The sequence below is a fragment of the Variovorax dokdonensis genome, assembly GCF_030316895.1.
Lineage (GTDB): Bacteria > Pseudomonadota > Gammaproteobacteria > Burkholderiales > Burkholderiaceae_C > Variovorax > Variovorax dokdonensis.
The window spans coordinates 169,519-282,786 of sequence record NZ_JASZYV010000003.1; the positions used below are offsets into that span (position 1 = coordinate 169,519).

At 64.7% G+C, this 113,268-nt stretch carries 109 protein-coding genes, 1 tRNA gene and 1 pseudogene (1 of these 111 only partly in view); 50 read left to right on the top strand and 61 right to left on the bottom strand.

Annotated features, from left to right (window positions below; genetic code table 11):
- The first annotated feature begins 188 nt into the window (after positions 1-188).
- Genes QTH91_RS14570 through QTH91_RS14580 form a run of 3 tightly spaced genes read left to right on the top strand, consistent with a single transcriptional unit; the run spans position 189 to position 2,376 of the window.
- Entirely contained in the window at positions 189-980 is a 792-nt protein-coding gene (locus QTH91_RS14570) for a hypothetical protein (RefSeq protein WP_286660826.1), read from the top strand.
- Positions 981-996: 16 nt separating this feature from the next.
- Positions 997-1,656, top strand: a complete 660-nt coding sequence (locus QTH91_RS14575) for an AbiU2 domain-containing protein (protein WP_286660827.1) — start codon at positions 997-999, stop codon at positions 1,654-1,656.
- A gap of 12 nt (positions 1,657-1,668) precedes the next feature.
- On the top strand, positions 1,669-2,376 hold the full coding sequence (locus tag QTH91_RS14580) for a uracil-DNA glycosylase family protein (protein WP_286660828.1): 708 nt from the start codon (positions 1,669-1,671) through the stop codon (positions 2,374-2,376).
- 154 nt (positions 2,377-2,530) lie between these two features.
- On the opposite strand, the gene QTH91_RS14585 is transcribed toward QTH91_RS14580, so the two are convergent.
- On the bottom strand, positions 2,531-3,016 hold the full coding sequence (locus QTH91_RS14585; RefSeq protein WP_286660829.1) for a hypothetical protein: 486 nt from the start codon (positions 3,014-3,016) through the stop codon (positions 2,531-2,533).
- Positions 3,017-3,032: 16 nt separating this feature from the next.
- Positions 3,033-3,416, bottom strand: coding sequence for a hypothetical protein (locus tag QTH91_RS14590; protein WP_286660830.1), 384 nt, complete (start codon positions 3,414-3,416; stop codon positions 3,033-3,035).
- Between the two features lie 2,356 nt (positions 3,417-5,772).
- On the opposite strand from QTH91_RS14590, the gene QTH91_RS14595 reads away from it, so the two are divergent.
- The 5 genes from QTH91_RS14595 to QTH91_RS14615 all read left to right on the top strand — a co-directional run bounded on the left by QTH91_RS14595 (position 5,773) and on the right by QTH91_RS14615 (position 14,569).
- Complete coding sequence (locus QTH91_RS14595) at positions 5,773-7,344, top strand: class I SAM-dependent DNA methyltransferase (protein WP_286660831.1); 1,572 nt, start codon at positions 5,773-5,775, stop codon at positions 7,342-7,344.
- 49 nt (positions 7,345-7,393) lie between these two features.
- Positions 7,394-8,662 (top strand): restriction endonuclease subunit S, encoded by a 1,269-nt coding sequence (locus QTH91_RS14600; protein ID WP_286660832.1) that lies wholly within the window; start codon positions 7,394-7,396, stop codon positions 8,660-8,662.
- Positions 8,663-8,721: 59 nt separating this feature from the next.
- Entirely contained in the window at positions 8,722-11,925 is a 3,204-nt protein-coding gene (locus QTH91_RS14605; protein ID WP_390367466.1) for a type I restriction endonuclease subunit R, read from the top strand.
- Positions 11,926-12,023: 98 nt separating this feature from the next.
- A complete protein-coding gene (locus tag QTH91_RS14610) occupies positions 12,024-12,755 on the top strand; it encodes an endonuclease/exonuclease/phosphatase family protein (RefSeq protein ID WP_286660834.1) in 732 nt (243 codons plus the stop codon).
- A 260-nt stretch (positions 12,756-13,015) separates the two neighbouring features.
- Complete coding sequence (locus tag QTH91_RS14615) at positions 13,016-14,569, top strand: hypothetical protein (RefSeq protein WP_286660835.1); 1,554 nt, start codon at positions 13,016-13,018, stop codon at positions 14,567-14,569.
- Between the two features lie 114 nt (positions 14,570-14,683).
- On the opposite strand, the gene QTH91_RS14620 is transcribed toward QTH91_RS14615, so the two are convergent.
- From QTH91_RS14620 to QTH91_RS14630, 3 genes are all read right to left on the bottom strand, one after another.
- On the bottom strand, positions 14,684-14,995 hold the full coding sequence (locus QTH91_RS14620; protein WP_368389471.1) for a thermonuclease family protein: 312 nt from the start codon (positions 14,993-14,995) through the stop codon (positions 14,684-14,686).
- Positions 14,996-15,082: 87 nt separating this feature from the next.
- Entirely contained in the window at positions 15,083-15,451 is a 369-nt protein-coding gene (locus QTH91_RS14625; RefSeq protein ID WP_286660837.1) for a hypothetical protein, read from the bottom strand.
- Positions 15,448-15,789 carry a hypothetical protein gene (locus QTH91_RS14630; RefSeq protein ID WP_286660838.1) on the bottom strand — a complete coding sequence of 114 codons (342 nt, stop codon included), beginning with the start codon at positions 15,787-15,789 and terminating at the stop codon, positions 15,448-15,450. The genes QTH91_RS14625 and QTH91_RS14630 overlap by 4 nt, the downstream gene beginning before the upstream one ends.
- 773 nt (positions 15,790-16,562) lie before the next feature.
- Here QTH91_RS14630 and QTH91_RS14635 point away from each other — a divergent pair.
- Both QTH91_RS14635 and QTH91_RS23065 read left to right on the top strand, forming a co-directional pair.
- Positions 16,563-16,802 carry a hypothetical protein gene (locus QTH91_RS14635; RefSeq protein ID WP_286660839.1) on the top strand — a complete coding sequence of 80 codons (240 nt, stop codon included), beginning with the start codon at positions 16,563-16,565 and terminating at the stop codon, positions 16,800-16,802.
- 122 nt (positions 16,803-16,924) lie between these two features.
- Entirely contained in the window at positions 16,925-17,215 is a 291-nt protein-coding gene (locus QTH91_RS23065; RefSeq protein ID WP_368389467.1) for a helix-turn-helix domain-containing protein, read from the top strand.
- Between the two features lie 123 nt (positions 17,216-17,338).
- Here QTH91_RS23065 and QTH91_RS14640 read toward each other — a convergent pair whose 3' ends face one another.
- The 3 genes from QTH91_RS14640 to QTH91_RS14650 are packed head-to-tail and all read right to left on the bottom strand — an operon-like array spanning position 17,339 to position 22,026.
- Positions 17,339-18,616, bottom strand: coding sequence for a c-type cytochrome (locus QTH91_RS14640; RefSeq protein WP_286661580.1), 1,278 nt, complete (start codon positions 18,614-18,616; stop codon positions 17,339-17,341).
- A gap of 39 nt (positions 18,617-18,655) precedes the next feature.
- Positions 18,656-19,210, bottom strand: a complete 555-nt coding sequence (locus QTH91_RS14645; RefSeq protein ID WP_286660840.1) for a (2Fe-2S)-binding protein — start codon at positions 19,208-19,210, stop codon at positions 18,656-18,658.
- On the bottom strand, positions 19,207-22,026 hold the full coding sequence (locus tag QTH91_RS14650) for a xanthine dehydrogenase family protein molybdopterin-binding subunit (protein WP_286660841.1): 2,820 nt from the start codon (positions 22,024-22,026) through the stop codon (positions 19,207-19,209). The genes QTH91_RS14645 and QTH91_RS14650 overlap by 4 nt, the downstream gene beginning before the upstream one ends.
- Positions 22,027-22,339: 313 nt before the next feature.
- On the opposite strand from QTH91_RS14650, the gene QTH91_RS14655 reads away from it, so the two are divergent.
- From QTH91_RS14655 to QTH91_RS14665, 3 genes are all read left to right on the top strand, one after another.
- Positions 22,340-22,693 carry a hypothetical protein gene (locus tag QTH91_RS14655; RefSeq protein ID WP_286660842.1) on the top strand — a complete coding sequence of 118 codons (354 nt, stop codon included), beginning with the start codon at positions 22,340-22,342 and terminating at the stop codon, positions 22,691-22,693.
- 83 nt (positions 22,694-22,776) lie between these two features.
- The gene (locus QTH91_RS14660) at positions 22,777-23,280 is read left to right on the top strand and encodes a Tim17/Tim22/Tim23/Pmp24 domain-containing protein (protein ID WP_286661581.1); all 504 of its coding nucleotides are present in this window, start codon (positions 22,777-22,779) and stop codon (positions 23,278-23,280) included.
- A gap of 56 nt (positions 23,281-23,336) precedes the next feature.
- Positions 23,337-23,999, top strand: coding sequence for a dioxygenase family protein (locus QTH91_RS14665; protein ID WP_286660843.1), 663 nt, complete (start codon positions 23,337-23,339; stop codon positions 23,997-23,999).
- A 21-nt stretch (positions 24,000-24,020) separates the two neighbouring features.
- Here the strand turns inward: QTH91_RS14665 and QTH91_RS14670 are convergent, their stop codons facing one another.
- The 3 genes from QTH91_RS14670 to QTH91_RS14680 all read right to left on the bottom strand — a co-directional run bounded on the left by QTH91_RS14670 (position 24,021) and on the right by QTH91_RS14680 (position 25,948).
- Positions 24,021-24,428, bottom strand: a complete 408-nt coding sequence (locus QTH91_RS14670; RefSeq protein ID WP_286660844.1) for a hypothetical protein — start codon at positions 24,426-24,428, stop codon at positions 24,021-24,023.
- Positions 24,429-24,576: 148 nt separating this feature from the next.
- Positions 24,577-24,978: a PPC domain-containing DNA-binding protein gene (locus QTH91_RS14675; protein ID WP_286660845.1), complete on the bottom strand. Its 402-nt coding sequence runs from the start codon at positions 24,976-24,978 to the stop codon at positions 24,577-24,579.
- A gap of 13 nt (positions 24,979-24,991) precedes the next feature.
- Entirely contained in the window at positions 24,992-25,948 is a 957-nt protein-coding gene (locus QTH91_RS14680) for a phosphate acetyltransferase (protein WP_286660846.1), read from the bottom strand.
- Positions 25,949-26,105: 157 nt separating this feature from the next.
- Between QTH91_RS14680 and QTH91_RS14685 the strand changes: the two genes are divergently transcribed.
- The 3 genes from QTH91_RS14685 to QTH91_RS14695 are packed head-to-tail and all read left to right on the top strand — an operon-like array spanning position 26,106 to position 30,570.
- A complete protein-coding gene (locus QTH91_RS14685; RefSeq protein WP_286660847.1) occupies positions 26,106-28,577 on the top strand; it encodes a DUF3141 domain-containing protein in 2,472 nt (823 codons plus the stop codon).
- Entirely contained in the window at positions 28,574-29,356 is a 783-nt protein-coding gene (gene fabI, locus QTH91_RS14690; protein WP_286660848.1) for an enoyl-ACP reductase FabI, read from the top strand. The genes QTH91_RS14685 and fabI overlap by 4 nt, the downstream gene beginning before the upstream one ends.
- A gap of 11 nt (positions 29,357-29,367) precedes the next feature.
- A complete protein-coding gene (locus QTH91_RS14695) occupies positions 29,368-30,570 on the top strand; it encodes an acetate/propionate family kinase (protein WP_286660849.1) in 1,203 nt (400 codons plus the stop codon).
- Between the two features lie 10 nt (positions 30,571-30,580).
- Here the strand turns inward: QTH91_RS14695 and QTH91_RS14700 are convergent, their stop codons facing one another.
- Entirely contained in the window at positions 30,581-31,366 is a 786-nt protein-coding gene (locus QTH91_RS14700) for an IclR family transcriptional regulator domain-containing protein (protein WP_390367463.1), read from the bottom strand.
- 193 nt (positions 31,367-31,559) lie between these two features.
- Here QTH91_RS14700 and QTH91_RS14705 point away from each other — a divergent pair, with 193 nt between their 5' ends.
- The 10 genes and pseudogenes from QTH91_RS14705 to QTH91_RS14750 form a co-directional block, all read left to right on the top strand.
- Complete coding sequence (locus QTH91_RS14705; RefSeq protein ID WP_286660851.1) at positions 31,560-32,477, top strand: shikimate dehydrogenase family protein; 918 nt, start codon at positions 31,560-31,562, stop codon at positions 32,475-32,477.
- 97 nt (positions 32,478-32,574) lie between these two features.
- Positions 32,575-33,987: an MFS transporter gene (locus QTH91_RS14710; RefSeq protein ID WP_286660852.1), complete on the top strand. Its 1,413-nt coding sequence runs from the start codon at positions 32,575-32,577 to the stop codon at positions 33,985-33,987.
- 33 nt (positions 33,988-34,020) lie between these two features.
- Positions 34,021-34,986 (top strand): sugar phosphate isomerase/epimerase family protein, encoded by a 966-nt coding sequence (locus QTH91_RS14715; RefSeq protein ID WP_286660853.1) that lies wholly within the window; start codon positions 34,021-34,023, stop codon positions 34,984-34,986.
- Entirely contained in the window at positions 34,983-35,816 is an 834-nt protein-coding gene (locus QTH91_RS14720; RefSeq protein WP_286660854.1) for a shikimate dehydrogenase family protein, read from the top strand. Before QTH91_RS14715 ends, QTH91_RS14720 begins: the two co-directional genes overlap by 4 nt.
- A gap of 220 nt (positions 35,817-36,036) precedes the next feature.
- Positions 36,037-37,284 (top strand): alpha/beta fold hydrolase, encoded by a 1,248-nt coding sequence (locus QTH91_RS14725; protein ID WP_286660855.1) that lies wholly within the window; start codon positions 36,037-36,039, stop codon positions 37,282-37,284.
- Between the two features lie 76 nt (positions 37,285-37,360).
- The gene (locus QTH91_RS14730) at positions 37,361-38,392 is read left to right on the top strand and encodes a LacI family DNA-binding transcriptional regulator (RefSeq protein WP_286660856.1); all 1,032 of its coding nucleotides are present in this window, start codon (positions 37,361-37,363) and stop codon (positions 38,390-38,392) included.
- A 168-nt stretch (positions 38,393-38,560) separates the two neighbouring features.
- Positions 38,561-39,520: a Bug family tripartite tricarboxylate transporter substrate binding protein gene (locus QTH91_RS14735; RefSeq protein ID WP_286660857.1), complete on the top strand. Its 960-nt coding sequence runs from the start codon at positions 38,561-38,563 to the stop codon at positions 39,518-39,520.
- A 10-nt stretch (positions 39,521-39,530) separates the two neighbouring features.
- On the top strand, positions 39,531-40,862 hold the full coding sequence (gudD, locus tag QTH91_RS14740) for a glucarate dehydratase (protein WP_286660858.1): 1,332 nt from the start codon (positions 39,531-39,533) through the stop codon (positions 40,860-40,862).
- A 68-nt stretch (positions 40,863-40,930) separates the two neighbouring features.
- Positions 40,931-41,746: an HpcH/HpaI aldolase family protein gene (locus QTH91_RS14745; protein ID WP_286660859.1), complete on the top strand. Its 816-nt coding sequence runs from the start codon at positions 40,931-40,933 to the stop codon at positions 41,744-41,746.
- A gap of 22 nt (positions 41,747-41,768) precedes the next feature.
- Positions 41,769-42,659, top strand: a pseudogene (locus QTH91_RS14750) (2-hydroxy-3-oxopropionate reductase); the annotation flags it as partial.
- Positions 42,660-42,683: 24 nt separating this feature from the next.
- On the opposite strand, the gene QTH91_RS14755 reads toward QTH91_RS14750, so the two are convergent.
- Complete coding sequence (locus QTH91_RS14755; protein WP_286660860.1) at positions 42,684-44,339, bottom strand: phage tail sheath family protein; 1,656 nt, start codon at positions 44,337-44,339, stop codon at positions 42,684-42,686.
- Between the two features lie 161 nt (positions 44,340-44,500).
- On the opposite strand from QTH91_RS14755, the gene QTH91_RS14760 reads away from it, so the two are divergent.
- Complete coding sequence (locus QTH91_RS14760) at positions 44,501-45,172, top strand: nitroreductase (protein WP_286660861.1); 672 nt, start codon at positions 44,501-44,503, stop codon at positions 45,170-45,172.
- A gap of 28 nt (positions 45,173-45,200) precedes the next feature.
- Here the strand turns inward: QTH91_RS14760 and QTH91_RS14765 are convergent, their stop codons facing one another.
- A complete protein-coding gene (locus QTH91_RS14765; RefSeq protein WP_286660862.1) occupies positions 45,201-46,049 on the bottom strand; it encodes a crotonase/enoyl-CoA hydratase family protein in 849 nt (282 codons plus the stop codon).
- Positions 46,050-46,151: 102 nt separating this feature from the next.
- Here QTH91_RS14765 and QTH91_RS14770 point away from each other — a divergent pair, with 102 nt between their 5' ends.
- The 5 genes from QTH91_RS14770 to QTH91_RS14790 all read left to right on the top strand — a co-directional run bounded on the left by QTH91_RS14770 (position 46,152) and on the right by QTH91_RS14790 (position 50,078).
- The gene (locus tag QTH91_RS14770) at positions 46,152-46,547 is read left to right on the top strand and encodes a DUF488 domain-containing protein (protein WP_286660863.1); all 396 of its coding nucleotides are present in this window, start codon (positions 46,152-46,154) and stop codon (positions 46,545-46,547) included.
- 56 nt (positions 46,548-46,603) lie between these two features.
- Complete coding sequence (locus tag QTH91_RS14775) at positions 46,604-47,509, top strand: CoA transferase (protein WP_286660864.1); 906 nt, start codon at positions 46,604-46,606, stop codon at positions 47,507-47,509.
- A 22-nt stretch (positions 47,510-47,531) separates the two neighbouring features.
- Complete coding sequence (locus QTH91_RS14780) at positions 47,532-48,056, top strand: hypothetical protein (protein WP_286660865.1); 525 nt, start codon at positions 47,532-47,534, stop codon at positions 48,054-48,056.
- Positions 48,053-49,462, top strand: coding sequence for a GAF domain-containing protein (locus QTH91_RS14785; RefSeq protein ID WP_286660866.1), 1,410 nt, complete (start codon positions 48,053-48,055; stop codon positions 49,460-49,462). The genes QTH91_RS14780 and QTH91_RS14785 overlap by 4 nt, the downstream gene beginning before the upstream one ends.
- Positions 49,463-49,667: 205 nt before the next feature.
- Positions 49,668-50,078 (top strand): hypothetical protein, encoded by a 411-nt coding sequence (locus tag QTH91_RS14790; protein ID WP_286660867.1) that lies wholly within the window; start codon positions 49,668-49,670, stop codon positions 50,076-50,078.
- Positions 50,079-50,103: 25 nt separating this feature from the next.
- Here the strand turns inward: QTH91_RS14790 and QTH91_RS14795 are convergent, their stop codons facing one another.
- Positions 50,104-50,835 (bottom strand): hemerythrin domain-containing protein, encoded by a 732-nt coding sequence (locus QTH91_RS14795; RefSeq protein WP_286660868.1) that lies wholly within the window; start codon positions 50,833-50,835, stop codon positions 50,104-50,106.
- A 239-nt stretch (positions 50,836-51,074) separates the two neighbouring features.
- Positions 51,075-53,519 (bottom strand): YgiQ family radical SAM protein, encoded by a 2,445-nt coding sequence (locus tag QTH91_RS14800; RefSeq protein WP_286660869.1) that lies wholly within the window; start codon positions 53,517-53,519, stop codon positions 51,075-51,077.
- A gap of 210 nt (positions 53,520-53,729) precedes the next feature.
- Between QTH91_RS14800 and QTH91_RS14805 the strand changes: the two genes are divergently transcribed.
- Entirely contained in the window at positions 53,730-54,722 is a 993-nt protein-coding gene (locus tag QTH91_RS14805; RefSeq protein ID WP_390367403.1) for a bifunctional helix-turn-helix transcriptional regulator/GNAT family N-acetyltransferase, read from the top strand.
- On the opposite strand, the gene QTH91_RS14810 is transcribed toward QTH91_RS14805, so the two are convergent.
- The 4 genes from QTH91_RS14810 to QTH91_RS14825 form a co-directional block, all read right to left on the bottom strand.
- The gene (locus QTH91_RS14810) at positions 54,713-55,738 is read right to left on the bottom strand and encodes a fimbrial protein (protein WP_286660871.1); all 1,026 of its coding nucleotides are present in this window, start codon (positions 55,736-55,738) and stop codon (positions 54,713-54,715) included. The two genes, QTH91_RS14805 and QTH91_RS14810, sit on opposite strands and share 10 nt — an antisense overlap.
- Before the next feature lie 160 nt (positions 55,739-55,898).
- On the bottom strand, positions 55,899-56,570 hold the full coding sequence (locus tag QTH91_RS14815; RefSeq protein ID WP_286660872.1) for a fimbrial protein: 672 nt from the start codon (positions 56,568-56,570) through the stop codon (positions 55,899-55,901).
- 284 nt (positions 56,571-56,854) lie between these two features.
- Positions 56,855-57,547 carry an aquaporin Z gene (gene aqpZ, locus QTH91_RS14820; RefSeq protein WP_286660873.1) on the bottom strand — a complete coding sequence of 231 codons (693 nt, stop codon included), beginning with the start codon at positions 57,545-57,547 and terminating at the stop codon, positions 56,855-56,857.
- Between the two features lie 131 nt (positions 57,548-57,678).
- Complete coding sequence (locus tag QTH91_RS14825; protein ID WP_286660874.1) at positions 57,679-58,590, bottom strand: YihY/virulence factor BrkB family protein; 912 nt, start codon at positions 58,588-58,590, stop codon at positions 57,679-57,681.
- 123 nt (positions 58,591-58,713) lie between these two features.
- Here QTH91_RS14825 and QTH91_RS14830 point away from each other — a divergent pair, with 123 nt between their 5' ends.
- The 4 genes from QTH91_RS14830 to QTH91_RS14845 are packed head-to-tail and all read left to right on the top strand — an operon-like array spanning position 58,714 to position 61,392.
- A complete protein-coding gene (locus tag QTH91_RS14830; RefSeq protein ID WP_286660875.1) occupies positions 58,714-59,301 on the top strand; it encodes a chromate transporter in 588 nt (195 codons plus the stop codon).
- Positions 59,298-59,897, top strand: coding sequence for a chromate transporter (locus QTH91_RS14835; protein ID WP_286660876.1), 600 nt, complete (start codon positions 59,298-59,300; stop codon positions 59,895-59,897). The genes QTH91_RS14830 and QTH91_RS14835 overlap by 4 nt, the downstream gene beginning before the upstream one ends.
- A 21-nt stretch (positions 59,898-59,918) precedes the next feature.
- On the top strand, positions 59,919-60,875 hold the full coding sequence (locus QTH91_RS14840; protein WP_286660877.1) for an aldo/keto reductase: 957 nt from the start codon (positions 59,919-59,921) through the stop codon (positions 60,873-60,875).
- 31 nt (positions 60,876-60,906) lie between these two features.
- The gene (locus tag QTH91_RS14845) at positions 60,907-61,392 is read left to right on the top strand and encodes a DUF3237 domain-containing protein (protein WP_286660878.1); all 486 of its coding nucleotides are present in this window, start codon (positions 60,907-60,909) and stop codon (positions 61,390-61,392) included.
- 11 nt (positions 61,393-61,403) lie between these two features.
- Here QTH91_RS14845 and QTH91_RS14850 read toward each other — a convergent pair whose 3' ends face one another.
- The 7 genes from QTH91_RS14850 to QTH91_RS14880 form a co-directional block, all read right to left on the bottom strand.
- Positions 61,404-62,393, bottom strand: a complete 990-nt coding sequence (locus QTH91_RS14850; protein WP_286660879.1) for a Bug family tripartite tricarboxylate transporter substrate binding protein — start codon at positions 62,391-62,393, stop codon at positions 61,404-61,406.
- Between the two features lie 22 nt (positions 62,394-62,415).
- Positions 62,416-63,663, bottom strand: coding sequence for a CaiB/BaiF CoA transferase family protein (locus QTH91_RS14855; protein ID WP_390367396.1), 1,248 nt, complete (start codon positions 63,661-63,663; stop codon positions 62,416-62,418).
- On the bottom strand, positions 63,660-64,466 hold the full coding sequence (locus QTH91_RS14860; RefSeq protein ID WP_286660880.1) for an oxepin-CoA hydrolase, alternative type: 807 nt from the start codon (positions 64,464-64,466) through the stop codon (positions 63,660-63,662). The genes QTH91_RS14855 and QTH91_RS14860 overlap by 4 nt, the downstream gene beginning before the upstream one ends.
- A 23-nt stretch (positions 64,467-64,489) precedes the next feature.
- Positions 64,490-65,620 (bottom strand): acyl-CoA dehydrogenase family protein, encoded by a 1,131-nt coding sequence (locus QTH91_RS14865; RefSeq protein ID WP_286660881.1) that lies wholly within the window; start codon positions 65,618-65,620, stop codon positions 64,490-64,492.
- A gap of 25 nt (positions 65,621-65,645) precedes the next feature.
- Positions 65,646-66,854 carry an acyl-CoA dehydrogenase family protein gene (locus QTH91_RS14870; RefSeq protein ID WP_286660882.1) on the bottom strand — a complete coding sequence of 403 codons (1,209 nt, stop codon included), beginning with the start codon at positions 66,852-66,854 and terminating at the stop codon, positions 65,646-65,648.
- Positions 66,855-67,006: 152 nt separating this feature from the next.
- Entirely contained in the window at positions 67,007-68,203 is a 1,197-nt protein-coding gene (locus QTH91_RS14875) for an acetyl-CoA C-acyltransferase (RefSeq protein WP_286660883.1), read from the bottom strand.
- A gap of 35 nt (positions 68,204-68,238) precedes the next feature.
- Positions 68,239-70,344: a 3-hydroxyacyl-CoA dehydrogenase NAD-binding domain-containing protein gene (locus tag QTH91_RS14880; RefSeq protein ID WP_286660884.1), complete on the bottom strand. Its 2,106-nt coding sequence runs from the start codon at positions 70,342-70,344 to the stop codon at positions 68,239-68,241.
- A 150-nt stretch (positions 70,345-70,494) separates the two neighbouring features.
- Between QTH91_RS14880 and QTH91_RS14885 the strand changes: the two genes are divergently transcribed.
- Complete coding sequence (locus QTH91_RS14885; RefSeq protein ID WP_286660885.1) at positions 70,495-71,397, top strand: LysR family transcriptional regulator; 903 nt, start codon at positions 70,495-70,497, stop codon at positions 71,395-71,397.
- A gap of 9 nt (positions 71,398-71,406) precedes the next feature.
- On the opposite strand, the gene QTH91_RS14890 is transcribed toward QTH91_RS14885, so the two are convergent.
- The 3 genes from QTH91_RS14890 to QTH91_RS14900 are packed head-to-tail and all read right to left on the bottom strand — an operon-like array spanning position 71,407 to position 73,292.
- Entirely contained in the window at positions 71,407-71,730 is a 324-nt protein-coding gene (locus tag QTH91_RS14890) for a hypothetical protein (protein ID WP_286660886.1), read from the bottom strand.
- A gap of 41 nt (positions 71,731-71,771) precedes the next feature.
- Positions 71,772-72,533 carry a 23S rRNA (guanosine(2251)-2'-O)-methyltransferase RlmB gene (gene rlmB, locus QTH91_RS14895; protein WP_286660887.1) on the bottom strand — a complete coding sequence of 254 codons (762 nt, stop codon included), beginning with the start codon at positions 72,531-72,533 and terminating at the stop codon, positions 71,772-71,774.
- Between the two features lie 39 nt (positions 72,534-72,572).
- The gene (locus QTH91_RS14900; RefSeq protein ID WP_286660888.1) at positions 72,573-73,292 is read right to left on the bottom strand and encodes an ABC transporter ATP-binding protein; all 720 of its coding nucleotides are present in this window, start codon (positions 73,290-73,292) and stop codon (positions 72,573-72,575) included.
- On the opposite strand from QTH91_RS14900, the gene QTH91_RS14905 reads away from it, so the two are divergent.
- Positions 73,291-73,950, top strand: coding sequence for an arylesterase (locus tag QTH91_RS14905; RefSeq protein WP_286660889.1), 660 nt, complete (start codon positions 73,291-73,293; stop codon positions 73,948-73,950). The genes QTH91_RS14900 and QTH91_RS14905 overlap by 2 nt on opposite strands.
- Positions 73,951-73,979: 29 nt before the next feature.
- Here the strand turns inward: QTH91_RS14905 and QTH91_RS14910 are convergent, their stop codons facing one another.
- The 3 genes from QTH91_RS14910 to QTH91_RS14920 all read right to left on the bottom strand — a co-directional run bounded on the left by QTH91_RS14910 (position 73,980) and on the right by QTH91_RS14920 (position 77,320).
- Positions 73,980-75,599 (bottom strand): polysaccharide biosynthesis protein, encoded by a 1,620-nt coding sequence (locus tag QTH91_RS14910; protein ID WP_368389468.1) that lies wholly within the window; start codon positions 75,597-75,599, stop codon positions 73,980-73,982.
- Positions 75,491-76,177: a polysaccharide biosynthesis/export family protein gene (locus QTH91_RS23070; RefSeq protein WP_368389469.1), complete on the bottom strand. Its 687-nt coding sequence runs from the start codon at positions 76,175-76,177 to the stop codon at positions 75,491-75,493. Before QTH91_RS23070 ends, QTH91_RS14910 begins: the two co-directional genes overlap by 109 nt.
- A gap of 609 nt (positions 76,178-76,786) precedes the next feature.
- Entirely contained in the window at positions 76,787-77,320 is a 534-nt protein-coding gene (locus tag QTH91_RS14920) for a MarR family winged helix-turn-helix transcriptional regulator (protein WP_286660890.1), read from the bottom strand.
- Positions 77,321-77,538: 218 nt separating this feature from the next.
- Between QTH91_RS14920 and QTH91_RS14925 the strand changes: the two genes are divergently transcribed.
- From QTH91_RS14925 to QTH91_RS14945, 5 genes are read left to right on the top strand one after another with little or no spacing between them, the layout of a single operon-like run.
- Entirely contained in the window at positions 77,539-78,525 is a 987-nt protein-coding gene (locus QTH91_RS14925; protein ID WP_286660891.1) for a Bug family tripartite tricarboxylate transporter substrate binding protein, read from the top strand.
- 7 nt (positions 78,526-78,532) lie between these two features.
- On the top strand, positions 78,533-80,869 hold the full coding sequence (locus QTH91_RS14930; protein WP_286660892.1) for a xanthine dehydrogenase family protein molybdopterin-binding subunit: 2,337 nt from the start codon (positions 78,533-78,535) through the stop codon (positions 80,867-80,869).
- Entirely contained in the window at positions 80,862-81,749 is an 888-nt protein-coding gene (locus tag QTH91_RS14935) for an FAD binding domain-containing protein (protein WP_286660893.1), read from the top strand. Before QTH91_RS14930 ends, QTH91_RS14935 begins: the two co-directional genes overlap by 8 nt.
- Positions 81,746-82,246, top strand: a complete 501-nt coding sequence (locus QTH91_RS14940) for a (2Fe-2S)-binding protein (RefSeq protein WP_286660894.1) — start codon at positions 81,746-81,748, stop codon at positions 82,244-82,246. Before QTH91_RS14935 ends, QTH91_RS14940 begins: the two co-directional genes overlap by 4 nt.
- Entirely contained in the window at positions 82,236-83,033 is a 798-nt protein-coding gene (locus QTH91_RS14945; protein WP_286660895.1) for an SRPBCC family protein, read from the top strand. Before QTH91_RS14940 ends, QTH91_RS14945 begins: the two co-directional genes overlap by 11 nt.
- Before the next feature lie 27 nt (positions 83,034-83,060).
- Here the strand turns inward: QTH91_RS14945 and QTH91_RS14950 are convergent, their stop codons facing one another.
- The 24 genes from QTH91_RS14950 to tilS form a co-directional block, all read right to left on the bottom strand.
- Positions 83,061-83,396 (bottom strand): hypothetical protein, encoded by a 336-nt coding sequence (locus QTH91_RS14950; RefSeq protein WP_286660896.1) that lies wholly within the window; start codon positions 83,394-83,396, stop codon positions 83,061-83,063.
- A 100-nt stretch (positions 83,397-83,496) separates the two neighbouring features.
- Positions 83,497-83,712 (bottom strand): hypothetical protein, encoded by a 216-nt coding sequence (locus QTH91_RS14955; RefSeq protein ID WP_286660897.1) that lies wholly within the window; start codon positions 83,710-83,712, stop codon positions 83,497-83,499.
- Between the two features lie 104 nt (positions 83,713-83,816).
- The gene (locus QTH91_RS14960; RefSeq protein WP_390367461.1) at positions 83,817-85,082 is read right to left on the bottom strand and encodes an MFS transporter; all 1,266 of its coding nucleotides are present in this window, start codon (positions 85,080-85,082) and stop codon (positions 83,817-83,819) included.
- Positions 85,083-85,142: 60 nt separating this feature from the next.
- The gene (locus QTH91_RS14965) at positions 85,143-86,243 is read right to left on the bottom strand and encodes a porin (protein ID WP_286660899.1); all 1,101 of its coding nucleotides are present in this window, start codon (positions 86,241-86,243) and stop codon (positions 85,143-85,145) included.
- Between the two features lie 77 nt (positions 86,244-86,320).
- Positions 86,321-87,295, bottom strand: coding sequence for a PDR/VanB family oxidoreductase (locus QTH91_RS14970; RefSeq protein ID WP_286660900.1), 975 nt, complete (start codon positions 87,293-87,295; stop codon positions 86,321-86,323).
- Positions 87,296-87,325: 30 nt separating this feature from the next.
- Positions 87,326-87,781 carry a RidA family protein gene (locus QTH91_RS14975; protein WP_286660901.1) on the bottom strand — a complete coding sequence of 152 codons (456 nt, stop codon included), beginning with the start codon at positions 87,779-87,781 and terminating at the stop codon, positions 87,326-87,328.
- On the bottom strand, positions 87,781-88,812 hold the full coding sequence (locus QTH91_RS14980) for a Rieske 2Fe-2S domain-containing protein (protein WP_286660902.1): 1,032 nt from the start codon (positions 88,810-88,812) through the stop codon (positions 87,781-87,783). The genes QTH91_RS14975 and QTH91_RS14980 overlap by 1 nt, the downstream gene beginning before the upstream one ends.
- Before the next feature lie 31 nt (positions 88,813-88,843).
- Positions 88,844-89,062, bottom strand: a complete 219-nt coding sequence (locus QTH91_RS14985) for a recombinase-like helix-turn-helix domain-containing protein (RefSeq protein WP_286660903.1) — start codon at positions 89,060-89,062, stop codon at positions 88,844-88,846.
- Positions 89,063-89,101: 39 nt separating this feature from the next.
- A complete protein-coding gene (locus tag QTH91_RS14990; RefSeq protein WP_286660904.1) occupies positions 89,102-89,428 on the bottom strand; it encodes a hypothetical protein in 327 nt (108 codons plus the stop codon).
- Positions 89,425-90,582, bottom strand: a complete 1,158-nt coding sequence (locus QTH91_RS14995; RefSeq protein ID WP_286660905.1) for an FAD-dependent monooxygenase — start codon at positions 90,580-90,582, stop codon at positions 89,425-89,427. Before QTH91_RS14995 ends, QTH91_RS14990 begins: the two co-directional genes overlap by 4 nt.
- A 17-nt stretch (positions 90,583-90,599) precedes the next feature.
- Positions 90,600-91,601, bottom strand: a complete 1,002-nt coding sequence (locus QTH91_RS15000) for a Bug family tripartite tricarboxylate transporter substrate binding protein (RefSeq protein ID WP_286660906.1) — start codon at positions 91,599-91,601, stop codon at positions 90,600-90,602.
- A 13-nt stretch (positions 91,602-91,614) separates the two neighbouring features.
- Complete coding sequence (locus QTH91_RS15005) at positions 91,615-92,586, bottom strand: VOC family protein (protein WP_286660907.1); 972 nt, start codon at positions 92,584-92,586, stop codon at positions 91,615-91,617.
- On the bottom strand, positions 92,583-94,067 hold the full coding sequence (locus QTH91_RS15010; protein ID WP_286660908.1) for an aldehyde dehydrogenase: 1,485 nt from the start codon (positions 94,065-94,067) through the stop codon (positions 92,583-92,585). Before QTH91_RS15010 ends, QTH91_RS15005 begins: the two co-directional genes overlap by 4 nt.
- Before the next feature lie 23 nt (positions 94,068-94,090).
- Complete coding sequence (locus tag QTH91_RS15015; protein WP_286660909.1) at positions 94,091-94,891, bottom strand: aspartate dehydrogenase; 801 nt, start codon at positions 94,889-94,891, stop codon at positions 94,091-94,093.
- Positions 94,892-94,899: 8 nt separating this feature from the next.
- Entirely contained in the window at positions 94,900-96,603 is a 1,704-nt protein-coding gene (locus QTH91_RS15020; protein ID WP_286660910.1) for a thiamine pyrophosphate-binding protein, read from the bottom strand.
- A gap of 72 nt (positions 96,604-96,675) precedes the next feature.
- Positions 96,676-97,512, bottom strand: a complete 837-nt coding sequence (locus QTH91_RS15025; RefSeq protein ID WP_286660911.1) for an SDR family oxidoreductase — start codon at positions 97,510-97,512, stop codon at positions 96,676-96,678.
- 14 nt (positions 97,513-97,526) lie between these two features.
- The gene (locus tag QTH91_RS15030) at positions 97,527-98,363 is read right to left on the bottom strand and encodes an IclR family transcriptional regulator (RefSeq protein ID WP_286660912.1); all 837 of its coding nucleotides are present in this window, start codon (positions 98,361-98,363) and stop codon (positions 97,527-97,529) included.
- Between the two features lie 31 nt (positions 98,364-98,394).
- Positions 98,395-99,273: an alpha/beta fold hydrolase gene (locus QTH91_RS15035; RefSeq protein WP_286660913.1), complete on the bottom strand. Its 879-nt coding sequence runs from the start codon at positions 99,271-99,273 to the stop codon at positions 98,395-98,397.
- A 17-nt stretch (positions 99,274-99,290) separates the two neighbouring features.
- On the bottom strand, positions 99,291-99,833 hold the full coding sequence (locus tag QTH91_RS15040; RefSeq protein WP_286660914.1) for a cupin domain-containing protein: 543 nt from the start codon (positions 99,831-99,833) through the stop codon (positions 99,291-99,293).
- A gap of 28 nt (positions 99,834-99,861) precedes the next feature.
- Positions 99,862-100,629, bottom strand: coding sequence for an SDR family oxidoreductase (locus tag QTH91_RS15045; protein WP_286661583.1), 768 nt, complete (start codon positions 100,627-100,629; stop codon positions 99,862-99,864).
- Between the two features lie 79 nt (positions 100,630-100,708).
- Positions 100,709-101,704 carry a Bug family tripartite tricarboxylate transporter substrate binding protein gene (locus QTH91_RS15050; protein ID WP_286661584.1) on the bottom strand — a complete coding sequence of 332 codons (996 nt, stop codon included), beginning with the start codon at positions 101,702-101,704 and terminating at the stop codon, positions 100,709-100,711.
- Between the two features lie 457 nt (positions 101,705-102,161).
- A tRNA-Ser gene (locus QTH91_RS15055) sits at positions 102,162-102,254 on the bottom strand.
- 24 nt (positions 102,255-102,278) lie between these two features.
- Positions 102,279-103,547, bottom strand: a complete 1,269-nt coding sequence (locus tag QTH91_RS15060; RefSeq protein WP_286660915.1) for an aspartate kinase — start codon at positions 103,545-103,547, stop codon at positions 102,279-102,281.
- Positions 103,548-103,669: 122 nt separating this feature from the next.
- On the bottom strand, positions 103,670-104,668 hold the full coding sequence (gene tilS, locus QTH91_RS15065; RefSeq protein WP_286660916.1) for a tRNA lysidine(34) synthetase TilS: 999 nt from the start codon (positions 104,666-104,668) through the stop codon (positions 103,670-103,672).
- Between the two features lie 131 nt (positions 104,669-104,799).
- Between tilS and QTH91_RS15070 the strand changes: the two genes are divergently transcribed.
- Positions 104,800-105,096, top strand: a complete 297-nt coding sequence (locus QTH91_RS15070) for a YkvA family protein (protein ID WP_286660917.1) — start codon at positions 104,800-104,802, stop codon at positions 105,094-105,096.
- A 21-nt stretch (positions 105,097-105,117) separates the two neighbouring features.
- On the opposite strand, the gene QTH91_RS15075 is transcribed toward QTH91_RS15070, so the two are convergent.
- The 3 genes from QTH91_RS15075 to cysS are packed head-to-tail and all read right to left on the bottom strand — an operon-like array spanning position 105,118 to position 108,203.
- Complete coding sequence (locus tag QTH91_RS15075; protein ID WP_286660918.1) at positions 105,118-106,095, bottom strand: acetyl-CoA carboxylase carboxyltransferase subunit alpha; 978 nt, start codon at positions 106,093-106,095, stop codon at positions 105,118-105,120.
- A 39-nt stretch (positions 106,096-106,134) separates the two neighbouring features.
- Complete coding sequence (locus tag QTH91_RS15080) at positions 106,135-106,791, bottom strand: DNA-3-methyladenine glycosylase family protein (RefSeq protein ID WP_286660919.1); 657 nt, start codon at positions 106,789-106,791, stop codon at positions 106,135-106,137.
- Positions 106,792-106,811: 20 nt separating this feature from the next.
- Positions 106,812-108,203, bottom strand: coding sequence for a cysteine--tRNA ligase (gene cysS / locus QTH91_RS15085; RefSeq protein WP_286660920.1), 1,392 nt, complete (start codon positions 108,201-108,203; stop codon positions 106,812-106,814).
- Between the two features lie 228 nt (positions 108,204-108,431).
- On the opposite strand from cysS, the gene QTH91_RS15090 reads away from it, so the two are divergent.
- The 5 genes from QTH91_RS15090 to QTH91_RS15110 all read left to right on the top strand — a co-directional run bounded on the left by QTH91_RS15090 (position 108,432) and on the right by QTH91_RS15110 (position 111,894).
- Complete coding sequence (locus tag QTH91_RS15090; protein ID WP_286660921.1) at positions 108,432-109,055, top strand: tetratricopeptide repeat protein; 624 nt, start codon at positions 108,432-108,434, stop codon at positions 109,053-109,055.
- 101 nt (positions 109,056-109,156) lie between these two features.
- Complete coding sequence (locus QTH91_RS15095; protein ID WP_286661585.1) at positions 109,157-109,723, top strand: peptidylprolyl isomerase; 567 nt, start codon at positions 109,157-109,159, stop codon at positions 109,721-109,723.
- 37 nt (positions 109,724-109,760) lie between these two features.
- Complete coding sequence (locus tag QTH91_RS15100) at positions 109,761-110,273, top strand: peptidylprolyl isomerase (RefSeq protein ID WP_286660922.1); 513 nt, start codon at positions 109,761-109,763, stop codon at positions 110,271-110,273.
- A gap of 30 nt (positions 110,274-110,303) precedes the next feature.
- On the top strand, positions 110,304-111,071 hold the full coding sequence (locus QTH91_RS15105) for a UDP-2,3-diacylglucosamine diphosphatase (protein ID WP_286660923.1): 768 nt from the start codon (positions 110,304-110,306) through the stop codon (positions 111,069-111,071).
- A gap of 34 nt (positions 111,072-111,105) precedes the next feature.
- A complete protein-coding gene (locus QTH91_RS15110; RefSeq protein WP_286661586.1) occupies positions 111,106-111,894 on the top strand; it encodes a M90 family metallopeptidase in 789 nt (262 codons plus the stop codon).
- A 3-nt stretch (positions 111,895-111,897) separates the two neighbouring features.
- On the opposite strand, the gene QTH91_RS15115 is transcribed toward QTH91_RS15110, so the two are convergent.
- A protein-coding gene (locus tag QTH91_RS15115; protein WP_286660924.1) for a DUF349 domain-containing protein crosses the window boundary here: on the bottom strand, positions 111,898-113,268 show its final stretch. 1,371 nt of this gene lie beyond the right edge of the window; only the last 1,371 of its 2,742 coding nucleotides appear in the window; its start codon lies beyond the right edge, outside the window; its stop codon occupies positions 111,898-111,900.

Below are 113,268 nucleotides of genomic sequence, written 5' to 3' on the forward strand. Positions count from 1 at the left end.
TCCGAGTTGAGTCGCCGAGCAGACATAAGAAGTGCCCAACTCGAGCGCCCGCAACCAGTCTTGCGCCGAATTGGCGCGCGGCCGAACCTTACCTAAGACCAAAAACTAGGGTGGGGGAAAAAATGGCGCTTACTTCGCTACTGATACTCGAAGGGCGGGCTCTGGTAAGTCGGCACAATACGTTGTAGATGGAACCTCACCCTATTCCGATTGAGAAAGCCAAGGAGTTGCTCGCCGGCGACCTTGGCAACGTGTATCGAAAGATCCTCATGGATTGTTGCGCTCCCATCTACTGGTTCCGGCGCGACATTCCGAACCCTCCCATCGCGCACAACGGTACGTTGACGATCGCAAGAACGCCGAAGGCGCTTCTGGGCATCACTGCGGCTCATGTCTTGGAGCAGTTTTCGAAGGACTGCAAAGCCCATTCGGCACAGCGGCTACAGGTCGCGAATGTGACCGTGGGTGACTTCATGAATCGCGTGGTCGGCGTGTCGACCAAGCTCGACATCGCGACCATCGAGCTCGACGAGGACCTGCTGAAGCGTTTGGGGAAAACGCCCTTAGGCGAGTGGCCGGCCTGGCCACCGCACGAGGGACGGGGGATCATGATCGGCGGCTATCCTGCCGCCGCACGAGAAGAATCCACCGAGACTCTCGAGGTCAATTACGGCCTGTTCACCGCTCTCGGCGTCGCGAGGACAGTGACTCAACGGCAAGTAACTTGGCTCATTGAGCCTGAGTTTCAGCTTTCCGGCACTGCGGTCAAGGCGCCGCCGGCGCAGTACGACTTGGGCGGCATCAGCGGTGGGCCGCTCATCAGCTGGTTCGAAACCGAACAGCATGTGACGCATCACCGTCTATCGGCGATCGTGACCGAGCATCCGGACTATGCGATGAACTCAGACGTGCCACCGATCGCGCGCCTGGTCGCGATTCGGGCGGATGCAATCTCAGAGACAGGGAAGATCTACGAGTAGTCGAAAGAAAGCGACCGTGAAGAAAATTGTGGATCACTTGCCAGCGAGCGTCCGCGAGTTGTGGGCGGGCCTCGATAGCGAGGTGACGCAGCTTCATGCGCGTTGGATCATCTATCGGCAGCTGTACGGGACGAGCGAGGAGCGAGTAGACCTCCTCAATGAGTCAGCTAGTTCGGTCTTTGCGGCCTTGCAAGATGTATGGCTGCACGACGTGCAGCTTTGCTTGAGCAAGCTGGATGATCCGGCAGGGTCTGGAAGCCGGACGAACATGACGCTTGAAGCGCTTCATCAGGCTCTCGTATCCACTGGCGAAGCGGCCGCGGCGGCAAAGCTCGCGGCGTGCTTGCCAGCGTTCCACGCGGCATGCGGAAAAATCCGCCATCGCCGCAACAAGTGGATTGCGCATTTCGACCAGGCAACGATGTTGAGCGCCGATCCACGCATGAGCGCATCGCGCGACGAGGTCGAGACTGCGCTTGAGGCGGTGCGTGACGCAATGAACGCCGTCTCTGTTCACTACGCTGATGGGGGCATTGCCTATGAGCATACGGCGCTACAGGCAGATGGGGACGCGCTGATCTACCGCCTGAGGCAAGGCCTCCGTTACCGCGAACTGGTCCAAGCCGGGTCCATTCCCTGGTCCGACTTTCACACACGCTTCAACGCGGGCGAATAGGGTGACTCCGCCATGACAACCCTCAACGATGGCCAAGCCAGTTCGGAGCGCGTAGTTCTCTCTCCTCCCACCACTCAGCTCTTCCGAGAACTTGCCGCGCGCCTCGAGATGCTGGACCGCGAGTGCTACAGCCGCTTGAGCCGGGATCCACTTCAGCCAATCTTGGGACTGGGAGCCGCGAATTCGCGTTGGTGCTTCATTGGGCGCGATCCGGGCGAACAAGAGGTCCACCAGCAGTGGCCTTTTGTCGGTGAATCTGGCGCGCGGATCCGAGCAGTAATGGATGAATTCCATCTTTCCGATGCGGACGTCTTCTGGATGAATACGGTGCCCTACAAGCCGAAGGGCAACAAAGCCTGGAGGAAGGCGGTGCGGAAGGAGTTTCAGCCCGCGCTGCTAGAACTCCTGGCGGCCTGGCAAGGGACTCGAGTCATTACGTTCGGCGAGCAAGCCTTCAGTTGGTTCGGCCTTAGGAATCCAGAAGTCGCCTCCGCTCTACGCCGCTTCTGGACTCGTGCCGACAAGTACAAGGCTGAGATTGCTGTGACCCTGCAGATAGGCCAAGTAAATAGGCAATTTGCCGTCTGCCCTTTGCCGCATCCTTCCAAGGCAAACGCCTCCTGGGTCAAGGCATTCCCAGATTTGCTTCGCGAGCGGCTCTCTGCTGCCGATGACGGTTCAAGGGAGGCTCGATCGAAATTTCCGTCAGGGTGCGGCTGAAGTACTCGGTGGAATTTTGAGCTCTGGACACCGCTTCGAATGCTGGCCCGGCCTGTCGGGGCCGCAGTGATCACGTCAGCCACAAGCTGTGGACATGTGTTCCATGCAGCGAGCGGCGTACCGCTGATGTCGGCGAAGGCGATACACGAGTTGCTTAACGCCAGTGCTTGACCCGGAGCCGCCAGCGCCGCCACATGGTGACATTGGTGTGCGTTGGGAAGTCGAAGCTCAGTTGCTTCTGCGCTGCTGTCCTCGCATATGCGCCGATCACGCCCTCCTTCAGATGAGCGTGAATAAGAGCTTCATAGCGATCATTGCGTCCCTGGAGCAGGGTACTGCCGCTAACGAGATCCTCTGATGCATCGTCGCCGAAACTCTGTGCCCAGTGCTCCGGAATCGAATACAAGCTACCGTCGCCTAGCACGAAGCCATAGTGAGTAACCTCCACCTTGTGTCCACTACGATTGATCACGTGCATACCATACGCGGGCGTTTCCTCGTAGTGGGCGGTACCGTAGTGAACCTGTATGCGGTCCGCCTCGGCTCGCCACTTCCACCACCAGTTCACCGCAAAGCCTACGACACCTCCGACGAGGGCGCCGATGGAGGAAGCGAGTCCAACTATTCTCTCAGTTTCCATTGAGCTGAAGCCCGCGTTAATCTTCCAGTGTGAGGTAAGGTCTCATCACTTCGTTGAGCCGGCCAAATTGAGCAACTGCTTCCATAGAAGCGCCGGAATGTTCTACTACAACGGCGACGTCCCCGGGCTCGGCAATCAGCTTCAGTTGAGCGACTGACAATTTTGCAATAGCGGGGGCCAATTCACGTGCAAACCAGTCGTGCACATCGTCCTTGAAAAGCCAGTTCATCATGGTCGTGGTGCCGGCAATCGCGTCGAGGTTCTCAGCCTTCACTCCAGCCAGGCTCTTGCGGATGTACTCAGTAATCGCAGTATGGGCAGCAAGTCGCTTCTCAAAGAGCTCGAGCCGCAGCTTATTGCGCGCGGCTTCAGCCTGCGCCTGCGCAATCTCGGCTTGCACTCTTCCGAACCGAATCGCCACGAAAGCGGCAACGCCGGCCGCGAACGGCGTGCCGAGGCTTTTGCGAAGTCAAGGATTTCTTGGTACATCGTGGAATCATAGGATCCCGTGCGGGGCCAGCGCCGCGACGAACCGCCGATCCGACTCGACACTCGCGACGCTGAACCAATCCTGGACGCCTGCAATCGGGCACTGAGCGGACCTCATGAGCGACTACGCCGAACTTCGGCAACCAGTCTGAATCCGAAGTAAAGCTACCGGGCGAAGTTCGGCCGGGATTTATTGGCTGTACCTCGTAGACAACTCCGTAGCAATTCGAGAGCTCAGTGGCCGATGAGTTTGCGCCTGTACCTTTTGAGCGGGAATTCGTTCGAACCAGGCATGCTGCAATCAGCCCCAAAAGGCCTTCCCCCTGCCACTCTTTGCATTGGTCGATCCAGGAAAGGACGCGAGCGTAACTACATGATCACTTTGAGCATGCAGCCTCAGCATCGCACCACTGATTCCACGCTCCCGCAGCGACTCTCAGAGAATTGAAGTCGCCTATCAGTATATGGGAGGGGACTGGATTTACTACAGTGGACATACAGGCGCCTCCGGCGCTGTATGAGTAGTAAAGAGAGAGGAAGCAACCTAGAAGCTACAACTACTCTCAAGAGAAAAGAGCAACTAGAAATAGATCTACAGATGACTACAGACGCTTCCAGCGTACTGGATTATACACAGAAAATGGGAGCATGTGCCTCCGGCACTCGGTGAAAAACAAAAAAGACAAAACCAACAGGTCTGCGAGCAGCCTCAGGCAAAAATCACAGCACTCGCCTCACGGCGGAAACCAGGAAAGAAATCATCGGACCTGCATCCAAGCCAAACGGGGCCCACCGCCAGAGGCACTGAGAGCCCTTTGGAGACGCGATCAGAACTAGCAAGGGGATGGGCAGCGGTAATGCCCGATAAAGCGATGGAGCCCCTCTATGCCCCGATTGCAAGCCGGGGGATATGCGACCCATCCGGCATCTAGGCCACCTGTCGAGGCCTCCTCAACAATAAGGAGGAATCACACAGCCGCAGTTCCTCCGACATCCAGGCAGCCTGGCGAGGGTCGTTCAACTTGTCCCGGCCCCGTCGTTGTGCGGAGGACCTCGCGAAGCGCTCAAGGTGCGATCCGCACAGCTTACAACGCATGGGGCCGCTGGTTCTCATCAACGGTCTTCAGGGCAGCCAATGGGCGCCATTTCAAGTGGTTGACTCGCTTCCCAATCGCCCATCAACAAATGAAAAGGGCCGCCAATTGCAGCCCGCATCTCCCGCGCGTCAATTAAATTAGAGTTCTATATATTCTATATATTCTATATATTCTATATATTCTATATATTCTATATATTCTATATATTCTATATATTCTATATATTCTATATATTCTATATATTCTATATATTCTTTATATTCTTTATATTCTTTATATTCTTTATATTCTTTATATTCTTTATATTCTATATATTCTTTATATTCTTTATACATTGGGTCACAGGCCCTCCGGGCCTGTGACCCAATGTATAAAATTAATATAAATAGTATCTAAATTACTCTTAGGCGTTTCCGGCGCAACTTAATTGTACTTACAAGACCGACAGCAGCCGCCTCGGGGTGTCGTCCGACCAACAATAAGCCGCAACACGCCCCAAGGATAGTGTCCGCTTCGGATTTAGGTGGACACCTCAGCGAGTCGACGTGAGTCAAAGCCTGCCCTCCGGGCAGTGGGTGAAAACAATCAGGAGGCAAGCCACATTGCCTGGCATGGTTCACTACTGGCGCCCTTCCGGCCCGCCAAGCTTTAACCATGTTCGCCTCAGTGCTTGCCTTCGAAGCTGGCGTAGCACTCGGCTCAAACGGCTATTGAACGCCCCCCGCGGCTTGATCGCATCAAGCTCCTTGTCTCGTTACAGCGTCCAACGCGGGGCCTTAGATCTCATCGCGAACACCTGATCAGGCTTCCGGTCATAGCGTCTTCTGGGCGGCGGGATAGCGTCTACCCCGAAATAGCCCGGTGGTTTCAATGCCGCTACCCGATTCCCCCAGCGGCCAATCGAGGGCCATAAACCACTGAGTTCCTGGCTCTTCAATCGAGGGGCGAATTGCGCCCGAACCGCTTGCTCCAAGCCGTATTCCGGACTCCTCAAACCTGAAGCGTTCTTCTCATCGATTTTGATGAGCCACGCGTCTGCCGATCGCCGACAAATCGATATGCGAGATTCAACTGCGCGACGATGTTGTCCAATTGATCACAATCCCAAAGCCTGCACCGCACCGCACCGCATTGAAACGGCGCTCCGGATCGACGCGACAATACAAGCCAATGAACCAAGATCTCAAGAAGACTCTCTGGGCCGCGGCTGACAAGCTCCGGTCCAGCATGGACGCAGCCGAATACAAACACATCGTCCTCGGCCTCATCTTTCTCAAGTACATCTCCGATGCCTTCGATGAGCGCCGAGATGCGCTCAGGGCAGCACTAGCAGACGAATCCTCCGATTTCTACCTTCCCGATGCATCCGACCATCCAGGAGCCCTGGAGGAGCGCGACTACTACACCATGGCCAATGTCTTCTGGGTGCCGGAATCGGCGCGCTGGGAGACCATCCGAGCCAATGCCAAGCAGCCCGACATCGGCACTCGAATTGACCAGGCACTCGTCGACATCGAAACCGAGAACCCCAGGCTCAAGGGCATTCTCGACAAACGCTTTGGCCGCGCTCAGCTCGAACCAGGCAAGCTCGGTGAACTGATCGACTTGATCTCCACCATTGGTTTTGCATCTGCCGATGGACACCATGCCAAGGATCTACTGGGTGAGGTTTACGAGTACTTCCTCGGCCAGTTCGCAAATGCGGAAGGCAAGAAGGGTGGACAGTTCTATACCCCCGCATCTGTCGTCAAGGTCCTGGTAGAAGTCTTGGCTCCCCACAAGGGGAAGGTCTACGACCCCTGCTGTGGATCTGGCGGCATGTTCGTACAGAGCGAGAAGTTCCTGGAAAGCCATGGAGGCAAGTTCGGGGACATCTCGATCTATGGCCAGGAGGCCAATCCCACCACATGGCGACTGGTCGCCATGAACCTTGCCATCCGAGGCATGGACTTCAACCTTGGCAAAGAGCCAGCAGACACATTCCATCGGAACCAACATCCCGATCTCCGAGCGGACTATGTCCTAGCCAACCCACCCTTCAACATCAGTGACTGGGGCGGGGATCGACTACTGGAAGACAAGCGATGGGCGCATGGCACGCCTCCAGCGGGCAATGCGAACTACGCTTGGCTTCAGCACATTCTTCATCACCTCGCTCCGCGAGGCACTGCGGGGGTGGTACTGGCCAATGGTTCCATGTCTTCAAACCAGAACAATGAAGGAGCCATCCGCAAGGCTATGGTTGAAGCCGATGTGGTGGAGGTCATGGTTGCCCTTCCCCCTCAGCTCTTCTTCAACACTCAGATCCCTGCTTGCCTTTGGTTTCTAGCCAAGGACAAGAGCAAGGGCGGAAGAGATCGACGAGGTGAGGTTCTGTTCATCGATGCCCGAAAGCTCGGGCGAATGTCGACCAGAGTAAACCGAGTCTTCGATGATGAGGATGTCGCGAAGATCGCCAGTGCCGTGCATCGTTGGCGGCAGGACGCCCAAGTCAGTGCCGATGAGGTCTATGTTGATGCCCCTGGTTTCTGCCGAGCAGTGAAGCTCGCTGAGATTGCAGAGCATGGGCATGTGCTGACACCAGGTCGATATGTCGGAGCGGAAGAAGCCGATGACGACGACGAGGCGTTCAAAGAGAAGATGGAACGACTGACCGCACAACTCGCCGAGCAGATGGCGAAAGGAGTGCAACTGGATGCTTTGATTCGTGAGAAGCTGGGGGCAATGGGCTATGCAGTTTGAATGGCCCCTAGCGCGTCTTGGCGACCATGTTGACGCCTGTCTCGGCAAGATGCTTGACGCGAAGAAGAACAAAGGTGAACTACAGCCCTACCTCGGAAACGTCAATGTGCGTTGGGGAGCGTTTGACCTCACTGACTTGGCGGAAATGCGCTTCGAAGCCCACGAAGAAGCGCGTTACAGCCTCAAGCCCGGCGACTTGGTTGTCTGTGAGGGTGGAGAACCCGGCAGATGTGCAATCTGGACCGATGTAGTTCCACGCATGATTCAAAAGGCCCTACATCGGATACGCGCTAAGTCGAGCCTGGACAACTACTACCTGTTCTACTGGTTTCGCCATGCCGCCAACGTCGGCTTGCTTGAGCCTCACTTCACGGGCACGACCATCAAGCATCTGACGGGTAAAGCCATTGCCGCACTTCAAATTCCCCTTCCACCGGTAGCGACCCAGCGCTCGATGGTTGAGGTGTTGCGCCAGCTCGACGACCGCATTGACCTCCTGCGCCAAACCAACACCACCCTCGAATCCATCGCCCAAGCTCTCTTCAAGAGTTGGTTCATCGACTTCGATCCGGTGAAAGCCAAGGCAGAAGGTCGAGAGCCTGAAGGGATGGATGTAGAGACGGCGGCTCTATTCCCGTCAGAATTCGAGGAATCGGAGCTCGGACGGATCCCAATGGGATGGTCGGTGAAACGCATTGAGGAAGTTGCCGAACGTATCGGAATGGGTCCGTTCGGCTCGAACATCAAAGTCTCAACATTTGTGGATGCTGGCATCCCGGTACTTTCTGGAGCCTGCTTGAAGGGAGTGCTACTGGAAGATGATGCCTTTCGCTATATCTCCCCCGAACACGCTGCCCGACTTTCCGGGGCACTCGTTTCCGAGGGCGACATCGTCATAACGCATAGAGGGACTCTTGGCCAAGTTTCACTAGTGCCAAAGGGGTCTGCCTACCCAACCTATGTGTTGTCGCAAAGCCAGTTCTTTGTCCGCGCAAAGGCTGATGCCACGACTCCAGAGTACTTGAATTACTTCCTACGCAGCCCTCGAGGACAACATCTCTTGTTGGCAAACGCTTCCCAGGTAGGTGTTCCGTCGATCTCTCGACCGGTTTCATACCTAAGGTCGATCCGACTAGTTGTGCCGCCAGGTTCAATATCAAGCACCTTCAGTGCTGCTTTAGTAGCCATTCACAACCGCGTCATGGCTACAAGGCGTCACTCCCACCTTCTCGTACAGGTTCGCGACGCCCTCCTGCCCCGCCTCATCTCCGGCAAGTTGCGACTCGCCGAGGCTCAGGATGAGATTGCTGCGATCTAGATCGTGACCTGGTGATCCGACTGGAACCAATCTGACCTGGAGAAACCGTCTTGGCAAAGATCGTCATCGAAGACCATGTCGAACAGACCACCCTCGAATGGCTCACTGAGCTGGGCTGGGAGGTTGCTCATGGCCCCGACATCTCCCCTCCTGACGCCAAGACACCAGGTACAGAACGGGATACCTACCGGGATGTGGTTCTCAGGCCCCGTTTGCACGATGCCATCAAGAGACTGAACCCGAGCATTCCGGCAGGAGCACAAGAAGATGCTTTGCGCCTGGTTTTGAACCCAAACGTCCCAGGCCAACTGCAAGCCAACCGCCAAATGCACCGATGGCTGGCAGAAGGCGTTCCAGTCCAGTACCTGAAGGACGGTGAAACCCGCGGAGATCGAGTCTGGCTGGTGGACTGGAAGGATGTCGCCCGCAATGACTGGCTTGCGGTCAACCAATTCAGCATTCAAGGCCTGAAGTGGACTCGTCGTCCTGACATCGTCCTCTTTCTCAACGGGCTTCCCATCGTCGTACTGGAGTTGAAGAACCCAGGAGACGAGAACGCCGACCTTTGGTCCGCGTTCAACCAGCTCCAGGCCTACAAGGAAGATATTCCGGATCTCTTCATCTCCAATGAGCTGCTGGTCATCAGCGATGGCATCGAAGCCAAGGTTGGTTCTCTCACGGCCAAACAGGAGCGCTTCATGGCGTGGAGAACCATCGACGGAGTGACTGTCGACCCTTTGGGTTCCATGAGAGAGTTGGAAACGCTCGTTCATGGACTGTTCCAGCGAGATTTGCTGCTGGACTACCTACACTACTTCATCTTGTTCGAGGATGAAGGGAAGCTCGTCAAGAAGGTGGCGGGCTACCACCAGTTCCATGCCGTTCGCGCCGTCGTTGAAAGTGTTCTGATTGCTTCGAAGCCTGGCATCGACCTGGCTCAGCAAGGCAAAGGTGGCGTTGTGTGGCACACACAGGGCGCTGGCAAGAGCATCGAGATGACTTGTCTGGCGGGCAAGCTGATGCAACACCCGCAGATGGGAAATCCAACCATCGTGATGGTCACGGACCGCAATGATCTGGACAACCAACTCTTCGGTGTCTTCGCCAGCGCAGCTGAACTGCTTCACGAGACGCCAGTTCAGGCTGATACCCGACCAAAGCTGCGCGAGCTTCTAACCAACCGTCCTTCAGGCGGGATCATTTTCACCACGATCCAGAAGTTCACCCCTGGAGAGGACGAAGACACCTTCCCCGTCCTGACAGATCGAACCAACGTCGTGGTCATCTGCGATGAAGCGCATCGAAGCCAGTATGGTTTCCAAGCCAGCATGCCCAAGCTGCAAAAGCAGATGAAGGAAGCTCGCAAGATCTCTTCGAAGGACGAACCACTGGTCCTGAAAGCGGGAGATTCCACGTCCGATGATGGTCGACTGCGCAATGTCCGCTATGGATACGCCCAACACCTGAGAGATGGCCTGCCAAACGCCACCTTTGTGGCGTTCACTGGCACTCCAGTGTCGCTGGAGGATCGTGATACCCGTGCAGTGTTTGGTGACTACGTTCATATCTATGACGTAGAGCAAGCCGTCAAAGACAAAGCGACGGTTCCCATCTACTACGAGAGTCGACTCGCCAAGCTCGAACTTCAGGAAGTCGACGCGCCACTTCTGGACGATGAAGTCGAAGAACTGACGGAAGATGAGGAAGACGACTCGGCCAAGGCTGCTCAGCTGAGAAGATGGGCAGCCTTGGAGAAGCTCGTCGGCGCTCCCCCTCGTATTCACAAGGTTGCAGTTGACCTTGTAGAGCACTTCGAGAATCGCCTAGCTACTTTGGACGGGAAAGCGATGGTTGTCGGTATGTCCAGGGAGATTTGCGTCCACTTGTATGACGCAATCGTTGCACTACGCCCCGAATGGCATGACCCTGACCCCGAGAAGGGGGCCATCAAGATCATCATGACCGGATCTGCCTCGGACAAGGCGCTTCTCAAGCCCCACATCTACAGCAAAGAGGTGAGGAAGCGGCTGGAGCGTCGGTACAAGGACGCTTCCGATCCGTTCAAACTCGTGATCGTTCGGGACATGTGGCTCACTGGTTTCGATGCTCCGTGCATGCACACGATGTACATCGACAAACCAATGAAGGGGCACAACCTGATGCAGGCTATTGCACGGGTCAACCGCGTCTTCAAGGACAAGCCAGGTGGATTGGTGGTTGACTACATCGGCATCGCCAACGAGCTGAAAGCCGCGCTGAAGGACTACACCCAAGCCAAGGGGAAGGGTCAGCCCACCATCGATGCGCACGATGCTCTAGCGGTGTTGCTGGAGAAGATGGATGTGCTGCATGACATGCTCCATGGCTTCAACTACACGGACTTCCGCGCCAAGGCATGGCAGCTGCTGTCTGGAGTCGCAAACCATATCCTTGGACTCGAAGATGGGAAGAAGCGATTCGCGGACACCGTGCTCTCTGCCACGAAGGCATTCGCTCTGTGCTGCACCCTGGATGAAGCACTCGTCCATCGCGACGAACTGGCTTTCTTCCAGGCAGTGAAGGCCGCGCTCACCAAATTTGGTACTTCTGGAAAGAAGCTGAGCGACGAACAAAAAGAACATGCCTTGCGACAGATCATGAGCAAGGCAGTGGTGAGCGCGGAGGTCGTCGACATCTTCAAGGCTGCTGGTTTGAATCGACCAGACATCGGGATCCTCTCTGAAGAGTTCCTTGAAGATGTTCGCCATATGAAGGAACGAAACCTGGCGGTTGAACTACTTGAGCGACTGCTCAAGGACGACATCAAGTCGCGATTCAGGACCAATGTCGTTCAGGAAGCAAAGTTCTCTGAGCTGCTGCAAGTGAGTCTCCAGCGCTACCGCAATCGCGCCATCGAAACAGCACAGGTTATCGAAGAACTCATCGAGATGGCCAAGAGGTTCCACGAAGCTGCGTCGCGTGGTGAACGTCTTGGCTTGAATGCCGACGAGATGGCCTTCTACGACGCTCTGGCAACCAATGAAGCTGCCGTACGTGAACTCGGCGATGAGACATTGAAGAAGATCGCCGTTGAACTGACTCAAAGTCTTCGAGGCTCGCTTTCCGTGGACTGGTCAGTACGTGCCTCGGTGAGAGCCAGGCTCCGAGTCATGGTGAAAACATTGCTTCGACGCTACAAGTACCCGCCCGACCGACAAGAAGAAGCCACGGAGACGGTCTTGAAGCAAGCCGAGTCGTTGTCTTCCGAATGGGTGATTGCATAGCAGGTGGCGAACACGCGATGGGTACGGGCTGCGCCCTACCCAGCCGCATGTTCGCCGTTGATAGGACCTCACCGTCCAGCGCTTTCGACGGAGTTGAAATGCGAGTCGCAACTTGGAATCTCGATGGATATCGGACCTCCGGCACAAGAGCCAAGAACCAGGCTGCCACGCTAGGGGGGCTTGAAGCCGACGTGCTCGTCCTCACAGAGGTCATGGATGACTTCATCATTCCGGGAATGACACCTTGCTTCACGGCACCAGGTCAGCCGCCCTACAAACCTGCAAATCGTGCCGCGGGGATCTGGTCTCAATGGCCAAGTAGTCGACTACCTGTGACCAACGAGCGCTTGTCAGTTTGCGTGGCACTAGATGCCCCCGCGCTATTTGGCCGGGTGATTGTCTATGGAACCATCATCACCTATGCCATGGACGGCGTTCGTAGCAAAGAGGCTAGGGCATGGGAGCGACACCGCGAGGCAGTACGGGACGTAACCGAAGACTGCCGAACGCTGCGCCAAAACTATCCTGAGTGGCATCTGGTACTCGCCGGAGACTTCAACATGAATTTGGACGGGACGAAGTGGTACGGCGACAAGCACGCTACCAACCTTTTGCTTGAGGGCCTTACCAAGACAGGCATGATGTGCCATACGTCGGAAGACATCCGGAAGGTTCACGGTGCTGATCGAGCAAACATCGATCACATTTGGACTAGCGAAGGCCTAGGGGCCATTTCGCCCCTCAAGATCTGGAATGCGCGGCGAGACGAATCAGACCAACTGTCCGATCACAACGGTGTCGCCATTGACCTTCTGCCAAACGGCCATTGAATTTGGAGGCTAGGACTCGCCATGCGAATTGCTGCCAACAACGCCAACAATCGAGTTGGGAAGCGCCACTGATCGCCTGACGCAAGCGTGGAGTTGGTTGGCTCGCTCCGCGGCGAAGCATAGAGATGCTCGGGGGTGATGATCGGTGCCTTCGATGTTTCCTCCCGATCGCGCCTTTCGTCTCGAACTTGCTTGAAGTATTGACTCCCTTTAGGCCCATGCGGCCATCGCCTGTGGTGTGTCTCGCAAACGGCGGCCGGATGCTCGATTCCGCGATTCAGCAGTCAACGAACCCTTTTGTTTTCAGAAGAAGTTCTCTACCATGGCACTTGAGCGCCAAAATGCGGTGGCACAAGATCATGGCGCAATGGCCCATCCTTCTCGTGGAGGTGTCAATGCGTCGATTTGGTTCCGACCTGTCTTCGTGGGTGTTCCGCAGAGCTGGAATCACCCGACAAATGAGTCTTTTGCGAGTGCTCTCGTCGGTCGTCGGCATTGTCATGATGCTGATTGGAAGCACCCTACTCCTTGTCGCTTCGAAGTACCCTATTCAGAACGACATTCTGTTGGCTTTAGGCGGTGCCACGTTGGGTGCTGGCTTGGCAATACTTGTGTCCCGCCTCAGCTCCCAAGATGAAGAACTGATAAATATTGTCGCGGCAGGCGCGATGTCCAAGTCGTCTGCAACTTCTGAAGAGGTCAGGGTCTTTCAGCGTTGTTGGCGCCTGTACCACACTACTCGGACAAAGCGGGGGGTCAAAGACATGAATCGAGGCTTTGTCTGGATCAAGGCGGATGTCGATCTGACTGCCCCGGCTCCAGGAAAGCTCCTCGGGAGATACAAGACGACCGATCCACATAGTGGCTCGTCCAATGAATATCTCATTGAGGGCTATGTGCGCCGAGGCATCGTTGTGCTTCATGTCTTCCCAGGCGACGGCAAAGGCTTCGAAGACATTGAAGCGACCTTCACCTTTCCGCTTGTTCAGATGAGTGCCTTCGTCGCGTATGGCAGCGGCTACCACATGACGTACGCTGGGAAAGGGGACTACGTTCAAAGTCCGGCCATACTCTGTCCTGCCGAGCAAGACGTTCTGGATGATGTGCTCCTAGGCGAAGTGCGAGAAAGCAGCAATCAGTACGAGCTCGACAACGTGTGGTGGAACAACCATAGGTTCAAGATCATGCCCCGCATCTTGAGTCAGTTCTCGCAAAGCTATGCTGACGTAGGCAAGATCGAAGGTCATTGGCGATTTCGCTATCACTTGGTCTATGAAGAAGTCGAGGACCCGGCTGAGACACTAGTGATTGTTCGCCGTAGCGGCGCCCGCGTCCTTATTCATCCAGCAAACGGAGCCACGGGGTCTGGGCACTCGAGAGCCATTGAACGGCCGGACGTCGACCCTACAAACGGGACGGCCAGCCTCTCGTGGATGGCTGAGCTACGTCCAATCCATCCCTACTGCATGACCGGGCGATGGTGGGGCGTTTCCAAGGAAGAGGGGGACTTTCGCGTGCTACAAAGCGAAGGCACGATGCTCTTGCATGTCGATGTCAATGACAGAGGCATATACGGACTCTTCGCTGGGCGACCAGGAACGGCGGGTCGCATGTTTGCCGCTGTAGCGGCAGTTCGCGTGATAGAGGGAGAAACGAGGAAACAAGAGGACGAGAGACTCAGAAGGATGTTCGACCGCGCAAGCAACAGCCTTGCCCGAGCAGCTCGGCCGCAAGCGACAGCAAGTTCTGCGCCGGCCAATGACCCTGCCATACCGGCAGAAGGGGAATCCACTTCCCCTGCAATCAGCAGTTGAGTTGTGGGTTCGTTCAGTCATCGTGAGAGTCGGTCCTCCGCCATTCCCACGGAGGCACAGAGTCAAGATCCCGCCACAAGCCAATCCTTCTCATCCTGGCTTGTGGCCATTGCTTCATAGCTCGACTGATCTTCCATGGTTGGCATAGGCTCGATACCACCATGCCATGCCATGCCTGATCATCTCCAAGCCAACGTCCCGACCGTTGACCGAGACCTTGCAGACGCTTCTGCGATATGGATCGACCTTGTGGCGATCCAGAGCCTGGGTCTTCCCGAAAACCGGGCGCGACATCGCTTCCTTGGCTCGCTGACCAAAAGGTTGCTTCTTCTCCGGCGCATCGATCCCGCTGAGTCTCACCTTGATCAGGTCGTAGGAACCGGGAGAACCACATCGCGCGGTGATTGGTGTCCCCGTCCCTGACACCCACAACTAGGCAGGTCCGGTTGTCTGCATATGCTGAGATTGATACCAAGACTAGCAGGCCGAGACCGAACGCCCACCTCGCAAAGCTCAACTTTCTGCTTTGTAGACGTCCAGCGCTCGCAGGACACTCAGTGACGTGCTCAGTTTTTCCAAGCTCTGCGATGCCAATGTCGATTGCCTGGAGTAGGTCTCCGCGTGCAACTTGATATCACGAAGGGCGACCCGAAGCTCCACCAGCTCATCCAAGAAGGCTTCGGGAACCTCGGCAGAAAGCCATTCGTGACCGCATTCCTGGCAAATCTGCCCGCGGCGGAAGTATTGGATGTCCTCGTGGTCGACCTTGTACCAGCGCTGCCCAGAAGGCGCGCCGAGTCTCGATGCATTGACTGCGCTAACAACCTGGGTCTCCTTGCAGTTCGGACACCACTTTTGTGTCCCGCCCTGTTGGACCTTCATCTCAGATCCTCGTGCTGAGCAGGGCTCAAGGGAACATCCTTTGCGACTCGTCTTGCCAGGACACCGTAGAAGTGAGCCAAAGCCTGCCAGGTGACATCCCATTGGCTTTCACCCTCCTTGGCTTCATAGACCAGCTCCCCGTCAAGGAACAGGCAGAGTCCATCCTGCGTGTATTCAGCCGCACCTAGTGGCGCCGCAATCGTCCATGGACCTTTCCCCACTTGCGGCCAGTAGCGCCAAGCCTCTTCACTGGCTGTCTTGCCGCCGTAGCCCAAGTTTTTCCAGAGACGCTGATCGGGTTGTGCGTCACGGCTCTCATAGCCGTCTCTCAATCTCATTGGCATAGACACCTCACGTCAAAGTAACTTCCATTTCGCGTCACTGGCAACGTGCTGCCGACGACAAAGCACTCGAGGGTTGTGAGAAATTTTGATAGCTATGTACGGAGCCAGGAGAAGACTGAGCGAGGTGGCTTTCCAAGCTACCCCCCCCCCCCCGCAATGCGGAGCTGGGAATTAGAACGCACCCACCCCCCATCAACACATGACGAGGAACACATCCGATCCACAACACAACCGGACAGTCGACCAGATCTCGAATTCTTCAAAGTGGTCCTAACCATGACCTTCATCGATCCGATACTCACCCGATACCCAATGGCAATTTAGTGACTTCCGCGCACGGCACAGGTTGAGGACACGAAGCCCATATCAATAGAACTCAAAACATATCCAGATTACCTCCTACATGGGTAAAGTTCAGTGTCCGTAGAAACCAAGGGACAAGCAAAGTCCTGCTATCGAACAGAAGTATTTAGAAGTTCTCGACAGTCTTTGACGGGCTCCTAAACGGTTCGAATTCAGAATTTCTGACTATATCTAGCCGATATGCAGATGGGTGCCTCCGGCACTGGGTGAAAAACAAATAAAGCACTCTCTTTAGTCGCTTGTTCCAATTCATCTCTTCGCCTTCGAACCCAACCCAAGCCAAGCCAAGCCAAGCCAAGCCAAGCCAAGCCAAGCCAGCCAAAATCGAGTAGCCGAGAAAGGCCATGCGACTGGTTTCTTCCGTCCAAAAATGGTTCCCGCAATTCTTTTGGAGTGACATACACATGCCTGAGCAACCACGCCTTCTTGAACTCATGATGGCTCGCTTTGACCGCATGGAGCAACTGATTGCCCGTCTACAAGGCGAGCGGCTGACCCGAGACGAGATGCTGGAGCGCTTGCGCATCAGCAGCAAAACGCTCACCGATCGCGTAAGGAAGGGCCAGGTGCCGACGCCCACCAGCGACGGCAAATGGCTGCTCTCCGAAGTCCTGAAATGGGAGGTAGAACTTCGCCGTTCATAGCGAACGGTTAACAACACGAGCAGCCGACAATCCAACCCGAAGGCGAATTCGCCTTCTCTGACACCCATAACCTCAGCCCGCCTCGGCTTACGCCAGGCGGGCTTTTTTACTTTCAATCACCCATGCACACCATCTCTGCAAGCGAAGTGGCCACGCTCCTCGATTGCACCAAAGAAACCGTCCTGGACAAAGCTGCTGCGGGCCAACTCGCAGCAATCAAGTACGGGCGATCCTGGGTATTTCTTCGTGATGCCCTCTTTGAAGGCCTGCACCAAGTAGCCCTGTCCAACCTCAAGCCGAGGTCCTTCAGACGCCCCAATGAAGAGAGACCACGGCTCCTCGCGTATGCTGAGGCAGTGCCGTCAAGAACGACCACACGCCGTACGACGCGCCCCATACTACCGGCCATGTGAAGTGTGGTAATAATTTGTGGTACGTCTATAAGTTGTTGATTTTATTTAATCAAAACGGCCTTCTAAGCAGGTTGTCGCAGGTTCGATCCCTGCCGGGCAGGCCACCAGATCCGCCGCGCCCCCCTAGTGCTTCTTCCCCCCGCGAAGTTCGGCAACCGCCGAGGCGCTGACGTCCGCAGGCTGTCCGCCGAAACGAACGCGCAGGTAGTTCGCAAGTTCGGCCACTTGCGCGTCGCTCAATTCCGAAGCAAAGCCAGGCATCTCCTGCATGCGCTCCAACCCCGGGAATTTCTGCGCCGGCAGTCCATCCAGGATGGAAACGAGCAGATTGCGAGCGTCGGTCTGGCGCAAGGTCGAGTTGCCCGACATGGCGACCGCCACGCTCGCCCTGCCCTCGCCTTCGCGGCCGTGACAGCCCGCGCACACGTTCAGGTACATCTGCCGTCCGGGTCCGAGCTTGCGGTCCGCGCTCGTGTCGGGCGCGGGCGGCTGCGCCGGCAGCACGCGGTCACCAGTCAGGTATCGCACCAAGGCCTGGTTGTCGGACTCGGTCAGGTACTGGGTGCTCAGGTCGATGACCTTGTGCATCTCGTCGAACGCAGTGCCTTGCGGCGCGATGCCGGTCGCCATGAAGGTGGCAATGTCCGCTTCGGTCCAGCCGCGAGCAGCCAGGCCCTTGGGCGTGATGTCGGGCGCACCGACGCGCCCGAGAAGCCCACCTTGCAATGGCCGATCCGCATCCAGTTGGCCAAGCTTGCCGCGCGGCGTGTGGCACTCGGCGCAGTGCCCCAGTCCGTTGGCAAGGTATCGGCCACGTTGCCACTGCACCGACTGCCCTTGCGAAGCGTCCGGCAGCTCGTCCTTCAGGAACAGCACCTTCCAGAAGTACACGCCGAAGCGCAGGTTGTACGGAAAGCTCAGGTCCGGTTCCTTGTTGGCCACGCTCACTGGCGGCAACTGCATGAGGTAAGCGTAGATGGCGTCCGCGTCTTCGCGCGGCATGCTGCGGTAGGAGGTGTACGGCATGGCCGGGTACAGCTGCCGGCCACCGGGAGCCGAGCCGTCGTGCAGTGCCTTGTAGAAATCGTCGGCGCTCCATTTGCCGATGCCGTGCTCGGGGTCGGGCGTGATGTTCGTGCCGTAGAGCATGCCGAAGGGCGATGGAAGGGGAACGCCCCCCGCCATCGGCGCCCCGCCGTCGGCCGTGTGGCAGGCGGCGCAATCTGCAGCCCGCGCCAGGTACAGGCCACGGGCGACCTGGTCGGCGCCGGCGGCTGCCGGCTTCGCGCCATTCGCCGGCTTTGCGGCATCCGCCGTTTCGCCGCTGCAGCCACTGAGCGCGGCCGCCAGAGCGAGCAAACCCAAGGCGCCCGACCAACGCAGGGCCGATTCGCCTCGCACCTTGGTCCAGCGTGCGTGGAAGCTATGTGCGTTCATGCCTCAGCCCTCCGTCGTCAGGCCGGGGGTTGAAAGCACAACGTCCTTCACCGCCTCGAAATAGCGCACGTACCCGGTGCAGCGGCACAGGTGGACGTCGAGCGCCTCGCTGATGACCGACTCGACCTTGCTCTTGGGCACCGGCTTGCGCGCCAGCCGCTCAACCAGCACCGTCGCGCCGTTGACGAAGCCCGGCGTGCAGTAGCCGCATTGGAAGCTGAAGTGCTCCAGAAACTTCTGCTGGACGGGCGACAGGGCCACGATCTCGCCCTTCTCGTTGCGCTTGGCGTGACCCTCGACGGTGCGGATCTTCTTGCCGGCAAAGTGGTGCGCGCCGGTGATGCAGGTGCGCATCTCCTCGCTCTCTCCGTCGGCCTTGTCGACGATGACCACGCAGGCCCGGCATTCGCCGATGCCGCAGCCAAGGCGCGAGCCGCTGAGGCTGGCGTATTCGTGCAGGAAGTCGAGCATCATCAGACCGTCGGGCACGTCCATCGGCCCGACCTGTTTTCCGTTGATGTTCATCTGCAGCGGCTTGGTGACCGGTTTTGTACTCATGACAGAACTCCCTTTATTTTTTCTGCCGTGATCGGCAGTTCAGTGAATCGATGGCCCGTGGCGTGCGCCACCGCGTTGACGATGGCCGGTACGACGGCAATCATGGCCACCTCGGCCATGCCCTTCGGCGGGTCGGTCTCGGACAGCGGGGGCAGCACTTCGGTGGTCTGGTTCCAGACCGCAACGTCCTTTGCTCTCGGCAGCAGGTAGCGGTTGAAGTTCCAGGTGCCGTTGCCTGGCCCGTCTTCGTACAGGGGCAGGTATTCATGCAGCGCGTGGCCGATGCCCATGGCCAGTCCACCTTGCAGTTGGCCCGACACCAACGCCGGCACGATCTGGTTGCCGCATTCGAGCGCGGTGTGGTGCCCCAGCAGTTCGACCCGACCCGTCGCGCGGTCCACCGACACTTCCGCCAGCGTGGCGACGGCGCTGTAGTAGGTCACGCCCGCGTTGTTGCGCTGGACGGGCGGATAGAACAGTTGCTTTCGCTCGATCGTCCGGTAGCCCGCGGTGCCCGCGTCCTGGCTTGCGCCACCGCCGAAGCGCACGGCCAGGCCATCGAGCGGCCGCCGGTGGTTCTGGCCATCGACGCTGAAGTCCGCTTCGGCCCATTGCCAGCGATTGAAGGTATGCCCGACGGCGCCGGTCACCAGGCCCATCTCGTGCGCCTTGGCGGCCAGTCGGGCCAGAGTCAGAGGCTCCATGCCCGCACAGGTCAGGCCGCCCTCGATCCAGCGCGCATCTTCGATTCGGACCGTCAAGGGCGCCGACTGTCCGCCGCCGATGCCCGCACCCCAGATCGCGACGGCCGCCGGCCACAAGCCATGCTCGAAGATCACCCGCGCCGTCTCGCGCGAGCCGTGCGAGAAGTAGAAAGCCGAGTTGCTGGCGCTCGACGGCGAGCAATAGGACGGCGTCCACCGCGGGTTCTGCGCAAGCTTGTCCTGCTCGGCCTGGCTCATGATGTAGGGATCACCGCTGCTGACCATCTGCAGCTCTGGCCATTCGGTGATCGAGCTGGCGAACACGTCGGCGGGCTTGCCCAGCCAGCGCGCGCACACCACGGCCTGCGACGTTCCCATGCCGGTGCCCATCTCGGCGCCGCTGTGCCACATCGACACCCGGCCTTCGGGCGTCACCTCGATTCGGACGAAGCACGATTCCGCGCCCGTCCCGAAGTCCTTCTGCACGCAGCCGAACCCAACGCCGTAGCGCTTGCCTGGATGGGTGGCCTCGAACTGGCGCTTGCGCTCGGCGCGCCCTGTCCACATCGGATGGACCTGCAACTTGCGCATGACCTCGTCGGCGCGGATCGCTCCGGCGGGGACCGCACCCTGGCTGTTCTTCATGCCCGACTTGAGCACGTTGCGCAGTCGGAATTCGATCGGGTCGATCTGCAGCTTCTCGGCAAGCTCGTCGATCAGCATCTCGGTGGCGCCCATGGCCTGCAAGGTGCCGTACCCACGGGCCGACCCGGCGTCGATGGCGCGCGACGCGATGCCGACCGCCGAGAAATCGCTCTTGGGCAAGTAGTAGATGGCCTGCGCCGAGGTGGCCGCCACGAGCGTCACCGATGGCGTGAAATTGGCGCGGCCGCCACCGTCGAGCACGAAGTCGCCCTTGAAGACTCGAATCTTTCCCGTCTTGCGCTCCACCGCCATCTGATAGCGCATCTTGATGCTGTGGCGCTTGAGCGAGCTTTGAAACTGCTCGAAGCGGTCATTGGCCAGGCGCACCGGCTTGCCTTGGCCATAGAGCGCAGCCATCAACCCGTAGAACGGAAAATTGCTGTGGTCCTTGGAGCCGTAGCCCACCGTGTAGCAAGGATGAAGGAACAGGTCCTTGACGGCCATCTTGGACCTGCCGAGCATCTCGCGCGCCGACTCCACCACTTCCATCGGAGATTGGGTAGGCACCACCATGTGCAGTTGCTGCTTGTCCGCGTCGTACCAGCCATTGGCGTTGTCGGGTTCAAGCGCTGCGGTGTCGATGGACTGCGAGAAATAGTCACGCGCCAGCACGAGAACGTCGTCGCCCGGCTTTTCAAGCTCTTGCGCGATGGCCGCCGCATGCGCCATGCCCTGCTCGTCGAGCTTGCCGCCGTTGAGCGCCTGCGGCCACACCACTTCGCGCTTGCGGAAGGAAGGAAACAGCACCGTGTCCTTGAGCGTGGAGAAGGTGTCGTCATCGAAGGGCGTCGCCCCGCCCACACGCACGTAGCGAAAGCCGGCCCACGGGTCGCGCTCCAAGGGACCGCTGACCGGTCCGCCCTTGACCACATCCTTGGCTGCGCGAAGGGCGTCCTTGGCATAGCGGAAGGTGGCGAAATCATGAAAGATGAGCAAGGCCACCGCGTGCCCCAGGTAGGCAGGCGTCTTGCCCGTCGGCAGCAGCATGTCGTCGCCGTAGAAGGCAGGGAACGAGAGGCCGTCGCGCGCCAGGTCGTCGGCCGTCACCACCCGGTCCGGCTTGAGTGCATCGCCCAGCATGGACAGGTCGATGCCGGTAAAGGGCCGATCGGCAAACGTGGCCCTCAGCAGCAAGGCGTGGGACTGCTGCTGCGGCCAATGCGGCATGTCGCGCGCGCGGATGTCGTAGGCGAAGACTTTTTCGCCCGTCACCTTCGCGGTGCCATCGATGCGGAACTTCACCTGGCCGTCGGCGGCGTTCCAGGCAATCGGCGTCAGATGCTTGTCTTCGAACAATGCGGCGTAGGCCGCACTGTGCAATGGCGCGATCCACGCATTGATGCCGGTGAGCACGCCCGCCTTGAGCAAGCTGCGGCGCGTAAGCCCGGCCCTGAGTTTGGTATTCATTGACTTCCCCCTGTTGTTGCGACTGCCAGCCTTGCCACGGCACCGCCCGCACCGTCGATCCAGCTGTTCGTCTGCGTTTTGACCAACCCTGCCGACCCTTTCGAGCCGGCGGCGAATTGTCCAACCAAATGGCGGGAACAAGCGCGGCCGGGTTCGCGAGCGGGCGATCTTGCACGCGTCCTGGCGAAGATGCCAGATGGCCCATGCAGCTGCCCGCCGATGCCCCCCAAATGGCTTAAGGCGAAACACTCATATTGCTTTGCCCAGGTAACCAGTTAAGCTAGCAAGTAACATTTGGCAACGTGCAGCTTGCATGGATCTGGACTTCGTTTATCAGAAGGTACAAGTACTGAGCCCCAAGGCGGCCAAGATCGCCCTGCGCATGCTCGACAAGGATCCGCACATCCCCACCGAATGGGTGATCGCGCTGCGCCCGGCGCTGTCGCAACGCGCCAGTGGTTCCGAGGACTTTCGCAGCACCGACTGGATGACGATGGTGGCCATCGAAAGCCCGGGCATCCGCCGCTTCACCGAACGCTTCGAGAGCCGCGAACAGCGGCACGCCCGCCTGTGGGTCATGAGCCTTCGCAAGGCTGCCCGCGCCGCGTTCAACCTGAGCGTCCTGCCCGGCGACGCCGACCCGGACCCCAGCCAAGCTCCCGGCTGACACGATGACGGGCCGTTGGCCCGCGCTCATCGGGCCTCTTCGGCGGCAGGATGCGCAGCCATGACAAAGACCGATCTTTCATGCTGAAGCACGTCTTGCGCCTCTACGGCGTGGCCCATGCGGTGACAGCGTTTCTTTTCGCCCTGGCCGGGCTGACGCTCATCTGGCTCGCCGCGCGAGAAGGCTGGCAGGCGATCCAGAGCGATCAGGCGGTCCATTCCGTCACGCTGGCGCTGATCGAGGCGCTGGGCATCCTGGCCGCCGCCGTGGTGGCACTGCAGATCTCGCAGACCGTTGCCGAGGAAGAAGTGGTGCGCGACGCGCACATCAGCGCCCCCACCCGGGTGAGGCGCTTTCTCTCGCGCTTCATGGTCGTGATCGTGGTGGCTCTGGCGGTCGAAGCGCTGGTGTCGATCTTCAAGGCGCGCAGCGATCCCGACCTGCTCTTGCAGGCCGCCGCCGTGATCACGTCGGTGGGCATTCTGCTCATCGGTTGGGGTTGGTTCATTCGCCTCAATCGCTATGCCGAAGAACTGGAACCCGAGGCCATGGCCGAAGCCAAGAAGGAAGACCACAAGCTGAAGTGAGGCAGCGCGCAGGGCCATCGCTTGCGCGGCGATGCCTGGCTGGGTCATGCTGCGACATGCCGTCGCCACGCCCACTGCCCGCTTTCCGCGAGACCACAGACCGCCGCCGCCTGGCCGCCGCTGCTCTGATCGCCTTTCCCGCCTTGTGGCTGGGCGCGGCGCGACCGGCGCACGCACAAGGCGGGGCGCGCCTGCGGCTGACGCCATCTCAGACCGAGGGGCCCTTCTATCCGCCACAACTCCCTGCCGACCATGACGGCGATCTGTTGCGAACCGGCACGCTGCGCTACACGCGCGGCGATGCGGGCTGGGTGGAAGGCACGGTGGTGGACGCCTCGGGACAACCGGTCAGGGATGCGACGGTCGAGATCTGGCAGTGCGACGAATCGGGCCACTACCATCACCCCGGCGACGGCGGGCGAGCAGATCCCGCATTCCAGGGCTTTGGCCGCACGCAAGTCGACGCCGATGGGCGATGGCGCTTTCACACGATCCGGCCCGTGCCGTATTCGGGCCGCACGCCGCACATCCATATGAAGGTCAAGCGCGGTGAACGCGAGTTGCTGACCACGCAGCTGTATGTGAAGGGTGCATCCGGCAATGCGCGCGACTTTCTCTGGCGCAACATGTCCGAGCAGGACCGCGCCGCGCTCACGCTGTCGTTCGATTCTTCGCCCGAAGGCTGGAAAGCCAGATTTCCGGTGGTCGTCGCAACCTAGCAGTTGCTTCTGCGGCCAGGCTTACAGGTCTTCGATCACCAGCTTGCGATAGCGGCGTGCGATGGAATACGGGTACTCGCGCACCACGAGCATCATGCGCTCCGCATCATCGGCATCCGGGGTTCGAACCAGCAAGCCGTGGTGGCCCTCGCGCGCGAGCTTGGTGAACGCCCGCACGTTCGCCGCGTCGGTGCCCACCGATGGCAAGGGCTCGTCCGCATCCGACGCCGTAGGCGTGATCTGCGAAAGGATGGCCTGCGGCGGGAGCGACAACACTTCGAAGCCGCCTTCGGGCGCGGCCGCGAGCGCATCGCCGGCGTCCGTGGCGGTCCGAGCATCCGGAAACATCAGCATGGTGTAGCCGCTCGGGTAGAAGGCTCCGCCGATGGCGGACAACATGCTGTCGTCAAGGCTGAATGGCTGCGTCATGTCGCCACGATGCGCCAAGCGGATCCTGCCGGATGTAGGAAGAGCCCTTCCAATGCGCGTCAGCCAAGAGCGTTACCGTGCGCCCCGCAGCTACCAGCCCTGATCGGCAGCGGCCTCGCATTGGTCCGCCATCGCCGCGCCTCTTCAACTACGGAGCGGGCGCGCGGACGACCAGTTCCGCCCAACCGGTGGCCGCGTCGGCCTCCCGCGCGAAATGCCACCCCGGCAGCAAGGCGAGCAGCACCTCGGCAGTGGTGCGCACGATGCAGCCATAGCCGGCATGGCCGCCCGTCACCCCGCCATGCAGGTCCGACACGCTCAGATGCAGGTGCGAACCGTTGGCGGCCACGCTGCCGGACAGTGTCAGCAGTTCCACGTCGGCGTCGATGCGACGGATCTCCTGTGCACCTGCCATGCGGATGCAGGCGGGCCGCAGACTGCCGATGCCGGCCACGACGAACGCGGCAGCATGCCCACGACCGGCAACGGCCGCTTCCAGGGCACGCCGAAGGTCGTCTCCAGGCAACAGGCGCAGTGCCAGGGGCTCCATCTCAGACACCCCGTCAACCCACCGCGCGGATGCTTCCTTCCCGCGCAGCCTGCGCCAGGAGGGACGCCACTGCACAGGAAGCAAAGCGCGCGGACTCCGAGTCCGCCCGGCTGGTCAGGATGATGGGCACCTTGGCGCCGAGCACGATCCCGGCGGCGTAGGCGCCCGCGAGGAAGGTCAGGCTCTTGGCCAGCATGTTGCCCGCGTCCAGGTCCGGAACGATGAGAACGTCGGCCAGCCCCGCCACCGGCGAGACGATGCCCTTGATGCGCGCTGCCGTGGCGTCGATGGCGTTGTCCATCGCCAGCGGTCCGTCGAGCACCGCGCCGGTGATCTGCCCGCGTTCGGCCATCTTGCACAGCGCCGCTGCGTCGATCGTGGAAGGCACCTTCGAATTGACGACTTCCATCGACGACAGGATGGCCACGCGCACCTGCGGCAACTTGAGCGCATGCGCCAGATCGATCGCGTTCTGGACGATGTCGACCTTCTCGTCCAGCGTGGGGGCGATGTTGATGGCCGCGTCCGAGATGATGAGCGGCTGGGCGTGGCCGGGCACGTCCATCACGAAGCAGTGGCTGATCCGGCGCGAGGTGCGCAGCCCGCCGTCGCGCCGCACCACGGCGGCCATCAGCTCGTCGGTGTGCAGGCTGCCTTTCATGATCGCGTCGACTTCGCCGCCCGCCGCCATGGCCACGGCCGCAGCGGCTGCCGCATGGCTGTGCGGCGCATCGACGAGCGTCAGGCCGTCGATGGACAAGCCGCTCTCCTTGGCCGCCGCTTCGATCTTCGCGCGCGGGCCGACCAGCACCGGATGGATCAGCCCCATCCTGGCCGCGTCCAGCGCGGCGCCGAGCGCGACGTCGTTGGTGGGGTGCACCACCGCCACGCGCAGCGGCGGCAACTGCCTCACGGTTTCGATCAGACGGTCGTAGTGCGGGTGCGGGGCCCGGTCGTGAAAGTCGTTCATGAGGCAGAGGCTCCTGTCAAAAACATTTCGTTTCGAGGCCCGGGCACCGGGGTCGTGCCAGCGGTTTGAACTTGAACACAAACTGTGCAGAATGTGCTTGCTGCGGCGCAGCATATCGCCAAACGTCTCTGGTTCGACACTCAAAAGCGAGCATCCAATGAACGACACGACTGCGAAGACGCCATTCGTTTCACTGGCCGATGCGGTCCATGCGATGCAGGCCTTGCCCGACTATCTCGTGGACGCGTGGCAACGGGGCGTACTGACCGCCGACGTCCTGCGCGAGCGCGGCGACATCTTCCTGGCCCACGCCCTGAACGGCAAGCCGCCCCTGCTGACCTTCGAGCACGAACTGCTGATGGACGGCCGCGATCTGCCCCAGCCTTGCAACTACGCCCTGTTGCGCATCGTGCCGCCGGCCGGCGCGGTGATCGATCCGGCCAAGCGCCCCATCGTCATCATCGACCCGCGCGCCGGCCATGGGCCGGGCATCGGCGGCTTCAAGCCCGATTCGGAAGTAGGCGTGGCGCTGCGCGCCGGGCATGCGGTGTACTTCGTCTCCTTTGCGCCGGAGCCGGTGGATGGGCAACGGCTGGTGGACGTCGCACGTGCCGAGGCAACCTTCATCGAGGAGGTGACCCGCCGTCACCCCCAATGCCCGCAAAAGCCCGCGGTCATCGGCAACTGCCAGGCCGGCTGGGCAGTGGCCGCACTGGCCTCGGTTCGGGGCGAAGCCATGGGCCCGATCGTCCTCAACGGCGCGCCGCTGTCCTATTGGGCCGGCAGCCCCAGCCAGAACCCGATGCGCTATGCCGGCGGCATGCTGGGGGGCTCATGGCTCTCGGCGTTCACGGCCGACCTGTCCGGCGATCGCTTCGACGGCGCCTGGCTCGTGAGCAACTTCGAGAACCTCAACCTCGGCAACACGCTGTGGGGCAAGCTCTACAACCTCTATGCCAACGTCGACACGGAGCGCGAGCGCTTCCTGGAGTTCGAGCGCTGGTGGGGTGGCTATTTCCGCATGACGGGCGAAGAGATCGAGGCCATCGTCGAGAACCTGTTCGTGGGCAACCGGCTTGCGCGTGGCGAGTTGGCGATGGATGGTGTGCCGATCAACCTGCGCAACATCGCCTCGCCGGTGGTCGTGTTCGCCTCGTGGGGCGACAACATCACGCCGCCCCAGCAGGCTCTGGACTGGATCCTCGACGTGTGGGGCACGGAGAAGGCGCTGATTGCCGCCGGCCGCACCATCGTCTACATGCTGCACCCCACCATCGGCCACCTGGGCATCTTCGTGGGTGGCGCGGTGGCTCGCAAGGAGCATGACCAGTTGCTCAACACGCTCGACCAGATCGAGGCGCTGCCGCCCGGCCTGTACGAGATGAAGATCCTGCCCGGCGATGCCGACGACGCCTTCGCGCATCTGGAAACCGGCGGCTGGCGCGTGCGCTTCGAGACCCGCACCACCGATGACATCCGTGCGCTCAACCCCGAAAAGCGCCAGGACGAAACGCTGTTCAGCACCATTGCCCAATGGTCGGAGCTGAACATGCAGGCCTATCGCACCTGGGCGCAGCCCTTTGTTCGATCCGTCGGCAGTCGGGCGCTGGGCGACGCAATGCGCTGGCTGCACCCCCTGCGAATGCAGCACCTGGCCCTGTCCGACCTCAACCCGATGGCGCCCTGGGTGCGCGCGGGCGCACAGCGCGCACGGAACGAGCGCAAGCCGGCGGCAGGCGACAACCCCTGGCTGGCCTGGGAGCACCAGGCATCGAGCCGCTTCGTCGAAGCGCTCGACACACTGGGCCAATGGCGCGACCAGGCCTCGGTCGAGTGGGTGGAAAAAGCCTATGGACCCATGGCGCTGGGCGCCGTGCTGCCGCCCGAACAGGCCGACGAGATGGCGGCCCTGCAGCGCGCCGGCAAGGACGAAGCACGCGCGCGCAGGCTCGCCCTGGAAAACGTCGACAAGGGCGGCTTTGCCGAGGCGGTGTGCAGGCTGGTGTTTGCGGGCATCGTGAACAGCGGCGCCGTCGAACGGCGCGGCCTTCGCCTGGCCCGGCGGCTGGCTGACCTGCATGCGCAGATGGCGACTCACCTTGGCCTGCTGCATGCGCAGACGCACGACGTCGATTGGCAAAGAACACTGGACGCGCAGGCGCTCATCACCACCTTTGCGCCAGAGGCATCGCTCGAATCGCTACCCAAGCTGCTGCCGCACCGCGCTGAACGCGAACATGCGCTGGCGCTGGCCGCGGCGGTGCTGATGGCCGAGCCGCGCCTGTCCGATCCCAAGTCGCCTGTGTCGCGCTTCGTGCGCGACAAGCTCGACGTGGACCCGGCACGCGTGGCGGCCATGGCCCTTTCGCTGGCACAGACCGCGGCGCAAGAGGACACCGACGCAGCCGGCGCCGAAGTGGCCGGCATTTCCCTGCCAGCACCCAAGCCACCCGCCGCCAAGAAGGCGCCGCGCCGTCCGACCAAGCCTGCCGCAAGACCCACCGCCAAGCGCACCGCCAAGCCCACCGCCAAGTCAGCCGCCAAGCCAAAAGCAAAGGCGGCTGCGCCACGCAAGCGCAAGCCAGCGGCCAAGACCCAGCGCGAACTTCGGCTGGTGGTCAACCGATGAATACCGCCGCGCCCGGTCGGCCCCTGGCGGGCAAGAAGGTGCTGATCACGGGCATCGCCAACGAGCACTCCATCGCCTACGGATGCGCCCTCGCCTTTCGCACCTTGGGCGCGGACCTGGCAATCACCTACCTCAACGACAAGGCCAGGCCGCACGTCGAGCCGCTGGCCCAGGCGCTCGACGCGCAACTGCTGCTTGCGCTGGACGTGATGAACCCCGGCGCGCTCGAAGCCGTGTTCGACCAGATCCGCTCGCAATGGGGCGTGCTTCACGCCGCGCTGCATTCGATCGCCTATGCGCCCAAGGCCGATCTGCAGGGCCGACTGGTCGACAGTTCCGCCGAGGGCTTCTCGACCGCAATGGATGTGTCCTGCCACAGCTTCATTCGCATGGCGCAGCTGTCCGAACCTTTGATGACGGAAGGCGGCACGCTGCTGACCATGAGCTTCTACGGGGCGCACAAGGTGGTCGAGAACTACAACCTCATGGGCCCGGTGAAAGCGGCGCTCGAGGCTTCGGTGCGCTATCTGGCCCACGAACTGGGGCCCAAGGGCATCCGCGTGCACGCCGTTTCGCCGGGGCCGATCCGCACGCGCGCCGCATCGGGCCTGGCCGAATTCGACCGCCTGCTGGACGATGCCACCAGCCGCGCCCCGGCGCACATGCTCGCCAGCATCGAGGACGTCGGCTATGCCAGCGCCATGCTGTGCACCGACCATGCGAGACTGCTGACCGGTTCCACCTTCTACGTGGACGGCGGCTATCACATCATGAACTGAGGAGCCTTCGCATGACGGACGCGCGGTCGGCAAGCACGGGCATGGTCGCAGTGGTCAATGCCGGCTCTTCGAGCCTCAAGTTCTCGCTGTTCGAGTGCAGCGCAGACGGCCTGACGCTGGTCATGCGGGGGCTGGCGCAAGGCCTGGACAGCGCAGCGCGCTTCGAAGCCAAGGACCCGGCCGGCAAGGTCCTGGCGACACACGCGTGGGAAGCCGGACAGCGCATCGGCCACGACGCCGCACTGCATCACGTCATCGAGGCCGTGAGGGGCCTGCTTCCGGGCGTGCAACTGCGTGCCATCGGCCATCGCGTGGTGCATGGCGGCACGGAATTCAGCGCGCCGGAGCTGGTCACGCCCGAGGTGCTCGAAAAACTCACCGGGCTGATTCCGCTCGCGCCGCTGCATCAGCCGGACAACCTGGCCCCCATCCGTCTGGCCTTCGACCTGCTGCCGGACGTGCCGCAGGTGGCTTGCTTCGACACCGCGTTCCACCGCAGCATGGCGCCGCTGGCCCAGATGTTCGCCCTGCCCTACACCTACTACGACGAGGGTTTGCGGCGTTACGGCTTTCATGGCCTTTCGTACGAGTACATCGCCTCGCGGCTGCCCGATGTGGCGCCCGCGTTGGCCAGCGGCCGCGCAGCCGTCATGCACCTGGGCAACGGTGCCAGCGCCTGCGGCCTGCTTGACGGGCGCAGCATTGCCAGCACGATGGGCTTTTCCGCGCTCGATGGGCTGACGATGGGCACGCGCTGCGGCGCCATCGATCCGGGCGTGGTGCTGCACCTGATCCAGCAGCGCGGCATGAGCGCGGCCGATGTGGAGCGCATGCTCTATCGGCAATCCGGCCTGCTGGGCATCTCCGGCGTGTCGAGCGATATGCGCACCTTGCTCGCCAGCGACGAACCGCGCGCGAAACTGGCGGTCGAGCACTTCGTCTATCGCATCGTGCGCGAACTCGGTTCGCTGGCCTTTGCGATGGGTGGGCTGGACGGGCTGGTCTTCACCGGCGGCATCGGCGAGCACGCCGCGCCGGTGCGCCAGCGGGTGGTGGCGCAAATGGCCTGGTTCGGCGCCGAACTGGATGCCGAGGCCAATGCCGCCAACGCCACCTGCATCACGACGCCAGCTTCGCGCTGTGCCGTCTACGTGATCCCGACCGACGAGGAGCTGATGATCGCCCGGCACACGCTGCGGGCGCTGGACGCCTGAGCAAGAGCGCTCAGATCAGGTTGCGCATGGCCTGCGCCGTTTCGCGCAGCACCGGCAGCACGCGAGCCACCGCGTCCTTGCTCGACTCCTGGCCCATCGGCATGGTGATGTTGAGCGCGCCCACCAGATCGCCGTGGCGGTCGCGCAGCGGCACCGCAATGCCGCGCGAGTTGAGGTCGAGTTGCTGTTCGGACAAGGCCCAGCCCTGCGCGCGGATGCTTGCCAGTTCGAGCTTGAGCCGCTCCTTGCTGTCGATGGTGTGCGATGTGAACACCATCAGCTCTCGCGTGGCCAGCCAGTGCTGCACCTGGGCTTCAGGCCGCAGGGCAAGCATCAGCATGCCCGCGGCGGTCACTTGCGCCGGCACGCGCGCGCCCAGAACGTAGCCGGTGTTGACGCTGCGGTTGGGGCCATTTCGGGCGATGTAGACGACCTCGTCGCCATCGAGCACGCTCAGGTAGGCGGTCTCGTGCGTCCCGGCCGCCACCCGCTGCAAAAACGGCTGGACGATGCGCGGCAGCCGCGCCGATTCGAGGTAGGACTGGCCCAGGCGCAGCACGCGCGGCGTGAGCCAGAACAGCTTGCCATCGCTGGCCACGTAGCCCATGTGCTGCAGCGTGAGCAGGTGGCGGCGGGTGGCGGTGCGCGTCATGCCGACGCGGGCGCCGGCCTCCGCTGCGGTCATGCGCGGATGAGCATCGTCGAAGGCCTCGATCACCTGCAGGCCGCGCTGCAGACCGGCAATCCAGTCGCGCCGGTCGAGGGCAAATTCGGCGTCGGTGGCTTGGGCAGCCAGCGCGCCAGTAGCGTCGTTTTCGGGTGCTGAAGTGTTCGGCATCGGTGCGTGCGTTAGGTGCAAACCCTCGGTATGATCGATTATCGATCATTCAAGTTCGATGATCGAACACGCTCTGAAGGCGGCATGCAGCGCTGCGGCGCCGCACCGCCTAAAGTCCACCGCAAACGACGAACGCCATTCGAGACACTCCATGGACATTCACGGCAAGACCGACCTGTACCTGATCCCCGGCGACCCGGTGACCAACGTGCGCCTGCCGCGCATGTTCAATGCGGTGTTCGATCGCTGCAACATCGCCGCCCGGATGGTGCCGGCCCAGGTGCGCGCCCGCGACTTCGCCGTCTGGCTCAAAGCCAGCTTCCTGGCGCACAACGTCAAGGGCATGGTGATCGCGCCGCCGCACAAGCCGCTGGCGGTCGATCTGCTCGACGGCTGCGGGTTGTTCGCCCGCATCGCCGGCTCGGTCAACGTGGTCCGCCGCACGCATACGGGCGAGCTCGAAGGCGACCTGTTCGACGGCGAAGGCATCGTCGGCGCGCTCGACTACTTCGGCATTCCATTTCGGGGCAAGCGCGTGCTGATCCTGGGCGCCGGCGTGAGCGGCGCAGCCATCGGCGTATCGCTGGCCGAGGGCGGCGGCAGCGACAGCGCCGCCTACATCGCCTTTCACGATCCGCATCCCGGACGCTCCGCCGGCGTGGCCGCGCGCATCGACAGCGCCTTCGACGCGCGCGTCGAATCGGTGCCCGACGCAGACCCGCAAGACTTCGACCTCGTCGTCAACGCCACCATGCTCGGCCTGCGCGATGGCGAGGCGTTGCCCGTCGATGTCTCTCGCATGCCCGCGCATGCGGCGGTGTTCGACATCCTTTTGCGCAACCAGCCGACGCCGCTGGTGCGCGCCGCACGCGAGCGCGGCCTGCATGCTCAGGCGGGCTTCGAAATGCTGATCCAGCAGATGGCCTGCTATTTCGACTACTTCTCGCTGCCGCAGGCAGCGGCCCTGGTCCGCCGGGATGCCGATTTCCTGCGTGAACTGGTGTATCCCCCGGCGCTTGCCGGCGAGATCGCCAAACCGCTGCGCTACCCGGACCCGGGACCGCGCTGACCAGGGCGGCCGACGCCTGTCTCCTTCGAGCAGACGTCCCCCGCCTCCGACTCAAAGACTCGTTTTTCTCGTTCAGCCAAATCAGGGAGACACCCCCATGAACGCGCACGCCCCTATGGACCACGAACCGCACGGAACCCACCAGTCGAAAAAGGCCGCCGCCAGCGGCTGGATCGGTTCCGCCCTCGAGTACTACGACTTCTTCATCTACGCCACCGCCGCCGCGCTGGTGTTTCCGCAAGTCTTCTTCCCCAAGGGCGATCCGGCCATCGGCATCATCGCCTCGCTCGCGACCTACGGCGTGGGTTACGTGGCACGGCCCATCGGCGCCTTCGTGCTGGGGCACCTGGGCGACACGCACGGACGCAAGCAGGTGCTGCTGTGGTGCATGTTCCTGATGGGCTTTTCGACCATCGCGGTGGGCCTGCTGCCCACTTACGACCAGGTGGGCTTGCTCGCGCCGGCGCTGCTGGTGCTGATGCGCCTGATCCAGGGCTTTGCGGTGGCCGGCGAGATCTCCGGCGCGAGCTCGATGATCCTGGAGCATGCACCCTTCGGGCGACGTGGCTTCTTTGCCAGCTTCACGCTGCAAGGCGTGCAGGCCGGACAGATCCTGGCGGCAGCCGTCTTCCTGCCGCTGGCGCACTACATGCCCGCCGAGCAGTTCAACAGCTGGGGCTGGCGCATTCCCTTCCTGCTGAGCTTCATCGTCATCGTGGCAGGCTGGATCATCCGCCGCGAAGTGCAAGAGACCCCCGCCTTCACTGACAAGGCCCAGCAGGCCAAGCGCTCGCGCTCCCCAGTGGTCGACGCGTTCAAGTACAACATGCCCGACATGCTGCGCGTGGTGTGCATGGCGCTGATGAACGTCATCCCGGTGGTTGCCACGATCTTCGGGGCTGCCTACGCGGTTCAGCCTGCCTATGGCATCGGGTTCGCCAAGGACGTCTATCTGTGGATCCCGGTGCTCGGCAACATCCTGGCTGTGCTGGTGATTCCGTTTGTGGGCAACCTGTCCGACCGCATCGGCCGCAAGCCGCCCATCGTCGTCGGCGCCCTGCTGTCGGGGTTGCTGGCCTTCGCCTACCTGTATGCCATCAGCATTCGCAACGTGCCCCTGGCCATCTGCATGTCGCTGCTGATGTGGGGCGTGGTCTACCAGGGCTACAACGCGGTGTTCCCCAGCTTCTATCCCGAGCTATTCCCCACCCGCACCCGCGTGTCGGCCATGGCCATCTCGCAGAACATCGGCACCGCCATCACGGCCATGCTGCCGGCGCTGTTCACCATCGTCGCGCCTCCGGGCTCGGCCAACATCTGGTTCACCGTGGGCGCCATCGCATTCGGCATCTGCGTGATCGCCGCCGTGGCCGCGCTGAGCGCACGCGAGACCTATCGCATCCAGATGAACGACCTGGGCCAGCCTGACGCCGTGCCGCTGGACAAGCAGGAGTACGAGCGCCGCCGCGCCGACTCCATGGCTGCCCCGCTCGAACACGTTCACGCCTGAAGCCACGCTTTCAACGACTGCCGGGAGCCTTCCATGTCCATCGACCTTGCACGCTTTGCCTTCAACACCGTCACCATGGGCGGTGCCCTCAAGCACAAGCTCGCCTGCATGAAGGCGGCCGGCTTCTCGGCCGTTGAGTTGTGGGCGCGCGACCTGATTGGGCATCCCGAGGGTGTCGACGCCGCGGCGCGCATCGTGCGGGAGAGCTCGCTGGCGGTCAGCGACTTCCAGCCGTTGCGGGACTTCGAATGCGCACCCGACGCCATGCGGCCGCACCGCCTCGAGATGGCGCGCGAGCAACTGCGTCAGATGAAGCTGGTGGGCGCCGATCTGCTGCTGGTGTGCTCGACGACGCATCCGCTGGCCATCGACGATCCGGATCGCGCGGCACGCGACCTGCGCGAGCTGGCCGACGTCGCAGCCCCGATGGGCATCCGCATCTGCTACGAGGCGCTTTCTTGGGGGCGCCACGTCAACCGTTGGCACCAGGCCTGGGACATCGTGCAGCGCTGCGCCCATCCGAACGTGGGCCTGAACCTCGACAGCTTCCACATGGCCGTGCACGGCGACGACACGCCCGACGTGCTCGCCCAGATCGCCCAGGTGCCGGTCGACAAGATCTTCCTGGTGCAGCTGGCCGACTACTTTTATGCACACGGCAGCACGCAGACCGACATGATCGAGCTGGCCAGGCACCAGCGCCTGTTCCCCGGCGAAGGCCTGCATGACGTGCGCCCGCTGGTGCGCCTGCTCGAGCAGCGCGGCTACCGCGGCAGCTACACCTTCGAGGTGTTCAACGACGACTACATCAATTCGGACCCGGCCGTCGTCGCGCGGCGTGCCATGGACGCTGTGCACTGGCTCGGCGGCGTGCCGGGCGCCGACGACTCGGGCAAGGCTGCGGTCGGCGCCAATGAACGGCCCCGCACCCGCATGTCTCGCGGCCGGCGCAACTGCCAGCCGCACGCACCCATGGCATTCCAGGCATCTTCGACATGATCTCCGGCAAGACCACACTCATCGGGCACCTCGGCTATCCCACCGAGACCTTCAAGGCGCCCATGATCTACAACCCCTGGTTCGAGCAGCAAGGCATCGATGCGGTCGTCGTTCCGATGGGCATCAAGCCCGAGGACTACGCCGCCACCTTGCCCCTGCTGTTTCGGATGAGCAACCTGCGCGGCGCGCTCGTGACCATGCCGCACAAGGTTTCGACGATGCGGCTGGTGGACGAGGTGACGCCCACCGCCCGCATCGCCGGCGCCTGCAATGCCATCCTCAAGCGCCCCGACGGCAGCTTGCTCGGCGACCTGTTCGACGGCGCCGGCTTCGTGCGCGGCGTCGAGCGCAAGGGGCGCACCATGCGCGGCGCACGCGTGCTCGTCTCGGGTGCTGGTGGCGTGGGTTCGGCCATTGCCGCCTCCATCGCTGCCGCCGGTGCGGCCGAACTGATGCTGTTCGACACGCATGCCGGCGCCGCTGAAGGCCTGGCCGAACGCTTGCGCCAGCACTACCCGGCGCTCGTGGTGCGCACCGGATCGAAGGACCCCGCCGGCTGGGACATGGTGGTCAATGCCACGCCGCTGGGCATGCGCGACAGCGATCCGCTGCCCTTCGACATCGACCGCATCGACCCCGGCACTTTCGTCGGCGAAGTCGTCATGAAGGTCGAGTACACGCCCTTGCTTAAGGCCGCTCGCGAACGCGGTTGCCAGGTCCAGGTGGGCACCGACATGCTGTTCGAACAGATCCCGGCGTACCTCGAATTCTTCGGCTTCGGAACGACCACCGCGGATGCGTTGCGGGCGGTCGCACGACTGGCTTACTGACCCACGCGCGCGCTTTTTTTTGGCGCGCAGCAGTTCAAGCAGAATCCCCCATCACAGCCGTATCAAGCGGCGGATCAGGGGGAATCAGTGGTCAAAGTTCATTGCGAACTCGCGCAAGTGTGCGCGTGCGGTTGCATATCTTGCAACTCTGTTTTGTGGCTGTTCAAGGGGGTCGAACAGCGGTCGGGGGTCGATGGGCGTATGCGGATCGAGCGAGCGCATGGCTGAGGCCGGCGTCTTTCTGATTCATGGGCTCGGTGGCACGCAATACGACCTGGGAACGCTGCACAAGCAACTCACCAGCGCAGGCTTCATCACTCACTCGATCGTCCTTCCGGGCCACGGCACCAAGCCCGAGGACTTGATCGGCGTGCATGCCGAAGATTGGCTCGAAGCGGTCTGCGCGAAGTACGACGAGCTGTCGGCGCAGCATGAAGAGTTGCATGTGGTGGGCATGTGCATGGGCGCGCTGCTGGCGGTGGAAGCCTGCAAGCGCCAGCGCCACACCAAGGGGCGCTTGATCGCGTTGGCAGCACCCGTGTTCGTCGATGGCTGGTCCGTTCCTTGGTACCGGGGACTGCGTTATCTGATGTACCGCATGCCACGGCTCACCGACCGCTGGCGCGTGAACGAGGAAGAGCCCTACGGCATCAAGAACGAGCGCCTGCGTGCGGTGGTACGCGCCAAGTTTGCAAAGGGCGATTCGTTCGCCTACAGCTGGGTGCCGTTGGCCTGCGTGCGGGAATTCGACCGCCTGCGCCGTCTCGTCATGAAGGGGCTCGACAGCATCGAATGCCCGGCCCTCGTGATCCACGCCAGGGAGGACGAGCTGACCAGCCTGCGCTCCGCCACGTTCCTCTTCGAACGCATCGGCGCAGGCCGCCGAACCGGCCAGGCGCAGATGGTGGTGCTCGAAGACAGCTATCACCTGATCTGCGTGGACAACGACAAGGAGATCGTTGCCAGACACGTTGTCGACTTCCTGGGCGCCAGTCCTTGCACGGCCGCAGTGGTGCGCGAGGGCGCCACATGCAGCGCATCGGCCAGGACGCTGGACATGCTCGAACGCGCCTGCGCCCTGCTGCAGCAAGGCGCGTTTGCGGCGCTCCACCAACTCGGGACTGCGGACTTCGCCTGGTACCAGCCCGGTCGCAATCGCTGGAGCGGCGTCTTCCGGGGCAGCAAGGGACTGTCCCGGCTGGAATCCACCTTGGCAGGGCGCGCGAACTTCGAGGGCTTCGGATCACCGGTCTTCAATGCCGGCGTGGCCATCGTGCGCGCGACCTTGAGGCTCGGAGGGCACGAGTCGCGCGGCGCGATCGCCTTCACCGTCCGCCGCAACCGCCTGGTCGAAGCGCGCTGGTTCCCGGACGATCCCGTCCGCGAGAACGCCTTGATCGGTGGCGACACGCCGACTGACGAAGCGCCACCGCACGCACGTCGACCGGCGGCGCTCGTGCAGGCTTGAAGTGGGCAGCGATGCAGGGTAAGCAAGGCATGCGGTAGCGCTATCTTGCCCAACCTCGCTGCCTACAATGCCGCCCATGACCGAAGCCACCCAACCCCCCAGGCGGGCCCGCCGCGGCAGCGGCGCCGTCACGTTGCATGACGTGGCCCGATTGGCCGGGGTGGCCCCCATCACCGCATCGCGGGCGGTCAACACGCCGGCGCAGGTCTCGCCCGAGGTGCTCAAGCGGGTCCAGGACGCCGTCGCTCGCACCGGCTATGTGCCCAATCGCATGGCGGGGAGCCTGGCCTCGGCGCGCAGCCGCCTCGTCGCCGCGGTGGTGCCGACCATCGCAGGGCCGGTGTTCCTGCAGACCATCCAGGCGTTGACCGAAGCGCTGGCCGATGACGGCTACCAGCTGATGCTGGGCCAATCCGGCTATGCGCAAAACCGCGAGGATGCCCTGCTCGACGCCATCATCGGAAGGCGGCCCGACGGGATCGTGCTGACGGGCGTGATGCACTCCCCGTCCGCCCGCAAGCGGCTCATGGCCTGCGGGATTCCGGTGGTCGAAACCTGGGACCTGACGCCCACGCCGATCGACATGCTGGTCGGCTTCTCGCATGCGGATGTGGGACGGCAGGTCGCCGCCTTCTTTTGCGCGAAGGGCCATCGTCGGCTGGGCATCGTGCTGGGCGATGACGAGCGTGCCGAGCGCCGCCTGCGCGCCTACGAGGCCGAGTCACTCGCCCTGGGACTTGCACCCGTGCAGGCCGAAGTGGTGACTGCGCCCACCACCCTGCGCAGCGGCCGCGAGGCGCTGGCCCGGCTGCTGCAGCGGCCCGAGCCGATCGACGCCGTGTTCTGCAGCTCCGACCTGCTCGCCCTGGGCGTCTTGACCGAGGCCCAGGCGCGCGGCATCGACGTGCCTCGCCAACTGGCCATCGTCGGCTTCGGCGACCTGGAGTTCGCCGCCGACGTGCATCCCGCGCTCACCTCCGTCCACATCAAGGGCGCGGAGATCGGGCGACAGGCGGCGCGATTCATCCTCGATCGGGTGGAGCACCGAGCCGAGGGGCCGCGCGTGGTCGACATCGGCTTTTCCATCATCGAACGCCAGACCGCCTGAAGAGAGCGCACCGAAGGCCCCGCGCGGGTAAACCCGGATCCTGAAATGCCGAGGTAGCGCTACCATCACCGTGAGCAGTGGTAGCGCTACCAAATGGCCCGAGCACTGTGTCGATCGGTTTGCCAACACCACCCCAGCCGCCACTCGCGCGGTCACACGGAGACCCTCATGAAAAAGCTGCTTTGCGCCCTCGCCCTCGGTGCCACCGCCCTGGCCGTCCAGGCCCAGGCCTGGACCGACAAGACCGTCACGCTGCTCGTGCCGTTCCCGCCCGGCGGATCGACGGACATGGTCGCGCGCACGCTGTCCACGCAGATGGCCAACAAGCTCGGCACCACCATCGTGGTGGACAACAAGGCCGGCGCCACCGGCACCATCGGCGCGGGCATGGTCAAGCGCGCCGCACCGGACGGCACCACCTTTCTCGTCACCTCGCTCGGGCCGCTGGTGATCGCGCCGCACCTCATCAAGGGCATCCCTTACGACCCGATCGCCGATTTCGACACCATCACGGTCGCCGTGCAGGCGCCCAACGTGCTGGTGGTGCCCGCCGCATCGCCCTACAAGAGCGTCGCCGACGTGATCGCCGCCGAGAAGAAGAATCCCGGCAAGCTCACCTTTGCTTCGTCGGGCAACGGCTCCAGCGACCACCTCACGGTCGAACTGTTCTGGCAGCAGACCGGCACGACCGGCGTGCACGTGCCATACAAAGGCGGTGCGCCGGCCATCTCCGACCTGCTCGGCGGCCAGGTGGACGCCTCGTTCCAGAACATCAACGCCGTCGTCACCCATGTGAAGGCGGGCAAGCTGCGCGCACTGGCCGTCACGGGCGACAAGCGGAGCTCCGCCCTCCCCGACGTGCCCACCATGGCCGAAGCCGGCGTGAAGGGCGTGGACGTGTATTCGTGGCAAGGCGTGGTCGCGCCCAAGGGCCTGCCGGCCGACGTGCGCCAGAAGGCACACGCGGCCATGGTCGCCGCGCTGAACGAACCCGAAGTGCGCAAGCAGTTCGACGCGCTGGGCTTCGAGATCGTCGCCAACACGCCCGAGCAGTTCGCCACTTTCGAGAAGAACGAGTACGAGCGCTGGAAAAAAGTGATCCAGACCGGCAACATCACGGCCAACTGAGAAACCCGACATGCCCTCCTCCACCCCCGTCATCACCGCGCTGCGCGCCATTCCCGTCGCCGGACGCGACGGCATGCTGCTCAACCTGAGCGGCGCGCACGCCCCCTTCTTCACCCGCAACCTGCTGGTGCTCACCGATTCATCCGGACGCACCGGCGTGGGTGAAGTGCCGGGTGGAGAAAAGATCCGTCAGACGCTCGAAGACGCAGCCCCGCTGGTCGTGGGCCAGCCCATCGGCGCGCACCAGAAGGTGCTGCAGCAGATGCAGAAGGCCTTCGCCGACCGCGACTCGGGCGGACGCGGCCTGCAGACCTTCGATCTGCGCACCACCATCCACGCGGTCACGGCCATCGAGTCGGCACTGCTCGACCTGCTGGGCCAGCACCTCGAGGTGCCCGTGGCGGCGTTGCTCGGCGAAGGCCAGCAGCGCGACGAGGTCGAGATGCTGGGCTACCTCTTCTACGTGGGCGACCGCAAGAAGACCAACCTGCCCTACGCCAGCGAGCCCGATGCCGACAACGCCTGGTTCCGCCTTCGCCACGAGGAAGCCATGACGCCCGAAGCCATCGTGCGCCTGGCCGAGGCCGCACGCGAGCGCTACGGCTTCAACGACTTCAAGCTCAAGGGCGGCGTGCTGAGCGGTGACGAAGAGGTGGATGCCGTCACCGCCCTGCACGAGCGCTTTCCGCAGGCGCGCGTCACGCTCGACCCGAACGGCGGCTGGCTGCTCAAGGACGCGATCCGCCTGGGCGAACGCATGCGCGGCGTGGTGGCCTATGCCGAAGACCCATGCGGCGCCGAAGGCGGCTTCTCCGGCCGCGAAGTGATGGCCGAGTTCCGTCGCGCCACCGGGCTGCCCACCGCCACCAACATGATCGCCACCGATTGGCGGCAGATGGTGCATGCGCTGTCGCTGCAGTCGGTCGACATTCCGCTGGCCGATCCGCACTTCTGGACCATGGCCGGCTCGGTGCGCGTGGCACAGACCTGCCGCGACTGGGGGCTGACCTGGGGCTCGCACTCCAACAACCACTTCGACGTCTCGCTGGCCATGTTCACGCACGTCGGCGCCGCCGCGCCCGGCAAGGTCACGGCCATCGACACCCACTGGATCTGGCAGGACGGCCAGCGCCTGACCAAGGAGCCGCTGCGCATCGAAGGCGGCATGGTCAAGGTGCCGGCCAAGCCGGGCCTGGGCGTGGAGCTGGACATGGCCGAAGTCGAGAAGGCACACCAGCTCTACAAGCAGCACGGACTGGGCGCGCGAGACGACGCGATCGCCATGCAGGCGCTGATCCCCGGCTGGAGCTTCGACCCCAAGCGCCCCGCATTCGTGCGCTGATTTGTTTCACGGCAGGCGCCGCCGTGGCGCATCATCGACCCCCACACACAACCAGGAGACCGAGCATCATGCGAGCCAATCGATTGCGCGAGCTGTGGAAGGCCGACCAGGCCGCCGTCAATGGCTGGCTGGCCATTCCCAACAGCTTCTCGGCCGAGACCATGGCCCACCAGGGCTGGGACACGCTGACCATCGACATGCAGCACGGCGTGATCGACTACCCCGCCATGGTCACGATGCTCCAGGCGATTTCCACCACGCCCACCGTGCCGATCGTGCGCGTGCCCTGGCTGGAGCCCGGCGTGCTGATGAAGACGCTCGACGCCGGCGCCTACGGCGTGATCTGCCCGATGATCAACACCCGCGAAGATGCGCAAAAGCTGGTGGCCTGGACCCACTACGCACCGCGCGGCACACGCAGCTTCGGCCCCATCCGCGCACTGCTCTATGGCGGCGCCGACTATCCCCAGCATGCCAACGACACCATCGTCACCTTCGCCATGATCGAGACCGCGCAGGCGCTGGACAACCTCGACGACATCCTGTCTGTCGAAGGGCTGGATGCGGTGTACATCGGTCCGTCCGACCTGTCGCTGGCCCTGGGCTGCCGGCCGGTGTTCGATGACGTCGATCCACCGGTGCAGCAGGCCATCGACCACATCCTCGATCGCGCCCAGGCGCATGGCCTCGTGGCCGGGGTCCACAACGGCGACCCGAACGTCGCGCTGTCGCGCGTGGCCAAGGGCTTCCGCTTCGTGACCGTCGGCTCGGACGCGCGCCTGATGGCCGCCGGCGCCCAGCAGGCGCTGGGCCGCATGCGTGCCGGCGCGACTGGCGAACCCGCCAAGACGCAGCCCCCGGCGGCGGGCAGCGCAAGCTACTGAACATCAACGTCCCACAAGGAGAACACGCATGAACATCGGCTTTATTGGCCTGGGCATCATGGGCACCCCCATGGCCCTGCACCTGGTGGAAGCCGGGCACCAGCTTTTCGTCAAGACGCGCAGCAAGGTGCCCGACGCGATCGCGGCGACCAATGCCAAAGCATGCGCCAGCGCCGAGGAAGTGGCGCGCCAGGCCGAAGTGATCTTCCTGATGGTGCCCGACACGCCCGATGTCGAAGCCGTGCTGTTCGGCGCCCAGGGCGTGGCCGCTGGCTTGTCGAAGGGCAAGGTGGTGGTGGACATGAGCTCCATCTCGCCCATCGCGACCAAGGAGTTCGCCCGCAGGATCAACGAGGCCGGTGCCGACTATGTGGACGCGCCAGTCTCCGGCGGCGAGGTGGGCGCCAAGGCGGCCAGCCTCACGATCATGTGCGGCGCCGAACCCGAGGTGTTCGAGCGCGTGCGGCCGCTGCTCGAGAAGATGGGCAAGAACATCACGCTGGTGGGCGGCGTCGGCGCCGGACAGGTGACCAAGGTGGCCAACCAGATCATCGTGGCGCTGAACATCGCGGCCGTGGGCGAGGCGCTGGTGTTCGCCTCCAAGGCCGGTGCCGATCCAGCCAAGGTGCGCCAGGCGCTGATGGGCGGCTTTGCCTCCAGCCGCATTCTCGAAGTGCATGGCGAACGCATGATCAAGCGCACCTTCGATCCGGGCTTTCGCATCAAGCTGCACCAGAAGGATCTCGCCCTTGCGCTGCAAGGTGCCAAGGAACTCGGCGTGGCCCTGCCGCAGACGGCCAGCGCCGCGCAGCTCATGCAGGCCTGCGAAGCCAATGGCCTGGGCGACAAGGACCATTCCGCACTGGTGCAGGCACTCGAACTGATGGCCAAACACCCGGTGGCCAAGGGCTGAGGTTCACGCCGGTCGAGATTCAGGTCAGGGCCGCGGATCGTCGGCCCGACCTGCGCGCACCACCACGCGAACGATCACGAACTCAGCCGGCTTGAGCGGCGCGAATCCGACGACGACGTTCGCCAGGCCCAGGCTCTGATCGGCTGGCGTGATCGTCGTCGCATCGCAGCGCACGAAGAACGCCTCGTCCTCGGTGCTGCCCGCAAAGGCCCCCTTGCGGAACAAGCCGCCGAGAAAATTGCCTACGGACAAGCGAAGGGTGGCCCACAGGGGCTCGTCGTTGGGCTCGAACACCGCCCAGCGTATGCCCGATTCGATCGATTGCTCGATGAAAAGCGCCAGCCGGCGCACGGGCACGTACTTGTATTCGTCCGCCAGTTCGTCGGCACCGCGCAGCGTGCGCGCGCCCCATACCAGGCGCTGACCCGCGCCCAGCACGCGCAAGCAATTGATGCCCAGCGGATTGAGCCGCTCGCTGGCACTGTCGCCCAGTTGCACCTGCAGGTCCTGCACGCCCACCAGTTCGGCCTCCATGCCGGCGGGAGCCTTCCAGACGCCGCGCGTAGCGTCGGTGCGCGCGATGACGCCGGCCACCGCACCGCAGGGCACGAAGGTGTCGACACGGTCCTCGCGCAGCGGATCGGGCAGGCGAAGGCAGGGAAAGTAGAGCGCGGCATTGCGCCCTGCGCTGCCGGCCTGCCGAAGCGCCGCGCTACCGTCGACCGCACGATCCACCGCCCGGCTTGCCGACGCGGCCCAGCGTGGGTCCGGGTCGACGATCAGGAACGCGCGACGGCGCACGCACAGCGCGAAGGCGGCGTCGATGACGCCCTGAGGCGGCGGCACATAGTCCGATGGCACGACATTGGCGTCTCGCGCCAGCGGCGGTATGCACAGCAGGTTGAAGGCCACGTCCGGCCTGTCGAGCGCGTGCAAGCCGGTGCCCGCGACGGCATCGCCAAGAAGGTCGGCCGCATCCAGCACGGCACCATCCGATCCCGAGGCACTGTCGGCGCGCACCCAGTGCAGGCCGCTGGTTCCGCCCTCCACGCGCGCGGTGCTCGCCGGCCGGTGCGCCGGCATTGGCCCACGGACCTCGACCAGCAAGGATTCGCGCGCCAGCACCTGTGCCAGGCAGCGATCGTCGTCCGGTTGCACCGAGACGTTGCGGAACACCTCTTGCACCAGTTCGCCCCCCTTGCCTTGCCAGCGCAGGTGCAGGTCGAAATGCTGGGCGCGGCGCCTGGATGCGGCTGGCGCCGAGGGCGAAGGTACCGCGGGCACGGCGCGCCCCTCGTACTCCACGGCGGCGCTCAGGCCCAGCCCCCATGCGCCGACGCTGCGCGCCTGAAGCACGAGCGAGGCGCAGCGATGGCCGCCACACGGCAGGCTGATGGTGGCGGCGCGCGCATCGGCATGCGCCACGCGCACCACCAGCGCCTTGCTGCCGCCGTTCTGGAAGAAGTCGCGCACCGCATAGGGCATGGTGCAGTCGACGTGAAGACCTCCGAAGCGGGCCTCGAACTCGCTCGGGCTTTGCAGCAGCACCGGCTGGTTCAACGGACCGAGCGCGGCGCGGCCGATGAACGCCGCGACATCCGTCGGCACGCCTTCGATCAGGTGCGCGCGCGAACTCACTTCCTCGATGTAGACGCCCGGTGCAGCCGGAGCCCATGGCATGTCGTGAAGCCTTCCTGAGACTGGCACCGGGGTGGCGGCGCACCGCTCGGCCCAAACCTGCGAGCGAGTCTGCTTGGGCCTTGCCGCGCCGGATATCCATCAAAGGTGCACACCGGCCGGCCGAAAGCCATAGTGCGCGGCTTTCGTGCAAGATTGGCTGGATGCGAGTGTCACAAGCCGTTCAAAGCCGCCTCTCGGTGCGCGCCTTCCTGCCCGATCCCGTTCCTGCCGATGCCATCCGCCGCGTGCTCGACCAGGCCGCGCGCGCGCCCTCGGGCGGCAACCTGCAACCCTGGTTCGTGGATGTGCTGGCGGGCCCGGCGCTCGAGTCGTTCCGAGCCGCGGTGCGACGCGACATGGCGCCCGACGCGCCGCCCCAGCAGGCCGAATACGCCGTCTACCCGCCCAACCTGGCCTCGCCCTGGCGGGATCGGCGATTCGAGGTCGGCGAAGACATGTATGCCTTGCTGGGCATCGGGCGTGACGACAAGCCGGCGCGCCGCCGCTGGTTTGCCAACAACTTCGACTTCTTCGGCGCGCCGCTGGCGCTGTTCTGCACCGTGGATCGCAGCATGGGGCCGCCGCAATGGTCAGACCTGGGCATGTTCCTGCAGACCGTGATGTTGCTGCTGCGCGAAGAGGGACTGGACAGCTGCCCGCAGGAATGCTGGGCCATGGTGCCGGACACGATCCGGCGCGAACTCGCCCTCCCGCCCTCGCGCATGGTCTTTTGCGGCATGGCGGTGGGCTACCGCGATCCGGCGCACCCGGTGAATGCGCTGGTATCGACACGCGCGCCGCACGACGAGTGGCTGCGCTTTCACGGGCTCTGAGGCCCGCGCTTCGTTCAGGCGCGCTGGCTCAGGGCGCGGGCATGGCCGAGACGAACTGCGGCGCACGCTTTTCCATGTTGGCCCGCACCGCTTCGGACTGATTGGCGCTGCCCATCAGGGCCTTCTGCTCGACCGATTCGCGCAGCAGCAGGCTGGCCGCATCCATGCTCGCGCTGGCATTGAGCAAACGCTTGCCGCCGCGGATGGCGTCCGGGCTCTTGCCCGCGATCTCGGCCGCCAGGCGAAGCGCCTCGGAGCGCGGATCGTCCGACAGGCGGGTTGCCAGTCCGATGCGCACCGCCTCCTCGGCCTCGACGATGCGGCCGGTGTAGGTCAGCTCGCGCATCACGTCGTCGCGCAGCAGTTCGCGCATCAACACCATGCCGCCCATGTCGGGGACCAGGCCCCACTTCACCTCCATGACCGACATGCGCGTGCCGTGCGCCACGAGGCGGATGTCCGCGCCCAATGCCACCTGCAGTCCACCGCCGAAGGCCACGCCGTGCAACGCGGCAATCACCGGCACGGGCACTTCGCGCCAGACCATGGCCACGTACTGCGCCACGTTCGAAATGCCATGCGTGCGGGCGAGGATGTCGCTGGCGGCGCCCTTGCCGAGCAGTTCCGAGCCGCTGCCGTCGCCGCCCGCCATGCGGTCGAACGACTGCATGTCCAGGCCGGCGCAGAACGCCTTGCCCTGGCCACCGATGACCACGGCCCGCACATCGCCGTCGCGCTTGAGGCCTTCGCCGGCGTCGACCAGCGCTTCAAACATCGCCGGGTCGAGCGCATTCATCTTGTCCGGCCGCGCCAGTTGAAGTTCGACCACGCCGTTGGCGTGGCGGATGTGTTCGATGCGAGGTGTCGTGTTGGTCATGGCTTGGGTTGTCTCCGATCGAATCCCGAGTATGTTCGGCCTGACCGCCATTTTCGATCGCCAAGGTGACGCCGCCGCGGCCAGAACAAGGAGACCCCGAGCATGTCCGTCCGAATCGTCCGCCTGGGAAGCGCCCGCGCATCCGGCGAGGGCCTGCGCATCGGCACGGTGCGCCGGCCGCCGCGCGGCGTACCCAAGGAACAGTTCGCCAGCCAGGACTACTACGACGTCTGGTATCCGAACCTGGCGCCCTCCGCCGAGACCATGAAGCTGGGGCAGGCCGCGCAGTCCGACGATTCGGAACAGGCGTGGAAGGCGTTCGTGCGCGCCTTTCGCCGCGAGATGTCGCTGCCCGACGCCAGTCGCAGCCTTGATCTTCTGGCCGCCCTTTCACACCATGCGAACGTGTCGGTGGGCTGCTATTGCGACGATGAAGCACATTGCCACCGCTCCGTGCTGCGCGAGCTGCTCGCCGAGCGTGGCGCGGACATTGCGTGAGCTCCGGCCGAGACCCAAGCGCCGCAAGGCAGGCAAACCCAGCAAAATTGCCCCCCATGCATTCGCCCGACTCCGCCTCACCCGATTCCACGCTGGCCGGCATTCATGTGCTCAGCCTGGCCCTGAACCTGCCCGGCCCGGCCGCACTGATGCGCTGCCGCCAAATGGGTGCCCGCTGCACCAAGCTGGAAGCCCCGCCGCCCCCCGGCATCGCCAGCAGCGACCCGATGGGCAGCTACAACCCCGAGGCCTACGCCGTCATGCACGCCGGCGTCCAGACGGTGCATGCCAACCTGAAGACTCCTGAAGGACAAGCCCGCCTGCACGAGTTGCTGGCCGGCACCGATGTGCTGATCACCTCGTTCCGACCTTCTGCTTCGGCCAAGCTCGGCGTGGACTGGACAACGCTGCAGGCTCGCCATCCTCGGCTCTGCCTCGTCGAGATCGTCGGCGCCCCTGGCGCGCGTGCCGACGAGCCCGGACATGACCTGACCTACCAGGCCGAGGCCGGACTGGTCTCTGGCCTCGATGTGCCACCTTCGCTCTTCGCCGACATGGCCGGCTCGGTCATGGCCAGCGAGGCGGTGCTGCAGACGCTGCTGCAGCGCGCCGCCATCGGGCGCGGCGCCCATCGGCAGGTGGCCCTGTCGGAGGCGGCTAGCTACCTGGCCCTGCCGCACACCTGGGGCCTGACGCGGCCCGAGGGGGCCGTCGGCGGGGCCCATGCGGGCTACCGCGTCTACCCTTGCCTCGACGGGCGGGTCGCCGTTGCCGCGCTGGAGCCGCACTTCGCGCAGCGGCTTTGCACGGCGGCTGGGGTGGCCGGCGAGTTCGGGCGCAAGACGATGTTCGATGCCGCCACCCATTCGGCCGTGGCTGCGTTCCTGCAGGGTCGCACGCGCGCCCAACTCGACGCCCTGGCGCGCGAGCAGGACATTCCGCTGCACACCCTGCCCGCCTGAAGACGCGCGCCCAAAGCTGCCCATGCCCGCCGCCACCGCGTTGCTCACGCCCGAACTGATCGCCATGATCGACAGCGGCGTGTCGACCATCGTCGCCTCGCGCGATGCGGCCCTGCGCCCGAGCCTGATGCGTGCGGTGGGCAGCAGCATCACGCCCGACGGCAGCGAGATCACGGTCTACCTGGCGCGAAGCCAATCGGGCCAGTTGCTGCAGGACATGGCCGCCAGCGGACGGATCGCCGTCGTGTTCAGCTCGCCCAGCACCCACCGCACGGTGCAGGTCAAGGCCCGCAGCTTCACCGGTCGGGCCGCCAGTGCCGAGGACGTGCCCACGCTGGAGCGCTACCTTCAAGCCCTGGTGGTCGAGATCTGCAGCATCGGCCATACGGCGCAGCTGGTGCGCAAGATGCTGGCCTACAGGCTCGAAGACCTGGTGGCCATCACCTTCGCACCCGAAGAGGCCTTCAACCAGACGCCCGGGCCCATGGCCGGTTCGGCGCTGCCGGCAACGCGCGCGGGCGCTGACGCCGCAGGAGGCCAGGCATGAGGCACGAGGCAAGCGGCGTCGCACTGCGCTCCATCCGTGCCTGCTTCGACGGTGCCATTCCAGCCATGATGGCCACCTGCGCGGCCGACGGAACGCCCAATGTGGCCTACCTCTCGCAGGTGTACTACGTGGACGAGCGGCACGTGGCGCTCTCGTTCCAGTTCTTCAACAAGACCCGGGCCAACATCCTGGCCCATCCGTATGCGGCCGTGCTGGTCATGAACCCGATCACGGTCGGCTTCTACCGGCTGCATCTGCGCTACCTGCGCACCGAGACCAGCGGCCCGCTCTTCGAAGGCATGAAGGCGCAGCTGGCGGGCATCGCCTCGCACAGCGGCATGGCCGACGTGTTCCGCCTGCTCGGCGCCGACGTGTACGAAGTGCTGGACATCGACGACGTGCCCGGCGATCGCGCGCCCGAGCCCGACACCCGGCTGGACACGCTGGCCGGCCTGCGCGAAATGGCCGACCGGCTGGCCCGCTGCACCACCACCGACGAAGCCTTGCAGTCCGCCCTCGCGGGCCTGACCGAGCGGCTGGACATCCGTCATGCGATGGTGCTCATGCACGACAACGCAGCCCAGCGCCTCTACACCGTGGCCAGTTGCGGCTACGCGAGCTCGGGCATCGGCGCGGAGATCGAAATGGGCCACGGCGTGATCGGCGTCGCGGCGCGCGAACGCACGCCGGTGCGCATCAGCCACATGACGCATGCGGCCAGCTACAGCCACGCCGTGCGCGCCAGCATGCAGGAGGTCGAACCCGGCCTGCTGCTGCACACTGACATCCCCTTCCCGGGCTTGGACGAGCCGAGCAGCCAGTTGGCGGTGCCGATCATCTCGGCCAACCGGCTGATGGGCGTGCTCTTCGTCGAAAGCCAGCAGGACATGCGCTTCGGCTTCGCCGACGAAGATGCGATGGTCGTGCTGGCCGGCCAGTTGGGCGCCACGCTGGAACTCCTGCAACAGGCGGCCGCGGAGCCGGAGGCGGCGGCCGTGCAGGAAGCGTCCGCCGCGAAAAGCCTCGCGCTCCCCTCGGCCGCTCCCGCGATTGCCAACCCACCGCGCATGCCGCTTGGGCCGCCTTTGCTGGTGCGCCATTTCGAAGCCAACCACAGCATCTTTGTCGACCAGAACTACCTCATCAAGGGCGTGGCCGGCGCCATCCTATGGAAATTGCTGCGCGAGCATCAGGAGGATGGCCGCTGCGAATTCAGCAACCGCGAACTGCGCCTGGACCCGTCCATTGGCCTGCCCGATGTCGCCGACAACCTCGAAGCCCGACTCGTGCTCTTGCAGCGCCGCCTCCTGGAAACCCGCCCAGGCATCTGCCTGGAAAAGACGGGCCGCGGACGCTTCCGACTGCGCATCGAACGCCCGCTGAAGCTCGCTGAAATCGGCGCCTGAAAGCCTTTCGGGCCGCCGTTCGCAGCCGGCAATTCCCGAGCCCCGCACACGGGCATTTGGCAAATTAAATCTTAGGAATTAAGTGTATTTAGATCGAAGGATTTAACTTGCACACACATTTATTTGCTGTTTGAAATTTCATTGAATTGCCGTGCTGTTTCGTCTTGAAACATCTATGCTTCAAGCAACAAACAGGAAATTCCAGATGACTTCTTTGCGCAAAGAATGCATCCAGGCCGCACGCGAACTCGAGGCGGCCTACGTTGCCGACAAGCTCGCCTACATCGACCTGAATCGGCGCAGCAAGGACTTCTGGGCGCTTCAACCGACGAAGTCCTGGCCGAGCACGCCCGACTTCGCACCGTGGATGCGGGCCCGCGAGCGGCTGTTGGCGGCCGAGAAGAAAGTCATCACGCTCTTGCGCGAACGCTGCGAGCAGGCCAAGGCGCGCCGCCGGCAACGCCAGCACATGCGCCTTTTGGCCTGCCGCCCCTACCTCGAGCAGTTGCCGGCCGAAACGATGCCGGACGATCTGCCGCCGAGCAACTTCCTCACGCTCGACCGGTTCGATCCCCCCAAGCTCGCGCCGTTCCTGCAGGTGCAGGCGGCGCACTAGGCCAGGCGCCGCCAGGTCCGCTTCTTCAAGCGGCGGCAGGCAGTTCCAACGCCGCCTGCAGCTTTTCCCACTCTCGCGCCGAAAGGTGCGGACGCGTCGCGCCGAGCACGGCCTCGAAAGCCGGAGCCGGCGCGTGTGCCTTCATGTCGCCCAGCACCATCGCGCGCTCGCCGGCATTCATGAACGGCACCATCCAGCGCATGACCAGCATCATCTCTTCAGGCGGGATGGAGCCGACCAGTTCGGCATGGATGCCCATCAGTTCCTCGTCGCTGTAGTGGGCCCACAGCGTGGCGTTGTGCTGCGTTTCCTCGTAGTTCATGTGCTCGTAGTTGTGCGCGATGAACAGCGACAGGCGACGGTAGAAACCGTGCACCGCCGCGTCGAGGTCTTGCCCGGAGGTGTCGAGCAATGCGCGGACGGATTCGGCCAGCGTGTCGATCTCCGCGACGTGATGCACATGGTCATCGCCGATGTGCTGGCTCGAGCCTGGCGCCCGCGCCTCCAGCGCCTTGTGGACGAAGTTGTTCTCGTGCTCCAGGTGGCTGCGCATCAGGTCGAGCAGTTGCAGCACGCGTTGGGTGGTCTGCGCGAGTTCGAGCGCGTCGTGCGCATCCATGCGGCCCACGGCCAGCAGGGTGTCCGACATCACGGCGCGCAGGGCCTTGTGAATGCCTGCGTAAAGATCGACGCGGGAGGCTGCAGGTGCCTGGGCGGTTTGCTGGACTTCGGCCAGCTCGCGGGAATCGTGCTTCATCTTGCTCTCTCAGTTCAGTTCCGACTTCGTCTGTCGTGGTTCAGGGCCGCCAGTGCCCCATGCACTTGCTGACCTGAATCGAAGTCTAGGAACGCCCCTGAGCGAGCGCCTTTAAGAAATGCTTAGCGAATTACGAACAAGTTCTTAAACGCGTTCGCGCGCCGCGAACCCCTCCCCCACGCTGGGGAGCGGCTTCATCAACGATGAGGAGCCCGCGTCGCGTCGCGGGCAAGTCGACGCTACTTGCGGACTTTGCGCGAGGCAGTGGCGCCCGCGTTGACGGCTTTGCCCGCGGCCGGCTTGCCAGCACGCGGTTTGCCAGAACGCTGTTGCGGCGCCGAGCCGTTGTCGCGCGGTGGCAAGCCGGTGTGCTGGGTCAGCAGCCTGCCCTTGCGCGGTTGGCTGTTGCCCGCGCCGCTTTGTTCGCCCGCGGCGCCGGCGGACACGCTCGAATTCTTGCGGCGTGCGCTCTGGTAGCTGCCATCGGTCAGCGGCTGCCACGACGGGATGAGGTGCTGCTTGCCGTTGCCGATCAGGTCGGCGCGGCCCATCGCCTTGAGCGCCTCGCGCAGCACCGGCCAGTTGTTGGCATCGTGATAGCGCAGGAAGGCCTTGTGCAGGCGCCGGCGACGCTCGCCGCGCACGATGTCCACGGCCTCGCTGTCGCGCGTGATCTTGCGCAGCGGATTCTTGTTGGAGTGGTACATCGCCGTCGCCGTGGCCATGGGCGACGGATAGAAGGTCTGCACCTGATCGGCCCGAAAGCCGTTCTTCTTGAGCCACAGCGCGAGGTTCATCATGTCCTCGTCGCTGGTGCCCGGATGGGCGGCGATGAAGTACGGGATGAGGTACTGCTTCTTGCCCGCCTCTTCGCTGTACTTCTCGAACATGCGCTTGAACTTGTCGTAGCTGCCGATGCCCGGCTTCATCATCTTCGACAGGGGGCCGGTCTCGGTGTGCTCGGGCGCGATCTTCAGGTAGCCGCCCACGTGGTGCTGCACCAGCTCCTTCACGTACTCGGGCGATTGAACCGCCAGGTCGTAGCGCAGGCCCGAGCCGATCAGGATCTTCTTGACGCCCGGCAGCGCGCGTGCGCGCCGGTAGATGCGGATCAGCGCATCGTGGTTGGTGTTGAGGTTCTGGCAGATGCCCGGATACACGCAGCTGGGCTTGCGGCAGGCGGCCTCGATGGCGGGCGACTTGCAGCCGATGCGGTACATGTTCGCCGTGGGGCCGCCCAGGTCTGAGATGGTGCCGGTGAAGCCCTTGACCTTGTCGCGGATCTCCTCGACCTCGCGGATGATGGATTCTTCCGATCGGCTCTGGATGATGCGCCCTTCGTGCTCGGTGATGGAGCAGAAGGTGCAGCCGCCGAAGCAGCCCCGCATGATGTTCACCGAGAAGCGGATCATCTCCCACGCCGGGATCTTGGTTTCGCCGTCGTGGCTGCCTTGCTTGTCCGCATAGCGCGGATGAGGGCTGCGCGCGTAAGGCAGATCGAACACCTGGTCCATCTCGACCGTGGTCAACGGGATGGGCGGCGGGGTGATCCAGACGTCGCGGGCGGTCACGCCCTCGCCGTGCGCCTGCACGAGCGCTCGCGCATTGCCCGGGTTGGTTTCCAGGTGCAGCACGCGGTTGGCGTGCGCATAGAGCACGGGATCGGCACGCACCTGCTCGTACGACGGCAGGCGGATTACCGAGCGATCGCGCGGCGCCACCTTGACCGTGCCCTTGCCACGCAGCGCCGGGTTGGGCACGAACTGCAGGGGCTGGACCGTCTTGGCGGCCTGCGCGGGCATGCGCACGGCCACGCTGGTGTCATTGGCCGCATCGGCCACGGCCTGCGCCTCTTCCTCGCGCGAGCAGGTCGCGCCGGCGGCACGGGCCTGCTCCGAGACCATCAGGTACGGATTGATGTGCGTGTCGACGCGGCCCGGCGCATCGACGTCGGTGGAATCGATCTCGAACCAGCCCTCGGGCGTGTCGCGGCGCACGAAAGCCGTGCCGCGCACATCGGTGATGGCGTGCACCGGCTCGCGTGCCGCCAAGCGGTGCGCCACCTCGACGATGGCGCGCTCGGCATTGCCGTAGAGCAGCAGATCGCACTTCGAATCGACCACGATCGAGCGGCGCACCTTGTCCTGCCAGTAGTCGTAATGAGCGATGCGGCGCAGGCTGCCTTCGATGCCGCCGAGCACGATCGGCACGTCGTTGAAGGCTTCGCGGCAGCGCTGCGAATAGACGATGGCGGCTCGGTCCGGACGCGAACCACCGACGTTGCCCGGCGTGTAGGCGTCGTCGCTGCGGATCTTCCGGTCGGCGGTGTACCGGTTGATCATCGAATCCATGTTGCCGGCGGTGACGCCGAAGAACAGGTTGGGCTTGCCCAGCGCCTTGAAGGGTTCGGCGCTTTGCCAATCCGGCTGCGCAATGATGCCCACCCGAAAGCCCTGCGCCTCCAGCAGGCGCCCGATCACCGCCATGCCGAAGCTGGGATGGTCGACGTAGGCGTCACCGCTGATGATGACCACATCGCAGCTGTCCCAGCCGAGCGCCTCCATTTCCTGGCGCGTCGTGGGCAGGAACTTCGCGGTGCCGAAGCGCGCCGCCCAGTACTTTCGGTAGCTGGAAAGCGGCTTGGCGTCGCGCGGAAAGAAGGAGACGTCGAGCGGCGTGTTCATGGGTATGGGGCGGAGCGGCGCAAGGCGCACTCGGGAGCGGAAGCGGGGCGCGCCGGGCAGCAAGTTGTGAATGATCGCGCGCCGGCGGGAGGGCAACCGGTGATTTTAAAGTTTTCCACAGGGTCTGTCGCGTGCATCCCAGGGCCACCCCGCAGAATCCGAGGCTTAAATGATTGCCTCAGGCAATCATTTAAGTTGACAATGGCACGCATGAGTGAAGTCACCGCCAACCATGAACCCGACTCGGCGTCTACCGACGCCGTCAAGGCCGTTCGCCGCTTCAACCGCTTCTACACGCGCGAAATCGGCATCCTCGACCCGTATCTCGGCGGCCCGCTGTCGCTGACCGATGTCCGTGTTCTCTACGAACTGGCGCATCGGGACGGCTTGGTCGCCAGCGATCTCGCGCGCGATCTGGGGCTAGATGCGGGGTATCTCAGCCGCGTTCTGCGTCGGTTCGAGCAACAGGGTTGGATCACGCGAGGAGCCCACGCCAGGGATGCTCGCCAGAACGTGCTTGCACTATCACCCGCCGGCCGCGACGTGTTCGAACCGCTGCAACAGCGATCGCGCGAACGGACCGCCGCCATGCTGTCGCATCTGGGTACCCCGCAGCGCCAGCGACTGGTCGACGCGATGCAGACGATGCAGTCGCTCTTGACCACGTCCGCCCCAGCATCCACCGCCCCGCCCGCACCGTCCGCCAGAACAATCATCTTGCGCGAGCCGACCTCCGGCGACATGGGGTGGGTCGTCCAGGCTCACGGTGAGCTCTACGCTCGCGAATACGGCCTGGACATGACGTTCGAGGCATTGGTGGCAGAGATCTGCGCGCAGTTTGTTCGCAAGTTCCAGCCGCAATGGGAGAAGTGCTGGATCGCAGAGCTTGATGGAGAACGTGTCGGGTCGATCTTCCTGGTCCGCAAATCGGCCACCACCGCTCAATTGCGCCTTCTGTTGATTGCCCCGAAAGCGCGAGGCCTGGGGCTGGGCGCGCGCTTGACCGACGAGTGCATCGCGTTCGCACGCGCCAAAGGCTATCGGAAGCTCGTGCTATGGACCAACAGCATCCTGACTGCCGCGCGCCACATCTATTCAGCGCGCGGCTTTCAATTGGATAAGTCCGAAGCCTATGAGGGATTCGGCCAGCAGTTGGTCGGCGAGACCTGGTCGCTGCGCCTGCGCCAGACGCGTCAGTTGTAGGCGATATTGACCAGCGCCCGCGCCTTGACTGAGCCGGGAGTCACGGTGCCGGCAGCCTGTACATACTGAGCGCTGATCGGAAAGATCACCGTGCTCCCGAAGTTGTCTAGGTTCTTGAGCGAGAGATCGGTGCCGCCATAGTTGAAGTCCTCGTTGGGCGACATCTTGATGGGGCTGCCGGAATAGACCATCTGCACGCCAACGCCTGTCGCCGTTGATCCGGCGTCGAGCGCCAGGACTGTGCTGCCGTTGATCGGACTCGTGGCGTCGCTGAAATTGATCCTGGCATCTACATTCGGATCGCAACGGAAAGAAAGCGGGACCGACGCGTAGCCCTTTGCGCTGCCAATACCACTGAATTCGTAGGCAGCCACTTCAGGCAAGGTGACCTGCATATTCGGATTGTCCATCACGCAGGTCTGCGTGATCGCCTTGATGTTGATCGTGATCTTGATGGAGCTGGCGTCGGCGGTTCCCTGGTTGGCATATTCGTTGCCGGTGCAGGACACGTGCATGGCCAATACGTAGCTGCTGGCCTTGAGCGTGTTGTCGAGCTTGATGAACCTCACCCTCATGGCAACGGGCTGCAGGCCCTTCTGAATTCGAACGCCCGAATTGATCCGGTTGCCTGAATCCAGGGGCATCGGCTGCCCTGACGCGTCCAGGATCTGATAGGCAAGACCCGAAGGCATATCGGAATGACGGTACACATTCGGAAAGGCCGTCGTGGTGAGGCTCCCCGTCAAGGCAGCCATTGCCCAGTTGGGCGCGTTGTAGCAGCTGTTTCCTTCTCCATTTGTCCACGAGGCTGCGCAGTTGATGTTGAGCGTCATGGCCGTCGTCGAGCCGTTGATGACGGCGCCGTTTGCGAGCGAACTCGGTACGTTGCCGGCAGCCGATGCCACTAATGGAAGTTCCGGGGTGGTGCAGTTGTTGAAGCCGGCATGTGCTGCCGGAGCCACCATCAGCATGAATAGCGCCCACAGCGATGCAACAGGTTTGGATCTATTGGTCATCTGGCTGGCTCCAACGGTGTTGGTGGTTCCTTGGACGGGTGGCGTCAGTACTGGGCGGTCAGAACCCGCTATCTCGAAGCATCGAGCGGCGACTCGCCAGGCAGTGGCTCCGAGTCATCACCGATGGCGATGAAGCGAACGACGGCGCTCTCGCCTGCCCCTATGCCCGGCAGATCCGGAACCGAAAGCACGGTATCGCTTGCGGGCGCCACCATGGCGCCGCGATCGCCGGCAAATTGGCATTGGACATCACGCAAGTCCGAGTCACGAGCTTGGTGGTGATCGTCAGGTTGATCGCACTGTTGGCTGCGACCGCGCCGTTGGCCCACTCATTGTCTTGGCACGAAACCAGCAGCTTCAGCAAGTAGGTGCCGGCGGCTACCGAGTCGTCAAGCTTGACGATCCGCACCTGCAGGGGGAGCGTCTGAGCGCCAGTCTGCAGTGGAACGCCCGTGTCGATGCGCCTGTTGGCGTTCAGTGCAGCCGCCGTTCCCCCTCCCGTGAACACCTGGATGCCAAGACCGGCAGGCATGTTGGGGATGCGAAACACATTGGGAAAAGCGGTGGTGGTGACATTGCCCGCACTGGGGCTGAGCGACCATTTGGTGTTGTTCAAGCAGGTGGTTCCTTCTTCCGCAGACCAGTTGCTCGTGCAATTGATGGTGATCGACACAGGCGTGGTCGAGCCATTGGCCGACTCGCCGGCCACCTGCGTACTGGTGATGCTGTTGGTCACCGAGGCAGAGAACGGCAGTTGCCCAGAGCTGCAGTTGTCGGCGGTCGCATGCGCGACGGGCGCCGCCAGCAAGAGGAAGAGCGCCCACAGGGCCAAGAAGAGAATATTCCTAGTCAATTCGCAGTCCCTCCTATCGAGAACTCCACAATGGCACCCGTCCGGGAACGGGGCCAAGTCGTCATCAATGGCGACAAATCGCACCCACCGAGCCATAGCCTACACCTCCAGGCCTGGCATGGTGAACACCGATTGACGGCTCGCTCGGCAGATAGACCAGGCGCGCGTCCTCGAGCGCGACGCCCGCATGGACGCCTGGATACGGCTTGAACGATGAAGATCATTTCTTCCCGTCGTCCACCCGTTGAGCGCGCGCGTGAGCCTCAATCGTCCAGTTCGCCCAGGAGCGCGCGATGGATCAGTGCACCGATGACGGCGCCGACAATGGGCGCCACCCAGAACAGCCACAACTGGCTCATGGCTTCGGGTGCCGCGGCGAACAGTGCCGGACCGGTGCTGCGCGCCGGATTGACGGACGTGTTGGTCACCGGGATCGACACCAGGTGAATCAGCGTCAGGCAAAGGCCGATGGTCAGTCCGCTGAAGCCCACCGCGGCGCGCTTCGCGGAAGCACCCAGAATCACCAGCAGGAAGATGGCCGTCAAGACGATCTCGCAGATCAGTGCTGCCTGCATGCTGTATTTGCCGGGCGAGAAAGAACCATAGCCGTTGCTTGCAAACCCACCGACTTCGAAGCCGGGCTTGCCGCTGGCGATCAGGAACAGGACGCCAGCAGCCGCGATGGCGCCGAGCACCTGGGCAACGACGTAGCCCGGGAGTTCCGCCACCCGGAACCGCCCTGCGACCGCCAGACCGACCGACACCGCTGGATTGAAATGTCCGCCCGACACCGGACCGAATGCGTAGGCGCCGGTGAGCACCGTGAGGCCAAACGCCAATGACACGCCGACGAAGCCTATCCCCAACTCAGGGTAGGCCGCTGCCAAAACGGCGCTTCCGCACCCGCCAAACGTCAACCAGAAAGTGCCCAGAAACTCCGCTGCTAACTTCTTCATGTGTATTCCCTCATTTGCTTTTTGATGTTGATTGCGGCGACTCGTTACAGAGCCGCCCGGGGCATTCTAGAAAGCGAAAACGGAAAACAAGCAAGCAAATGTCACCGGCAAACAATTCAACGCCGAACAGATCACGGTGCAGGTCCTCCACCTGCCGCCAATGCTTCCGAGCCGAGGCCGCTGGGTCGTGGCTGGCCTCTGAGTGAGCCTCGTTCGTGCGCATAAACCCAGGTGAACTCGGCGCCCAACAGGAAGATCTGGGCCGAGTAGTACACCCACACCAGCACCACCACGAGCGAGCCCGCAGCACCAAAGCCGGACGCCACGCTGCTCTTGCCGATGTACAGGCCGATCAGGTGCTTGCCGATCGAAAAAAGCAGTGATGTGACTGCCGCGCCCACCCACACGTCGCGCCACTGCACTTTGACGCGCGGCATGAGCTTGTAGACCATGGCAAACCCGACCGTGCTGACCAGGAAGCCGAACAGGAAATTCACCGCCTGGCCCAATTCCGCCCAGCCGCCGAACATGGGCTCCCACCATTTGGAGAGTGCGGCAAAGGCAGCGCTCGCGACCAGCGACACGGCCAGAAGAAAGCCAAGCCCCATGATCAGTCCGAAGGACAGCAGTCGCGTGTGGACCATCTTCATCAGACCGCCTCCGCGTGCCCGCATGGGCGCTCGCCAGATGCGGTCGAGCGCGTCCTGCAGTTCGCGAAAGACCGTCGTGGCGCCAAGCACCAGCAGCACCAGCCCCGTGAGCGTGGCGATGATGCCCTCGGCCGGCTTGTTGACCGAAGTGAGCAAGCCCTGGATTGCCATCGCGCCCTGCTCGCCCATCAGCCCGGACAACTGCTCGAAGATGGCACCACGCGCCGCCGCTTCGCCAAACACGAGTCCCGCAACCGAAATGACGATGAGCAGCAACGGCGCGATCGAGAAGACGGTGTAGTAGGCCAACGCCGCGCCCATGCTGGGCGCATAGTCATCCAGCCAGGAAGCAATGGCCTTCTTGCACAGATCGATGAGTTCACTGGGTTTCATGAAGCGAGTGTCCCGTCATGACGCGAGCGACGCAACCGCTGCGCCAGCAAACAGCCTGCGCGAATCCCGGGGCCGATGCACCGCCTGCAGTCATCGGCGTTGGCCTCTATGATCGCCTTCGCCATGAATGCGCCGCCTCCCGATGCCCCCCTTCCAACTCGGGCGCGGCCCGAGTCGCCGAGCGATCTTTTCTGGGCCTTCACGGCCATCGCGATGCAGGGCTTTGGCGGGGTGCTTGCCGTCGTGCAGCGCGCGCTGGTGGAGAACAAGCGCTGGCTCACCCAGGAAGAGTTCGTCGAGGACTGGGCCGTCGCGCAAGTGCTGCCCGGCCCCAATGTCATCAACCTGTCGGTGATCCTGGGCGATCGCTACTTCGGTTGGCGGGGCGCGCTGGCGGCGCTGGCCGGCATGCTGGCGTTTCCGACAGTGATCGTGCTTGCCCTGGCGCTGGTCTATTCGCACTTCGCCACCGATCCACGGCTGGCCGGCGCGCTTCGAGGCATGGGCGCGGTTGCCGCCGGCCTGATCGCCGCCACGGGCATCAAGCTGATGCCCACCTTGCGCAGTCATCCCCTCGGCTGGCGCATCGGACTGGTGTTCACGGCGCTGGTGTTTGGCGCCATCGCACTGCTCAAGTGGCCGCTGATCGGGGTGCTGGCCCTGTTCGGCAGCGTGGCCTGCGTGTGGACCTACCGGCGTATCGCGGCATGAGCATTCATCTGAGTCACGCGGATTGGCTGGCCCTGTTCGGCCAATACCTCTTTCTTTCGCTGATCTCGATCAGCGGCGCCATCACCACCGTGCCCGACATGCATCGGTACCTCGTCGCCGAGCATGGCTGGCTGACGGATGCGCAGTTCAATTCGTCGGTGGCCATCGCCCAGGCCGCGCCAGGTCCGAATGTGCTGTTCGTCGCTCTCATGGGCTGGAACGTCGGCATCAACGCCGGCGGAGGCGCTGCTGCCGGCGTGCATGCCTGGCCGCTCGGTCTTGCTGGCCTCGCGGTCACGCTGGTGGGCATCCTGGTGCCCAGCACCACCCTCACCTACCTGGCCACGAGATGGGGTCATCGCAACCGCGAGCGCCGCAGTGTGCGCGCCTTCAAGCAGGGGATGGTGCCGGTGGTGATCGGCCTGCTGATGGCCACGGGCTGGGTGCTGGCTGCCGCCAACGGCGCAGCCACCGAAGCGCCGTGGCACCTCTGGCTGCTGACCGCGGTGGCTGCGTTCGTGGTCTGGCGCACCCGCATCCATCTGCTGTGGCTGCTTGGTGCCGGCGCCCTGCTCGGTGCGCTCGGGCTTGTCTAGTCTTGTCTGAAAGGAAAACCCATGGAACTGCGCCCTCTTGGCCGCTCAGGCCTTCAAGTGTCCCCACTGGCTTTCGGTGGCAACGTGTTCGGATGGACGGTGGATGAGCCCATGTCCTTCCGCCTGCTCGACGCGTGGCTCGACGCCGGCTTCAATTTCATCGACACCGCCGATGTCTATTCGATCTGGGCGCCAGGCCATGTGGGCGGCGAGTCCGAGACCATCATCGGCAAGTGGCTGCGCCAGAGCGGCCGGCGCAACGAGGTGGTGATCGCGACCAAGGTCGGCAAGCCAATGGGTGGCGACAAGAAAGGCCTGAGTCCCGCCTACATCAAGCAGGCCGTCGAAGCCTCGCTCAAGCGCCTGCAATGCGACCACATCGACCTGTACCAGTCGCACGACGACGATGCCGAAACCCCGCTCGAAGAAACGCTCGGCGCGTTCTCCGACCTGATCCGCGCGGGCAAGGTGCGGGCCATCGGCGCGTCCAACTACACGGCGCCACGCCTGGCGCAGGCGCTCGACGTGTCCGAGCGTCACGGGCTGGCACGCTACGAGTCGCTGCAGCCGCTCTACAACCTGTACGACCGCAAGGTGTTCGAAGAGGCCCTGGAGCCGCTATGCCTCGAGCGCGGGGTGGGCGTCATCAATTTCTACGCGCTGGCCGCGGGCTTCCTCACCGGCAAGTACCGCACCAGTGCGGATTCGAAAAAGAGCGCACGCGGGGCCAACACCACCGCCAAGTACCTCAACGAACGCGGCCTTCGCATCCTGGATGCGCTGGATGCCGCCGCGCAATCCTGCAACGCTACGCCCGGGCAGGTCGCGCTGGCCTGGCAGATCGCCAGGCCGTCGATCACGGCTCCGATTGCCAGTGCCACATCGCTGGAGCAACTCGATGAACTGGTCGCCGCCACCCGGTTGCGGCTCGATGCCTCGACCGTGGCCGCGTTGGATGCCGCCAGCGCCGAAGACTGAACGCCCCATCGCACAAGGACCGCCGAGCACCATGACCACGCCCACGACGTTCGATCCCCTGGCCCCGCCCACGCTGGAGCATTTCGTGCATCTGCAGGTGGATGTCGCCACGCCCATCGTCCTGGGCGAAGGGCCCCAGGGCCTTCGGCGAGTGGTGCCGATCCTCGGCGGCCAGGCACAAGGCCAGGGCTGGAAAGCGCGCATCCTCGCGGGTGGCAGCGATTTCCAGATCTTCCGCAGCCAGACCATGTCCGAGCTGGACGCGCGCTACGCGCTCGAAACCGATGCGGGGGATCTGATCTACGTGCAGAACCATGCCGTGCGCGCCGCGCCGGCCGAAGTCATGGCCAGCCTGATGCGCGGGGAGCCGGTGGACCCGGCACAGATCTACTTTCGGTGCACGCCCAGTTTCGAGACCGCATCGAAGTCCCTGGGCTGGATCAACGAGCGGCTGTTCCTGGGCGTGGGCGTGCGCGAGCCCCAGCAGGTGATCATCCGCGTGTTCACCGTGCTGTAGGCGCTGCTGGGTCAGTTCAGGGCGATGCCCTTGTCGCGGATCACCTTGCCCCACTTCTCGTAGTCGCCGCGCACGCGCTGGCCCATCTGGGCCGGATCGCCGTAGTTGGCGATGGCGCCGGCGGTGAGCAACCGGTCCTGCACCGCCTTGTCGGCCAGGATGGCCTTCACCTCGCCGCTCACGCGGTTGACGATGTCGGCAGGCGTGCCAGCGGGTGCCAGCAGGCCGCCCCACGAGACCGCGTCGAAGCCCTTGAAGCCTTGCTCGGCAACGGTCGGAACATCCGGCAGTTGCACCACGCGCTGCGGCGATCCGACCGCGATGGCGCGCAGCTTGCCCGACTTGATGTGCGGCAATGCGGCCACCAGGTCCGCGTACATCACGGGCACCTGGCCACCCAGCAGGTCGGTCACGGCCGGCGTGCCGCCCTTGTAGCCAATGTGCTGCATCTCGAAGCCGCCCATCTGCTTGAGCAACTCCATGCTCAGATGGCCGAAGCTGCCTGGGCCAGAGCTGGTGTAGTTGAGATGGCCGTTGGATGCCTTGGCCTTGGCCAGCAGGTCCGGCAGCGTCTTCACGTCGGGAAGCACGGTCGGGTTGACCACAACCACGATCGGGAGGTCATAGACGGTGGCGACCGGCGCGAAATCCTTGAGGACGTCGTAAGGCGTGGACTTGTACAGGTGCGCGGCCAGCAAGGTGGGCGTGGCCAGCATCATGAAGGTGTAGCCGTCGGCGGGGCTCTTGGACACGGCCGTCGCGGCGATCGTGCCCGAGGCGCCGGCGCGGTTCTCGACGACGACGGCCTGCTTGAGCCGCTCGCCCAGTTCCTGCCCGATCACGCGCGACGCGGTGTCGGTCGGCCCGCCTGGCGGGAAAGGCACGATCAGCTTGATGGGCTTGGCGGGCCACGTCTCGGCAATGGCCGGGCTCGCGGCAAGGGTCAGGGCCACGACGCTTGCGGTGGCGGTCAGCAGAAGTCGGCGGTTCAGTACGGTCATCGGTTCAGGTTCTCTTTCATGTCTATTTCTGGGTGGGCGCGGCGCTACCCAACGCTCCGGCATCGCGCAGGGCCTGGATGGCCTGCGAATCCTTGCCCAGCAGATTGCCGAGCACTTCTTCGGTGTGCTGGGCCAGCAGCGGCGGTGCCTTGCGCACGGGCATGCGCTTGCCGTCGATGCGGTAGGGCGGCGCCAACGTCTGCACGGTGCCTGTCTCGGGGTTGGGCAGTTCGGCGATGAGGCCGGCTTCGCTCGAACGCTGCGATTGCAGCGCCTCCAGCAGGCCCAGCACTTCGCCGCACGGAATGCCGGCGGCGCTCATGCGCTCGAGCAGCAGCGCGCGTGGTCGGCGGGCCAGTTCGGCACGCAGTTGCGGCAGCAACTCATGACGGTTCTTCGAGCGGCCCAGATTGTTGGCAAAGCGTTCGTCGCCTGCCAGATCGGGACGCTCGATCACGTCTTCGCAGAAGCGCTGAAACTGCGCGTTGTTGCCGACGGTGATGACGATCGGGCCGTCGGCCGCGTCGAACACACCGTAGGGAACGATGGACGGATGCGCGTTGCCGTACTTGGGCGGGTCGTTGCCCATGAGCAAGGCTTCCATACCGTAGTAGGCACTGATCGTCAGGCCGCAGTCGTACAAGGCCATCTCGACCAGCCGGCCCTGCCCTGTGCGCTGGCGATCGAACAGCGCGGCAAGGATGGCCTGCGCGGCGTACATGCCGGTGAACATGTCGACCGCGGCCACGCCGAACTTCAGCGGGCCCTGGCCTTCTTCGCCGTTGAGCGCCATCAAGCCGGCCTCGCCCTGCACCACCAGGTCGTAGCCCGGTCGGGCGGCTTCGGGGCCGTCGGTGCGGTAGCCGGTGATGGAGCAATACACCAGCCCCGGATTGATCGCCTTGAGCTGTTCGTAGCCCAGGCCCATCTTGTCGATGCCGCCGAACTTGAAGTTCTGGATCACGACGTCGCACTTGGCCGCCAGTTCGCGCACCACTTGCTGGCCTTGCGGCGTTTGCAGGTCCACGCCGACCGAGAGCTTGTTGCGGTTGGCGCTGTTGAAGTAGGCGGTGTTTCGCGAGCCGACGCGAATGCCCCAGTCGCGCGTGTCGTCGCCGCGGCCCGGGTGTTCGATCTTGATCACTTCGGCGCCCAGATCGCCCAGCGCCTGCGCGCACATGGGGCCGGCCAGCACGCGCGACAGGTCGAGCACGCGAACGCCCGCCAGCGGCAGCCTTGCCGCGTCGGCCATCTTGTCCGCCGCGCTCATGGCTTGCCCCTGAGTGACGTGAAATCGGCCTTGCGCTTGCCCATGAAAGCGCCGATGCCCTCTGCCGATTCACTGTCGCCCTGCGACTCGACCATGAAGGCCGCTTCGCTGTCCAACTGAGCATCGAGCGTCGACGACATGGCGTCGCGGCACAGGCTCTTGATGCGCGCCATGGCCCGTTCCGGCCCGCCCGCAAGCTGCGCCGCCAAGGCGATGGCCGCCGCGTCCGCGCCTCCCGGCTCGGTCAGGCGATTGACCACACCCAGGGCATGCAGGCGCTCTGCGCCGATGCGCTCGCCCGTCAGGCACAACTCGGACAGCAACTGCCGCGGCAGCACCTGCGCGAGGAACGAAGTCGCGCCGCCATCCGGCGTGAGGCCGACCTTGACGTACGCAACCGAGAACGCCGCATCGCGCGCCGCCACCAGCAGGTCGCAGCCCAGCGCCAACGACAGGCCGGCACCGGCTGCACCGCCCTCAACGGCGGCGACCAGCGGCTTGGGAAAGTCGCGGAAGTAGCGCACCAGGCCGTGCAGGTTCTCGAGGATGCCGCGTCGCACTTCGGGGGGATGCTCGCGCCGGGTGGCCAGCAGGTTCAGGTCACCGCCCGAGCAGAAATAGCCATCGGCGCCGGTGAGCACCACGGCGCCGACGCTCGCGTCATTGCGCACGCCGTCGAGCGCCTCGCGCAGCGCGTCGTACAGGCCCGGGCTGATCGCATTGCGCTTGCCGGGCGTATGAATGGCCAGCACCAGTACCGCGCCTTCGCGGCGCACCAGGATCGGGGGCACGTTGTCGGTCATGAGAGCGTCTCCTTCTCGTTGCTTCAAGCGGCCTGCAAAGCGATGTAGCGAGCCAGGTGATGGTCCTCGTCGCCGAATTGGTGGTCGATCATCACGAGCCGCTTGGCATAGTGCGGCAAGGGAAGTTCCCAAGTCATGCCGATGCCGCCGTGCAGCTGGATGCTCTCTTCGGCGACGAGGGTGCCGATGCGACCGATGCTGAACTTCGCCGCGGACAGCGCCTTCTCGCGCACGACACGCTCGCCGTCGATGGCCGCTGCCGCGTTGATGACGGCCGAGCGGGCCTGTTCGACCTCCAGCAACAGATCGGCCATGCGGTGCTGCAGCGCCTGAAAGCTGCCGATCGGCACGCCGAACTGTCGGCGCGTGCGCAGGTATTCGAGCGTCTCGCGCTTGGTCACTTCCATCGCGCCGAGCGCCTCGGCGCACAAGCCCAGGATGGCCCAGCCACTCGCATGCTCGAGCACCGCAGCGCCCTCGCCTTCCTTGCCAAGCAATGCGTCTTGCTTCACCGTCACGCCATCGAGGGTGATCTCGGCCGCGCGTCCGCCATCCACGCGGGGATAGTCACGCCGGTGCACGCCAGCCGCAGCGCCCTCGACCAGGAAAAGAGAAATGCCCTGCTCGTCGGCCGCCTCGCCGCTCGTGCGTGCCGACACCAGCAGCAGATCGGCCTGGGCGCCCAGCGGCACCACGGCCTTCGCGCCCTTGAGCAACCAACCGTCGCCTTGACGTTCGGCGCGCGTTTCGACCAGCGTGGCCTCATGGTGAGACTGCGGTTCCTCGTGCGCCAGCGCGGCGATGATGCTGCCGTCGATCAGCCCTGCAATCCGCGCCTTCTGCGCCTCGTCGCCCGCCAGCGCAATGGCGCGCCCGACCGCCAATGCGCCCAGGAACGGCTCGACCACGAGCCCCCGACCCAGGCTCTCGAAGACGACGGCGGCGTCGAAGCCGCTGCCGCCAAAGCCGCCGACCTCTTCCGGAAACAGCGCGCCGATGGCGCCGATCTCGGCCAACTGGTTCCAATGCGTGCGGGAGAAACCCTCGCCGCTCTTGGCGATGCGGTCGCGTTCGCCGAATGCGTATTGGTCGGCGATGTAGCGGTCCAGCGAGTCCGCCAGCATGCGCCGGTCTTCCGTGTGTTCGAAGTTCATTCGTTCCTCACTGCGGGGCGTGTGTTCACAGGCCCAGAATCATCTTGGAGATGATGTTCTTCTGGATTTCGTTGGAGCCGCCGAAGATCGACAGCTTGCGGTTGTTGAAGTACTGCGCGGCCAGCGGTGCGGCCTCGGTCGGCCCCACCGGCGCCTCGTCGAAGCCCTCGTGCAGCGCCGCCTCGATGAAAGGCTGGGCATAGGGCCCCATCGCGCGTCGTGCCAGCGACGACAACTCCTGGCGGATCTCGGTGCCGCGGATCTTGAGCATCGAGCTTTCCGCACCCGGCACGCCACCGCCGGCCACGGCGGCAATCACGCGCAGGTTGGTGGTCTTCATGTTCTCCAGGTCGATCTCCACCTTCGCCAGCCGTGCGGCGAAGAGCGGATCCTGCAAGAGCGGCTTGCCATTGCGCTGCACCTTGGCGGCAATGCGCTTCAACTTCTCGAGCGCGGCCATCGAGAAGCCGACGCCGGCGATGTTGGTGCGTTCGTAGGTCAGCAGGTACTTGGCATAGGTCCAACCCTTGTCCTGCTCGCCCACCAGGTTCTCCGCCGGCACGCGCACGTCGGTGAAGAACACTTCGTTGACCTCGTGCTCGCCATCGAGCGTAATGATCGGCCGCACCTGTACGCCGGGCGAGTTCATGTCGATCAGCAGGAAGCTGATGCCCGCCTGCGCCTTCGCTTCCTTGTTGGTTCGCACCAGGCAGAAGATCATGTTGGCGTAGTGGCCGAGCGTGGTCCAGGTCTTCTGGCCATTGACGATGTAGTGGTCGCCCTGCGCATCGGACTTGAGCACCGCGGTGGTCTTGACCGAGGCGAGGTCCGAGCCGGAGCCGGGCTCGGAATAGCCCTGGCACCACCAGTCCTGGCCGTTGAGGATGCGCGGCAGCCAGTGCTTTTTCTGTGCTTCGTTGCCGTACTTGATCAGCACCGGGCCGAGCATGCTCAGGCCGAAAGGCACGATGCGCGGCGCGCCGGCCAGTGCGCATTCGGTTTCGAAGATGAACTTCTGCACCGCGCTCCAGCCCGGACCGCCGTAGGCCTTGGGCCAATGGTTGGCCAGCCAGCCCCGTTCGTTGAGGATGGCATGCCACTGGGCCATGTCGTCCCGCGTGAGCTGCACGCCGTTCTTCACCTTGTCCGAAAGGCGCTTGGGCAATTTGTCCTGCAGGAATTGCAGAACCTCGCCGCGGAAGGCTTCTTCCTCGGCCGTGAATTTCAGGTCCATGTTGAGTCCTCTTGTGCGTTTCTGGCGTGAGGTCCGCCTTGCGGTTCCTGCGAACCGCATCCGAAAATTGCCGCGGCCGGCGCAATGCCGGGCCGCGGTTTCCTCCCTTGCGGAGGATCTGCTCGATCGCCGGACCGATGCCGGCGCCGGGCTCAGAAGATTTCGAACAACCCGGCCGCGCCCATGCCGCCGGCGATGCACATCGTCACCACGCCCCACTTGACCTTCTGGCCCGCGGCTTTGCGACGGCGGCCTTCCAGCAGGATGTGGCCGGCCAGGCGCGCGCCCGTCATGCCGAAGGGGTGGCCGATGGAAATCGCGCCGCCATCGACGTTCAGGCGTTCCGAAGGGATGCCCAGCTTTTCCTGGCAGTAGATCGACTGCGAGGCGAAGGCTTCGTTCAGCTCCCACAGGTCGATGTCCTCGACCTTCAGTCCGTGGCGCGCCAGCAGCTTGGGCACCGCGAAGACCGGGCCGATGCCCATTTCATCGGGCTCGCAGCCGGCCACCGCAAAACCGTGGAATGCGCCGAGCGGCGACAAGCCCAGGCGTTCTGCTTCCTGCGCTTCCATCATCACGCAGGCGCTGGCGCCGTCTGACAGTTGGGAGGCATTGCCTGCGGTGATGAACTGGTCCGGGCCCTTGACCGGCGCCAGCTTGGCCAGTCCCTCGTAGGTGGTTCCGGCACGGTTGCAGGTGTCGTGGTCGATGGTGACTTCGCGCTTGCTGACCTTGCCGGTTTCCTTGTCGGTCACGGCCATGGTGGTGGTCACCCGGACGATCTCTTCCTTGTAGCGGCCGGCTTCCTGCGCCTCGGCGGTCTTGCGCTGGCTCTCGACCGAGAAGCGGTCCTGCGCCTCGCGGCTGATGCCGTAGCGGCGCGCGACGATGTCGGCGGTGTCGATCATCTCCATGTACAGCGCCGGCTTGTGCTCCATGATCCACGGATCCTGGCCGTTCTGGCCGTCTTCGCGGGTGCGGATGCCCGAGATGCTTTCCACGCCGCCGGCGATCATGGCCGGAGCGCCGTCGACCACGATGCGGCCCGCCGCCACCGCGATGGCCTGCAGGCCCGATGCGCAGAAGCGGTTGATGGTGGTGCCTGCGATGCTCAAGGGCAACTGCGAGCGGATGATGCTCTGGCGCGCCACATTGCGGCCGGTGATGCCTTCGGGGTAGCCGCAGCCGAGGATGGCGTCCTCGATCAGCGCCGGGTCGATGCCCGAGCGGTCGACCGCGGCACGCACGGCGAACGAGGCGAGCGTCGGCCCCTGGGTGATGTTGAGTTCGCCACGGTGCGACTTGGTCAAAGGCGTGCGGGCGGTTGAAACGATGACGGCTTGGCGCATGAAGTGTCTCCTGGTTGGCGGTTCGGTGGTTCGGTTCAGTTGAGCGAAGAGAAGTCCTTGCCCTCGGCGACCAGCCTTTCGAGCAGCGGCGACGGCTTCCAGAACACCGGATCTTCCTCGGCGAATCGGCGGATGTCGGCGAGGATCTTCGGCAGGCCGACCATGTCGGCGTACTTCATCGGGCCGCCGCGGTGGCGCGGAAAGCCGTAGCCATAGAGGAAGGTCACGTCCACATCCAACGGGCGCAGCGCGATGCCCTGGTCGACGACGTTGGCGCCTTCGTTGACCATGGCCGCCATGTAGCGCGCCATGATTTCGTCGGCCGTGAACGAGCGCGGCGTGATGCCCTTCTTCTGCCGCTCGGCATCCACGATGGCCAGCACCTCGGGATCGGGCTGTCCGACGCGTGCCCCTTGCGGATACAGGTAGAAGCCCCGTCCCGTCTTCTGGCCGAACCAGCCGCGCTCGCACACGCGGTCGGCCACCTCGACGTAGCGCGCCTTCGGGTCGCGCGTGGCGGCGCGGCGCTTGCGCGTGGCCCAGCCGATGTCACCGCCGGCCAGGTCGGTCACCTGGAAGGGGCCCATCGGATAGCCGAAGGCGCGCACGGCCTCGTCGATCTCGTAAGGACTGGCGCCGTCTTCCATGATGTAGTCGGCCGCCTGCTTGTACACCGCCAGGATGCGGTTGCCGATGAAGCCGTCGCACACGCCGGCGCGCACCGGCACCTTCTTCATGCGCTTGGCCAGCGCGAAGGCCGTGGCCACGACATCGGGCGCCACTTTGGCCGGCACCACGATCTCCAGCAGCTTCATGATGTTGGCGGGCGAGAAGAAGTGCAGGCCGATCACGTCCTGCGGGCGCGAGGTGCTGGCGGCAATCGCATCGATGTCCAGGTAGGACGTGTTGGTGGCGAGCACGGCGCCCTTCTTGCACACGCGGTCGAGTTCGGCAAAGACGGCCTTCTTGACCTCGATGTCTTCGAACACGGCTTCGATGACCAGATCGACGTCGCTGAACGCGTCGTAGCTGGTCGAGCCGGTGAAGCGCGCCATGACGGCGGCCTTGGCTTCCGCCGTCATGCGGCCCTTGGCGATCAGGCCGTCGTAGACCTTCTCGACATTGGCGCGGCCGCGGGCGATGGAGGCGTTGTCGCGCTCGACCATGATCACCGGCAGGCCGGCGTCGAGCGCGGACACCGCGATGCCGGCGCCCATCGTGCCGCCGCCGACGATGCCGACGCGCTCCAGGGCGCGCGGCTGCGCCGCCTTGGCTTCGGGCACCTTGACCACTTCGCGTTCGGCGAAGAAGGCGTGGATCAGGCCGGCGCGCTGCGGGCTGTTGATGCAGGCCATGAACGCTTCACGCTCCAGCCGCACCGCTTCGGCAAAGGGTTTGTCGAGCGTCGTCTGCACCGCATCGACGATCTTGCCGGGCGAGAACAGGCCCCGCGCCTTCTTGGCGGTATCGGCACGTGCGGCGTCGATGGCGGCCTGGGCGGCTGCCCGGTCGGCCAGGCCTTGCGCATCGCGCGTGCGGCGCACGGGCGCACCCTTGGAGAGGAGTTCCTGCACGTAGGCCAAGCCGGCGCCGGAAGCGTCTTCGCCCTCGGCCAGCCGGTCGACCAGGCCCAGCGCCACGGCTTCCTTGGCCTTGACGTGGCGGCCGCTGAGCATCAGGTCGAGCGACGCCTGCGCGCCCACGAGACGCGGCGCGCGCACCGTGCCGCCTGCACCGGGCATCAAGCCCAGTTGCACCTCGGGCAGGCCGAGCTTCACGTCGGCCAGCGCGATGCGGTAGTGCGCTGCCAGAGCGATTTCCAGCCCGCCCCCAAGCGCAGCACCACGCAGCGCCGCCACCACGGGCTTGGCACAGTCCTCGATGCGGTTGCAGACCTCGGGCAGCGATGGCGGCTTGGGCGCCTGGCCGAACTCGCGGATGTCGGCGCCGGCAATGAAGTTGGCGCCCTGCCCCACGAGCAGGATGGCTTGGACGGACGCATCCGCATCGGCCGCCTGCACCGCCTCCAGAAGGCCGGCGCGCACCGCGCTCGAAAGCGCATTCACCGGGGGGTTGTCGATGGTGATGCAGGCCACGTTGCCCAGCTTTTCGCTGCGCACCACGGAAGAGGAATTGGTCATGTCGTTCTGTCTCCGCTCAAAGGCACGGCCCGCCGGCAAGCCCGACGGCCCTTGGCGCATTCTGATCTGCCCTCCGGTCGACGACAATCCGGTGTTCGTTTGACATACTGTCAAGCCAAATTTGACAATAGCTGGCCCACGGCCATCCACATGGATCTGAACGCCCTGAATCTGCTGGTCGAGATCGTCGAGGCCGGCAACCTGAGCGAAGCCGCGCGGCGCCTGCGCATGAGCCGGGCCAACGTGAGCTTCCGCCTTGCGCAGTTCGAACGCAGCCTGGGTCAGCAGCTCTTGCGGCGAACCACCCGCCGGGTGGAGCCCACCGAAATCGGCGAGCGCCTTTATGCGCATGGCCGCGCCATCCGTGCGGAGCTGGCGGCCGCACAGGAATCGGTGAGCGAACTGGGCCACAGCCTGCAAGGGCGCGTGCGCCTGTCGGTGCCCAGCGGTTATGGGCAACTTGTGATGTCGGAATGGCTGATCGCCTTCAAGCGCGCCTTCCCCGGGATCGTGCTGGACGTGATGTTCGAGAACCGCGTCGAAGACCTGATGCGCGACGAGATCGACATCGCCGTACGCGTGATGTCGGAGCCGCCGCAGAACCTGGTGGCGCGCGACATGGGGCCGGTCCATTACGTGGCATGCGCCGCCAGTGGATGGGCCCGCGAACACGGCATGCCGGTGCAGCTGGAGGACCTGCGCGCCGCGCCGCTCATCACCTCATCGGTGCAAGGGCGACAGGTGCGGGTGGCAGCCTACCTGGACCAGGAGCGCTACGAAGTGTCGATCGAGCCGACCATCATCTCGGAGAACTTTCTCTTCCTGCGCCAGGCGATCCTGGCCGGCCTGGGCGTGGGCATCGTTCCCGACTACGTGGTCAAGCCCGAAGTGGAATCGGGCGAGGTGGTCACCGCCCTGAACGCATGGCGCCTGAGCATCTTCGGCATTCACATGTACATGCTGTACATGCCGGGACGGCACCGCACGCGGGCCATCACGACCTTCATCGACTTCATGCTGGAACGCGCGGCCGAGGCCGGCCGGCGGGCTTGAGCGGAAGGCTCAGCGGTCCTCGGGCACTGAAGGGACGTCGCCCATGGCCTCGTCGTTGCGAAGCACGCTGGCCGCCTTGAGCGTGTCGATGGAGAAGCCTTCCTCCTGTCCCGCAAAACCACCGGCAATGCCTTCGAGCACATCGCCCAGGGGCTTGTCGCCTTCTTCGCGCGCCGCGATGCTGAGGTTGAGCACACGCGCCGCCATCTGCCGGTAGCTCACCACGCCGGAATGCTCCAGCACGGCGATCAGGTCCAGGTAGAGCGCCAGTTGCAGATCGAACACCAGCTTGTCGGTGATCTTCAGGCCGTCGAGGGCGTCGTGGTGTTGCATCTTGGGTGACTCCAATGTGGGTTCTTGGATAAGGCTTCTTCTCAGGCCGCCGCTGCGCTCCTGCGCTGGCGCATGGCTTCGTACAGGCACACGCCGCTGGCAACCGAAACGTTCAGGCTTTCGACCGCGCCGGCCATCGGAATGCTGACCAGTTCGTCGCAGCGCTTGCGCGTGAGCTGGCGCATGCCATCGCCCTCCGCGCCCAGCACCAGCGCCAGCGGGCGGACGAGGTCGGACTCGTAAAGCGTACCGGGCGCATCGCCGCTGGTGCCCACGCACCAGATGTTGCGCTCCTGCAGCTCGCCCATCGTGCGCGCCAGGTTGGTGACCATGAAGTACGGCATGGTCTCGGCCGCCCCGCTGGCCACCTTAGCCACGGTGGCGTTGATGCCCGCCGCATGGTCCTTCGGTGCGATGACCGCATGCACGCCTGCGCCGTCGGCCACGCGCAGGCAGGCACCCAGGTTGTGCGGATCGGTCACGCCATCGAGAACCAGCAGCAAGGGCATCGTGCCTTGGGCATCGAGCCCGTCGAGCAGATCGTCGAGCGAGCGTGCCAGTTCGACTGGGTTCACCCGAGCGGCCACGCCCTGGTGGCCGTGGCTGCCCGCCAGGCGCGCGAGGCGCACGCCATCGGATTCGACGAGCCGAACGCCGGCTTCCTGAGCGCGATGCACGAACTGACGCATGCGCGCATCGCGGCGGCTGGGGTCGAAATACACCTCGATCACCGATGCCGGCGCCGCCTTCAGCCGCACGCCGACCGCGTGGAAGCCGAAGATCACTTTTGGAGAAGAAGACATGGGCGGATTATCCCTGTGCGCGCAGGCTGAACGGCGAGCTCAGACCTCGATCTCCTGCGCCGGCGCCACACGTCCCGCCTCGATGGTGATGCGCCGCTCGCATCGATCCGCGATGCCGCGATCGTGTGTCACCAGCACGAGCGTAGTGCCCAATTCGCGGTTGAGGTCGAACATCAGGCGCATGACCTGCTCGCCGGTGGCGAAGTCCAGGCTGCCCGTGGGCTCATCGGCCAGCAGCAATGCCGGCTGCACCACGAAGGCCCGAGCCAGCGCCACGCGCTGCTGCTCACCGCCCGACAGCACCTTGGGATAGTGGCCAAGACGCTGCCCGAGGCCCACGCGCTTGAGCATCTCGGCGGCGGCGGCGCGGGCATCGCGCCGGTTGGCCAGCTCCAGCGGCAGCATCACGTTCTCCAGCGCCGTCAGGTTGCCCAGCAACTGAAAGCTCTGGAACACGAAGCCCACCTTCTGCGCTCGCAGCGCCGCGCGGGCGTCTTCGCTCATGGCAAAGATGTCCTGCCCGGCCAGGCGCACCGTGCCGCGCGTGGGCGTGTCCAGCCCGGCGATGATCGACAGCAGCGTGCTCTTGCCCGACCCCGAGGCGCCCACGATGGCCGCAGTCTGCCGCGCGCCCAGGGTGAAATGGATGTCCTGCAGAATGTCCAAGGTGCCGGTGGAATCGGACACCGACTTGAACACATGTTCGACGACGACGATGGCGTCATCGGGCTGGACATCGACGGAAGGAATTGAAGGCATGAAGGCTTTGCGCATGGGACAGGATCGTCGCCACTTTATCGCGGCCGCATTGGCCGCCGGCTTTGCGGGGTTCTCGCACGCTCAGACCAAGGCTTCGGGCAAGCCGTCGGTCATCCTCGTCGTGGGCGATTCGCTCAGCGCCGAATACGGGCTCAAGCGCGGCGAAGGCTGGGTGCCCCTGATGGAAAAGCGCATCGAGCAACAGAAGATTGCCGCCACCGTGGTCAACGGGAGCATCAGCGGCGACACGAGCTCCGGCGGGCGCTCGCGGTTGCCCGCCCTGTTGGCCAAGCACAAGCCAACACATGTCGTGCTGGAACTCGGTGCCAACGACGCACTGCGCGGCCTGCCGATCAATGCGACCGAGGACAACCTCGTCGCCATGGTCCGCGCCGCGCAAGCCACCGGGGCCAAGGTGCTGCTCGTGGGCATCCAGGTGCCGCCGAACTACGGGACCGACTACACGCGCCGCTTCGCGGCCATGTTCAAGACCGTCGCCGAGAAGACCCAGGTGCCGCTCGTGCCGTTTCTGCTCGAAGGCGTGGCTGACGCAGCCGACCCCGCCCCACTCTTCCAGGCCGATCGCATCCACCCCAACGCCACCGCCCAGCCGCGCATGCTGGACAACGTGTGGCCGCAGCTGCGCAAGATCCTCTAGCCGAGAAGCGGCCTCGCCCAGCAGGCCAATCAGGCAACCGCCGCGACCTGAGGCGGCTGCCTGGCGGCCTGCCGCTCCATGTGCACCCAGTCGACCACGCGGACGTCGGGGCTGTAGTCTCCGACCAAGCTCTGCAGCAGCTCGCGGATCGGCAAGACGTTGCCCTCGTCAACGGCTTTGGCCAACGACTGAAGGCGCGGTGCCAGCTCCTCCCATGGCAGGAAAGCCTCGTGTGCCTTGAGGATGCGGGGGTGGCAGGTGGGCAGCGGGTTGTTGCCGATCAGCAGCTCTTCATACAGTTTCTCGCCCGGCCGAAGTCCGGTGATCCGGATGGCAATGTCGCCATCGGGGTTCACGTCGTCACATACGGTGAAGCCGGACAGCTCGACCATGCGCCTGGCAAGATCGATGATCCGCACGGGCTCGCCCATGTCGAGCACGAACACATCGCCTCCGGTACCCATGGCGCCGGCCTGGATCACCAGTTGGGCCGCCTCGGGGATCGTCATGAAGTAGCGGGTGATCTCGCTGTGCGTGAGCGTGATGGGCCCGCCTTCGCGAATCTGCCGCCGGAACAGCGGCACCACCGAGCCCGAGGAACCCAGCACGTTTCCGAAGCGCACCATGCAAAAGCGCGTGCCGCCCGGGTGACGGGCCGACAGTTCGGCCAACGCCTGCAAGGCCATTTCAGCCACGCGCTTGGTGGCGCCCATGATGTTGGTCGGCCGCACCGCCTTGTCGGTGCTGACGAGCACGAAGTCATCGACGCCGCATTCCGCCGCCACCTTCGCGGTGACCAGCGTGCCGAAGACGTTGTTCTTCACACCCTCGGCCACGTTGTGCTCGACCAGGGGGACGTGCTTGTACGCCGCGGCGTGATACACCGAGTGCGGTCGCCAGGTCTCCATGATCTCGCGCATGCGGCACTCTTCGCGCGCGGAAGCGAGCAATGGCACCAGTCGCGTCTCGCCTGCTTCGCCATGTTGCTGAGTCGCCAGCAAGGCCGACAGTTCGTGGTGAACGGCGTAGAGCGCAAATTCATTGAGCTCCACCAGCAGCAGCACGTCGGGTCCGCTCTTGATCAGCTGGCGGCACAGTTCGCTGCCGATCGAGCCTCCCGCGCCGGTGACCAGCACCACCTTGCCAGCGACGTTTCTGGAAAGCAGTTCGCCGTCGGGCGATACGGCATCGCGGCCGAGCAGGTCGTCGATCTCCAGCGCGCGCAGGTCGCTGGTTTGTATGCGGCCTTGTGCCAGGTCCTTGAGACCGGGCAGCGTACGCACCGTGACGTGGTGGCGCAGCATGGTCTGCACGATCTCGTTGCGGCGCTTGCGCGGCGCCGAGGGAATGGCCAGGAGCACCGTCGTCACCTGCAACTCCAGCAGCAGGTCGGCCAGGTTCTGCGGGCTGTAGACATGCAGCCCGCCAATCCTGCCGCCATGCAGGCGTCGATCGTCGTCCAGATAGCCCACCACGCGCATGCCCGCGTCGTGCACCATCGCCGTTGCGAGTTGCTGGCCGGCGCATCCCGCGCCGTAGATCAACACGTTGCGCAAACTGCGGCTGCTGACCACCGCTCGGCGCAAACCCGAGCCCGCGAGAACCCGCCGCGCCAACATGCGAGATGCGACGATGCCCAGCAGCAGCATCGGTGGCTGCGTGATGCCCACCGTGCGAGGAACTGCACGCGGACGGTGAGCTTGGGTTCACTGAAGTAGCGGGTGAGCTTTTTCAGCAAGCCGTCGCGCACCTCGTATTCCGTCAGCCCGCCAACCTTGAAGCTGCCGACGTAGGGAAACTGGATCAGTCCGTCCTGGCTGACGTTGTAGCCGTTGCTGACCGGTGAAGCGCTGATGGCATCGGTGGTCAGCGACCCGGCGGGCTGCAGCGACAGCTCGGGGTGGTCCCACACGACGATGTTGAGGATGTCGCCCGGACCGATGCGGTAGGCCGCGGCTTCCGCGAAAAGACCGCGAACGTCAGCACCGACGTCCTGCGGAAGAGCCTGGCGTTGGGCGCGAATGAACTCGGGCGTGATGTCCCGCAGCGCGCCTTCCGGGGGGCGGTCGGAGTCGGCCACATTGATCGGCGCTGTCGTCCCTGGGTCTCCAAGCGGCTGGGTCGCGGACTTGTCGAAGAAGACGCCCGGCGCCCAGGCGCAGCCACCCAGCATGATCATCAAGAGAAGAGACAGCGGCCATCGAATACGGCTCACGACGTCGGACAAGGGTCTAAATCTGGCAGCGGAGTTCACACTATCTTTGGCAGGTTGACCCGCTTTGAAATAAATTGAAAAACTTAGTGAATCGGAAATTTGAAGCGATGACAATTGATCTTCAATTGCAATTTATCTGCAATCTTCGAAAGCAACACCCCAATTCCCGGCAGAAATTCGACTCGCATTCTAGGGCCAGCATTTAGAAACAAACTACGCAATCTGCAGTACCCAGCCTTCAAGTTGACCCACATTGACGCAAAAATCACGTCTTTTCGCGCTACTTAGAGTAATTTACGAAAATTAAACATGCATCCAAATGAAACTAAAGTAACTCATCTAGATTATTCATTGCAGCAACTATATTTTTCATTTGCGCGCGAATTTCCATAATTACTGCGACGCCAAAGGACAATTGAAAAAGAAGCCTTCTGTTGTGATTGAGCGAGATCGAAGCGTCTTTCAGGGCAACAGGAGCCCTCGCCGATCCGCCAGATGCGCAAAGACCCACCCGCGGCAATGCGCGCGGACGACGAAATTCGCCGCCTCAGCGTCAATACCTAAACAAGATGAGTCAGGCTTGGCTCAGATGTCCGAAGCCGGGGCGCAGCCGGGTTGGCGCTACGCGTCGCCTGCCGCGTCAGCGCGCGCGCAGTAGGCGCGCAGCTTCATCAAGGCGCCGAACATGGCGTCTCGCTCCTGCGGATCCAACGAGCGGATCGCTGCCGCCTGGCGCTGACGGGCGATCGGAATCGCACGTTCGTGCAACTCAAGGCCTGCCGCCGTGATGGCGCAAAACACCTTCTTGCGCGGCGTATTGCCTTCGGCCTCGAGCGCCACGAGGCCACGCTCCTCCATCAGCTTGAGCGTCCGGCTGACCAGCGCCTTGTCCGACGTCGATTGAACGACGAGGTCGCTGAATGCAATGCGACCCACCGGCGCCAGCAGCGCCAGCAATCGCCACTCCGGCACCGAGAGCCCGAAGGCATCCGCATACGGCAGCGTGATGGTCCGACGCAACGCATTGCCCACCTGACTCATGAGTGTGGTGATGAAGACATCCACCGTCAGGGTGCTGCCAGCCTCGTCGAGGTCATGCCAAGGGCTTTGGACGGCCTGAAGAGGGGGCTTGGAAGGATCGGATTTGGTGCGCATCGGAGCCGCATTGTTCCATGTCGGTGCGAGCGAAACCCAAGCACGTAAAACTTCATTATTTTCTGTTTGTCAATTGGTAGTGACAGCAAGATGACTGCTCAACTTGAAGCCGGAGAATCAGAATCATTGGTGAATCAGTGTTTCATATATGAATCACCAACTGGTCTCTTGTCCGTCGTCCGCCGCCGCAATTTCGCGGCCTCCTTGAGGAGTCAGTGATGTTTTCGACCCGCCGCCACGTCCTTTTCGCTGCAATCGCAGCCAGTGCCACGCTCGGTGCCGTGCCTGCCTTCGCGCAGGACGACTACCCCACCAAGCCCGTCACGGTAATCGTCTCGTATCCACCTGGCGGCGACACCGACGCCATTGCACGCCTGCTCGCCGAGAAGCTGGGCGAGCGGCTCAAGCAGCCGGTCGTGATCGAGAACAAGCCGGGTGCGGGCGGCGCGCTGGGCAACACCTATGTGGGTCGCGCCAAGGCTGACGGCTACACGCTGCTCTTCACGCCCAACCCCTTCACCACCGCACCGATGGTGATGAAGCTGTCGCCATCGGCGAGCTATGACGTCCTGAACGGCTTCGAGCCCATCATCAATACCGCCACGCAGCCTCTGGTCCTGGTGGCCAACCCTGCCGCCGGCTTCAAGACAGTGCCGGAGATGATTGCCGCGGCCAAGGCCGGCAAGGCGGTGACCTACGCCAGCCCCGGGGCCGGCTCGCCGATGCACATCCTGGGCGAATGGCTGAACCAGGCCGCCGGCGTCAAGATCACCCATGTGCCCTATCGCGGCGTGGGGCCCTCCGTCACCGACGTCGTCGCCGGCCACGTCAACACGGCATGGGTCACGCTGGGCCCGGTTCGCCAGTACATCGACACCGGCAAGCTGATCCCCCTGGCCATCGGCGACGCCAAGCGGTTGACATTGGCACCCGACGTGCCCACCCTGCGCGAACTGGGCTACACCGACGTCGTGGTCGGTTCGTGGAACGGCTTCTTCGCGCCCAAGGGAACGCCGTCGCACATCGTTGCGCGGCTCAACAGTGAACTCAACGACATCCTGAAGTCGCAGGAAGTCACCACCAAGCTGGCGACCTTCGGCGCCTTGCCTGCAGGCGGCGCCGCCGGCAACCTTGGCAAGATCAACGCCAACGACTACGCCGTGCTGGGCAAGGTCATCCGTGACCTGAACATCCAGGCGGACTGAGGCAGCCATGCGGCCAGTCGACTCATCCGAAGCACGCGAAAGCGGTGCATCCACCCTGGGCATAGATACGCCCCAGGTCACTGCGCGTGCCAAGGTGCTGGGCCGCGCGCTCTATGCCGGAGACTACAAGCTGCCCGGCATGTTGCATGGCAAGGTGCTGCGCAGCCCCTATCCTCACGCGCGCATCGTGGCCATCGACACGTCGGCAGCATTGGCCCTGCCCGGAGTCAAGGCCGTACTCACGGGCGCCGATGCACCCGCCGCGCTCTGGGGCGTGCATCACAAGGAACGCGCCATCCTTGCCAAAGGCGTGGTGCGCTTTGCCGGCGAAGAAGTCGCGGCCGTCGCCGCGACCACCGAAGAGATCGCGCGCGATGCACTCGACCTGATCCACGTCGACTACGAGGAACTGCCCGCCATCCTGACGCCTGACGAGTCGCTCGACGAGGCCGCGCCCGGCGTTCACCCTGGCCGCAACAACATCGCGCACGAGATCCGCTACACCCGCGGCGACCCGGATGCCGGCTTTGCTGCCGCCCATCTCGTTCACGAGGCCACTTACGACTGTCATGCCCAGTACCCCGGCTACCTCGAGCCCATGGGTACCGTTGCCACGGTCGATGCAGAGGGCCGGCTGGTGGTCTGGACATCCACCCAATCGATCAGCCAGGCCCGCCTGCGCCTTGCGTCGGCACTGGAGCGCCCCATTTCCAGCGTCCGCGTGATCCAGGCGACCACCGGCGGCGGCTTCGGCGCCAAGATGGTCGAAGATGCCAACAACCTCATCGCCGCCCTGCTCGCCGTAAGAACCGGCATGCCGGTGCGCCTGGTCAACAACCGGCTGGAAGACTTCCTGGCGGCTTGCTCCAGCGTGCCCGAGCGCGTGACCCTCAAGCTCGGCATGGACAAGGACGGCATCATCGTGGCCAAGGACGTTCGCGTGATCGCCGATTGCGGCGCCTATGCCGGCCTCTCTGGCGACGTGATGCACGTGACCAGCATGCGCAGCGACAACATGCACAAGAACGCCAACGTGCGCTCGCATGCCACGCTGGTCTACACGCACACGCCGCCACATGGCGCCTTTCGCGGCTTCGGTGGCGCCCAGATGCAATTCGCGCTCAACAGCCACATCCACACCATGGCCGAGAAGCTGGGCCTGGATCCGGTGGAGGTGCACAAGCGCAACGCATTGAAGGCAGGCGATGTCTCGGTTCATGGCTGGAAGATCGGCAGCACCGGCCTGGCCGAATGCGTCGAGCAATGCACCCAGGCCATCGGTTGGACGCAGAAGCGCCAGCGCCCCAAGGGCACCGGCAGCCGCCGACTCGGCGTTGGCATGGCCGCCGCCATGCATGTGAGCGGCAACCGCACCATCGGCAACTGGGACGGCTCGGTGGTCGTCGTGAAGATCAACGAGGACGGCCGCGTTTTCATCATGAGCGGCGAGTGCGACATGGGCCAAGGCGCCATGACCATGCTCAGCCAGGTGGTCGCACACGAGCTGGACATACCCATCGCCCATACCCTGGTCCTTCCACCCGACACCGACACCTCGCCCATTGCCATCGGATCGCTGGCCTCGCGCGTGACCATTGCAGCCGGCAACGCCGCCATCGTCGCCGGGCGCATGGCCCGGGACAAGCTGCTGGCCATTGCCGCGAAGAAGTGGAGCGTGCCGATCCAGCGCCTGCGGCTCGCCGGCGGATTCGTGTTCGACGACGAGGCGCAGCAGGAACGCCGCGCCACCATCGCCGAGCTGGCTCGCCTGCACATCTGGTCCCACGGCGGCGAGGGCATCCAGGTCAGCGGCACCTGGGACGCCAAGACGCAGATGCACGACGACAACCTCTACGGCAACATCGCCCCCGCCTATTCCTATGCCGCCCAGGCGGTCGAGGTGGAAGTGGACACGCAAACCGGCCGCGTCACGGTGCTCGACAGTTTTGTCTCCGACGACTGCGGCAAAGCGCTCAACCCAACCGCGATCCATGGCCAGACCAACGGCGCCACCGTTCAGGCCATGGGTTGGACGCTCTACGAGCAGATGCAGATCGAAGGAGGCCGCCTGATGAACGGCAACTTTGCCGACTACAACATGGCCACCGCCGACGCCGTGCCGCTCCTGCGTGGCGGCTTCGTCGAAAGCAACGATCCCAACGGCCCTTACGGCGCCAAGGGCGCCAGCGAGACCGCCATCCTCCCCGGTGCGCCAGCCATCGCCAACGCGGTGTACGACGCGGTGGGCGTGCGCATCACCGATCTTCCGATCACCCCGCAGAAGGTGCTGGCGGCGCTGGCCGCCAAGGCCGCTCACGAACAACAAGAGGTGCTTCATGCGTGAGTTCGAACTGCTGGAGCCCGCCACAGTGCAGGAGGCCAGCCGCCTGCTGACCGAGCACGGCGAAGACGCGCGCATCTTCGCTGGCGGCACCGCCCTGATTCTGGGACTGCGCCAGCGCATGTTGTCGCCCACGCATCTGGTGTCGCTGGCCGGCGTCGACGCGCTGCATGGCATCACTTGGGATGCGCAGCTCGGCTTGCGCATCGGCGCCCTCACCCGGCACGCGCAGATCGCATCGTCCCCGCTGGTCAGGCAGCACTGCCCGATGCTCGCCAGCATGGCGGCTCGCGTGGCCAACCCGCAGGTGCGAAACCAGGGCACCCTGGGCGGCAACCTCTGCTATGGCGACCCGTCCACCGATCCTCCCGGTTGCCTGCTTGCGCTCGACGCGCGGGTCCGCATCGGCGGCCTGCATGGCGAGCGCGAACTGACCATCGAGGAACTGCTGGTCGACTACTTCCAGACGGCCCTGGCGCCGGACGAAGTGCTGATCGACGTCCGCATTCCGCCCATGCCTGCCAACACCCGCGGCGTCTACACGCGCTTTCTGCGCACTGCGGCCGAGCATCGTCCGCTGGCCAGCGTCGCGCTCGTGGCACGCCACGAGGACCTTCTGTGCCAAACGGCCCGCCTCGCGGTTGGCGCCTCGACGCCCATACCGACACGCGTGCCGCGTGCCGAGGCATTCCTGGAGAACCGCACGATGGATGCGCAAGCCGTACGCCAGGCCGCGGCCATCGTCGCGCAGGACATCGAGCCGGTGTCCGATGCTCGTGGCGATGCCGAATATCGGCGCCACATGGTGCAAGTGGCGGCAGCACGAACGATGGCCGAACTGTTCGGCATCGACATCGAACAAGTAGAAGGAGTCGCGGCATGAGCGAACACCGCATCGAATGCACCGTCAACGGTGAAAGCGTCAGCGTGGACCGCGTGCCTTCGCGTCGGCTGCTGTCCGACTTTCTGCGCGACGACCTGAACCTGACGGGAACCAAGCGTGGTTGCGAGACCGGCACCTGCGGCGCCTGCTCCATCCGTGTGGATGGCGAAGTCGTCAAGTCTTGCCTGATGCTTGCAGTCCAGGCGCGCGGCTGCAACATCCAGACCATCGAAGGCCTCGCGTGCGGCGACGACCTGCATCCTCTGCAGCAGAGCTTCATGCAATGCGGCGGGCTGCAGTGCGGCTATTGCACACCCGGCTTCCTGATGGCCGCCAGCGCCCTGCTGGAAGCCAATCCCAACCCCACCACCGACGAAGTGCGGCACGCGCTCAACGGCAACCTTTGCCGCTGCACGGGCTACACCCAGATCGTCGAGTCCGTTCTCGACGCGGCGAAGAAGATGCAAGGTCCACCGGAGCCACAGCATGGAAATTGAAAAGACATTGAGCGTCGCGGCTCCGCCAGCGCGCGTTTGGGACCTGCTGCTCGACCCCCAGGCAATGGGCCGCTGTGTGCCGGGCATGAAGTCCATCGAAGTGATCAGCCCCACGGAGTACGTGGCGCTGATGCACGTGAAGATCTCCTTCATCAGCGCGAAGTTCAAGCTCCGCACGAACATCGTGGAGCAGCGCGCCCCCGAGTACCTCCGCGCCGAGGGCACGGGCGAAGACGCGTCGGTGGCCAGTTCTCTCAAGCAACGAAGCGAGATCTTTCTCGCACCCGGCTCCAATGGCGGCACCGACTTGCGCCTGAAGGTGACCGTGGACGTGCTCGGCCGTCTGGGCACCTTCGGCTTGGGCGTCATGAAGACCAAGGCCGATCGCATGTGGGAGGAGTTTGGCGCCAATCTGCGGGACAAGATCGAGTCAGCATCCACGACACCGCCAGGCGCTCCTTCCACCACGACGGCCACCGAGGCGCTGGATTCGGCTCACGACCCCATAACGCCAGGAGCGCCGGCGACGCCACCCGCCAAAGCCACGGAGGCCACCGCTGCACCGTTCGCAAGCGCCCCTGCCCCATCCGCGCATGGCGGGTCGCAGGGTTGGTGGACACGCCTGCTCGGGGCCCGATCCAACGGCGTGCGCGCGACCAGCGACGCCCGAACGATTCGCGTGGAGGTCCGCGATCCAGAGCGGACGATCACGGTCGAATGGCCCGTCGAGTCGGCAGACCAATGCCGCTCATGGCTCGACGACCTGGTGCGGCAGCGGCAACGCTGAACGCAGCGCGCCCGGCTGCTCGCCTGTTCAGGCCTCGAGTTCCTTGAGCAACGTGCCCGACACGTAGATGCGCAGATCCGACCCAGGCGGCTCGCAACTGAGCCGGAACGTCGAATCGCCTTGCGTCCTGCCGCGCCATGTGAGCGTGAAGAAGGGCTCGCTGCCGAGGGCGGATTCGGTTACGAAATTGTGGCGCGTCACTTCCATGATGACGCTCACATCATCGCCATTGCGATCGATCTCGCCGCGGTAGAACTGCAGGCCGTCGACCCCGACGAACGCATTCCTGTTGATGATCACCGCAGCCTTGCCCAGCGTCCCCACGTTCGTCGTGAAGGTGGCCTCGTAGATTCCATTTTTCATGCGAATTTCAGGCTAGCGCCATGGTGGTGGGCACCGCGTAGGAATCGGTCGAAAGCGGCTGTGGGAAGCTGCGGCACGAAGTGAGCCCTGAACACCGCGCCTAGTCCTTGAGCGCCCGAAGCTCCGCCTCGATCTTTTCCACCGTTTGCGGGGGAAACAGCTTGCCGCCGAACTGCACCACAGCGGCCAGGGTCATGCCGCCGGCCATGCCAACTTGCGGGTGCGAAGAAGCCCCGGGAAGGTACTTGTCGATGATCGCCCTGGCGGCATCGTTCGCCAGGAGCTCATTGACAGTGGATTCGAGGGAATAGGCCATTGCTCGTGCAGCGACGTGAAATGAAGATCCATTTCATCGTGCCACGCAAGCGGCCACCAAGTCCCCGTCCAAATGGACTGGTCGGATCGAATCCGACCATTTTTTCAGGCCACGAGCCCTTCCTCCGCGCCCGCGCGCTCCGCGGCGCGTTCGCGCAGCCAGAGCACCAGGCCACACAGCAGCACCACCGCCTGGGTGCCGATCAGTGCGCCGAAGCCGGCCAGGAAGCCTGCGCGCGGCGTGGCCGCATGGGCGATCACGCTGCCCATCAGCGCCGGCATGAAGCCAGCCACCAGGCTACCGACGCCATTGACCACGCCGTAGCCGCTGGCCACATGCTCCGGCCGCGAGAAGTGCTGCACGGTGCTCGGAATGGCCGGGCTCATGAGTCCCCAGCAGAAATTGGCCGCCACCAGGCTGTATGCGGCCAGATAGCGGTGGTCGGTCTCGATCGCGATGCCGACCGCCAGCGCGACGCCCACGCTGCAGTAGACGAACATCAGCGGCACACTGCGGCGCGGAATGCGATCGATGATGAAGCCGCCCACCAGCACCGCGACCACCGTCGCGTATTGCGGCAGGCTGGCCAGCCACCCCATCTCGCGCAGTGAGAAACCGCGCGCATCCTTCAGGTAGCTGGGCAGCCAGTTGCTGCTACCCCAGAGGTAAGCGAGAAAGGCCGATGTGAGCAACGTGACGAGCATCAGGTGCCGCGTCTGCAGTGCACCGCGCACCATGTGGCCCACCTGGGCCAGCGCGGCGCTGGCGCTCGGTGCCTTTGCCGAGCCGGCTTCCACGCGGCGCGGCATGTGCACGAAGGCCAGCACGAGCGGAATGCCCAGCACGATGTTGATCACGCCCAGCACGTGGAACGAGGTCTGCCAGTCGTGCGTGGCCAGCAGGTAGCCCACCAGCGGAAAGCCGATGGCCAGGCCCAGGCCGGTGCCCATGTTCACGAACGAGTTCGGCTTGCCGTTCTCGCGGCTTTCGAAGTGCGCCTTGATGTAGGCGCTGGCCAGCGCGAACACCGGCCCTTCGGACACACCCAGCAGCACGCGCGAAGCGAGCAGCAGGCCGAAGCTGTCAAGCGCAGGCGAAAGAAAAGTCACGACGCCCCACAACATCAGGCCCACCAGCAGGCTGCGCCGAACGCCCAGGAGCGCTGCCGCCAACGGCGTGAGCACCACCGAGGACACGCCGTAGCCGACCATGAAGGCCGTCGCCAGCAGCCCCTGGCTCAACCGGTCCTCGCGCGCCAGGCCCACATGCGCCAGGAAGGCCGGATCGGTGATCAACACCGAGATGTTGATGCGGTCGATGTAGCTGATGGCGACGATCACGAACAGCGTGATCACGCCCCACCAGCGCATGGCTTTGTTGGCTTGCATGATGGCGTTTTCCTGGTTTGAAGAGGACAAGTGGCGTCTGGATCAGAAGACGTGGGTGATGCCGAATTCGGTGCCCGTGGCCGGGCGGCCCGGGGTCGTCGGCACGCCGCCCAGCGAATCCGAAGTGCCGTCGTCGTTGTGAATGCGTGCGACCGTGGCGTACAGCGAGGTGCGCTTGGACAGCAGGTATTCGTAGCCCAGCGCCATCTTGGCGCTGGCCAGGTCGGCCTGGCCGGCCACCAGTGCGTCACGCTCGTAGTAGGCGTACGAAGCCTTGACCATGCCCGGGCCCACCGGCCACTTCAGGCCCACGAGGCCGCCTCGGCCTTCGCGCTGGCCCAGCTTGTCCTGGTGGTATTCGGCCATCAGCTTCAGGCCGCCGACGACGGCCAGCCCCGGGCCGAACGTATAGGCCACGCCGAGGTTGGACAGCGTGAGGTCGCCGCTCGCGTACTGCGCGCGGCCGGTCGATCCGGCAATGTCGAAGCCGGCGGCGCGAAAGCCGAGCCGGGCGCCGACGTAGTCGCCGTCATGCACGTTCGGCTGGCCCTCCACATCGACGTTCTCGCCGCTGGCGGCCATCACCTGACCGTAGAAGCCGCCCAGGTTGGCCGGCAGGAAATAGCCCACGCTGTTGGAGGCACGCGTGCCCACGTACGCGCCCAGCCCGCCCTGCCCCACGAAGTAGAGGTGGTTCGAGCCGATGCCGCCGCCGGTACCGAACGGGTCGAACAGCGCGGTGTTCCAGAAGGTGGGCGTGTAGTCGCGGCCCAGGCGCACTTCGCCGAAGGGGCCGAACAGGCTGACGGTGGCGCGGCGGCTGAAGCCGAAGCTGCTGGCCTGGATGCCGCTCAACTGGTTGTTGACGTTGGTGGGGATCACGCCGCCGCTGTCGCTCTGCAGCCCGGCTTCGAGCCAGAAGCCCGCGCCGTAGCCGCCGCCCAGGTCTTCCGTGCCGCGAAAGCCCAGTCGGCTGAAGCTGTTGCCGCTGCTGCTCATCTGCGTGCGGCTACCTCCATTGGGTCCGCTGCCCTGCGCGTGGATGACCGAGGTGTCGAGCACACCGAAGACGGTGACGGAGGATTGCGCGAACGCGCCATGCGCGGCCGCCAGCGCGGCCAGCGCCAGAACAGTTTTCTTCATGTGGGGAGGTGAGAGAGAAAGAAACGAGCGAAAGGGAAATGGGAGGCAAACCTGGCGTGCGGACAGCGCCGCACGCGCTACACGTCGAGCACCAGCTTCTTGCCCTTGCAAAGGGACACGCAGATCATCATGGTCTTGCCCGACTCGCGTTCCAGCTTGGTCAGGATGCCGTCGCGGTGGTCGAGCTCGCCGTCGAACTCCAGCACCTGCGTCTCGCAGGCGCCGCATACGCCTTCCTTGCAGCTGTGGTCGGGGTTCATGCCGCAGTCGAGCAGGCTGTCGAGGATGGACTTGCCGGGCGGTACCTCCACCGTCTTGCCGCTCTTGGCGCATTCGACGGTAAAGCTCTCGCTGGCCGGCGCCGCCTCCACATGCACGGCGGCAAAGCGCTCGATGTGCGCGTTGGGATAGTCGAGCGCTTCGCAGGCCCGCTCGAAGCTGTCGAGCATCGGCGTCGGGCCGCAGCAGTAGTAGTGGCTGTCGGCGCCCTTGCCGGCAAGCATGGCCTTCAGGTCGGGCGGTGCGCCCTTCTCGTCGTCGAAGTGCCAGGTGACCGCCACGCCCTTGTCGGCCGCCAGTTGCTCGATCACGTCGCGGAACGCCGACTCCTTGCGATTGCGTGCGCAATAGATCAGCTCCGCCGGGCGGCCCAGCGCGGACAGTCGCTGCAGCATGCACCAGATGGGCGTGACGCCGATGCCGCCGGAGACCAGCACCGAGCGCGGCGCATCCTCGTGCAGCGCAAAATTGTTGCGAGGCGCCGAGATCGGCAGCGTCATGCCCACGCGCAATTGCTGGTGCACATAGCGCGAGCCGCCGCGGCTCTTCTTGTCGTTGAGCACGCCCACCACATAGCGCTGGCGATCGGTGCTGGGGTTGCACAGCGAGTAGCTGCGCACCAGGCCATTGGGCAGGTGCAGGTCGATGTGCGAGCCGGCCTCGAAGGCCGGGAAGTCCACATCCGGCGACGCCGGACGCAACTCGACACTGACGATGCCGTCTGCCTCGTAGCGCATCGTGTGCACCAGGGCGTTCAGCGTGGGGGAAGACATGGCATTACCTCGCGGAATACTTGGCGTGTGTCAGGGGGCGGGGGCGGCACTTCGCAGGTCGGCATCGAGCCGGACGGTGGCGTCGATCTCCACCCGCAGTTCAGGAAAGACCAGCGCGCTCACCGCTACCAGCGTCGATGCCGGATAGGCCTGACCGCGGAAGAAGTCGCGTCGCGCGCGGCCGACTTCGTCCTTGTCGGCGATGTCGGTCACATACACGGTCAGCTTCAGGATGTTGTGGATGCCGCCGCCGGCCGCCTCGGCCAGCGCCTGGATCTTGCGCAGCACGACCATCGCCTGCTCGTAAGCGCCCAGCGGCGCGCCGGCAGACGCGGCATTGCGCGTGGCCGGATGCGCCGTCTGGCCCGAGACGATCAGCTCGGGGCCGACGCGCAGCACGTTCGACCACGTCGCGTGCGGCAGGTCGGGCACCACCGCACAGGCGATGCGCTCGACATCCACGGCGCTGACGGCGGCTTCTTGCATCAGGCGGCCTTCTTCTCTTGCGCGGCCAGTTGCTGCTGCGCGAGGCCCTTCATGTGGCGGCGCAGGCGCACGATGCCCAGGTCGTGCTGGTACAGGTTCTCGTGCTGGTTGGCATCGGGCTCCATGTTCTCGATGAGCACGCGGTCCTGCTCCAGCACGTGCCAGTGGCGCGCCTCCAGCCGGTTCTTGTAGAGAAAGCGCCAGGTGTCGCGCTCCCAGCCCTTGGGCAGCTTGCGCACGCGCCAGTGGAAGGCGCAGCTCAGCGTGGGCGAGATGGGCGTGTAGCTGCCGACGATGCCAAAGTTGCCGCCGGGGCCGCCCGTCTTCGGATAGGGGATCTCCAGCCGCATCCAGTGCACGCCGGTGTCGGCCCACTCGGTCCAGTCGAAGTTGACGTTGCGCTGGCCTTCCTTCTCGAACACGAAGCCGGTGTCGGTGGGCCGAACGCCGAACTTGGCCTGGCTGTCGCCCTCGGCCATCGAGTGCGACTGCTTGTGCAGGAAGGTGCCGTGCATCGGGTCCATGACGTTGTCGAGCACGTAGCGGTAGTCGCCCTTCCATTCGGCATAGCAAAGGAAGTGGGAGTACGTCTCGTCGTCCGTCAATTGCTCGGGCAGCACCAGCGGCGGGGGCGTATCCACCGGCTCACGGCTGTTGTAGAGCCACACGGCGCCGGCACGCTCTTCCACGTGGAAGTTGAAGGTGGCGTGGGTGCCTTCGAGCTTGCAGCCGGGGCTGCCGGGTACGCGCGTGACGACGCCGTCGCAGCGCACCTCGACGCCGTGGTACGGGCATGACAGGCGGTCGCCCAGGATCACGCCTTGCGACAGCGGTGCGCCGCGGTGCGGGCAGCGGTCTTCGAGCGCATGCACCTTGCCACTCTGGTCGCGCCAGAAGGCCAGCTTGCGGCCCAGCCGGCGAAGCGAGACGGGCTTTTCCTGGATGTAGCTCGATGGGCAGATCGGATACCAGAGATCCTTCAGGCCGATCTCGAGCAGGTGGTCGACCGGGTCTTGAACGATGGGAATCATGTGGGGCTCCTTCTTTCTTCGACGACCGGGATCAGGCGGCCAGTGCGGCCATGGCCGCGCGGTAGTTGGCTTCGGTCCAGGGCGAGCCGTCGGGGCTGGACAGGCCGCTGTCGTTCAGGCTCTGCACCAGGCCCGGCAGGTCGTGGATGCCGGCGCCGTAGGCGCGCTCGATGGCGTCGCCCAGCAGGTCTTCGTAGGTGGTGGGGGGGCGCTGGCGCGCCTGGTGGGGATCAAGGTTTCGATCGCTCATGTGTCGCTCCTTCGGTATCCGTTGGGTTCTTGCGCGGCCCTACTGGCCGCCATCGCGCACGCGTTCGCGGATGCGCTCGCGCACCGGAACGAAGTCGTAGGTCGGGTAGCACTCGGTGCTGAACACGCCCCAGGCGCGTCGCTCCAGCTCGACGTTGACCAGCGCCAGCTTCTCGGGCGGCAGTTCCAGCGTGAGGATCTGGCCCATGCCCATCGCCACGGTCCACGACACGATGCGGCAGCCTTCCGGCGGGAAGCTCTCCCACCAGTCGCTGGCCTTCATGCGCGCCTGCACGTCGTCCAGGGTCAGCCCAGGGTGATGCTTGAGCACCACCGTGAGCAGCAGCTTGCCGCCGGCGTCGCTCATGCCAGCGACTCCTCTTCGGCGGCCAGCGGCTCGGCCCAGGCGTCGTAGCCGTAGACCCAGTCGGCATTGCCGCCGTCGCGTAGCCAGTTGTTGCCGCGCGAGCCCAGTTGCACACGGCTCGTGCGATCCAGGCGAGCGCGCTCGTAGCGTTGCAGCGCGGCGGGCAGACCGGCCGCGTCCACGCCTTCCAGATGGCGGGCCAGCACGACGGCATCTTCGATCGCCATGCCCGCGCCCTGCGCCATGAAAGGCAGCATGGGGTGCGCCGCATCGCCCAGCAGCGCCATGCGGCCCTGCGTCCAGGCGGGCATCGGATCTCGCTCGTACAGCGCGGTCTTGAGCACGCTGTCGCAAGCGTCGAGCAGCGCACGCGCTTCGGCGTGGTAGTCGGCGTACTGCGCGCGCAGCTCTTCCACGCTGCCCGGTGCGGTCCACGACTCGAGGTGCCAGGTGTCCTGCGCGGTGGTGGCGAAGATGAACACGTCCTTGCCGCGATTGAGCGGGAAGGTCACGATCTGGCTCTGCGGATTCGGCCCCCACCACTTGGTGAATGCGCCCAGGTTCGGCACACCCGCCACGCGCTCGGCAGGCACGACGGCGCGATAGGCCACGATGCCGGTGAAGCGGGGGCTTTCAGCGCCGAACATCGCCGTGCGCACGGCCGAGTGGATGCCGTCGGCGCCCAGCAGCGCATCGACGCGCGACTCGGAGCCGTCCTCGGAGCGCACCGTGACGCCGCCTGCGTCCTGCACGATCGACTGTGCGCGCTTGCCCAGTTGAATGGATTCGGCGGGCACGGCTTCGGTCAGCGCGGCGAGCAGATCGGCGCGGTGGATGGTGAGCTGCGGTGCGCCGTAGCGTTGCTCGGCGGCCTCCGCCATCTCGAGTCGGGAGGTTTCCTCACCGCTGTCGTAGCTTCGGCTGATGCGGTGCGACGGGCGCGCGGCCGTCACCCGCGCCGCCTCGCCCACGCCAAGTCCGTCGAGTGCGCGGACGGCATTGGGCGTCAGGTTGATGTCGGCGCCCACGCGAGCGAACTGCCTGGCCTGCTCGAAGACGATCACGTCATGCCCGGCGCGGCGAAGCGCGATGGCGGCGGCCAGGCCGCCGATGCCGGCGCCGACGATGCCGATGGTGGAACTGCTGTGGCTCATGGTCTGCCCCTCGCGCATCACTGCGCCTCGATGTTCCGGGCCTTGATGATGGTGGCCCACTGCTTGGTCTCGGCACGGATCGCCGCGTCGAATTCGGAAGGCTTCATCGGCTGCGCGCTCATGCCCTGGGCCTTGAGCCGCTCGGCCACGTCGGGCTGGGCCAGGAAGTCGGCCGCGTCGCGCGCCAGTTGCTCGGCCACCGCCGGCGACGTGCCGGCCGGTGCCATGAGGCCGTACCACGACGTGACGTTCACCCCTTCGATGCCCTGCTCCGCCAGCGTGGGAATGTTGGGCGCGATGGGCGTGCGCTGTGCCTCGGTCACACCCAACACCACCAGCTTGCCGTTCTGGATGAAAGGCAGCGTGGCCGGCAGGTTGCTGAACATCAGCGGCACCACGCCGCCCAGCACGTCGTTGAGCGCGGGGGCCGTGCCCTTGTACGGCACGTGCAGGATGTCGACGCCGGCCTGCTGCTTGAACAGCTCGCCGGCCAAGTGCAGGCCGCTGCCCACGCCCGGCGACGCATACGACAGCGTATTGGGCTTGGCCTTGGCCATGGCCACCAGTTCCTTGGCGCTCTTGATGCCGGCCGAAGGCGCCGCCACCAGCACGTTGGGCGCCTTGGCCAGCAGCGTGACGGGCACGAAGTCCTTTTGCATGTCGAACGGGAAGTTCGGCATCAGCGTCGGATTGATGGTCACGTTGCCAGCCGGAATCACCAGCAGCGTGTGGCCATCGCCCTTGGCGCGCTTGACCTTGTCCATCCCGATGTTGCCCGCCGCGCCTGCGGCGTTGTCCACCACGGCCGCCTGGCCGTAGCGCTTGGAAAGCCCATCGGCCAGGATGCGCGCCAACGTATCCACCGGACCGCCGGGCGGAAACGGCGAGACGATGGTGAAGCGTTCGGCGGCCAGTTGCTTCTGGGCGTCGGTGGCTTGCTGGGCATGCACAGGCGCCAGGGCGCACGAGAGCAACAGGGCGGCCGGAGCCAGCAGGCGAATCGTTCGGTTGGTGTTCATGATGTCCTGGGGTCTACTTTTTCTCGGTCAGGAAGGCGCCCTTCGGGCCTTCGACGTTCTTCTGGCGACGCGTGTTGCCGTCCAGTCCGCCATCGACGGCCCATTCGGCGAAGACGGTCGGTCCGGGTTCGAAATCGCGCGGCTGCCAGTCGGCGGTGAGTTGGTCCTCGTCGGCGTAGTACTCGATCAGTCCGCCGGCCGGGTTCCTGAAGTACCAGAAGTACGCCGACGACACCGGGTGCCGGCCCGGGCCGAGCTGGGTGTCCCAGCCGCAGCGGGAGAAGTGCAGCCCGCCGCCGAACACCTCGTGGATGTCACGCACGGTAAAGGCCACGTGGTTGATGCCCCGCTTGCCCGAGGGCAGCTGCAGCAGGAACAGGTCGTGATGCCCGCCGTCGGGCGCGCAGCGCATGAAGGCGCCGCGGCCGGGATAGCGGTCGGACGAGACGAAGCCGAAGCGCGACTCGTAGAACGCTTCCACCGCCTTCACGTCGGCCACGAAGAACACCACATGACCCACCTCGATGGGCGTGGCGCGCTCGTACACCGGCGCCGGCTGATTGACCCGGTTGCGCGAGTTCCAGGTGTTCATCTGCGCGCTGGTCACGTCGACATCGCGCTTGCGCGAAACCTGCAGGCGCACGGCCAGGCCGTTGGGGTCGGTGCAGCCGATGCGGCGCGCGCCCTCCACCTGCGAGTCGAAGAAGCCGGGGTCACCCGCGATGGCGCGGGCATAGCGGTCCAGGTCGGCCTCGCTCTCCACACCCCACACCACTTCGCGCAGCGTCGGACCTTCCTCGATCGCGGCTGGCAGGCCGGGACGGTCCATGGCCACCACATCCACGCGGCAACCGTTGAGGCATTCGAAGCGAAGGCCCTGCGCATCCTCGCCGGCCAGATGCAGGCCCCAGTCGGCGAAGAAGCGCTTGCTGGTGGCGAGGTCGTCGGTGGCGTAGGTGATCTGGTCGATGCCGAGCACGCTCATTTCAAGCTCCCTGCCCAGGCGATGGGCTGTTCGTTCGTGCCCCAGTACATGCTCTTTTGCTCCATGTACTGGAAGATGCCCTCGCGTCCCTTCTCGCGGCCCAGGCCGGAGTCGCGCCAGCCGCCGAACGGCGTGGAGACGGAGAACTGCTTGTAGGTGTTGACCCAGACGGTGCCGGCCTGCACCGCGCGCCCGATGCGCCAGGCGCGCTTGAAGTCGCGGCTCCACACGCCCGCGGCCAACGCGTAGACGCTGTCGTTGGCCTGCACGATGAGCGAGGCTTCGTCGTCGAAAGGCATGGCCACCAGCACCGGCCCGAAGATCTCTTCCTGCGCGGTGCGCGTGCCGTTGTGCAGGCCTTCGAGAATGGTCGGCGTGTAGAAGTAGCCACTGTCGCGCCCTTCCCCATGCGGCCGTACGCCGCCGGTGCGGATGTGGCCGCCTTCCGAGACGCCCAGTGCCACGTAGCGTTCCACGCTTTCGCGGTGCTTGGCCGTGATGAGCGGACCCATCTGCGTGCGTTCGCTGGCCGGGTCGCCGACGCGCAGCGCATTGGCGCCTTCGGCCAGACGCGTCAGGAACTCGTCATAGATGGGCCGCGCCACGAACAGCCGCGAGCCCGCGATGCACGATTCGCCCGACGAGCTGAAGATGCCGTAAAGCACGCCGGCCACGGCATGGTCGATGTCCGCATCTTCCAGCACCATGGTGGCCGACTTGCCGCCAAGTTCGAGCGACACCGGCATCATCTTCTCGGCCGCGATGTGGGCGATGTGCTTGCCGGTGCCGGTGCCACCGGTGAACGACACGCGCTTGACCAGCGGATGCTTGGTGATCGCATCGCCGATCACCGAGCCCTTGCCCGGCAGAACGCTGATCTGCCCCTTGGGCACGCCGGCCTGCTCGCAGATGCGGGCCAGTTCCAGCGCCATCAGCGGCGTGACCTCGGCGGGCTTGACGACCACCGCGTTGCCGGCAGCCAGGGCCGGCGCGAGCTTTTGCGCTTCGCTCGCGATGGGCGAGTTCCACGGCGTGATCGCAGCCACCACGCCCATGGGCTCGTGCACGCTCATCGTCACGTAGGCACCGCGCGAGGGGGTGATGCTTTCTTCCAGCGTCTCGCAGGCCGCCGCAAAGAACTGGAAGGTGCCGGCGGCGCTGGCCACCAGCGCGCGCGTCTCGCTGATCGGCTTGCCGTTGTCCAGGCGTTGCTTCTGGGCCAGCTCCTCGGCGTTGTCGCGGATCAATTGGGCGACGCGGTACAGCACCGCGGCGCGTTCGTGCGGGAGCTTTTGCGCCCAGCCGCTGGTGGCGAAGGCACGCTGCGCGCCCTGGATGGCCTCTTCGACGTCGTCGAGGCTGGCTGCTTTCAGGCGCGCGATGGGTTCGCCGTTGGCGGGGTACAGGCTCTCGTACACATCGCCGCCGCCCAGGCGCCATTCGCCGGCGACGCAGATGGGAAGGAGTTCGTTGGAGATCATTGGCGGACTCTCAGTCGAATGGGTCAGATGGCGAGCGGCCGCACGCGGTTGCGCACGGCACGCAACGCGCTGTAGACCGTCAGCGCCGAAGTCTTTGGATTGGCCGCCAGCGGCTTGTTGCGCATGGTCAGCTCGAATCGGCCGAAGGCGCCTTCGGCTTCGACCTGGTGCACGTTCTCGTCCACCGCGGGATCGGCGATCAGGCGCACGCGCGTCTGGTCCAGCCCAAGGCCGGCGAGCGAAACGGTGGCAGCGACGTTGGCGTTCTTCGGATAGAGCCGCGCCGCCTCGCGTGCGCTGCCCTCGAAGATGACGGTCTCGGTGGCGAGAGAAGCCAGGTTGCGCCCCTCCTCCGCCGGCGTGCCGCTCCAGGCGCGCGGCGGCTTGCGGCCGGTGTAGCGCACCGTTTCGAGACCGCCGGCTCGTGCGGCTGCCAAGGCATCGATGGCGCCAATGGCACCTGCGATGAGCTGCACCTGCGTCTTGCCCGTCTGTGCCGCGCGCTCCAGCGCCTCGGGCAGTCCCTGCGCCGAAAGCGCTCCGACCGAAGCCACCACGCAGGGCGTGCCGCGGCGCAGCGCCGGCAGCACGTGCTGCTCGATCGCCGCATGGCCAGCCGCTTCGACCACGAGGTCGATGCCCGCCAGCGGCACGCTGGACACGACCACGGCGCGCGGTGCCAGCCGTTGCGCCACGGCGCGCGCGGCAGGCATGCCTTCCTCGGGCACCACGATGGCGGCCACTTCCAGCGCCGCGTCGTCCTTCAGCAGCTCCAGCAGGGAACTGCCGATGGCGCCGCAGCCCACGATGGCGATGCGTTCCATGTCGTTGCTCACTGCGGTTGCGCCGAGGCGGCCTCGCCCAGTGCCGGGATCTTGGTGATCTTGTTGGTCGGCGGACCGGCGAAGGTGCTCTTGAAACCACCGATGGAGAGCATGTCGATCTCCAGCAGGAAGGGGCCGCGCTTGGCCAATGCCTCGGCCAGGCGGCCTTCCAGATCCTGCAGGTTGCTGACGCGGGCGTGCGGCAGCGCCAGCGACTGGCAAAGCTGCGCGTAGTCGGGCGTGTGCAGATCCACGTAGCAGCGTCGGCCGCCGTACTGCACGTCCTGGATGTTCTTGATCACGCCGTAGCCCTTGTCGTTCATCAGCACGATGACGAGGTCGGCCTGTTCCTGAACCAGCGTCGCAAGTTCACCCAGGTTGAGGATGAAGCCGCCGTCGCCGGCCAGGCAGAAGGTCTTGCGGCCCGAGCCGGTGACGGCCGCACCGACCGCGGCGCCGATGGCCATGGGCATGCCCTGGCCGATGCCGCCGCCCGTGGCATGCACGCCGGCGCTCGGTTCGAAGATGCGCAGCTCGCGGTTGCCCCACGTGCTGTTGGAGACGGTCACGTCGCGCACCCAGTTGAAATCGCGGCCGGCCACGCCCTGGATCTGGCGCACCAGTTCGGCGTACGGGCCGAGGCCGTCGCGCAGCACCGCCACCGATTTGTCGTGTGCGGCACGCAGGTCTGCCAACAGTGCCGGGTCTGCCCGGTAGCCGGCGGCTTCCAGGCGGTCGGCCAGTCCTTCCAACGCCAGAGCGGAATCGCCACACAGGAAGCCGTCGGTGACGTAGCCACGCCCTTCGGCACTGCCGTCGGCATCGATGCGGAACAAGGGGCGCGGGAGCTTGAGCTCGTACTTGAGCGTCTCGTTGCCGCGCAGGCGCGAGCCCACCACCAGCATCGCATCGCACGTCTGGTAGAAGGCCTCGACGGCCGGCTGGATGTTGTAGGCACCGAGCGAGCCGGCATCGTCTTCCGGCACCGTGCCGCGTCCCTGCGTGGTGGTGACGATGCCGAAGCCCAGGGCCTGCAGGCGACGGATGGCCGCGCGAGCGTGGCGCGCGCCACCGCCCACCCACAGCAGCGGGCGGCGCGCCTTTTGCAGGCGCTCGGCCAACTGGTCGAGCGCGGCGGCCGAAGGCACGGGCACCTCGACGGGCAGCGGCGACAGGTCGGCCGGCATGTCCATCAGCGAGGACTGGATGTCGATCGGGATCTCCACGCTCACCGGGCCGGTGGGTGCGCTGGTGGCCAACTGCACCGCGCGCTTGAGCGTGCCCAGCAGGTTGTCGGTGCTGCGCACGCGCAAGGCGGCTTTGGAAACGGCCTTGAGCATGGTGAGCTGGTCCGGCGCTTCGTGGATGTACGACATGCCCTTGTCCAGGTAGGGCGTCTCGATCTGGCCGGTGATGTGCAGCAGCGGCGCGCCAGCCGTGAGCGCCTCGACCAGGCTGCCGGCGATGTTGCCCGCCGCCGGCCCGGTGCTGGTCAGGCACACACCCAGGCTGGCCGTGGAACGTGCATAGGCATCGGCCATGTTGCCTGCGCCCGCCTCGCCGCGCGCCGGCACGAACCGGATCGCACCGCGCTGCGCGAAGGCGTCGAGGATCGGCATGTTGTGGATCGAGATGACCCCGAAGGCCGCCTTGACGCCGCATTGTTCGAGGAAGGCGGCGACGACGGCGCCGGCGGTGACTTGCTGACTCATTTCAAAGCTCCACAGAATTCGGATGAAGGGTTGCTCGAGCCGCACGCTAAGGTGGGCCGGGCTGGGGTGGGCCTACGCATGGCGGGAATGGCCTCCGGAGATGTCGAGGTGAGCGCCCGTGGTGTACGAAGACAGCGGCGAGGCGAGAAAGACGATGGCGCGCGCGGCTTCTTCGGGCAGGCCCAGGCGGCCCAGCGGAATGTGCTTGGCTGCCGCGAGTTCGCGGGTCCAGGTCGGCCAGTCCTTGGACTTGTCTTCGCGCGCCTCGAAGCGGCGGCGCCATTGACCGGATTCGATCAGCCCGATCAGGATCCCGTTGACGCGCACGCCGTGCGGCGCGAACTCGGTGGCCATCGAGCGCACCAGGTTCAACAAGCCTGCGCGAGCAGCCGAGGTGGCCACCATATGCGGCTCGGGCTGGCGTGCCAGCAACGAATTGGCGCAGACGATGGCGGCGTCGCCGTGCGCCTCGCGCTGTGCGGTCAGTTGAGACAGAAAAGCGCGGGTCGGATGAATCACCGAGAAGAACTTCAACTGCAGCTCTTCGGTCCAGGCTTGGTCTTCGGTGTTGGCGAACGTGGAGACGCGGCCCTGGCCCGCGTTGTTGACGAGCATCGATGCCTGGCCCAACGCTGCTTCGCTTTGCGCGGCGAAGCTGCGCACGGCCTGCGCGTCGAGCACGTCGCAGGTTTGGGCGAAGAGGCGCGCGCCCGGGTGGCGTTCACGCAAGCCGGCCACGGCCTTGTCGAGTCGGCCGGCGTCGCGGCCGCACAGTGACACCGCCGCGCCGCTGGCAAGCAGAAGGTCCACCGTCGCCAGGCCGATGCCCGACGAGCCGCCGGTGACCACGGCCACGCGCCCTGCCAGTGCGTCGGCGGCCAGGAGGTTGCGGGAAGGATCGAAACTCATGTCAGTTCGGTGCCTCAGGCACGTTGGCCGCCGCGCAGCGGCACAACCTTGCCGTTGGCCGCGGGCGCGTAGTTCAATAGGCCGGAAAGCTGGTCCGCCGTCTCGCGCACGCGGGCCACCATCTCGTCGATGCGCGCTTCGTCGATGTGGCCGGAGGGAATGGTGGCGCCCAGCGCGGCGACGATGTGGCCGCTGTGATCGCGCACCGGCGCGGCGATGCTGGAGATGTTCGATTCGAAGAAACCTTCGCCCAGCACATAGCCGCGCTGGCGGTCGGACTGCACCATGTCGAACAGCTCGTGGACGTTCTTCGGCGTGTTGGGCGAGAAGGTTTCGAGCTTGTCTTCTGGATAGAGCGCACGCAGTTGCGGCAGCGTGAGGTCTTCCAGCAGGATGCGCCCGAGCACGGTGGCATGCGCCGGCAGCCGGGTGCCGACGTTGACCGAACTGGCAAAGGGCGAAGCCTGTGACACCTTGGCCACGTAGACGATGGAGCGGGCATCGCGCACCACCAGGTTGCACGAGGTCTTCAGTTCTTCCGAAAGCCGCTGCAGCAGCGGCGTGCCCAGTTGCGTCAGTTCCAGCGAAGCGAGGTATTCGAAGCCCAGGCGCAGCACGGCCAGGCCCAGGCGAAAGTCGCGCCCACCGTCGGCACGTTCCAGGAAGCCCATGTTCTCCAGCGTCGAGAGCAGGCGGAACACGGTGGAGCGCGGCAAGTCGAGCCGGCGTGCCAGTTCGGGCGCCGAAAGCGTGCGATCGTCGCGGCTGAATTCGCACAGCAGGCGCAGGCCGCGCTCGAGGGCGGGCACGTTGTAGCGGTCGGCGTCGTCGGTGATGTCGTTGTCGCTCATGATGTCTCGTTGTGGTGTTTGCAAATGGCGTTCAGCGCGGGGCACCCGACTGCAGCCAGGTCGCGACAGCTTGCGGCTGCTCGACGTAGCAGGCATGGCCGGCGTCTTCGAACAGATGCAACGGCACGCCGCAGGCATGCGCGGCCTGCTCGCAGGCCGTCGGCGTTGTGACGATGTCCAGCGCGCCGCATGCGACGCGCACCGGCATGGCCGGCGGAAGGTCTTGCAGCACGTTCGCGCCAGCGAGCAGTTCCACGGCCTGCAGATACCCGGCCTCGTTCAAACGGCCCATGTTCCAGCGCACCCACTGGCGCGCCCGCGCATCTGCGTGCTCGCTCACCAGGCGCTGGTCGGCCTTGGCGGCCATGCCGGCCACGCCATCGCGGATCAATGTCTCGATGCGCTGGCGCCGTACGCGCTCGGCCTGCTCCTGCTGGCCCGCGGCGCCGTAGCCCAGCGCCGGACTGATCAGCACCAGTTGCTCGATGCGCGCGGCCAACGGCGAAGCGTCGCGGGCTGCCCATGCCGCAGTGATGGCGCCCAGCGAATGGCCGACGAGGACGAAGCGATCGAGGTCCAGTGCATCGACCAAGCCCTGCAGGCGATGCGCATAGTCATGCGCCTTTGGTTGCGCCGGCGCGACCGGCGTCGAATCGCCGTAGCCCGGCATATCCCACGCGATCACGCGCGCGTCGGCCTGCTCGGCCAGCAGCAGCGCCGTATCCAGCCACGACGCCGCACCCGAGCCGATGCCGTGCAGGCACACATACGCCGCCGCTCCGGCCTTCGCCTGGCCGCACTCGCGCACCGAGACGACGCCGCCGTCGGCCAGCGCCACACTGCGCGCGGCAAAGCGCGAGTTCAGTCGCTCGAGCTCAGGGGCGGCGAGATCGTGGGCGAGTGACGACATGATGTTCAGCGGCCGTCTCAGCGCTTGATCTTGGCCAACGGGTGGTCGGCCGGATAGGTCGGCGTGACGGGCTTCTTGGCGCCCAGCATCACGCACATCAGCGCGTCCTCGTCGCCGATGTTGATCTCTTCGCGGTACACGCCCGGCGGGACCGAGATCAGGTCGCGATCGGTCATCACCGTCTCGTAGCGCTCGCCTTCCGGCGTGGTGATCACCACCTTCAGCTTGCCGCGCATGAGGAAGAAGATCTCTTCCACATCGGTGTGGATGTGCGGCGGGCCTTCATGGCCGGCCGGGATGACCATCGTCGAGAAGGTGAAGTTTTCCGAAGGCACGGTGTTCACGTCGCTCGAAACGCCGGTGCCGCCCGTGCCGACATAGCGCATCTGCGCACGACGGAACTTGGGGTCGAAGTCGGCCTGGAACTTCAGCGCGTCCCAGTCGTACTTGCGGGTGGAATAGCGTGCGATGCGCGTCGTCATCCACTGCTCGAGGCTCGCGCCTTCGGGGCGTGTCCAGCTCGGCTGGTCAATGTTCTTCTGCTCGGACAGGTCGCTCATTTCAAATCTCCTGCGAAAGGGAATGGGTTCAGTGCATGACGAAGCCGCCGTTGACGGCAAGCAACTGGCCGGTCACGAATCGCGACAGGCCCGACAGTGCGAACAGCACGGCGCCGCACACATCGGCCGCCTGCTGCTCACGGGGTATGGCGCGACCTTCCAGATAGAACTGGTGACGCGCGGCCGGCACGTACTCGGTGGCCTCCACCAGGGTGAGGCCGGGCGCGACGGCATTGACGGTGACGTGATCGCCGCCCCACTCGCGAGACAGCGAGCGGGTGAGCGAGACGACAGCGCCCTTGCTCGACGTGTAGGCCAGCAACTTGGGCGGGCCCCACAGCGCGGTGTCGGAAGCCAGGTTGACGATGGCGCCGCGCCCGGATGCCTTGAGCGCCGCATGGCAGGCGCGGCTCATGAGCCAGGTGCCACGAACGTTGACGTCCATCACGCGGTCCCAGGTCTCGACATCGAGTTCGTGCGCGTCGCGTCCACCCGAATTGGTGATCGCCGCGTTGTTGACGAGGCCGTCCAGTCCGCCGAGCAAGCGCGACGCTTCGGTGGCGCAGGACTCGATGGAGGACGGATCGAGCAGGTCGACGGCCTGTGCCTGTACGTCGAAGCCAGCATCGCGCAGGGCCGCTGCTTCGCGCTGCGCCTGGTCAAGCAGCACATCGGCCAGCACCACGCGACCACCGGCCTTGGCGATGGTCTTGGCGAAAACCAGACCCAGCCCTCGTGCGGCGCCGGTCACCAGCACACGCCGACCGGCAAGCAGGTTGTGCGGCAGTTCGGCCATCAAGGCACGCAAGCTTTCGTTGTCGCTCTGGTAGGGGGTGGTGCTCATCTTCTGGTTTCCGTGGGCGCGTTCTGCCGGATCAGTCGGCCGTGATGGCGAATTCCTTGATCAGGCTGCCGAAACGCTGGTAGGTCTGGGCCACGTTCTTCTGCAGAGCCTCGGGCGTGCCGCCGGTCGGGATCGCGCCCCAGGTGTTCATGCGCGGCTGCACGTCGGGCAGCTTGATGATCTCGTTCATGTGGCGGTTGAGCAGCGCCACCACTTCGGCCGGCGTTCCCTTGGGCGCGAACAATCCGTGCCAGCCCTCGACGTCGAGGCCCTTGTAACCCTGCTCGGCGAAGGTCGGTACATCGGGAGCCAGCGGCGAACGCTGATCGGAAGCCACGGCCAGCAGTCGCAGCTTGCCTCCCGGCAGGTGAGGCGCGACCGGCCCCAGGGTGATGTAGGTGAGCGGAACCTGGCCACCGAGCACGTCGTTGATCGCCGGCGCGACGCCGCGATACGGCACATGCACGACCTTCGCGCCCGTGGCCTTGTTCGTCATCTCGCCCAGCACATGCATGGGTGATCCGCTGCCCGGCGAGGCATAGGACAGGTCGCCCTTCTTCGAGGCCTCCACCACATCCTTCACACTCTTGTAGGGGCTGGCCGCGGAGGCCACGAGGAACATCGGCAGCGTGTCCGCCTCGATGATCGGCGTGAAGCCGCCCAGCACGTCATAGCTGGACGAGCCTGCGGTCTTGAGCACGTACTGCGCGATGGCGAAGGTATTGGGCGCGAGCAGCAGCGTGTAGCCGTCCGCCGGCGCCTTGGAGACATAGGCGCTGCCGATCACGCCACTCGCACCCGGCTTGTTGTCGACCAGCACCGGCTGCTTGAGCCGCTCCTGCAGCTTCTCGGCAAACATGCGAGCCAACGCGTCGGTGTCGCCGCCAGCCGGGTAGGCCACCACGATCGTGATGGGCTTGCTGGGGTAGGCGCCCTGCGCCACGCCCACGGAAGGGGCCAGGCTGCCGACGCCGGCCACCGCCAGCGAGAGACCCAAAGCAAGCGTACGGCGGCGAGATGCATTCATCATGGAAGGAACCCTTGCGGTCGGCGCCGAAGACCACCCATCGGCGTTGTGTGTTTCATTGGTGGAACGTGGTTTTATTCCTGGAACGGACCAAAGGATACGTTTGAATGACAGTCCCGAGATAAGTACAAACCCTAGGTGCAACGACTTCGTTTGTGACGAGACGTTGAAGGGCGTTCGTCAGCGAAGCACGTCAGAAAGTCGTCGGGGTGCGGACGCGGGGGGAGAAGGCCCTGCCTGCGACATGCACGGAAGGCGTTCGCGGCGCGCACCGGAGCGAATGTGGGCCGGGCGACTCAGCGCATGGTCCGGCGGCGCAATGGAGGATCGAAGCGCGCACCCGAGACAGATGGGCACGCGGATGCGCATGGCGTGCGATGCATGCGCAGACGATTCGGAAAGGGAAAACCGGGAGGGAAAAACAAAAACGGGCCCGAAGGCCCGTCTTTGAGGTGTGTGGCGGAAACGGAGGGATTCGAACCCTCGATGAGGCTCTACACCCCATACTCCCTTAGCAGGGGAGCACCTTCGGCCACTCGGTCACGTTTCCGCTGAAGAAGCGATTATGCCATGCTCAAGCAGCGTTCTGATCGAGATCGAACGCTTTGTGCAATGCGCGCACGGCCAGTTCCATGTACTTCTCGTCGATCACGACGGAGGTCTTGATTTCGCTGGTGGAGATCATCTGGATGTTGATGCCCTCTTCGCTCAGCACGCGGAACATCTTGCTGGCCACGCCCACGTGGCTGCGCATGCCGATGCCGACGATGCTCACCTTGCAGATCTTGGCGTCGCCCTCGACGGTCGATGCACCAAGCTCGGGCAGCACCTTGCCATTGAGAAGGTCGATGGTCTTGTTGTAGTCGTTGCGGTGCACCGTGAACGAGAAGTCGGTCATGCCGTTCTTGCTCAGGTTCTGGATGATGACGTCGACCTCGATGTTGGCGTCGGCCACGGCGCCGAGGATCTGGTAGGCGATACCGGGCTTGTCAGGCACGCCCAGCACCGAAATCTTGGCTTCGTCGCGATTGAATGCGATGCCCGAAACGACGGCTTGTTCCATGTTCTCGTCTTCCTCGAAAGTGATCAGGGTGCCGGAGGAGGCTTCTTCCTGAATGTCGATGTCCCACGGCGTGAAGCTGGACAGCACGCGCAATGGCACCTTGTACTTGCCGGCAAATTCCACCGAGCGGATCTGCAGCACCTTGGAGCCCAGGCTGGCCATCTCCAGCATTTCCTCGAAGCTCACGGTCTTCAGGCGCCGGGCGTCGGGCTCGACGCGGGGGTCGGTGGTGTAGACGCCGTCAACGTCCGTGTAGATCAGGCATTCGGCCGCCTTGAGCGCCGCGGCCACGGCCACGGCGGAGGTGTCGCTGCCGCCACGGCCCAGCGTGGTGATGTTGCCGGCGTCGTCGACACCCTGGAAGCCGGTGATAACCACCACCTTGCCGGCGTCGAGATCGGCGCGCACGCGCTTGTCGTCGATGTGTTCGATGCGCGCCTTGGTGTAGCTGCTGTCGGTCAGCACCTGGACCTGCCAGCCCGCGTAACTGACAGCCTCGACGCCTTCGGCCTGCAGCGCGAGCGCCAGCAATGCCGACGAAGCCTGCTCGCCCGTGGCGGCCAGCATGTCGAGTTCGCGGCCATAGGCGGCACTGGCCTGTGAAGGCGCGAGTTCCTTGGCCAGGCCGAGCAGGCGGTTGGTCTCGCCGCTCATGGCGCTGGGCACGACGACCATCTGGTGGCCGGCACGCACCCACTTGGCCACGCGCTTGGCCACGTTGCGGATGCGCTCAGTCGAGCCCATCGACGTACCGCCGTATTTGTGAACGATCAAAGCCATGGGTAATGTCTAGAAGTGAAATGCCGCCGCGGCTCGATGACATGGCCCGACATTCAGTGGAAACTGACGTCGGGCAAGTCCGTCGATCGCCAATGGAGGCGCCCGGATGCCCAGCGAGGGCCTCAGCGCGATCCCTCGGGCGGCAAGGGCGCAGTATTGTACCAATCGAGCACATCGCCTTCGCGGCGAATAAAACCGCCCCCCACCTTCAGATGCAGCCGGTGGCCACGTGTCCGGCAGGCCTGAACTTGATCGAGCAGTGCTTCGAGCTGCGCGGCACTGGGTAGGCACCGGTGAGCGGACTGGAGCCAGTGGCGCAACGCGTTGGCCTGCCGATCGCGCGACAAATGCTGCAGCGCCGCGATGGCCGGGGGAGCGCCGATGGTCCGCAGGTCCTGCTCTGCCAACTCGGCCAGCAGCGACTGCGCCTGCGCCGCATGACGCGCCGAACGCGCAAAGGTTGCCCGGAACTGCGGGAAGGCCTGCTGTAACGCAGGCAGCAGCCGCATGCGGATGCGGTTGCGCGTGAAACGCTCGTCCTCATTGCTTGGATCTTCGATCCACGTCTCGTCCTGTGCCAACAACCATTCCCGCAGTTGAGATCCGGGTAGGTCGAGCAACGGGCGGTGCACTGTCAGGTCACCCCAACGAGCCTGCGAAGGCATGGCCGACAACCCGCCGAGGCCGGCGCCACGGGACAAGGCCAGCAGCAACGTTTCTGCCTGATCGTCCGCGTGATGCGCCAACGCAAGGTCGGTCACGCCGTCGGATTGGCGAGCCATGTCGACCAGCGCCTTGCGGCGAGCCTGCCGGGCTGCGTCTTCCGGGCTTTCGCCGCGCGCATGTGCCGCATCGACGCGCCGTACGGCCAGCGGCACGCCCCAGCGCTCGCAGGCGCTGCGACACTGGGCCTCGAAGTCGTCGCCTGCAGCCTGCAGTCCGTGGTGGACGTGCAGCGCCCTCACCTGCCCCGGCCAACGGCGCGCGCAGGCCAGCAGGAGGGCACTGGAATCCGCACCGCCACTGAACGCCACGGCCAGGGGCAGGCGCGGCTCGAAGGCGGCAACGGCCTGAGCCACCGAAGGGGCTTCTTCGCTCGCGCATTGCGTCGGCGTGTTCATGGGGGCATTCTCTGGGCGACGGTCGTTTGGCGGATTTTGCGTCCTCAAGCGGTATTGCCATTGCAATGGCCGACTCGCCCCTCAACTGCCAAGCTGCGCGGCGCATGTGTCGCCGCCAAGGAGATCCATCGATGTGGAAGCTGGGGACACTCTGGTTCGGCCTGCGCAAGGAATTGGCGCTGGCGTGGGCGATGCTGCGCGATCCGTCGACCCCCGTCGCCTCTCGATTGGCGATTCTTGCGGCGGTGGCCTACGTGCTGAGTCCGATCGACCTGGTGTCGGACCTGATTCCGATACTGGGATGGATCGACGACGGCGTGGTGGCGGTCCTGCTGCTGCGCCTGGCGGCCCGGTGGATGCCGGGCGACCTCTACCAAGCGCTCAAGTCACGCGTGGAGCGAAACCCGCCCAGGCGCGACGCGCGCTGAGGCCGCATGCGCCAACTCCGTTCAGCGGCTTTCAGCCCGCGTGTCGGAGTATCGGCCGTAGCTTTGCAAGCGCTCGTAACGGCGATCGAGGAGCTCGCGGGGCTTGAGGTCGGCGATCTGCCTGTACGCGTCGCCAAGTGCCCGTTTGAGAAAAGCAGCCATCTGGCGATGGTCCCGGTGGGCACCGCCGACCGGTTCGCTGACGATCTTGTCGATCAAACCCAGCGCCTTGAGGCGATGCGCCGTGATGCCCAGCGCATCGGCCGCTTCCTGGGCCTTTTCGCCAGTCTTCCAGAGGATGGACGCGCAGCCTTCTGGGCTGATGACCGAATACACCGAATACTGGAGCATCAGCACCTGGTCGCCCACCGAGATGGCCAGAGCGCCGCCGGAGCCGCCCTCGCCGATGATGGTGACGATGACGGGCACTTCGAGCTGAGCCATCTCGAAGATGTTGCGGCCAATCGCCTCGGACTGGCCCCGTTCCTCGGCATCGATACCGGGATAGGCGCCGGGCGTGTCGACAAAGGTGAAGACAGGCAGCTTGAATTTCTCGGCCGTCTTCATCAGGCGCAGCGCCTTGCGGTAGCCCTCGGGCTTGCTCATGCCGAAGTTGCGCGCGGTGCGCTCCTTCGTGTCGCGGCCCTTCTGGTGCCCGAGCACCATGCAAGGCATGCCGTTGAAGCGCGCCAGACCGCCCACGATGGAGAGGTCGTCGGAGAAATGGCGATCGCCGTGAAGCTCGACGAAATCCGTGAAGATCTCGTTGACGTAATCCAGCGTGTACGGCCGCTCCGGATGCCTTGCGATCTTGGTGATGCGCCAGGGCGTCAGGTCACCATAGATGTCTTTGGTCAGCTGAAGGCTCTTCTTGCTGAGCTGGTCGATCTCTTCAGAGATGTCGACTGCAGACTCGCTCTGCACGTATCGCAGCTCCTCGATCTTGGACTCGAGTTCCGCGATGGGCTGCTCAAAGTCGAGGAAGGTTCGTTTTGCCAACGTCTTCTCCAGTAATTCCTGCTCGTTGAAGCTCGGGGCTCAGTAGGCCACCGGCACGGGTTCGAGCGACCGCCAAATATACCAAGTTGCCACGCTGCAATAGGGGCTCCAGGCGGCGGCCACTTCGCGGGCGTCGCTTCGACTGACCGACTCGCCCGAAAAATAGTTGTGGCTGATGCCGGCGATGAGACCGGCATCATCCAGCGGCAAAACGTTCGGCCGCAACAGATGGAACATGAGGAACATCTCGGCCGTCCAGCGACCGATGCCGCGGATGGCGACCAGTTCGGTGATGATGTCCTCATCATCCATGTTCTTCCAGGCTTCCACGTGAACTGCGCCGTTGGCGAAGTGCAGGGCCAGGTCGACCAGGTATTCAACCTTGCGCGCGGACAGTCCGGCGGCACGCATGTCGTCCACCTTCAGCTTGAGCACCGTCGCCGGCGTCATGCGGCGCGGCAGCTTCGCGAAACGGTCCCAGACGGACTGTGCCGCCTTGACCGAGATCTGCTGACCCACGATGCTGCGCGCCAAGGTCGTGAAGGCGTCGCCCCGCGACTCCAGGCAGGCGTCGCCGAACTGGGGAATCAGCCGGCGCATGACCCGATCCTTCTTCGCCAGGTGCTTGCAGGCGTCTTCCCAATAGTCGGGCGTGAAGACCTGGACGGGCACGCTGCTCTTCGTGGTCGTGGCCATCGTCTCGTTCTCCTGGCGGCTCACTGGGCTGCAGCCCAGGTGGTGCCAGTAGCCGAGTCCTTGAGCACGATGCCTTGCTCCAGCAATTCGGCGCGGATGCGGTCGGCTTCGGCAAAGTTCTTTTCGGCCTTGGCCTGCGCACGGGCCGCAATGCGGGCCTGGATCTCGTCTTCGGCAAGCGCCGCGCCAGCGCGCAGGAATGCGTCGGGATCGTCCTGCAGCAGTCCCAGGCATGCGCCCAGCGCGCGCAGCGTGCCGCAAAGGCGCGCGGCTTCTTCGTCGGTCGGCGCACGATTGATGTCGGCAGCCAGTTCGAACAGCACGGCCACCGCTTCGGGCGTACCGAAGTCCTCGTCCATGGCGGCCTTGAACTTCGCAGCCGGGCCAGTGCTCCAGTCCAAGGCGACGGCGGGCGCCTTGGGGCAGCGCTGCAGCGCCGTATACAAGCGCTTGAGTGCAGCGCGCGCATCCTGCAGGTGGGCATCGCTGTAGTTCAGCGGGCTGCGATAGTGGGCGCGCAGGACGAAGAACCGGACCGTCTCCGCGTCGAAGACCTTGAGCACATCGCGGATCAGGAAGAAGTTGCCCAGGCTCTTGGACATCTTCTCGTTGTCGATGTTGATGAAGCCGTTGTGCATCCAGATGCTGGCCAGCGGCTTGCCTGTCGCACCTTCGCTCTGCGCGATCTCGTTCTCGTGGTGCGGGAACTGCAGGTCGGCGCCACCGCCGTGGATGTCGATGCTCTCGCCGAGCAGATCGCAGGCCATGGCCGAGCACTCGATGTGCCAGCCCGGCCGCCCCATGCCGAAGTCGCTGGGCCACTTGGCCTCGGCGGGCTCGTCGGCCTTGGCGCTCTTCCAGAGCACGGGATCGAGCGGATCGTCCTTGCCTTCGAGCACGGCCACACGTTCACCGGCGTGCAACTCGTCGAGCGACTTGCCCGACAGCTTGCCGTAGCCCGGAAACTTGCGCACGGCATAGTTCACGTCGCCATTGGCGGCGCGATAGGCCAGGCCCTTGCGCTCGAGCGTGGAGATCATCGACAGCATCTGCGGCACGTAGTCGGTGGCGCGGGGCTCATGCGTCGGTCGCTCGATGCCCAGCGCGTCGGCATCCTCATGCAAGGCATCGATCATGCGATCGGTCAGGCTGCGCAAGGTCTCACCGTTCTCGACCGCGCGACGGATGATCTTGTCATCGATGTCGGTCACGTTGCGCACGTAGTTGACCTTGTAGCCGGCACACTTGAGCCAGCGCTGGACCGCATCGAAGGCGATCATGGAACGGGCATGGCCGAGGTGGCAGAAGTCGTACACGGTCATGCCGCATACGTACATGCGAACCTCGCCAGGACGCAGCGGTGAAAAATCCTCCAGCTCACGCGTGAGCGTGTTGTAGATACGCAGACTCATGGGGTAGCGGCAGACGCCGATTCTTGATGCCCGAAGAGAAGGGATTTCGCTGCGGGACAAGCGACGCTTTATTTCAGGAAAGTCAGGCCCTGGCAAGTGGGCCTTTCGAGGGCAGTTGCAGTGCAGGTACAAGGGCGCCTTCGCGAGCTTGCGCGCCGGGCCCTCGGCTACAATGGGTCCGCGAGTATAAACGGCCCCGGCCGTGTGCCCTCCCATCACCGAGGCTTCATGCAGCAGGTCGATCTTCCCCGCATCCGCCCCAACCATTTTCTTTGCGCAGCCGTCTTTGGCGCCCTGCTTTTCGCAGGCCTTGGCAGCGCCCGCGCCGACCAGTACGACGACGTCACAGCGCTGTTGCGCCAGGGCCAGGCCGACCAGGCGCTGATGAAGGCCGAGGCCAATCTGGCCAGCAATCCGCGCGATCCGCAGATGCGCTTTCTGCGCGGTGTGATCCTGACCGACCAAGGCAGGAAGCAAGAGGCGATCGACGCGTTCACCGAGCTGACGCGCGAGTACCCCGAGTTGCCAGAGCCCTATAACAATCTGGCTGCGCTCTATGCGTCGCAGAGCCAGTTCGACAAGGCGCGCGAAGCGCTCGAGGCGGCGCTCAAGGCCAATCCGAACTACGCCACTGCGCGCGAAAATCTGGGCGACATCTATGTGCGCCTTGCCGCCGAGTCGTATACGCGTGCGCAGCAGCTGGACAAGGCCAACGCCACTGTCGCGCCGAAGCTCGCGTTGCTGCGTCAGGTCTTCCTGCCCGCCGGCGCGGCGGCACCGTCGACGGCCGAGGACAAGACCTCTGCCACAGTCAATCCCAAGAAGTCGGGCGCCAAGGCGCCCAAACGCTGATCCCGCTGCCTCGTCAGGCAGCAGGCGCATCGGCCACGCTTCACCTTTTGAAAGCACTTCCCTTGACCACTTTGCATCTCACGCGACGCCTCGCACTTGGCATGGCTTTCGGCCTCTTCGTCACAGCCGGCGCATATGCTCAGACAGGCGCATCCTCCGCTGCCAATGCAAGCCCCAAAGTCAAGCTCGCGACGACAGCAGGCGACATCGTCCTGCAGTTGGACGCCGCCAAGGCGCCCAAGACCGTCGCGAACTTCCTGCAGTACGTCAAAGACAAGCACTACGACGGCACCATCTTTCACCGCGTGATCGATGGCTTCATGATCCAGGGCGGAGGCTACACGGCCGACCTGTCGCAAAAGCCCACCCGTGCGCCGATACCGCTGGAAGCCGACAATGGCCTGAAGAACGACACCTACACCGTCGCGATGGCTCGAACCGGCAATCCCAACTCCGCCACGTCGCAGTTCTTCATCAACGTGAAGAACAACGACATGCTGAATGCGCCCAAGCCAGACGGCTATGGCTATGCCGTGTTCGGCAAGGTGGTGTCGGGGCAGGCCGTGGTCGACAAGATCCGGGCCGTGGCCACCGGCTCCAAGGGCGGCATGCAGGACGTGCCCCGTGAGCCCGTGGTCATCACCACCGCCACGGTCGTGGCGCCCTGACCCACGTTCCCATCTCTTCCAAAAACAGGAGTCCCTTATGAGCAATCCCCAAGTCGAACTGCACATCCGCAACCAAGGCGTCGTCGTCCTCGAACTCGATGCCGCCAAGGCGCCCAAGACCGTTGCCAACTTCATCGACTACGTCAAGAAGGGCCAGTACGACGGCACCGTCTTCCACCGTGTCATTCCCGGCTTCATGGTTCAGGGCGGCGGCTTCGAACCCGGCATGAAGCAAAAGGCCACGGGCGCTCAAATCGAGAATGAAGCGAACAACGGCCTGAAGAACGACAAGTACACGATCGCCATGGCGCGTACCAGTGCACCCCACTCCGCCAGCGCACAGTTCTTCATCAACGCGGCGAACAATGACTTCCTCAACCACACTGCCCCGACGGCGCAGGGCTGGGGCTACGCCGTCTTCGGCAAGGTCAGCTCGGGCACCGACGTGGTCGACAAGATCGAACGCGTCAAGACCGGCCGCAGCGGCTTCCATGACGACGTGCCGCTGGAAGACGTGGTGATCGACAAGGCTGTCGTCATTGCTGAATAAGGCTCGGACTGACTTGGTCTCGCGTCCAGCATGAGCATCTCGCCAGTCGCCGAACTGCAGGCGCCGCCCGAATGGCGCATGGTCGACCTGATCTCGGACTTGCATCTGCAGCCCGAGCATCCGGCCACGGTCGAGGCGTGGCGCGGCTACCTGCAGACGACGCCGGCCGACGCGATCTTCATCCTGGGCGATCTGTTCGAGGCCTGGGTGGGCGACGATGCCGCCGAAGCCGATGGTTTCGAAGCGCAGTGCGGCCGATGGCTGCGCGAAGCCTCGGAAAAGCGCAGCCTGTATTTCATGCACGGCAATCGCGACTTCCTGGTTGGCGAGCGCTTTGCCGCCCAGGCCGGTTTCACGCTCCTGCAGGATCCCACCGTGCTCGTGTTCATGGGCGAGCGCTGGCTGCTCAGCCACGGCGACGCGCTGTGCCTCGACGACGTGCAGTACCAGAAGTTTCGCCAGCAGGTTCGCAATCCGCAATGGCAGCAGGCAGTTCTCGCACAGCCTTTGGACAAGCGCCGGCAGATGGCCCATGCCGCCCGCGCCCAGAGCGAGGCCCACCAGCAGAGCCCGGACATGGTCTGGGCCGATGTCGACACTGCCGCGGCCCAGCACTGGCTGCGTGAAGCCCAAGCGTCCGTGCTCGTCCACGGCCACACGCACCGGCCTGCCGAGCACGATCTGGGCGACGGCATGAAGCGGATCGTCCTGAGCGACTGGGACGCCGAGGCTGCGCACCCGCGCGCACAGGTGATGTGCCTGACCTCGGCCGGGTTGCGGCGCGTGGACCTGCGCTGACGAGCTTCGTGCCGCGGCAATCGCCCATTCCATGCTGAAGCGCTGGCTGCGCAGCCTCCGGCCGGCGCCGGTCATTCCCGATGCGGCCTGGCAGGCCGTGCTCGCACGCTACCCTTTTCTCTCCGAGCGCCCTGCTTCCGATGTCGAACGGCTGCGTCAGTTGTCCGCGCAGTTCCTGCGCGACAAGCGCTTTCACGGTGCTCAAGGCTTCGTGATCACCGACGAAGTGGCACTCGCCGTCGCAACGCAAGCCGTGCTGCCCGTGCTCCACCTGCCCGGCGACCTGGACTGGTACGACGATTTCGTCGGCGTGGTCGTGCACAAGTCGGAGGTGGTCGCGCCACGGCAGGTGATGGACGAAGCCGGCGTGGTCCACGAATACGACGAGGTGGTGGCCGGCGAAGCGATGCAACACGGGCCCGTCATGCTCAGCTGGCAGGACGTGCTGGCCAGCAGCGTCACGCAGAGCGATGGCTACAACGTGGTGATCCACGAGTTCGCCCACAAGATCGACATGCGCGACGGGCTGGCGGATGGTTGCCCGCCCCTGCCCGCAGGCTTCGGCGGCACGCGCGGCAGCCGAGCTGCCAAGGCCCATTGGAACGAAACCCTGTCGGCCGCGTACACCGCATTCAGGGAAAAGACCATCATGGCCGAGCGCTTTGGCGCTGAGGCGCCGTGGCTGGACGACTACGCCGCGGAGTCGACGACCGAATTTTTTGCCGTCGCCTGCGAAGCGTACTTCGTCAACCGGGCTCGCTTTGGCGAGGAATTCCCCACCCTGCTCGAACTGTTCGACCAGTTCTTTCTGGGCGGGGGCTGACGCTCAGCGACGCAGCAGCGCCTTGAGTGCTGACTGCAAACGGCGCGCGGACCCTTCGTCGTGCGCCGACTCCAGCACCTTGGCCACGTCCTTTGCCCACGTCTGCTGCGGGCTCGGATCGCCACGGCGAGTGAGCAGCTTCAGTTGCAGGGCCCGTCGGTCGTTCAACTGCTCTGCCGGCGTCGGCACTTCAGCCGCCAGCTCCAGGCGCAGCAGCGATTCGGCCGCCGAATCTCCAGCCTTGGCAGGCGTGCCTACCGACTGCGACCATTCGCCGCGCACCGCTGGAGAAACTGCCCGTCCCAGCTCCTGCAGGCTCGGCAATTGCGAAACGTCGCGATGCTGCCAAGCCCCCATGAGTTGCGTGACCGCCTCGCCATGCGCCTGTGCCGCCAGCTTGCGCAGAGCGGCCTGGGCATGGTCCATGGCATCGCGCTGGGCGCGGAATGCCGAATCTCCCAGGCGTGGGCGATCGACTGCTGGGCGCGGCGAACGGTCGCGATCGCCAAAGCGGTCTCCACCGCGCACACCCCGATCGCCACGATCGCTACGGTCATTGCCGCGCGGCCCGCGGGCGTCACGACGATCACCGCCACGACCACCACGTGCGTCGGCAGGCGCGTCCGGCTTTCTGGCACCGGGGCGGTCATCACCGCGCACGGCAACCACGGGCTTGCGCGGCGCGGCCGGAGCAGGCGCCGGTGCCGCCGCTTCGGCGGCCGACTCGGTCGACGCCTCGGCGCCCTCGACGGCTGCTGCGCCTTCCGTATCCGATGCGGCGGCTGCAGCATCCACCTCGGCGTTCGCGGCCGCGGGCTGGGCCGCAGGATCTGCAGCCGATGCATCTGCGGCCGGGGCTGGCGTCGCCGCCTTCGTGGATGCGCCTTCGCCGCGCATCGCCGCTTCCAACGCAGCCAGGGCGGCCCGAATCTTCTGCGCGTCGCCCTCGGCATTGGCGGCCTCGAGGGCCTTGGCAGCAGAAAGCACTTGCCGGTCGAAGGCGCTGGTTGCGGCCGCGGCCTTTTCACGCTCGGCAGACTTGCGGTTGAACGCTTCGTCGATCGGCGCGCGGAACGCGTCCCACAGTTTCTGTTCTTGACGGCGATCGAGCGGGACGCCCTGCGCTTCGGCCTGCCAGCGTTGCTGCAGCGCGCGAACGGCATCGATGCGCAGTTGAGGCGCGGCGCCGAGTTCGGTCGCCTCGGCAATCATGGCCTGGCGCCGTTCGATGCTGCCTTTTTGGGCAGCCTCGAGCGGCGCGCGAGCCGCTCCGATCGCCTCGACCCATTGGCCTTGCAACTCGGCAAACACCTTTTCGCCGACGTGGCCAGCCTCGCGCCAGCGATCCGCGAACTGGTGCAGCGCCCGGTTGAG

Coding starts and splice junctions, on each gene's coding strand:
- QTH91_RS14795 (WP_286660868.1), bottom strand. CDS start 50,835: ATGAAGCACGATTCCCGCGAGCTGGCCGAAGTCCAGCAAACCGCCCAG.
- QTH91_RS15045 (WP_286661583.1), bottom strand. CDS start 100,629: ATGGCCGAACTGCCGCACAACCTGCTTGCCGGTCGGCGTGTGCTGGTG.
- QTH91_RS14785 (WP_286660866.1), top strand. CDS start 48,053: ATGAGGCACGAGGCAAGCGGCGTCGCACTGCGCTCCATCCGTGCCTGC.
- QTH91_RS14830 (WP_286660875.1), top strand. CDS start 58,714: ATGAATGCGCCGCCTCCCGATGCCCCCCTTCCAACTCGGGCGCGGCCC.
- QTH91_RS14930 (WP_286660892.1), top strand. CDS start 78,533: ATGCGGCCAGTCGACTCATCCGAAGCACGCGAAAGCGGTGCATCCACC.
- QTH91_RS14905 (WP_286660889.1), top strand. CDS start 73,291: ATGAAGGCTTTGCGCATGGGACAGGATCGTCGCCACTTTATCGCGGCC.
- QTH91_RS14725 (WP_286660855.1), top strand. CDS start 36,037: ATGGCTGAGGCCGGCGTCTTTCTGATTCATGGGCTCGGTGGCACGCAA.
- QTH91_RS14790 (WP_286660867.1), top strand. CDS start 49,668: ATGACTTCTTTGCGCAAAGAATGCATCCAGGCCGCACGCGAACTCGAG.
- QTH91_RS14885 (WP_286660885.1), top strand. CDS start 70,495: ATGGATCTGAACGCCCTGAATCTGCTGGTCGAGATCGTCGAGGCCGGC.
- QTH91_RS14600 (WP_286660832.1), top strand. CDS start 7,394: ATGCTTGACGCGAAGAAGAACAAAGGTGAACTACAGCCCTACCTCGGA.
- QTH91_RS15060 (WP_286660915.1), bottom strand. CDS start 103,547: ATGGCTTTGATCGTTCACAAATACGGCGGTACGTCGATGGGCTCGACT.
- QTH91_RS14860 (WP_286660880.1), bottom strand. CDS start 64,466: ATGACCGACAACGTGCCCCCGATCCTGGTGCGCCGCGAAGGCGCGGTA.
- QTH91_RS14995 (WP_286660905.1), bottom strand. CDS start 90,582: ATGAGCCACAGCAGTTCCACCATCGGCATCGTCGGCGCCGGCATCGGC.
- QTH91_RS14665 (WP_286660843.1), top strand. CDS start 23,337: ATGCCGTCGCCACGCCCACTGCCCGCTTTCCGCGAGACCACAGACCGC.
- cysS (WP_286660920.1), bottom strand. CDS start 108,203: ATGAGTCTGCGTATCTACAACACGCTCACGCGTGAGCTGGAGGATTTT.
- QTH91_RS14835 (WP_286660876.1), top strand. CDS start 59,298: ATGAGCATTCATCTGAGTCACGCGGATTGGCTGGCCCTGTTCGGCCAA.
- QTH91_RS14935 (WP_286660893.1), top strand. CDS start 80,862: ATGCGTGAGTTCGAACTGCTGGAGCCCGCCACAGTGCAGGAGGCCAGC.
- QTH91_RS14670 (WP_286660844.1), bottom strand. CDS start 24,428: ATGACGCAGCCATTCAGCCTTGACGACAGCATGTTGTCCGCCATCGGC.
- QTH91_RS14645 (WP_286660840.1), bottom strand. CDS start 19,210: ATGAGTACAAAACCGGTCACCAAGCCGCTGCAGATGAACATCAACGGA.
- QTH91_RS14610 (WP_286660834.1), top strand. CDS start 12,024: ATGCGAGTCGCAACTTGGAATCTCGATGGATATCGGACCTCCGGCACA.
- QTH91_RS14810 (WP_286660871.1), bottom strand. CDS start 55,738: ATGACCAATAGATCCAAACCTGTTGCATCGCTGTGGGCGCTATTCATG.
- QTH91_RS14845 (WP_286660878.1), top strand. CDS start 60,907: ATGACCACGCCCACGACGTTCGATCCCCTGGCCCCGCCCACGCTGGAG.
- QTH91_RS14960 (WP_390367461.1), bottom strand. CDS start 85,082: ATGCGCTGGTGGGGCGTGATCACGCTGTTCGTGATCGTCGCCATCAGC.
- gudD (WP_286660858.1), top strand. CDS start 39,531: ATGCCCTCCTCCACCCCCGTCATCACCGCGCTGCGCGCCATTCCCGTC.
- QTH91_RS15025 (WP_286660911.1), bottom strand. CDS start 97,512: ATGAGTTTCGATCCTTCCCGCAACCTCCTGGCCGCCGACGCACTGGCA.
- QTH91_RS14950 (WP_286660896.1), bottom strand. CDS start 83,396: ATGAAAAATGGAATCTACGAGGCCACCTTCACGACGAACGTGGGGACG.
- QTH91_RS15095 (WP_286661585.1), top strand. CDS start 109,157: ATGGCTTTCGGCCTCTTCGTCACAGCCGGCGCATATGCTCAGACAGGC.
- QTH91_RS15090 (WP_286660921.1), top strand. CDS start 108,432: ATGCAGCAGGTCGATCTTCCCCGCATCCGCCCCAACCATTTTCTTTGC.
- aqpZ (WP_286660873.1), bottom strand. CDS start 57,547: ATGAAGAAGTTAGCAGCGGAGTTTCTGGGCACTTTCTGGTTGACGTTT.
- QTH91_RS14855 (WP_390367396.1), bottom strand. CDS start 63,663: ATGAGCGCGGCGGACAAGATGGCCGACGCGGCAAGGCTGCCGCTGGCG.
- QTH91_RS14825 (WP_286660874.1), bottom strand. CDS start 58,590: ATGAAACCCAGTGAACTCATCGATCTGTGCAAGAAGGCCATTGCTTCC.
- QTH91_RS14770 (WP_286660863.1), top strand. CDS start 46,152: ATGTCCGTCCGAATCGTCCGCCTGGGAAGCGCCCGCGCATCCGGCGAG.
- QTH91_RS14800 (WP_286660869.1), bottom strand. CDS start 53,519: ATGAACACGCCGCTCGACGTCTCCTTCTTTCCGCGCGACGCCAAGCCG.
- QTH91_RS15080 (WP_286660919.1), bottom strand. CDS start 106,791: ATGGCCACGACCACGAAGAGCAGCGTGCCCGTCCAGGTCTTCACGCCC.
- QTH91_RS14685 (WP_286660847.1), top strand. CDS start 26,106: ATGAACGACACGACTGCGAAGACGCCATTCGTTTCACTGGCCGATGCG.
- QTH91_RS14955 (WP_286660897.1), bottom strand. CDS start 83,712: ATGGCCTATTCCCTCGAATCCACTGTCAATGAGCTCCTGGCGAACGAT.
- QTH91_RS14765 (WP_286660862.1), bottom strand. CDS start 46,049: ATGACCAACACGACACCTCGCATCGAACACATCCGCCACGCCAACGGC.
- QTH91_RS14870 (WP_286660882.1), bottom strand. CDS start 66,854: ATGGACCTGAAATTCACGGCCGAGGAAGAAGCCTTCCGCGGCGAGGTT.
- QTH91_RS15005 (WP_286660907.1), bottom strand. CDS start 92,586: ATGAGCGTGCTCGGCATCGACCAGATCACCTACGCCACCGACGACCTC.
- QTH91_RS14900 (WP_286660888.1), bottom strand. CDS start 73,292: ATGCCTTCAATTCCTTCCGTCGATGTCCAGCCCGATGACGCCATCGTC.
- QTH91_RS15100 (WP_286660922.1), top strand. CDS start 109,761: ATGAGCAATCCCCAAGTCGAACTGCACATCCGCAACCAAGGCGTCGTC.
- QTH91_RS14635 (WP_286660839.1), top strand. CDS start 16,563: ATGCCTGAGCAACCACGCCTTCTTGAACTCATGATGGCTCGCTTTGAC.
- QTH91_RS14650 (WP_286660841.1), bottom strand. CDS start 22,026: ATGAATACCAAACTCAGGGCCGGGCTTACGCGCCGCAGCTTGCTCAAG.
- QTH91_RS14630 (WP_286660838.1), bottom strand. CDS start 15,789: ATGAGATTGAGAGACGGCTATGAGAGCCGTGACGCACAACCCGATCAG.
- QTH91_RS15015 (WP_286660909.1), bottom strand. CDS start 94,891: ATGGAACGCATCGCCATCGTGGGCTGCGGCGCCATCGGCAGTTCCCTG.
- QTH91_RS14920 (WP_286660890.1), bottom strand. CDS start 77,320: ATGCGCACCAAATCCGATCCTTCCAAGCCCCCTCTTCAGGCCGTCCAA.
- tilS (WP_286660916.1), bottom strand. CDS start 104,668: ATGAACACGCCGACGCAATGCGCGAGCGAAGAAGCCCCTTCGGTGGCT.
- QTH91_RS14775 (WP_286660864.1), top strand. CDS start 46,604: ATGCATTCGCCCGACTCCGCCTCACCCGATTCCACGCTGGCCGGCATT.
- QTH91_RS14715 (WP_286660853.1), top strand. CDS start 34,021: ATGTCCATCGACCTTGCACGCTTTGCCTTCAACACCGTCACCATGGGC.
- rlmB (WP_286660887.1), bottom strand. CDS start 72,533: ATGTCTTCTTCTCCAAAAGTGATCTTCGGCTTCCACGCGGTCGGCGTG.
- QTH91_RS14720 (WP_286660854.1), top strand. CDS start 34,983: ATGATCTCCGGCAAGACCACACTCATCGGGCACCTCGGCTATCCCACC.
- QTH91_RS14805 (WP_390367403.1), top strand. CDS start 53,730: ATGAGTGAAGTCACCGCCAACCATGAACCCGACTCGGCGTCTACCGAC.
- QTH91_RS14780 (WP_286660865.1), top strand. CDS start 47,532: ATGCCCGCCGCCACCGCGTTGCTCACGCCCGAACTGATCGCCATGATC.
- QTH91_RS23065 (WP_368389467.1), top strand. CDS start 16,925: ATGCACACCATCTCTGCAAGCGAAGTGGCCACGCTCCTCGATTGCACC.
- QTH91_RS14910 (WP_368389468.1), bottom strand. CDS start 75,599: ATGCTGCTGCTGGGCATCGTCGCATCTCGCATGTTGGCGCGGCGGGTT.
- QTH91_RS14595 (WP_286660831.1), top strand. CDS start 5,773: ATGAACCAAGATCTCAAGAAGACTCTCTGGGCCGCGGCTGACAAGCTC.
- QTH91_RS14980 (WP_286660902.1), bottom strand. CDS start 88,812: ATGATTCCCATCGTTCAAGACCCGGTCGACCACCTGCTCGAGATCGGC.
- QTH91_RS14985 (WP_286660903.1), bottom strand. CDS start 89,062: ATGAGCGATCGAAACCTTGATCCCCACCAGGCGCGCCAGCGCCCCCCC.
- QTH91_RS14755 (WP_286660860.1), bottom strand. CDS start 44,339: ATGCCATGGGCTCCGGCTGCACCGGGCGTCTACATCGAGGAAGTGAGT.
- QTH91_RS14850 (WP_286660879.1), bottom strand. CDS start 62,393: ATGACCGTACTGAACCGCCGACTTCTGCTGACCGCCACCGCAAGCGTC.
- QTH91_RS14570 (WP_286660826.1), top strand. CDS start 189: ATGGAACCTCACCCTATTCCGATTGAGAAAGCCAAGGAGTTGCTCGCC.
- QTH91_RS14580 (WP_286660828.1), top strand. CDS start 1,669: ATGACAACCCTCAACGATGGCCAAGCCAGTTCGGAGCGCGTAGTTCTC.
- QTH91_RS14970 (WP_286660900.1), bottom strand. CDS start 87,295: ATGTCTTCCCCCACGCTGAACGCCCTGGTGCACACGATGCGCTACGAG.
- QTH91_RS14675 (WP_286660845.1), bottom strand. CDS start 24,978: ATGGAGCCCCTGGCACTGCGCCTGTTGCCTGGAGACGACCTTCGGCGT.
- QTH91_RS14990 (WP_286660904.1), bottom strand. CDS start 89,428: ATGAGCGACGCCGGCGGCAAGCTGCTGCTCACGGTGGTGCTCAAGCAT.
- QTH91_RS15050 (WP_286661584.1), bottom strand. CDS start 101,704: ATGAATGCATCTCGCCGCCGTACGCTTGCTTTGGGTCTCTCGCTGGCG.
- QTH91_RS14745 (WP_286660859.1), top strand. CDS start 40,931: ATGCGAGCCAATCGATTGCGCGAGCTGTGGAAGGCCGACCAGGCCGCC.
- QTH91_RS14890 (WP_286660886.1), bottom strand. CDS start 71,730: ATGCAACACCACGACGCCCTCGACGGCCTGAAGATCACCGACAAGCTG.
- QTH91_RS14880 (WP_286660884.1), bottom strand. CDS start 70,344: ATGACCAATTCCTCTTCCGTGGTGCGCAGCGAAAAGCTGGGCAACGTG.
- QTH91_RS15035 (WP_286660913.1), bottom strand. CDS start 99,273: ATGTCGTCACTCGCCCACGATCTCGCCGCCCCTGAGCTCGAGCGACTG.
- QTH91_RS15105 (WP_286660923.1), top strand. CDS start 110,304: ATGAGCATCTCGCCAGTCGCCGAACTGCAGGCGCCGCCCGAATGGCGC.
- fabI (WP_286660848.1), top strand. CDS start 28,574: ATGAATACCGCCGCGCCCGGTCGGCCCCTGGCGGGCAAGAAGGTGCTG.
- QTH91_RS15070 (WP_286660917.1), top strand. CDS start 104,800: ATGTGGAAGCTGGGGACACTCTGGTTCGGCCTGCGCAAGGAATTGGCG.
- QTH91_RS14865 (WP_286660881.1), bottom strand. CDS start 65,620: ATGAACTTCGAACACACGGAAGACCGGCGCATGCTGGCGGACTCGCTG.
- QTH91_RS15040 (WP_286660914.1), bottom strand. CDS start 99,833: ATGAGCGACCTGTCCGAGCAGAAGAACATTGACCAGCCGAGCTGGACA.
- QTH91_RS15010 (WP_286660908.1), bottom strand. CDS start 94,067: ATGATCTCCAACGAACTCCTTCCCATCTGCGTCGCCGGCGAATGGCGC.
- QTH91_RS14760 (WP_286660861.1), top strand. CDS start 44,501: ATGCGAGTGTCACAAGCCGTTCAAAGCCGCCTCTCGGTGCGCGCCTTC.
- QTH91_RS14925 (WP_286660891.1), top strand. CDS start 77,539: ATGTTTTCGACCCGCCGCCACGTCCTTTTCGCTGCAATCGCAGCCAGT.
- QTH91_RS14615 (WP_286660835.1), top strand. CDS start 13,016: ATGCTCGATTCCGCGATTCAGCAGTCAACGAACCCTTTTGTTTTCAGA.
- QTH91_RS14680 (WP_286660846.1), bottom strand. CDS start 25,948: ATGAACGACTTTCACGACCGGGCCCCGCACCCGCACTACGACCGTCTG.
- QTH91_RS15020 (WP_286660910.1), bottom strand. CDS start 96,603: ATGAGTCAGCAAGTCACCGCCGGCGCCGTCGTCGCCGCCTTCCTCGAA.
- QTH91_RS14710 (WP_286660852.1), top strand. CDS start 32,575: ATGAACGCGCACGCCCCTATGGACCACGAACCGCACGGAACCCACCAG.
- QTH91_RS14625 (WP_286660837.1), bottom strand. CDS start 15,451: ATGAAGGTCCAACAGGGCGGGACACAAAAGTGGTGTCCGAACTGCAAG.
- QTH91_RS14735 (WP_286660857.1), top strand. CDS start 38,561: ATGAAAAAGCTGCTTTGCGCCCTCGCCCTCGGTGCCACCGCCCTGGCC.
- QTH91_RS14875 (WP_286660883.1), bottom strand. CDS start 68,203: ATGCGCCAAGCCGTCATCGTTTCAACCGCCCGCACGCCTTTGACCAAG.
- QTH91_RS14965 (WP_286660899.1), bottom strand. CDS start 86,243: ATGAAGAAAACTGTTCTGGCGCTGGCCGCGCTGGCGGCCGCGCATGGC.
- QTH91_RS14585 (WP_286660829.1), bottom strand. CDS start 3,016: ATGGAAACTGAGAGAATAGTTGGACTCGCTTCCTCCATCGGCGCCCTC.
- QTH91_RS14655 (WP_286660842.1), top strand. CDS start 22,340: ATGGATCTGGACTTCGTTTATCAGAAGGTACAAGTACTGAGCCCCAAG.
- QTH91_RS14975 (WP_286660901.1), bottom strand. CDS start 87,781: ATGCAAGAAGCCGCCGTCAGCGCCGTGGATGTCGAGCGCATCGCCTGT.
- QTH91_RS14945 (WP_286660895.1), top strand. CDS start 82,236: ATGGAAATTGAAAAGACATTGAGCGTCGCGGCTCCGCCAGCGCGCGTT.
- QTH91_RS14695 (WP_286660849.1), top strand. CDS start 29,368: ATGACGGACGCGCGGTCGGCAAGCACGGGCATGGTCGCAGTGGTCAAT.
- QTH91_RS14730 (WP_286660856.1), top strand. CDS start 37,361: ATGACCGAAGCCACCCAACCCCCCAGGCGGGCCCGCCGCGGCAGCGGC.
- QTH91_RS14940 (WP_286660894.1), top strand. CDS start 81,746: ATGAGCGAACACCGCATCGAATGCACCGTCAACGGTGAAAGCGTCAGC.
- QTH91_RS14840 (WP_286660877.1), top strand. CDS start 59,919: ATGGAACTGCGCCCTCTTGGCCGCTCAGGCCTTCAAGTGTCCCCACTG.
- QTH91_RS15000 (WP_286660906.1), bottom strand. CDS start 91,601: ATGAACACCAACCGAACGATTCGCCTGCTGGCTCCGGCCGCCCTGTTG.
- QTH91_RS15030 (WP_286660912.1), bottom strand. CDS start 98,363: ATGAGCGACAACGACATCACCGACGACGCCGACCGCTACAACGTGCCC.
- QTH91_RS14705 (WP_286660851.1), top strand. CDS start 31,560: ATGGACATTCACGGCAAGACCGACCTGTACCTGATCCCCGGCGACCCG.